Origin of the sequence: Streptomyces sp. KL109B, assembly GCF_030766935.1 — a bacterium.
Classification (GTDB): Bacteria; Actinomycetota; Actinomycetes; order Streptomycetales; family Streptomycetaceae; genus Streptomyces.
Genome location: NZ_JASERL010000002.1, coordinates 859,118 through 974,460 on the forward strand (window position 1 = coordinate 859,118; position 115,343 = coordinate 974,460).

Sequence of the window (115,343 nt, forward strand, 5' to 3'; positions counted from 1 at the left end):
GCCCCGGCGTGCGTGATGAACGCGTCGGCCTTCTTCAGAATCGCCAACTGCGGTACCCACTGCCGCACTTCTACGTTCCCGGGGACCTCCCCGAGATCCTCCGCGGTGACATGCCGGCCGACCTGGAGCACGACGTGCCAGCCCGGCAGATCGCCGAACGCCTTCACGCACTCCCGGTAGAAGTCGGGCTGCTTGGTGAACGAGGACCCGAGCGACACGAGCAGCACACGCTCGGCGTCGGCAGGGCGCTCCCAGTCCCCCTGCGCGGACCGGTCGCCCTGGCAGGCGCCGACGAAGGTGTTCTTCCGCTCGTCGACCCGGTCGGCGTTCGGCTGGAGAGCCTTGGGGATGAGGACGAGGGTGCGGTCGTAGACGCCCCAGAAGTCGTCGGCGTCCTTCGGATACCCGTTCTCCTTGAGCCAGCCATTGAATTTCGCGTAGTACGCCTGGCCGCGCGGCGTCTTGCGGGGCTCCTCCCACATCGGCTTCGCGACCTCCTCCTCGTACCCCTCCCAGGCGACGAGGTTCGGCGAGAGCGTGACCGCGGGCACGCCCCAGCGATGAGCGAGGACGCCCGCCGGGTACGAGGTGATGTCGTGGATGACGAGATCGGGCACGCCCACGCCGCCCTCCCCCTCGTAGGCGTCGATGAGCTGCGGGAGGGCGCTGATCGCGTCGTCCAGGAACGGCTCCACGTTGTCGAGCAGCGTGGACCCCCACGCCTCCGGGTCGTCGTCGGGGCCCGGGAGCGTGGTGCGGTAGAGGACCGGCTCGGCGCCGGTCTCGGCGATCTTCTCCTCGAAGAGGTGCGGGATCGCGTACGTGACGCGGTGCCCACGGGCGACGAGCTCCCGGATCACTTCCAGGCTCGGGTTCACGTGCCCGTGGGCGGCGATGGAGAACATGGCGATATGGGCACGTTTGCCGTGATTCGGGTTCGTCATGCCGCAAACATAAGCGAGACGAACCGTCTCGTGCAACTCATTTCGTGGCGGCGGCCTACGGTGGCGGCGGCCTACGCCCTCAGCACCTCGTGCAGCGTCAGCCACTGCGCCGGTGCCACCTCGCCGACCAACGCGTTCGGCGCGACGCGGGCGACGCGCAGCGCCCGGTCGACCGCGCGCCGCGAATGCTCACGCCCCAGCGAGGCCCGCAGACTGCCGCCCACCCCGGTGAACCCGAGCTCGACGAGCCGCCGGTACGAGGAGTACGCGGCGGGCGGGACCAACGGCGCTTCCCTCCGCTCGATCCGCAACACCCCCGCGTCGACCCGTGGCGCCGGCCGGAACGCGGTGCGCGCCACCCGCCCCAGCAGCCGCCACTCGACGTGCGGCCAGGTCAGGACGGTGAGGCGGGTCCAACTCCCGTAGTCACCCGTGCGTTTGCGGGCGTATTCGAGCTGAGTGAGGAAGGTCGCGGCGGTGAGCCGGTCGGCGCGCAGACACCAGTCGACGACGGCGGACGTGCGGGAGAACGGCACGTTCCCGGCGACGGCGAACGGCGTCCGCGGCGGCCGCACACCGAGAAAGTCCGCGTGCCGCACGCGGACGTGCCCCTCCCCGGCGAACCGCTCCCGCAGCCCGTCGACGAGCCGCCCGTCGATCTCGTACGCGACGACGGCGGGGGCCCTCCGGGCGAGCGGCCCGGTCAACGCGCCCTTGCCGGCGCCGACTTCGAGGAGGATGGGGGCGTCCCCGGGGTCCGGGACGGCGAGTCGCGCGAAACGGTGCGCGGTGGCGCGGTCGGCGAGGAAATTCTGCGAAAGCGCACGCGAACGTGAACGCGGCGTGCGGGTGGAACGGCGGGTGGAGCGGGCAGCCATGGCCTGCGGTCCTTGTCATCCGTACGGAAAGAGGGCGGATGAGGGCCCTGACCGTCGGAAACCGGGGCGTCAGCGACGCGAAGCAATACCAAGCCCTTGCGGCGATTGCCGGGTGGGCACAGTCAAGCCCCGCCGTTGGACGAGAGCCGGCGGGGTCCGGGGCGGAGCCCCGCGACCGGGCGCCGGGTGGCCGCAACGATGCGTCGACGGTCAGAGCACCTGGGCCACGCGCAAGCGAACCGCGTGCGCGCAGCCCAGCACCTGACGGGTCACCGAAACGGCCATCATCGCTGCGCTGCACATGCCCCACATGCTGCTCGGCCCCCGCCCACCCCGTCCACCGAATTTCCGGGCGCGAGCGAGTGCGACACTGACCCCCGTACCAGGCGAAACGCAGGAGGCGCACGATGGACGAGGCACGGGCACGGGACGTGCTGGCACAGGCGGACGTGGTGAACGGCGCCGCAGGCTCGGCGGAACTGCTCGCCCTCGGCGAGAACGCCGTGTTCGCCGCCGGCGACGTAGTCGTCAAGGTCGGCCGCAGCACCGAACACGGCGGCGCCGCACTCCTCGACCGGGCCCGCCGCGAGGTGGCCATCGCCTCCTACCTCGCCCGGCACGACGTCCCCGCCGTGCGCCCCGCGAAGGACGAGGCGCTCGTCGTGGACGGGCACCCGGTGACCGTGTGGCACCGGATCCCGGCGGCCGTACGCCCGGCCGAGCCGCGCGATCTGGCGGAGCTGCTCAAGCTGGTGCACGCGCTGCCCGCGCCGACCGGGTTCGAGCTGCCGCGGCGGGAGCTGCTCGGCGGGGTCGAGCGCTGGCTGCGGCTCGCGGGCGACGCGATCGACCCGGCGGACGCGGACTATCTGCGGGAGCGGCGGGACGGGTTCGCGGCGGCCGCGGCGGCGCTGACGCCGCGGCTGCCGGTGGGGCCGATCCACGGGGACGCGCTGCCGCGCAATGTGCACGTCGGGCCCGAGGGGCCGGTTCTTGTCGACCTCGAGACGTTCTCCTCCGATCTGCGGGAGCACGACCTCGTCGTCATGGCGCTGTCCCGGGACCGGTACGGGTTGCCGGCCGAGGCGTACGACGGGTTCGTGTCTACGTATGGGTGGGATGTGCGGGAGTGGGAGGGGTGTGCGGTGTTGCGCGGGGCGCGGGAGACGGCGTCGTGTGCGTGGGTGTCGCAGCATGCGCCGTCCAACCCGAAGGCGTTGGCCGAGTTTCGGAGGCGGGTGGGGTCGTTGCGGGACGGTGACCCCGCGGTGCGGTGGTACCCCTTCTGAGGTTGCCGTGGTTCCGGCCCGGGGGCTTCGCCCCCGACGTGCAAGACCGCGTCAGGTGCCCGACGGAGTCGGCACCTGGCGCATGGGCCACACCGTGTCCACCACCGCGTCCGGATTGCCCTTCCTGCGGAGGAAGTTCTGGAAGTCGAGGGCCGACTCGGCGTACCACTCGACCTGTCTGCGATGCAGCTCGGCCACCCCGAGCTGCGCCACCTTCGCGTGGCGCTCGCCTATCGCGCGGGCGAGGAGGGCCGCGGCGAGGGCGTCCGCCGAGGCGTCGTGGGCGGCGGCGAGGGTGACGCCGTATTCGGTGCAGACCGCTTCGAGGTTGCGCTTGCCCTTTCGGTAGCGGTCGACGCTGCGGTCGATGGTGTACGGGTCGACGACCGGGGCCGGGTCGACGCCCGCGAGGCGCTCGCGCAGCGACGGCAGCCCGTGCCGGGCCAGCTCGGCGGAGAGCAGGGTGAGGTCGAACGTCGCGTTGTAGGCGACGACGGGGACGCCCGCGCGCCAGTAGCCGACGAGGACCTCGGCAATGGCGTCGGCGACGCGGTCCGCGGGCTCGCCCTCGGCGGCCGCCCGCTCGTTGCTGACACCGTGCACCGCGATCGCCTCGTCGGGGATCGGCACCCCGGGGTTCGCCAGCCACTGCCGGTGGCCGAGGACCGCGCCGTCCTTGACCTCTATGACGGCGGCGGTGACGATGCGCGCCTGGCCCGGATCGGTCCCGGTCGTCTCCAGGTCGAAGCCGATCAGCAGCTCGCGGTGCCAGCCCATGGCAGCCCCCTTCTCGTGGTGCGTTCCCCCAGTGACCACCACCTTCGCACGCCCCACTGACAATCCGTCCTGGCGCCCGTCCCATCCCCCGTCCCGCCCGGCTTTTGGCCCGCTACGACACGGGCCGCGCGTCCGCCCACGCCTGCTCGAATTCGTCGCGGTACGTCACGAACAGCCCGTTCTCGCCGGTCTCCGTCGAGGCGCCGGCCTTGACGATCCGGCCGCCGCCGCGCAGCACGAGCACCGGCGCCTCCATCCCCCGCGTCCTGCGCAGATACGTCTGGACGACGGCGACGCCGTCCGAGCCGTCGCCGTCGACGAGGTAGGCGGTGAAGCGCGGCGTCTCGTCGAAGACCCGGATCTCGAAGGCGCCGGGGTCCCTGAGGCGGGCCCTGACCCGGCGCATGTGCAGGATGTTCATCTCGACGGAGCGGCTCAGCTCGCCGCGCTTGAGCCCCAGTTCCCGTTCGCGCCGTTTGACCGCGCTGGACGCCGGGTTGATGAAGAGGAGTCGTACGCGGCAGCCGGACTCGGCGAGCCGGACCAGGCGGCGGCCGGAGAAGTTCTGGACGAGCAGGTTGAGCCCTATGCCGATGGCGTCCAGGCGCCGGGCCCCGCCGAAGAGGTCCTCGGCCGGGAACTGGCGCAGCAGCCTGACCCGGTCCGGGTGCACGCCCACCACGTCGGCGTAGCGGTCGCCGACCATGTCCTCGACGGCGTCGACGGGAAGGCGGCGGGCCGAGGGGACGTCGGAGCCGGCGCCGAGTATCTCCAGGAGGCGGGCGGAGGCGCGCTCGGCCTGGGCGAGAACCGCCTCCGAGAGGGCGCGGTTGCGGGAGACGACGTTGCGGGTGACCTCCAGCTCGTCCAGGGCGAGCTCGACGTCGCGGCGGTCGTCGAAGTACGGCTCGAAGCACGGCCAGTGCTGCACCATCAGCTCGCGCAGCTGCGGCAGGGTCAGGAACGACAGGACGTTGTCGTCGGCCGGGTCGAGGAGGTAGCCCTTGCGGCGGCTGACCTCGCGCACGGCGACGGCCCGCTGCACCCACTCCTGGCCGGCCGGCCCCGCCGCCGCGACCACCCAGTCCTCGCCGTGCACGGGCGCGTAGACGGGGCGCAGTACGGCGGCGACGACGGCGCGCAGCCGCTGCTCGACCAGGTTCAGCCAGATGTAGGCCCGCCCGGCCCGTTGGGCGCGCGTACGGACCTCGCGCCAGGCGTCGGCGCCCCAGTCCAGTTCGGGTCCGATCTGCGACGCCACGTCCATGGGCCTGGCCAGCGACACCGCTTGGGGCGGGATGTCCGCGGAGGCTGCCTCCTGGCTGTCCTGTCCCTCGTGACCGTCGTCACCAGGGGGCAGCTCCAGCCCTCCCGAGCTCACCCGCTCCGCACCGCCTTCCGCTCCCCGAACCTGTCGAGCTCGAACCTGTAGAGCACAGCCCCAGCAACGATCAAGGAAGGGTACTCCGGGAGCGGGTGGCGGTGCAGCCGGATGAGGCCGCTAGTTTCTCAACTGCCGTTCGGGGGAACGCCGTTCTGTCCCGCCAGGTCCCCCGGAGTGAGCGGATTCATAGCGGTCACGTCCCTGGGGGCCAGGGAGAAGCCCTGCCAGTGCACCGGCATGGGCTGCTGGTCCTCATCCCGGGCGATGTGGTGGAACCCGATGTTGACCCAGGTGATCGGGTGTGTGAGCGGCTGCCCGTTCACCCACTTGTTGACGCTCGTGCCGCCGCAGTTGGCCGCCGGGTTGTCGCTGGCGTACTGCTCGCACTTCTTGTACTCGGTGAAGTAGACGTCGTGCTTGGTGAAGGCACGTCCGGGGAACCGGTTGGAGCGGCCGGGCACGAACTCGTACGACCTGGGGTGGTTGTCCTTGTTCTTGCCCGCGGTGGAGACGACGCGCCACCAGCGCATGTCCTTGACGTCGCCCGCGAGTTCCTTGGTGACGGGGGTGCGGGTCGTCTTCGTGGTGGGTGATCCGTTGCCGCTGGGCGGGGTCACCTTGGAGTCGTACTGCTCGACCTTGGCCTTGGGCGAGCCGTCGAGGCCGAAGTTGAGCCGCCAGAAGACGTTGTGGCTGTGGCTCTCGGCGTAGGCGCTCGCGCCCTTGCCGATGGGCCAGCCCTTGCCGTCGGTACCGTCGTAGTCGTACGGGGAGAGGCTGCCGGTGGCGCCGACGTTCGAGGTGATGGTGCCGTCGGAGGCGAAGCGCCACTCGGTGATGTACTCGTACCAGGACGCCTTGTTGACCGTGTAGACGAGGAGGTCCTTGCCCTGCGCCTGGTAGACCTTGCCGCTGCCGCCGGTCGACTCGTCGTCGCTGAGCCGGTACGCGTGCCCGCGCGCACGCGTGGTGGTGCACAGCCCCTTCACGTTGCCCATGTCGGGGACCTTGACGGTCTTGATGGTGCCGCCGGGGCACTCGGCGGGCTTCAGGTCCTGGAGGGCCTGCCCGAAGTCGGTGCCGGTGACGTCGTCGTACTCGGCCTCCCCGTCGTCGTAGGGGACGTGGACCTGGGCGAGCCGGGCGCTGGCGAGGACGCGGATGGGCTGGGCCTCGCCCTTGGGCTGGTAGCTGACGTCGTCGAGGACGAGTCCGGCCAGCGTGTTGTAGTGCCAGCACATGCGCCAGGTGGTGCCGCCGTCGAGGGTCTGCTCGATGCGGTACGCGTCCGAGCAGGCGGGCGCGGCGGCCGCGGGCTCCCGGGGCGGGGCCGCGGTGGCGGCGGGTGCGGTGACGAGGGTGCCTGCGAGCAGCGCGGTGACCGCGAGCCCGGCGAGCAGCGCCGCGGGCCGGGTGCGGGCGCGCGTGACTCTGTTGACGTGCATACGGAAGTGCTCCTTCACGGATTCACGGAGGAGGTGCGGGAGAAGGTCGGTGGCGTCCGGGCTGTCAGCCGAGGCGGGCGACGGTGCGGGCGCTCAGGTCGACGACGAGGTCCCGGGTGTCTATCCACGGTCCGTTGACGACCTTCGTGATGACGCGCAGGCAGCGGTGCTCGCCGCACTCCTTGAGGCCGGCGGGGACGTTCGCGACGGTCTTCTCGCGGAACACCATGCCGCTGAGCCGGAGTTGGTCCGGCTCGGTGAGCTGCTTGCCGGTGGCGTCCTTGTAGTCGCCCTTGAGGTCGGCGCCGAGCGGGTCGGCGATCAACAGGCGGGCGCCCTCGGCGAGTTCCTCCTGGTTGGGCGGTGGCTGCACGCCCTGGTCGGTCCGGCTGTCCTCGACCTTCCCCGTGTCGAGGTTCACGGTCTTCGTGACGACGGAGTCGCTCTTGTAGTCGTAGTACACGACGTCGGCGCGCCGCTGGTCGGCGGCGGCGCCGCTGAGGCCGGGGTCGACCTCCGTGAGGTTCGTCGACAGGTGCTGGGGGCCGCGGTCGCCCTCCACGTCCCGCGCGTCCATCCGCAGCGCGTTGCCCGCCGTCGCCAGTTTCTCGGCGCGCTCGGTCTCGGCGTCCGTGAGCGGGTCGCGGCCCACTCCCTTCGCTTCGTCGGCGGGCGCGGGCTGCACGGTCCCCTCCGGTGCCACCGCGTCCTGCCGCGCGGTTCCCGCCCTGGTCATGTCGGTCCCGCCGGCGTCCGGCAGGGTCACGCCGAGTGCGACGGCGGCGCCCGCGACCGCGAGCGCCGTCACCGCCATCAGCTTCCCGAGATGGCGTCTTGCAGTAGTGCGCACATCTTCCCCCAACTTCCCCGGCAGCCCCGGTCAAGGGCGTGCCGGTCCGACTGGTCGAGAGGTAAGAGGGCTTCAACTCCCGTGTGGTTGCCTCCCTTTCGGGCAGAGAGAAGTGTCGGATGTCGCCAAGGCCGCCGGGCCAGAAGTGGAAGAGTCGTCAGCATGCAGGTCTGGCCTGGACAGGCGTATCCGCTGGGTGCCTCGTACGACGGCGCCGGAACGAACTTCGCGGTCTTCTCGGAGGCCGCCGACCGTATCGAGCTGTGCCTGTTGCACGACGACGGCTCGGAGACCGCCGTGGAGCTGCGGGAGGCCGACGCGTTCGTGCGGCACGCCTACTTGCCGGGGATCATGCCGGGGCAGCGCTACGGGTACCGGGTGCACGGGCCGTACGAGCCGGCGCGCGGTCTGCGCTGCAATTCGGCGAAGCTGCTGCTCGACCCGTACGCGCGCGCCATCAGCGGTCAGGTCGACTGGCACGAGTCGGTGTACGGCTATCCGTTCGGCTCCCCGGACGAGCGCAACGACCTGGATTCGGCGCCGCACGCGATGGCCTCCGTGGTGGTCAACCCGTACTTCGACTGGGCGGACGACCGGCTGCCGCGCACGGAGTACCACGAGACGGTGATCTACGAGGCGCATGTGAAGGGCCTGACGATGCGGCACCCTTCGCTGCCGGACGAGCTGCGTGGCACGTACGCGGCGCTCGCGCATCCGGCGATCATCGAGCACCTCACCAAACTGGGCGTCACCGCCCTTGAGTTGATGCCGGTGCACCAGTTCGTCAACGACCACCGGCTGGTCGAGATGGGCCTGAGCAACTACTGGGGCTACAACACGATCGGGTTCTTCGCCCCGCACAACAAGTACGCGTCGTGGGGCGATCGCGGAGAGCAGGTCCTGGAGTTCAAGTCGGCGGTGCGGGCGCTGCACCAGGCGGGCATCGAGGTCATCCTGGACGTGGTCTACAACCACACGGCCGAAGGCAATCACCTGGGTCCGACGCTGTCCTTCAAGGGGCTCGACAATCAGTCGTACTACCGGCTGACCGAGGACCCGCGCTACTACATGGACACGACGGGGACCGGCAATTCGCTCCTGATGCGGTCCCCGCACGTACTCCAGATGATCATGGATTCGCTGCGCTACTGGGTCGAGGAGATGCACGTCGACGGGTTCCGCTTCGACCTCGCGGCCACCCTGGCGCGGCAGTTCCACGAGGTGGACCGGCTGTCGTCGTTCTTCGACCTGGTGCAGCAGGACCCGGTGGTCTCCCGTGTGAAGCTGATCGCGGAGCCCTGGGACGTCGGCGAGGGCGGCTACCAGGTGGGCAATTTCCCGCCCCTGTGGACGGAGTGGAACGGCAAGTACCGCGACACCGTACGGGACTTGTGGCGCGGTGAGCCGCGCACGCTCGCCGAGTTCGCGGGCCGGCTGACCGGTTCGTCGGACCTCTACCAGGACGACGGCCGCCGCCCTCTCGCCTCGATAAACTTCGTGACCTGCCACGACGGCTTCACGCTCCGCGACCTGGTGTCGTACAACGACAAGCACAACGACGCCAACGGAGAGGGCAATCGCGACGGCGAGAGCCACAACCGTTCGTGGAACTGCGGCGCCGAGGGCGAGAACGACGACGCGGCGGTGCTCGATCTGCGGGACCGTCAAATGCGCAATTTCGTCGCTACGTTGATGCTGTCGCAGGGCGTCCCGATGCTCAGCCACGGCGACGAGTTCGGCCGCAGTCAGGGCGGCAACAACAACGCCTACTGCCAGGACAACGAGGTGACGTGGGTGCGCTGGGCCGACCCCGGCGCGCCGCCGCCGTTCCTGGAGTTCACGCGCGCGATGGTGCGGCTGCGCCGCGACCATCCGGTGTTCCGCAGGCGGCGCTTCTTCCACGGCCGCCCCGTGGAGGGCACGCACGACGACCTGTCGGACATCGCGTGGTTCACCCCCGAGGGCGAGGAGATGACGCAGACGGACTGGGGCGTCGCGCAGGCCCGCGCCCTGTCCGTGTTCCTCAACGGCAACGCGATCTCGGAGCCGGGCGCGCGCGGCGAGCGCATCCAGGACGACTCGTTCCTGCTGATGTTCAACGCCTCGCCGCAGGCGCAGGAGTTCGTGGTCCCGGTCGACCACGGGCGCCAGTGGCGGGCCGTCGTCGACACGGCGCTGCCCGAAGGGCTTTCGGCGGGCGAGGGCCAGAAGGTGCAGGCGGGCGACCGGCTCCAGGTCCAGGGCCGCAGCCTCACGGTGTTGCGACGGCCGGCGTAGCCGCCTCGCCGGACGCCTGGAGGGGCCGTACGCGCAGTGCGACGAGGAAGGCGAGGGCGGCGGCCACGCTGCCCACCGCGAACGCGGCAGCGGACCCGTGGGACTGCGCGAGACGGCCCGCGACGGCGAGCGTGACGGCCTGTCCGCCGACGAACGCGCTCACGGCGACCGTCATGCCCTCGCCGAGCCGTTCGCGCGGCACGGCCTGCTCGGTGAGCCCGAACCCGGTGATCAGGTTCGGCGCGAACAGGGCGCCGAACACGGTCACCAGGACGTACAGCAGCGGCATGGAGTGGGCGACGAGCAGCGGCAGCGACAGGAGGGCCGCGGCGGCGGTGGCGACGCGCCAGCGGGCCCGCAGCGTGAAGCGGGCGGGCACCGCCGCCATGGACAGGCCGACGACGGCGCTCATGACGCCCATCGCGGCGTACACCAGCCCCGCCTGGTCGCCGTGGCCCAACTCCTCGGTGAGCGCGGTGATCCCGGCGCCGCAGCCGCCGAGCAGGATGCCGAGGAGGACGAGTCCGGCGCGCACCACGTGCACCTGGCGCGGCAGCCGTGGCCGGTCCGCACGCGCGCGTGGCCGCGCGTCGGCCGGGGCGGGCGGCACCGCCGTGGCGGTCGGGTGCAGCGCGAACGCGGCGCCGCAGACGGCGACGAGGAGGGCCGCCGCACCGAACGCGTAGGCGGGGTGCGCCACTACGGAGGCGATCCCGATGAGCGCGGGGCCGAGGACGAAGCTCAGCTCGTCCATGGTGGACTCCAGCGACAGCACCGCGTTCACCACTCGCTCGTCGGCGCCCTCGCGGCGCACGAGGGCGACGCCGCGGGCGCGCGCGAGCGGGCCGATGCCCGGGACGGTGGCGCCCGCGAGGACGCCGAGCGCGATCAGGGCGGGCGTCGGCAGGCCCGCGAGGGCGCCCAGCGTGTAGGCGGCGATGGCGAGCCCGTTGAGCAGCGCGAAGGCGAGGACGACGGGCCGCTGCCCGCGCCGGTCCGCGAGCCGCCCGACGAAGGGCCCCATGGCGACCTGGCCGAGCGCGAGGGCGCAGGCGACGACGCCCCCGGTGGCGAGCGAGCCGCTGGTGCGGGTCACCAGGAGGACGCTGCCGAACTGGATCACCGCGACCGGCAGCCGCCCGAGGAACGACACGACGGGCAGCGGGCGCCCCGTCGCCGCGAGCACGCGGCGGTACGAGTCGAGCGTTCCGGCGGGCTTGTCGGATGTCGCGGCTTTGTCCGGTGTCGCGGCCTTGTCCGGTGTCGCGGCCTTGTCCGGTGTCGCGGCCTTGTTGGATGTACCAGGCATCGTCCGACGTTAACGAGGCACGCGCGCGTACCCGCATGCGGTGATGACACGAAAGGCGGCGGGGCGGGTACGTAGATTCGCATGACGCCTCAGCTCCCGACGACGCCCACGGCGACGTACCGGCTCCAGCTGCGACCGGACTTCGGGTTCGCCGACGCGGCGGCCGCGGTCCCGTATCTGGCCTCCTTGGGGGTCTCCCATCTGCATCTGTCGCCGGTCCTTGAGGCGGTGCCGGGTTCGACGCACGGCTACGACGTGGTGGACCACGCGCGCGTACGCGCCGAATTGGGCGGCGAGGAGGGGCTGCGGGAGCTCGCCCGCACGGCGCGCGGGCACGGCCTGCGCCTGGTCGTGGACCTCGTGCCCAACCACATGGCGGCGGCGGTGTCCCACAATCGGCCGCTCCAGGAGGTACTGCGGGACGGGCCGTCGTCGCCGTACGCGCGCTGGTTCGACATCGACTGGGAGGCGCAGGGCGGGCGGGTGCTGCTGCCGGTCCTGGCCCGCCATATGGCCGAGGAACTACCGCACTTGAAGGTGGAGGGCGACGTACTGCGCTACTACGAGCACGCGTTTCCGCTGCGCGCGGGCACGGCGACGCTGCCGCTCCTCCAGCTGCTCGACGCCCAGTGGTACCGCCTCGCGTGGTGGCGGCTGGCCCGCACCGAGCTCAACTACCGGCGCTTCTTCACGATTTCGGACCTGATCGGCGTACGGGTGGAGGACCCGGAGGTCTTCGAGGCGACGCACGGCAAGCTCCTGTCACTGCTGCGTGAGGGCGTTGTCGACGGGCTGCGGATCGACCACCCCGACGGGCTCGCCGACCCCGGCGCCTACTTGCAGCGGCTGAGCGAGGCGACGGGCGGCCGGTGGACCGTCGTCGAGAAGATCCTGGAGGACGGCGAGCGGCTGCCCGCCGCGTGGCCGGTGGCCGGCACCACCGGCTACGACGCGCTGCGGCACGTCGACGGGCTGTTCACGGACCCGGCGGGATCCGATCAACTCCTCGGCCTGTTCCGCCGGTTCACGGGCGTCGCGGCGGACCGGGGCGGGCACTGGCCCGCGACGGTGCGGCGCGCGGCGCACCGCGTCGTCACGCACGAACTGGCCGCCGAGGTCGACCGGCTGACCCGCGAGGCCGCCACGCTGTGCGCCGAGGAGCCGGAGCTGCGCGACCACGCCCCCTGGGCGCTGCGTACGGCGCTGTGCGAGCTTCTGGTGCGGGTTCCGGTGTACCGGCCGTACGCGACCGGTGGCGACGCCCCTGAGACGGTTCTGGCGGCGTCCGCGGCGCGGGAGGCGAAGGCCGCGTTCGCGGTGCCCGATGAGGCCCGCGCGGTCGACGCCGTACGGGAGTTGGCGCTGGGGCGGCGCGGCACGAGCCCCGCGCACACGGCGTTCCGTGCCCGGTTCGCGCAGACGGCGTCGGCGCTGCGCGCCAAGTCGGTGGAGGACACGGCGTTCTACCGGTTCACACCACTCCTGTCGGCCCTTGAGGTGGGCGGCTCACCGGGCGGGCCCGCGGTCTCCGTGGCGGCGTTCCACGCGCACTGCGCGCGCGTGCAGCGCGACTGGCCCTATACGTCGACGGTCCTCTCGACGCACGACACGAAGCGCAGCGCCGACGTGCGGGCCGGTGTCGCCGTCCTGACGCAGTGCCCCGACCGCTGGGAGGCGCTGCTCGCGGAGGTCACCGAGCTGACCGCGCGGGGCGGCGGCGCGAGCGCGCCCGACCCCCAACTGGCGTGGGCCGCCTGGCAGACCGTGGCCGGGCTTGGCCCCGCCGAACCGGCCCGGCTGCGGCGCGCGCTGCTCAAGCACGCGCGCGAGGCGGGCCTGTTCACCACGTGGACGGAGCAGAACGCTGACTACGAACGCGCGCTGGAGGACTTCGTGGCGTCCGGCCCCTGCGGCCCGCCCGGCAACGAGGTGCTGCGCTTCATGGCGACCCTCGAACCCCATGTGCGCGCGAACATCCTGGGCGCGGCCCTCGTCCACCTCACGATGCCCGGGGTGCCGGACCTCTACCAGGGCACCGAACACGAGTACCGCGCCCTGGTCGACCCGGACAACCGGTCCCCCGCCGCCTTCTCCCCGGACGCGCACAGCACCAAGTCGACGCTCACCGGCCTGACACTCCGCCTGCGCCGCGAGCACCCCGAATGGTTCGGCGGCGCCGCCACCTACACCCCGCTCCCCGCCGAGGGCCCCGGCGAGGCCCACTGCGTCGCGTACGCCCGCGCGGGCCGCGTCGTGGTGGCGGCGACCCGCCTCTCCCTGCGCCTCGCCGAAGCGGGCGGCTGGCACTCGACGACACTCCCCCTCCCCGAGGGCGAATGGCTCGAACTCCTCACCGCAGAGCGCCACTTCACCGGTCACGCACGCGTGGCGGACCTCTTCACCCACCTCCCGGTGGCCCTCCTCATCCGCACGGACCACAAATAGAGCCCCTGCGGCGATTGAGCAGCGGGGTCCGGGGCAGCGCCCCGAGTCCGCAACCACGGTTCCGGTCAACGGACCCGCACCACCAGCTCCACCGGCGACCGGTTCAACACCCCCTCATACGTGGGCCTGAACCCCGGCGCCCACCCCATCCCGGGCAACACCGCCAACAACGCCCGCACCCCCGCATCCGCGGTGAGCCGCGCGAGCTGCACCCCCGGACACCGATGACGCCCCGCGCCGAACGCCAACTGCCCCGGCGCCACCCGGAACAGGTCGTACCGGTCGGGATCGGCGAACCGCTCCGCATCGCGCCCCGCCGCCCCCACCAGACACGCCACCGTGGCCCCCGCCGGTATCGTGCCGCCGCTCACCGGCACCGGCGCGAGCGCCCGCCGCAGCACGACGTGCGCGGCTGGATCACGGCGCAACGACTCCGCCCACGCGGCGGCGCCGAGCTCGGGCCGGGCCCGCACCAGCGCCAACTGCTCAGGATGGTCGAGGAGGTTGGCGAGGAGCGCCGCGAGCGCTCGGTCGGTGGCGTCCCCGCCCGCCCCGAGGAGCGTCGCCACGAGCCCGTGGACGGCCTCGTCGGACAGCGGACGCCCACCGGCCGCCCGCGCGGCGCACAGAGCCCCCAGGAGGTCGTCCGTGGGGTGCGCGCGGCGGCGGGCGAGCTGCGGGCGCAGGAAGGCGTCGAGGGCGTCCGGGGCGCCGCCCAGGTGGGTCAGGCCCGCCCGGCACAGGGCGGTGACGTGGGCGGTGTCCTCGTAGGGCAGGCCGAGCGCGCGGACGACGGCCGCGGCGGGCAGCCAGTGGCAGAACTCCTCGACCAGGTCGGCCTCGTGGCGTCGGGTGAGGCGGCGGGCAAGTACGTAGGCGGTGCGTTCGACGCTCGCCTTCAGGGCGGCCAGCGCGCGCCCTTGGAGGGCCGGGTTCAGGAGCGCGCGGTGGGCGGCGTGCGTGGCCGCCTCCAGGTGCGCGAAGGTGCGGCCGGGCGGTGGCGCGACGAGCCGGGGGTCCGCGAGTGCCGCGCGCACATCCTCGTAGCGGCTGAGCAGCCAGGCCCCGAAGGGGGCGTCGTAGTGCAGGGGGTGCGCGGCGCGCAGCGTGCGGTACAGCGGGAACGGGTCACCGGCGGTCCCTGGCGCGGCGAGGCTCGGAGGCGGCGTCATGGACGCCGTGCGCGGGTAGGAGCCCGGTGCGTCGGGATACGAGACCGGTCCGGAAGGGCACAGCACAGCGGGACTCCACTCTGTACCGGGGCGCGCACCGGTCGCTGCGCGCGGCTCTTCCCAGCGCACCACCGAGGCCTTCGTCACGCAGGCCCCGTGCCACCGAACGAGTGACAGGGGTGACGCAGGGTGACGGATGGGCCTGACCTGCGCGGGGCCGCGGTGGCGCGATTCATGTCCTGCCGGGCGGCCGCGGGCCGCTGTATGGGCCTTCTTGACACATGGAGCGGAGCATGGGGTACTGCGGATTGCTGACGCCGGGAGCACCAACGGGGGTGAGTCACCTGACGGAGCAGCGATACCCCACCTCGGCCGAGTTGGTCCAGTCAGCGCGGGAGCTGGCGTCTCACCGACCTGACCTGTGTCGCCTACGACAGGTCGGGACTTCGCGCGGCGGGCGCCCCCTGCATCTGCTGTCCGTAGGGCACGACCGGCGCGCCGTCCTCGTCGTCGCGGGGGCGCACGCCAACGAGCCCACGGGCGGCTCCACGGCGCTGCATCTGGCCGAAAGGGCCCTGTTCGACCGGGTGTTGCGGACCGACAGGTCGTGGCACTTCCTGTTGTGCGCGGATCCGGACGGCGCGGCCCTGCACAACGCTCCGGAGCCGCGTTCGCTGCTCGACTACCACCGCGGCTTCTTCCGGCCCACGGGCGCCGAGCAGCCGGAGTGGTCGCCTTCGGTGCTGCCGCCCGACCGGCTGCCTCCGGAGACGAAGACCCTGGTGGGTGTGATCGACGAGGTGCGGCCGTACCTCCAGGTGTCGCTGCACGGCACCGAACTGGGCGGCAGCTGGGTGCAGTTGACGCGGGACATACCGGGGCTCGCAGAGCCCTTCGCCAAGTCGGCCGCCGAGCTGCACATACCGGTGGAGACGGGGGCGTCGGACGCGGCGGGCTGGCCGGCGTCGGGGCGCGGCGTCCATGTGATGCCGGACCTGGACGCGCGGGCCGCGTTCCCGAGCCTGCCGGACGACGCGCGGCTCTCGACGTGGCACCACGCGCACCGCTACGGCGGCTCCACGGCGATCGTGGAGGTCCCGATGTGGGCCAGCGACCTCGTGGACGACCCGGCCCCGCATCCGGCGCCGGAGCGGGCGCTGCGGCGCCTGTCGGCCCGGCTCAGCCGCGACACCCGGCTCGTGGAGGAGATCCTCGTGGAGGCCATGCCCCGGCTCCCGGACACCGGGGGCCCGCTCCTGGGTGCGGCGCGCTGGGCGCTCGGCCTGGTGCCGGGCCTCGCGGACGACTGGGTGCAGCCGCCGCCACCGGACGCCACGATGGCGTACATCGGCAGCATCGACGCCTTCGCCCGGCGGCTTCCGCTGCGGGCGGCGGCGATGCTCCTGCGGGTCCTGGAGGAGGCCGGCGACCTGGCGGCGCCCCGGCTCGACGCGCTCGTCACGCGCTGGTGCGAGGCGTACGCCGAGCGGTTCGGGGCGCGTTGGGTACCGGTGGCCCACCAGATCGAGCACCAGGCGCGGACGACGCTGGCGGCGGTGCGGCACGCGCGCGGGTGAGCGTGTTTCTGAGCGCCCCGTTGAGCACGCGCCCCGCGCGTCAGTCGGCCGACAGCCGGAACGACATCCGCCCGAAGGCGACCTGATCGCCGTCCTGGACGACGGCCGCGCCGATCACCCTGCGCCCGTTCACCGTCGTGCCGTTGGTGGAGCCGAGGTCGCGCAGCACCCACACGCCGCCCTGCCTGCTCAGCTCGGCGTGCACCCGCGAGACCGTGTCGTGGCTGAGCCGCAGCCCGTTGACCGGGTCGCGGCCGATGCGCAGCGGGTACGGGGCGGCGACCGGAGGCAGGAGCAGCTTCGGCAGCCGCTCCACGGTCCACGCCCTGCGCAGCCGGACGGTGAACCCGGAGACCGCTCCCACGGTGCCGAACAGCGCCCGCGACCAGCGGTTCTCCTGGTGCAGATCGGCGGTGAGCCGGTCGAGTTCCTCGGGCCTGCGGGCAGTGAGCGCGAGTTCCATGCGGCGCACGAACGTGTCGTGCGAGAGCCGGCCGAGGGCGACGCCGTCCCTGAGCACCTTCAGGGCACGGTCCCGCTCGGCGTCGGAGAGCCGAGCCGGGTACGTGTGGTGTTCAAAAGAGGACGTCACACAGCGAATTGTCGGGCAGCGGAGGCCGGAGTGTCCAGAAGACCGGGAAGCGGGGCCGAGTTCGTGTGATCCGGGCCCCAGCCTTCCGAAACGGCCCCGTGGCGATCACACGTGACGCACCATGGGGACCTGTTGTCACTGTCGGCGGGCATCCGGTCACGAGGGGGAACGGTCCGTGCAGTTCGAGGTATGGGCACCACAGGCCGAGCAAGTAACGCTCCACATAGGGGGTGTTGAGGACGAACAGGGCGCCACGCGCGCGTTGTCGCGCGACCCGTACCGCGGAACCGGGTGGTGGTCCGGGCAGGCCGAGGCGGCCGACGGCACCCGGTACGGGTTCGCGGTGGACGGCGGACCCGTGCTGCCCGACCCGCGCTCGCGCAGACAGCCCGACGGGCCGGACGGCCCGAGCGCCGTCGTCGACCACAGGCGGTACGCGTGGCGCGGCTCCTGGGCGGGGCGCGGGCTGACCGGGGCGCTCCTGTACGAGCTGCATGTGGGCACGTACACGCGCGAGGGCACGCTCGACGCCGCCGCGCGCCGGCTCGGCCACCTCGCGGAACTGGGCGTCACGCACGTGGAGTTGATGCCGGTCTGCCCGATGCCGGGACGGCACGGCTGGGGGTACGACGGAGTCTCCCCATGGGCGGTGCACGAGCCGTACGGCGGGCCCGAGGCGCTGAAGCGTTTTGTCGACTCGGCGCACGAGCACGGCCTCGGTGTCGTGCTCGACGTCGTCCACAACCACCTGGGGCCCTCCGGCAACCATCTGCCCGCGTTCGGCCCGTACTTCACGGATACGCACCACACTCCGTGGGGCAGCGCGGTGAACCTGGACGCGGCCGGTTCCGACGAGGTGCGGGCGTATCTGACCGGCAGCGCGCTCGCCTGGCTGCGCGACTACCGGATCGACGGGCTGCGGCTCGACGCGATCCACGAGCTGCACGACCGGCGCGCCCTGCCGTTCCTGGAGGAGCTGTCGGCGGCCGTGGACGCGCTCGCCGACGAGCTCGGCCGGCCGCTGTTCCTGATCGGCGAGTCCGACCTCGGCGACCCGCGCGTCATCACCCCTCGTACGGAGGGCGGCTTCGGCCTGCACGCGCAGTGGAACGACGACACGCACCACGCGGTGCACGCGGCCGTCACCGGTGAACGGCAGGGCTACTACGGGGACTTCGCGCGGCAGCCGATGGCGGCGCTCGCGAAGACGCTCACGCGCGGCTTCTTCCACGACGGCACGTACTCGACGTTCCGGGGCCGTCGCCACGGCCGCCCGCTGGACCGCGCCACCACGCCCGCGCACCGGCTCCTCGCGTACGCGCAGACCCACGACCAGGTCGGCAACCGCGCGCAGGGCGAGCGCCTCGGCGCGCTCGTCTCCCCCGGGCTTCTCGCGTGCGCGGCGACGCTCGTGCTCACGGGACCGTTCACGCCGATGCTGTTCATGGGCGAGGAGTGGGCGGCGAGCACGCCCTGGCAGTTCTTCACCGACCACACCGACGCCGCCCTCGCCGACGCCGTACGCAAGGGCAGGCGGCGGGAGTTCGCGGCGCACGGCTGGGCCGAGGAGGACGTGCCCGATCCGCAGGACCCGGCCACCCGCGAGCGCTCCTGCCTGGACTGGGACGAGCGCGAAACGGGCCACCACGCGCGCGTGCTCGCCTGGTACCGCGAACTCATCGCCCTGCGCCGCGCCCGGCCCGACCTCCAGGACCCGGATCTGGCGGCGGTCAAGGTCGCGTACGACGAGGGGGCGCGGTGGATCGCTTATCGGCGCGGTGACCTTCGGGTGGCGGTGAACCTGTCGGACGTGCCGGTGTCGATTCCGCTGGGCCGGCCGGTGGCGCGGCTGCTCGCGGCGTGGGAGCCGGTGGAACTGCCGGGCGCGGATGGCGTGTTGACGGTTCCGGCCCAGTCCTGCGTGATCGCTGTGGCGCCGTAGGAAGCCGCGCGGGGAGCCGCTCAGCCCTCCGACACCAGCTCCAGCAGGATCGGCTCCCACACCCGCTCAAGCCGCACCCGCAGCAGCGCGGTCGGCTCCGCCGGGGCCCCGCCGAGGAGTCCCTCGGCGAGCCGGACCACCGCGTCGCAGCGCCCCAGCCACAGGCCCCGCAGGCACGCGCGCGGCCCGTAGCCGGCGAGCGTCGCGGAGCGCACCGCGGCCCGCGCGCCCACGGCCGCCGCGAGGCACGCGATGTCCTCGGCGGGGTCGCCGATGAGCGCGTCGCCCCAGCCGAGCGCGCCCGCCACATGGCCGTCCGGCGTCACGATCAGGTGCTCGCCGGACAGCCCGTGGTGGACGAGCACCGGCTCGCCCTGCGGGCCGAGCTGCGCCACCGCCTGCGCGGTCAGCTGCCGCAGCCGCTCCGCGTCGAACTCGCCCTTGTCGTCGAGCTTCTGGGCGGCGGGCCCGGCCTGCTGCCGCAGCCGTTCCAGGGAGCGCGGCGCGACCTTCGGAACGCCGAACTGCGCGGCGCGGGCCACGGGCACCGCCCGTAGCGCGGCGAGCAGCCCCGCCAGATCCTCCTCGCCCGCGGCGGTGACCTCGCGCTCCTGCGCGCTCGCGCCGGGCAGCCGGGTGTCGAGCGCGTACGCGAGCCCCGGCGCCCACTCCCCCGTGGCAACGCCGGTCGGCACGGCGACCGACACGTGGGGGCGTACGAGTTCACGCAGCCGCAATTCCCGCCGACGCCGCGTGGAGGCGGCTTTGTCGTGCGCGAGCCGCAGCACGTACTTGTCGCCGACCCACCACGTGAACGGCGGTTCGTCCGCGGGCCGGACGCTCGCGCCGTCCGGGAGCCTCGCCCCCAGCACGCGGCGGACCGTCTCGGCGGTCGGCTGCTCCGGTGTGGACGGCACGGCCGCTCAGCCCACGATCGCCATCTCGCGCGCCGTCGCGTTGAGGCGTCGGCCGCCGTCGTCGGTGACGGTCACGATGTCCTCGACGCGGACCCCGAACCGGCCCGGCAGGTAGATCCCCGGCTCTACGGAGAAGCACATGCCGGGCACCAGCTCCTGCTCCTCGCCCTCGATCATGTAGGGCGGTTCGTGCGTGGTGACGCCGATGCCGTGGCCGGTGCGGTGGATGAAGTACTCGCCGTATCCGGCGTCCGTGATGACCTTGCGGGCGACCCGGTCGACGTCCTGGCAGGCGATCCCCGGCCGCACCGCGTCACAGGCGGCGGTCTGCGCCTCCCGGACGATGTCGTGGACCTTGCGCTCCTCGTCCGTCGGCTCGCCGACGTGCACGGTACGCGTGGTGTCGGAGCCGTAGCCGTGCTTGAGGCCGCCGAAGTCGAGCACCACCATGTCGCCGTCCTGGATGACGCGGTCGCCCGCCTCGTGGTGCGGATTGGCGCCGTTCGGGCCCGATCCCACGACGGTGAAGTCGACTTGGGAGTGCCCGTGCCGCTTGAGCAGGTCGGAGAGCTCGCGCGCGATGTCGTTCTCCTCGCGGCCCGCGAAGGCGACCTTCTTGATCTCCTCGTACGTCGCGTCGGCCGCGGCCCCCGCGGCGGCGAGGCGCTCCAGCTCGGCGGCGTCCTTCACGGCGCGCAGCATGGGCAGGGCCTCGGTGAGTGATACGTATGACGTCTCCGGGAGCGTCTTCTGCAGGCCGAGCAGATGCATCGCCCAGGCGTTGTCGCTCACCCCGAAGCGGCCCGCCATGTCGAGCAGCGGGGCCGTGACGTCGTAGGGGTTCTTGCCGTCGGTCCAGTCGCGCAGCGTCATGGCGTCGGCGCCCGCGGCCTTGGCGGCGTCGGGCGCCTCCAGGGTCGGCACGACGAGCGTGGGCTCCTGGCCGGCCGCGAGCACGAGGAGGGTGAGCCGCTCGGTGTCGGCCGGTACGTGGTAGCCGGTGAGCCATACGAGGTCGGGGCCCGGCGCGACCAGCACCCCGGCGAGCCCCGCGTCGGCGGCGGACTGCGCGGCACGGTCCATGCGGGCCTTGTAGTCGGCGGCGGTGAAGGGCGCGGGGGTACCGGTCGTCATGTCCTGGCCTTTCGTACGGGGCGTACAGGGGCGGGCGTCGTACGAGCAGTCATCCTGCCCGGCGGCGCGGGGCGGCGCGAGACCGACCTCTGCCCATGATTTCAGGCGCCCCGCGCGGGGCGCGCGCCGAACCCGGTGAGCGGGTACGCGCGCGTGGGCGTCCGGTGCCCCCTCTGTCTGGTGACCACCCCTCTGTCTGGTGACCACCCCTCCGTCAGGTGGCCACCCCTGGTGTGACCGCCAGCTTCTGGAGCTCTCCGTCGGCGTGCCGGACCGTGACGACGACCTGGCGTCCCGGTCGCGCGTCCGCCGTGTCGGCGACGGTCGCGGCGAGGTCGAGGGCGGAGCCGACGCGCTGGGTGCCGAGGGCCACCAGGACGTCGCCTCGGACCAGGCCGCCGGTGTGGCCGGGGCCCGGGATGTGCACGGCGACGACGAGCGCGCCCGCCCCCTTGGGCGCGTCGACGACCTCCACGCCGAGCCCGCCCCTCGCCAGGGACGGCAGGGCGGGCGGCATCCCGGGCAAGGGCGCCGCGCTCGGGCGCGCGGGCGCCGGCTTCGCCGCGGGCGGCGCCTGTTTCTTCAGTTCGGCGAGCTTGCTCATGCCGATGACGGTGGCGCCGACGGTGCCGAGGCCGATGCCGGCGAGCACCAGCAGGACGGCGCACAGCAGCCCGCACAGCGCGCCGCACAGCCGCCTCCCGTAGGGCCTCGCCCGCTTCCTGGGCGGCTCCGACCGCGTCGGACGGCCGGGGCCCGGCCCCGGCCCGCCGCCGGACCCGGGCATCGGCTTGGGACGCAACGCAGTCTGTTCCATGGGTCGCCCGCCTCCGGTCCCTGGCTCGCTCGGCCACAGCTCACTCGGCCACAACTCACTCGGCCACGGCCAGAGCCCTACCCTCCGCGCACGCGCGCCACGATCCACGAACGAGTGAGAGTGCCGGGCCCGCTCGAACTCCCGCGCCCGGCCCCGGACTCAGCCGACCAGCGCGGCCACGTCTCAGTCGACCAGCGCGGCCACGAAGTCCGCCGCCGCGCCGACCGGCGCCCCGGCATGGACGAGCTCCGTACGGTGCACCACGCGCGGCGCCGTGAGCGGCACGGCGACCGTGCCTTCGGCGCCGGGCACGGCGGAGGCGAGGGAGGCGGGCAGCGCGGTCAGGCCGTGGCCCGCCGCGGCGAGCGTGAGCAGGGTGCGCAGGTCCGTGCCGTCGTAGCGCAGCGCCGGGCGGAAGCCCCCGCCCACGTGAGCCGCGCGCAGCTGGTCGAGGGGGAGGCCGGCCCCCGGGGCGTCGAGCCATCGGGCGTCGGCGAGGTCGGCGAGGCGCAGGCCCGCGCGGTGGGCCAGCGGGTGGCCGGTCGGGAGGACGACGTGGACCGGTTCCTCCGCGACGCCGCGCGTGGTGAGCGGGGCGACGTCGGGCAGCCGCAGCGGGTCGCTCGGCGCGGCCACGCCGTCGACGAGCCCCACGTCCGCCGCGCCCGTCGCCACCTCCGCGGGTATCGCCTCGCGCGGCAGCACCCGCACGGCCACCCCGGCGTGCGGCAGCTGCGCGGCCATGTGCCCGCGCAGCGCGGTCGCAGTGACGGCGAGGGCAAGTCCGCGCGCGGGCGCCGCCGCCGTGCGGCGCACGTCGGCGCGGGCGGCGTCGAGGCGCAGCAGCAGCGGCGCCGCGTGCTCCAGAAGGCGCTCGCCCGCAGGGGTGGGCGCGACGGGGCGGCGGGTCAGGAGCGGGGCCCCGAGGTCCTGCTCCAGGGCCGCGATGTGCTGCGAGACGGCGGACTGCGTGTAGCCGAGCTCGTCGGCCGCCGCCGAGAAGGAAGCGAGCCGGGCCACGGCGACGTACGTACGGAGCAGGTGCGGATCCATCGCGCCAGCATCGCCGACGTGCATCAGGAACGCTTATGGAGGGTGCGGTTTTCATCGTTGGACGTGAACCGGCGGCCCCGCGCAGGCTGGTGGGCATGACCGCACCCGCTCGGATCGCCCTGGTCGGCGACCGCTCCCCGCACGTCGTCTCGCACACCCGCGTCCCGCTGCTGCTCGACGCGCTCACCGCCCGCGAGGGCCTCGTCCTGGACGCCTACTGGATCCCCACCGAGGACGCCGAGGCGCCGGGCGCCGTCCGCGGCTTCGACGCCGTGTGGGTGCTGCCCGGCAGCCCGTACCGCAGCGAGGCGGGCGCCCTGGCGGCGATCCGCACCGCGCGCGAGGAGCGCGTCCCGTTCCTCGGCACGTGCGGCGGCTTCCAGCACACGCTGCTGGAGTACGCGCGCGATGTGTGCGGTCTCGGCGACGCCCGCCACGCCGAGAACGACCCCGACGCCCGGGACCCGCTCATCGCCCCGCTGTCCTGCTCACTCGTCGGGCACGAGGGCACGGTGACGCTGACCGCCGGCTCGCTCGCCGAGTCGGTGCTCGGCGCGGAGCGGACCGTCGAGCGCTACCACTGCTCGTACGGCCCCGCCCGGCACCTGGACACCCTCCGCGCCCACGGCCTGCGCTTCACGGGCACCGACGAGGAGGGGCAGGTCCGCGTCGCCGAACTCCCGGTGGAACAGCATCCGTTCTTCCTCGCGACGCTGTTCCAGCCGGAGCTGTCCGGCGACGGCGGCCGCCCGCATCCGATCGTGCGGGCCCTGGCGCGGGCGGCCGTCGCGCACGCGGTGGGTCAGCCCGTGTGACCTCCGTGGTCACCGCCGCCGTGCCCGGCCCCGTGGTCGAACTTCAGGGCCTCCTTGGGCATCACCACGAAGGGCCGCATCATGCCCATGTCCTCGTGCTCCAGAAGGTGGCAGTGGTACATGAACCGGCCGTACGCCCCGTCGAACTTGCCCATGACGCGCAGCATCTGGCCGGGCAGGGCGCGGAACACGTCCTTGTGGCCCGCCTCGTTGGGCGGCAGCGGGACCACCTGGTTCGCGTCGAACGCGACCGGCTTGACCGTGCCGCCCACCTCGGTGTCGAACCCGGACGCGTCGTACACGTCGCGGCCGAGGATCTGGAAGTCGGCGAGGTGGATGTGCATGGGGTGCACGACCGGCGGGTTCACCGCGAGGTTGAGGAAGCTCCACTGTTCGTAGGTGCCCTCGGCGAGGGTGAAGCCGAGCCCGTCGTTGAAGGTCCGGGAGATGCGCCGGTACGTCTTCGACTCGCCCTTGTCGTCGACGAGTTGGATGACGCCGTCGCTGGGCACCTGGACGTCGCCCGCGTCCAGCTCCTCGTCGGTGACCTCCTGCATCTCCCAGATCTCCGGGTGTCCGCCGCCGCCCTTGGTCGCGGGCGGGGTGAGGACGATCAGCCGGTGTCCGTGCTCGATGTCGTGGGTGAGCTTCTTGAAGGACCCGGACAGCACCTCGGGCAGCACGAACGAGTCGGGCTCCGCGCGGTCGTCGACGCGGAACTCCATGACGTGCGGGTAGCGCACGTCGTTCGGCACGTCCGGCACGCCCGGCGCCTCTTCGGCCCCCTTGTCGACCAGGCACACCCGCTTGCCCTCCAGGGCCGCGAAGTCGATGAGCAGGTCCATGCGCTCGGCGGGCGCGACGGTCAGCGTCGGCAGCGTGTCGTCGAAGTCGACCGGGACGGGCCGCGGAAGGAGTCCGCCGTCGCTGCCGATCTGGTGCATGGCGCCGGACACCGGGTCGCCGTCCTCGTCGACGAGCACCAGGTTGTAGATCCGCGCGTTCGACGCGTTCAGCAGCCGGAAGCGGTACCAGCCCGCGGCCACGCGCGCGTACGGCCAGATCTGTCCGTTGACCGTCGTGTACGGGCCGGTGAACGGGATGCTGACGGGCTTGCCGGTCTCTTCGTTCGCCGGGTCGACGATCACGGTCTTGTGCAGCAGCTTGCCGTTGAGCCTGCCGTCCTCGTCCGTGTCCAGGTTCCGGTCGGCGAGCAGCAGCGGGATCTCCCGCTCCCCGGAGGGGAGCCCGAGGGCGTCCTCCTCGTCGTCACGGATCAGGTACGTGCCGTAGAGGCCGGTGTGCACGTTCCACCTGGTGATGTTCATGGCGTGGTCGTGGTACCACCACTGCACCGCCTGGTGGTCGTTCGGGTACTCGGCGAGCTGGGCGTCGCCGAAGCCCACCGCGTTGTCCGCCCAGCCGTCGTTGCCGCCGCCCGTCTGCGCGCCGTGCAGGTGTGTCACGGTCCAGGCGGGCAGCGCGGCCACGTCCTTGTTCGCCGCGACGCCGCCGCGGCCGGGCAGCGTGGTCGGCGGGGGCGGCGGGTCCTGGCCCGGCTGGGTCGGCGGAGTGGGCACCTCCACCGCGCTCACCGGGAATTCGCTGCCCTTGGGAATGCGGTTGGTCCAGGCGATGCGGACGCGCTCGCCGCGCCGCACCTCGATCGTCGGGCCCGGCACGGACCCCTCGTAGCCCCACATCAGTGTCGGTGGGAGCTGCGGGTGCAGCCGCTGCCAGGTGGGCCGCAGCGCGATCTCGGTCTCCTGCCGGACGTCACCGGATTCGGGCCGCAGGACCGGCGGCACCGTCAAAGGCGCCACGTACGGCGCCAGTTCCCCGACGGCCGCCGCGGCGATCTCGCTCGCGGCGTCCTCGACTCCGGTGAGTTTGTCCGTGATGCGCTCGAAGATTTCGGTCATGAAAAGAACACCCCCGTGTGTTCTCACATCGTCCCCGTGTCACGACCGTTCGAGGTGGTCGTCCTCAAGCGGTCGTCCTTCGCGGCCATGAAGGCCGTCTCACCTCACAAGACGGCTGGCGCCCCAGCAAAGTTCCCTGAACTGCCCAATCCGGACGTGCAGTTCTTGAAACCAAACGGAACCGGCGGCGCCGGTACGCGATCGGGTACGAAGCCGTGGGCGCGGCTCGCGAGCCATTCCTCGCGGTAGCGGTCCACCTGCTGGTGCCAGTTGAGGATGCCCGCCATCCAGTTCCGCAGTTCGTCCACGTAGCCGTCGAGGGCCGTGCGCGCCTCGCGGCCCAGGCCGAAGTCCTCGTAGAGCACGGGAAGTTCGTGTTCGACGATGTGCTCGAACTGCCGCATGCGCTGCGCCATGAGGTCGCCCACGATGCCGACGGCCGTCGGGTAGTCGGCGCCGAAGAAGTTCTGCACGACAAGGACCGCGTTGTGGATCTCGCCCTCGTACTCGATCTCCTTCTGGTACGAGAACACGTCGTTGAGCAGCATCGCGTAGTCGACGGCCGAGTTCTCCAGGGCGCGCACCGGGCCCGCGCGGTAGACCTCGGGCGGCACGGCGGGCCCGTGGCCCATGCGGCACAGGCTCAGGGTGAGGTCGGAGCCGAAGGTGGCGCGGCGCATCTCCAGGTAGTCGACCGGGTCGGGGACGCGGTGCTGGAGCTGATTGGCGGCCTCCCACACCCAGCTCTCCGTCATGACGTCGACGGCGTCCTTCAGCGTGCGCCGCTGCTCGGGCGTCATGTCGGCGGTCGTGCGCCGCCACAGGTCGACGAGGCCGCGCTCCATGCCGTTGGCGGGCGGCGGGGCCTGCTCGCCGTTCACAGGCATGCAGTCGGAGAGCCGCGCGGTGCACAGTTTGGCGGCGGCCAGGTCGCGGCGGTGCCCGAAGACCAGCGGGTAGTAGTCGTCTCCGTAGGTGCCCCACGCGAGCCACTGGGAGCTGAGGTCGAGCGCCTCCTTCGACCCGTCGGGGTCGAGACCGGCCGCGCACAACGGCAGGTCGTAGGCGCGGAGTTTGTCCTCGTCCCAGACGCCCTCCGAGAGCATGCCCATCTGGTGCATCCACGGGGTCAGCCGCGCGCGGGCCCCGTCGAGCTCCGGGTTGAGGGTGAGGGCGAACGGCATGCGGATGTCGGGGATCAGCGAGGGGCCGACCTTCTGGAACGGCACGTGCCGGTACGCGCGCAGGCGCTCGGCGCCGACCCCGTCGAGGAGTGCCCGTACGTCCATGACGCCGGCCCCGATGCCGCGCGGCCCGCCCAGGGGCGGGGCGGCCTGCGCGGCGGCCTCCTTGTTCATGTAGCGGCTGGAGCGCAGGTGCCACTCGTGGCCGCCGGACTGCCAGTCCTGGAGGCCGCGCGCGTACGCGGCGACGGCGGCGACCTGGTCCGGGGTGAGCCCCTTCTCCAGGGAGAGCGCGGGCACCTCGGTGAGCGCGGTGTGCTCGAACTGGTGCAGCCGCGAGGTCAGCACGTTGTTGACGGCCTCGGCCGCCTCCTGTGTCGTACAGCCGAAGAAGGTCTCCAACACCAGGACGCCGTTGGAGAGTTCGCCCTCGTCCATGACCTCCCTCTCGTAGGAGAACAGGTCGTTACGTAGATGCACGGCGTCGGCGAACGTCTCCATGAGGACGCGCAGCGGCCTCGACCCGGCCACGGCGGCCGGGACCTCGGCGGTCGCGTACTCCACGAGCCCCGCCGACCAGGGGGCGCCGCCCACCTTGCGGCGCATCTCGATGTACTCGACGGGGTTGGCGATCCGCCCCTCGTTGATGTTGGACAGCTCCCACATCGACTCGTTCAGGAGGTGCTCCGTGGACTCCGCGAAGCGCCGCCGCCAGTCCATCGACATGGCGGGCACGGTGCGCCGCCACAGGTCGATGAGGCCCGCCTCCACCGGGTTCTCCGGCTCCGGCACGGGCTGGTCGAGCTCCATGGGCATGAAGAGCGGCAGCCGCTCCAGGTGCGCCTTGCCCGCCTCGCGGTCGTTCGTGCGCTTGAACATGTCCAGGAAGTGGTCGTCGAAGAAGAAGACCCACACGTACCAGTCGGTGATCAAAGAGAGCGCCGGGCCGTCGCAGTCGGGGTGCGTGTACGCGCACAACAGCCCGTAGTCGTGCGCGTCGAGGTCGCGCTGCTCCCAGACGCCGCTGCCCTCCAGCATTCCCATCTCACGGGCCCACACGGTGGAGTGGGCCCGCGCCTCGTCCAGGTGGGGATTGAGCCGCGCCTGGTACGGCATGTAGAAGCGCGGCAGGTGGAAGGGTTGCGAGGACTCGTGTGTCATGAGCGCCGCCCTACCCGGGGCCGTCAACCGGCATCCTCGGGGCGGAACATGATCGCACTATCGCGTGAACCCGGGAGTGGGCGACGCTTGTTCGGGGAAAGGCGCGCCCGCGCTCCGTAGGCGTGCGAATCTTGCTCGTACGGATCTTGCCCGTACGAAGTGAAGGACCCACGTTGCGCATCCGGACCACGTCGACCACCGCCCGCAGCCTCGTCACGCTCGGCGCCGCCGTCGCGCTCGCCCTCGGCGGCGCGGCCCTCCCGGCGAGCGCGTCAGCGGCACAGGCCGCGCCCGCCGCCGCATCGCACACTCCGCATACGACGCACGCGAACCCGCACGCCCTCGCCGCGATCACCGCGCTCGCCACGCAGCGGCTCGCCCTCGCGGACAAGGTCGCGGCGGCGAAGTACGGCACGGACGCGCCGATCGACGACCCGGCGCGCGAGCGGCAGATCCTCGACGACGTCGCACAGCGCTCGACGGCGCTCGGCATCGACCCGGCGTTCGCGCAGTCCGTGTTCCGCGACCAGATCGAGGCCAACAAGGTCGTGCAGCGCGGCCTGTACGCCCGCTGGGACGTCCACCCCGAGCAGCGCCCGACCGAGCGCCCCGACCTGGCGAAGGAGGTGCGGCCGCAGCTCGACCGCATCACCACGCAGCTCCTGGACGCGCTGCGGGAGGTGGCCCCCACGCGCACCTCGCCCGCCTGCGAGCCCCTGCTCACGGCGGCGGCGCTGCGCGACGCCCACGCGCGCGGGTTCGACGCCCTGCACCTCAAGGGCCTTGCGCGGGCGCTGCCTTCGGTGTGCGCGTCCTAGAGGGCTACAGAAGTACAGAGGTACAGGCCTACGCGGTCCAGTGCGCCGGCCGCCGCAGCCCCACCGGAATCCGGGTCGCTGCGTCCCCGCGTGCCGCGTTCACCTGCGCCTGGGTGAGGAACAGCGCTCCGGTGAGATCGGCGCCCGCGAGCCGGGCGTCGCGCAGGTCCGCGCCGATGAGGTCGGCCGTACGGAGGTCGGCGCCCGTCAGATCCGCGGCCACAAGGAGAGCGCCGCGGAAATTGGCGCCCCGTAGATCGGCCTTCTTGAAACGCGCGCCCACGAGGTCGGCGCCGCGGTGGTTCTTCTTGCGGCCCAGGGCGCCCGGCACATCGGCGCGCACCAGTTCGCTCGCCTTCAGTAGAAGGGCGTTCACGTCACTACGGATGGCCGGTACGTCGGCGGCGACGAGTTCGTCGCCGCGCGCGCGGGTCAGCCGCTCGATGCCGTCGAGGGCGCGGCGGGCGTCGCGGTGCACGGGGCGGGCGGCGGCCAGTTCCAGTACGTCGCTCAAGTACCAGAGCAGCTCGTGCAGTTGCCGCATGACGGGGAACGCCTCGTACATGGCCCTCGCGGTCTCCGGCCGCTCCCGCCAGCCGACTCCCTCGAAGGTGACCTGGGAGACCTTCTGCCCGGCGCCGAAGCAGTCGAAGACGGTGCAGCCGGGGTAGCCCTCGTCGCGCAGCCTGGAGTGGATGCCGCAGCGGAAGTCGCTTTGAAGGTTGCGGCAGGGCGTGCCCGCGTTCTTGTCGTGGGCGAAGTCGTGGGACTTGGCGAAGGGGAGGGCGACGCAGCACAGGCCGAAGCAGTCCGCGCAGTCGGCGCGCAGTTCGGGGCGGTCGAGAGGGGCTTCCGGGGCGGTCACCCGCACATTGTCGCCGATCAGGCACGGTGCACGCCGCCACGCGCGCGTGCGCCCTCTTGTGGCCGGGCCGGGCCCCGCGCCACCGTGGATGCGTCCCGCACCGCCGGAAGTCCCACACCCTCGGGAGTCGACGTGGCCTCCTCCTTCGCCCTGCCGTACGCACTGCACGGTGACGGCCCGCACAAGGTGATCGCGGTGCACGGCTGGTTCGCCGACCGCGCCGCCTACGCGCCGATCGTGCCCGACCTCGACCGCGCCTCCTTCCAGTACGCGCTCGTGGACCTGCGCGGCTACGGGGAGGCGAAACAGACGCCGGGGGCCTATACGACGGCCGAGGGCGCCGGGGACGTCCTCGACCTCGCGGACCGGCTCGGCTGGGAGCGGTTCTCGCTGATCGGGCACTCCATGGGCGGCAGCGTGGCGCAGCGCGTGGTGGCGACGGCGCCGGAGCGGGTGCGCCGCATCGTGGGTGTGTCGCCGGTGCCCGCGTCCGGGTTGCCGATGCCGCCCGAGCAGTGGGAGCTGTTCTCGACGGCCGACGCCTCCCCCGCCAACCGCCGCGCGATCATCGACGTCACGACGGGCGGCGTGCGCCCCGGCGCGTGGCTCGACCGCATGGTGGAGCGCTCGCTCGCGTGCAGCGACGCGAAGGCGTTCCGGGCCTGGCTCGACTCGTGGACCGGCGACGACTTCCACGCGGACCTGCAACCGTGTACAGTCCCCGCGCTCGCGGTCACCGGACAGCTCGACCCGGCCCTGGCCGCGCCCCTGATGCGCTCGACGTGGCTGACCTGGTTCACCCGCGGCGAGCTCGTCGACCTCCCCGTGTGCGGGCACTACGCGATGGACGAGGCGCCGCTCGCGCTGATCCGCGTCATGGAGGACTTCCTTCGGGCGGACGGCACGGGTACGCGCGCGTGACGCCCGCCGTGCCGCCGCCCGCCGTACCTCCCGACGTGCCGCCGCCCGCCGTACCTCCCGACGTACCGCCCGCCGTACCGGACGTCTTCGACCCCCGTCTGTACGCCACCGGCATCCCCCACGACCGCTACCGGACGCTGCGCGACCACCACCCGGTGGCCTGGCAGCCGGAGCCCGCGGTCCTCGGCTGGCCGGAGGGCCCCGGCTTCTGGGCGGTCACCCGGCACGCGGACGTGGTCCGGGTCCTCAAGGACGCGTCGACGTACTCCTCGTACCTGGGCGCGACGCAGATCCGCGACCCCGACCCGGCGGACCTCCCGTTCATCCGCGGCATGATGCTCAACCAGGACCCGCCGGCCCACGGAAGGCTGCGCCGCCTGGTGGCGCGGGCGTTCACGCCACGCCGCGTGGAGGCGTTCGAGGAATCGGCACGGGCCCGGGCAACGTCCTTGCTGCGCAAGGCATTTCACGAGTCGGGCGCGCACCCGGTCGACCTCGTCGCCACCGTCACCGACGACTACGCGCTCCTCAACCTCACCGACCTCCTGGGCGTCCCGGAGTCCGACCGCGCGCTGCTCCTGCACTGGACGCGCCGCGTCATCGGCTACCAGGACCCGGACGAGGCGGCGGCGACGACCACCGGCCCACCGGTCAACCCCCGCTCCCCCTCCGCCCTGGCCGACATGTTCGCGTACGCCGACGAACTGACCGCCCACAAGCGCGCCCACCCGGCCGACGACATCATGACGACGCTCGCGCTGGACCCCGATCTCACCCCGCCCGAACGCCAGATGTTCTTCTTCCTCCTCACTGTCGCGGGCAACGACACGGTCCGCAGCGCGGCGCCCGGCGGCCTGGCACTGCTGGCCGCGTCCCCACCCACGTACGAACAACTCCGCACGGGAGCAGCAGAGTTGACGCCCACCGTCCACGAACTGCTGCGCCGCCATCCGCCGGTCCTCACCTTCCGCCGCACGGCGACCGAGGACACGACGCTGGCGGGCACCCGCATCGCACGCGGCGCCAAGGTGGTCGTCTTCCACGCCTCGGCCAACCACGACGAACGCGCGTTCCCGGACCCCTTCACCCTGAACCCGTCCCGCACCCCCAACCCCCACGTCTCCTTCGGAGACGGCCCGCACGTCTGCCTCGGCGCCCACTTCGCGCGCCTCCAACTCCAGGTGCTGTACGAGGAAGTGGGCCGGGCGCTCCCGTCCCTGACGCTCGCGGCGCCGCCGAAGCGCCTCGTCTCGAACTTCATCAACGGAATCAAGGAGCTACGGGTACACCCGTACACGCCCACGATCCGGTGAGTTGCGGGAATCGCGGCCGCGGCCCGCCGAAGGTTCATCCCGTGATGATCAACAAGCTTCCCCGCACCGCACGCCGCCTCGCGACCCTGCCCGCGGCCGCGGTCTCCGTCCTCGCGCTCGCCTCCGCGCCCTCGGCCACCGCGAGCGCCCCGGACTCCGACACCGCCAAGTCCCCCGCCACGGTGGCGAAGTCCGCCCCCGCCTCCTGCCCGGTCGTCCCGGACCGCCTCTACGCGGCGGTCGACCGCGTCCCCCTCGACCGGATCTCGCCGGACCCGGAGTTCCGCGACGACTGCCAGACGCTGTACCGGGCGGACGGCCGCGCGCCGTCGGTCATCTTCAAGGAGGGCTTCGCGGCGAAGGACGTCAAGTACGGCCAGTACGACCTGGAGAAGTACGTCCTCAAGAACCAGCCGTCGCCGTTCGTCTCCACCACCCGCGACCACGACCTCTTCAAGAAGTGGACGAAGTGGATGAAGGGCGGCGCGTACAACTACTACATCGACGCCCCGAACGGCATCGACGTGAACGAGACGATCGGCGACACCCACAAGTACGCCGACCAGGTCGAGGTCGCCTTCCCCGGCGGCGTCGCCTCACGCTTCGTCATCGGCGCCTGCCCGATCGACAAGGCGACCAACACCGAGATCATGTCGGCCTGCGAGAGCAACCCGAACTTCCGGCCGGTGACGGCGGCGGAGTGAGCACCGCCGCCGGGACCGGCCGGCTCACTCGCCCTCGGGGCTCAGCGTGAGCGAGATCGAGTTGATGCAGTACCGCTGATCCGTCGGGGTCGGGTAGCCCTCCCCCTCGAAGACGTGGCCGAGGTGCGAGCCGCAGCGCGAGCAGCGCACCTCGGTGCGGACCATTCCGTGGGAGCGGTCCTCGATGAGTTCGACGGCGTCGGAGTTCTTCGGGTCGTAGAAGGACGGCCAGCCGTGGCTCATTAGGTCCCAGCAGCCACAGGAGTTCACTTCCTCCACACTCACACCGGAACGACGTGAACGTCCGGCGGCTGCAGCACCTCCAGGTATGCGTGAATGTCATCCGGGTCACTGGTGAAGATCACCGCACTGCCGTGCCGAACCGCCGCCAGCGCCACCCACGCGTCGACCGCGTCCGGCCGCTTCTTCGTCGGGAGTGCCGCCTGCCCCAGAGCCGTACCGATGCGCCGCCAGTCGGCCAGGTCAGGGCCCGTCGCGCAGGCCAGGCACTCCGGGCGGCCCGCCTTCGTCTCGCGCATCGGAGGCTCGGACGTACGAGCCTGCGGGACGGCGCAGTCCCTGAGCACTCCGGACAGGGCGTGCACCAATGCGGGACGCGGCCGCCACACCTGGGCGAGGACCGGGCCGAGCACCAGCGCCCGGTGCGGAGCCGCCCTCACCCCTTCGTGAAGCGCCGTCGCCTTCGCCTTGCGGTCCGCGAGCGCGATGAGCATGCCGGTGTCGTACACCGGCACCCGAGCGCTCACGCTGCATGCCCGGGGCGATGCCCCTGCCGGTCGCGGCCGTGCACGAGACCGAGGGCCTCCGCGACCTCGCGGCGCTCCTGCTCCGTGAGGTCCGCGGACACCCCGGCGGCCTCTTCGGGAAGCGCACCGGCCTCCTGCTCCGCCTGAGCAATCAACGCGTCCACCGCGGCGAACTGCTCCTCTATGGCGTCGCTCTCGGCCATCTGCCGTGTCGCGGCATGCACCAGATACGCCGAGACGTCCATGCCCGCTCGCTCGGCATGCTGCCTGATGCGCTCGGCCTGGGCCTGATCGAGGCTGATACTGATCCGCGTCTTCGCCATACCCATAGCGTATGACGCGTATTACGCCCGTTCAAGCGGCACCGTCCGCCGGTCGAATCCGGTCGATTCGAAGAGACCGGCAAGCGGCAGTGAAGCCTGTCAGCCCTGCCCAGATCAGCCCGCGTCCGCCTCCGGCTCAAGCCGCAACGAGATCGAGTTGATGCAGTACCGCTGATCCGTCGGGGTCGGGTAGCCCTCCCCCTCGAAGACGTGGCCGAGGTGCGAGCCGCAGCGCGAGCAGCGCACCTCGGTGCGGACCATTCCGTGGGAGCGGTCCTCGATGAGTTCGACGGCGTCGGAGTTCTTCGGGTCGTAGAAGGACGGCCAGCCGCAGTGCGACTCGAACTTCTCCGTCGACGTGAAGAGCTCGGCGCCGCAGGCGCGGCAGGAGTAGACGCCCTTGGTCTTGGTGTCGGTGTACTCGCCGACGAACGCGGGCTCGGTGCCGGCCTGGCGGAGCACCGCGTACTCCGCCGGGGTCAGCTCCGAGCGCCACTGCTCGTCCGGCTTCTCGACGTCGTACGACATGTGTCTCAACCCTTCAGCTGGTCCAGAATGCGCGGGCCGAGCTCCGTGACGTCGCCCGCGCCCATGGTGAGAACGAGATCGCCGGGCTTGGCCATTCCCGCGATCGCGGCGACCGCCGCGTCCTTGTCGTCGGCCGCCTGCACCTCGGCGCCCGCCGCGCGCGCGGCGTCGATGATGAGGGCGCTGGTGATGCCGGGGATCGGGTCCTCGCGGGCCGGGTAGATGTCGAGGACGACCGAGGCGTCCGTGAGGGCGAGGGCCTGGCCCATCTCCTTGCCCAGCTCCTGGGTGCGGGAGAAGAGGTGGGGCTGGAAGAGGGCGATGATGCGGGCGTCACCGGCGGCCGCGGAGCGCATGGCCTCCAGGTCCGCGGTCATCTCCGTGGGGTGGTGGGCGTAGGAGTCGATGACCTGCACGCCGTTCTCCTCGCCCTTGAGCTGGAGGCGGCGCTTGACGCCCGTGTACGTCTTGAGGGCGGAGGCCAGGTTCCGCGCCGGGATGCCCATCGCGACGCCGGCCGCGAGCGCGGCCACCGCGTTGTGCGCGTAGTGGCGGCCGGGGACCGAGACCGTGAAGGTCAGCAGCTTGCCGTCGAGGAGAACGGTGACCTCGCTGGTCAGTCCGCGCGGGGTGATCTTGTGGATGCGGATGTCGGCCGTTTCCGACTCTCCATACGTGACGACCTTGAGGGACGTCGTGTCGCGGACCCGGCGGGTCAGTTCGGCCGCGCCCGACTGGTCGGCGGCGATGACGAGGGTGCCACCGGGGACGATCTTCTGCGCGAACGTCTCGAAGGACTCGTAGATCTCGTCCATCGACGCGTAGTTGGCGTGGTGGTCGAGTTCGACGTTGAGGACGATCGCGACCTCTGGCTTGTACTTGTGGAAGCTGCGGTCCGATTCGTCGGCCTCGGCGACGAAGATCTCGCCCTCGCCGTGCTCGGCGTTGGAGCCGGGGGCGTCCAGGTCGCCGCCGATCGCGTACGAGGGGTTCAGGCCGAGGGACTTCAGGGACACCGCGAGCATCGACGTCGTGGTGGTCTTGCCGTGCGTGCCGGCGACCGCGATCGGGCGCAGGCCGTCCATCAGGGAAGCGAGGGCGTCCGAGCGGTGGACCGTCGGGATGCCGAGCTCGGCGGCGCGCGCCAGCTCCGGGTTGTCCTCGCGGATCGCGGAGGAGACGACGACGCAGCTCGCGTCGGAGGCGAGGTGCGCGGCGTCGTGGCCGATGTGCACGGTGACGCCGAGCTCGCGCAGGGCCTGGGCCGTCGGGGACTCACGGGCGTCGCTGCCCGCCACCTGGGCGCCGCGCTGGGCGAGGATCTTGGCGATGCCCGACATGCCGGCGCCGCCGATGCCGATGAAGTGCGGTCGATTCATGGCGGTGGGCAGGCCGGGTGCCATACGTGTCTCTCCCCTGGGGTTCCTGGATGTGCGGGGCCGCGACCGACGTGGTCACGGCAGGGGCCCAGCCTATTGCCTCGGCCCGCCGGGCCCCGCACCCACGGCTACGCCTTGCTGTGCGAGAACAGCTTCAGGACCGGTACGCCGACCTGGTGGCGGGCGCGCGAGGCCCAGTCGCGGTGGAAGAACTCCTCTACGTAGTGCGGATCGGTCAGCACGATGACCTCGTCCGCCTTCACCTCGTCGACGAGGGCCTTGAGGGCGTCCAGCGGGTGGTCCTCGATGAGTCGGCCCACCGCCTCGCTGCCCGCCTGGTGCAGCGCGGTGAGGGAGACCGCGAGGGCCTTCTCCGCCGGGCCCCTGGCCTCGTCGCCCTCGGGCACCTCGCCCTCCTTGCCCGCCTCGTCCAGCTCGCCCATCGCTACGTCGTCGATGGCCCGCAGCAGGCGGTCCGCCTGGTCGCCGCGGGGCTGGAGCAGCACGTGGAAGGAGACCTCCTCCTCGCCGTGCAATGTGGTGACGAACTCCACGTCGGCGGAGGTCAGAGCCTTCTCGATCATCAATACGCTCGTGAACACGACGGGCGCCCTTCTACGGATCCACGGACCTGCGGAAACCATCCTGCCCCGTATTCGCACGGGGACTGCGACATTTAGTGTGCCCAGCCAAAGCTAAACGGAACTACTCATTCCGCCGAATGTCGGCGGTAACGTCGGCGGTACCGGCTGAAGAGGAATCCGTCCTCCTCCAGCAGGGACGCCAGCTCGAAGCGCTCCGGTACGGCCAGGGTCGAGCCGCCCGCGATCCGTTGCGCGTCGCCGGCCGTGAGCATCGGGGACACGGTCAGACACAGCTCGTCGAGTACCCGCCCCGCCACGAATTGACCGAGCATCCTCGGCCCGCCCTCGGTGAGCAGCCGCCGCAGACCCCGTTCGGCGAGCGCCGCCACCGCGCGGTCCGGCTCGACCGCCGCGCCCTCGCCCGCGATCAGCACCTCGGCGCCCGCCTTGCGCGCCGCCTCGATCCGGTCCGCCGGGGCGCCCGCCCCGGTCAGCAGCAGGGTCGGCAGCAGCGGCTCGGTGAACAGCGGCAGGCCGAAGTCGAGGTCGAGGCTCGCGCTGATCACGGCGATCCGCGGGGCGGGCCCCTGTCCGGCCGCCTCGCGGCGCGCGGCGAAGGCCTCACGCGCGCGTGCCGGGCGGTAGCCCTCCAGGCGGACGGTCTCCGCGCCGACCACGACGACGTCGGCGAGCGCCCGCAGCGTGCCGAAGATCCGCATGTCGGTGGCGCAGGAGATGGGCTGGGAGCGGCCGTCGTGCTGGGCCGCGCCGTCGAGCGTGGAGACCATGTTGGCGCGCAGCCACGGGGCGTGCTCGGCTTCGGGCGGATAGGCGTAGGCGTCGGCAAGCTCGTCGAGGCTCCACTCGCGCCCCGCAGGGCCCGCCACCCTCCCCTCGTACCCCTCACCATCTGCTGTTTCGTACGTCACAGGGAACAGGCGTCGCATGTCGTGCAGTCTGACATGCCCACTAAGCTGGGGGACCGTGACGTCATCCCTCGAAGCCACCGGCACCAGCCCCGTACCCGACGCCTCGCCGCTGTCCCTGTGCGCGCGCGAGCCGCGCGTGCCCGCGGAGCGCCTGGTCGCCGAGATGGTGCCGCCGCCCCGCTTCGACTCCGTACGCTTCGACACGTACATCCCGGACCCGAAGCAGCCCAGCCAGACCGAGGCCGTCCGGGTCCTGGGCTCCTTCGCGGCCGGGCTCGGCGGGGCGCACGCGTCCGGGGCCGGCGGCGGCAAGAAGCGCGGCCTGTTCGGCTTCGGCAAGAAGCCCGCCGCCCCCACCGGGCCGCGCGGCGTCTACCTCGACGGCGGCTACGGCGTCGGCAAGACCCACCTCCTGGCCTCCCTCTGGCACGCGACCCCGGCCGAGCCGCAGTACAAGGCGTTCGGCACCTTCGTAGAGCTGACGAACCTGGTCGGCGCGCTCGGCTTCCAGCAGACCGTGAAGACGCTCAGCGGGCACCGGCTGCTGTGCATCGACGAGTTCGAGCTGGACGACCCGGGCGACACGGTGCTGGTGTCCTCGCTCCTCGGGAAGCTGGTCGAGGCGGGTGTCGCGCTCGCCGCGACCTCGAACACGCTGCCGGGCAAGCTCGGCGAGGGCCGGTTCGCGGCCGCCGACTTCCTGCGCGAGATCCAGGGCCTGTCGGCGCACTTCAGGCCGCTGCGCATCGACGGCGACGACTACCGGCACCGCGGTCTTCCGGAGGCCCCCAAGCCGTTCACCGACGAGCAGGTCACCAAGGCGGCGTACGCCACCGAGGGCGCCTCGCTGGACGACTTCCCGCACCTTCTGGAGCACCTCGCGCGCGTGCACCCGAGCCGGTACGGGGCGCTGACCGACGACCTGAAGGCCGTGTGCCTCACCGATGTGGCGCCGGTGCCCGACCAGTCGACCGCGCTGCGCCTCGTCGTCCTCGCGGACCGGCTCTACGACCGGGAGATTCCCGTGCTCGCTTCGGGCCTGCCGTTCGACGGGCTCTTCAGTGAGGAGATGTTGAACGGCGGGTACAAGAAGAAGTACTTCCGGGCGATATCCCGGCTGACCGCGCTCGCGCGCGACGCGAAGGGCCTCGTACACGAGTAACCACCGGCCTCTCGCAGGTGAGGGGTTACGTGGGCGGTGCACGGATTGTGTGCGCTACGCGCGTGGTTCCCGAGCCGAAAGGCACGTGATAAACACAGCCGGGTCACAGTTCCTGTCCGCCAGCAGGAGGTTGCACCCATGTCACGCACCGCAGGTACAGCAGGTACAGCGAGCACCGCAGGTACAGCGAGCACAGCAGGTACAGCAGACACCTCAGGCACCGCGGACGCACGGCAGTCCGCGTCCGCGACACGACGTCAGGTTCTCGCCCGCTCCGGCGCCCTGGGAGTGGGCATCGCCTTCGCCGGGAGCCTCTCCGAACTGTTCGCCGGGTCCGCCGCAGCCCAAGGGCGGTCCGGATACGGCCCGTTGGTGACCGATCCGAACGGGCTGCTCGACCTCCCGAAGGGATTCCGCTACAAGGTCCTTTCGAAGGAGGGGGATCCACTCCGCTCCGGCGAGGGGAAGGTGCCCTCCAACCACGACGGGATGGCGGCGTTCGCCGGCAGACACGGCGGCGTACACCTGGTGCGCAACCACGAGAACCGGGTCACCGGGAAGATCGCGGTGCCGACCGTCGAGGGCCTGACGTACGACCCGATGGGCAAGGGCGGCTGCACCGTGCTCTCCGTGGACCGGAGGAACGATGTGGTGTCCGAGCGGGTCGGCATCGCCGGTACGGCGGTCAACTGCGCGGGCGGGCCCACGCCTTGGGGCACCTGGCTCACCTGCGAGGAGACCGAGGACAAGGCCGGCACGAACGGCTACACCAAGGACCACGGCTTCATCTTCGAGGTCGACCCCGTCGACCCGCACCGCTCGGGCGCCGTGCCGCTCACCGCGATGGGCCGCTACCAGCACGAGGCGATCGCCGTGGATCCGCGCAACGGCGTCGTCTACGAGACGGAGGACGCGTTCCAGTCCCCCTTCGGCCTCTTCTACCGCTTCCTGCCCAAGAAGCCGCTGGGCGGGCTCGGTTCACTGCGCGCGGGCGGGCGGTTGCAAGCGATGCGCGTACCCGGAGTTCCGGACCTGTCGGCGGTCCAGGAGACCGGCGCCACCTTCAGCGGCATCGAATGGGTCGACGTACCGGACCCGCTGGCCGCCCAAACTCCCATCCGCAACCAGGACTTCGGCCCCAAGGGCATCACGCACGCGCAGAAGCTCGAAGGCTGCTACTGGGGCGGCTCCAGCGTCTACTTCGTGTCCTCGTACGCGCGCAGCCGGGAGGGCTCGGCCGCCGATCACTTCGGGCAGATCTGGCGCTACGACCCGGCCAAGCGACGCCTCACGCTGGTGATCGTGTTCGGCCCCGACACGGACGTCCAACTGCCGGGCGAGGAACCGGACAACATCACGCTGGCGCCCAGCGGCGGACTGATGGTGTGCGAGGACGGCGAGGGCGCGCAGCACGTGTTCGGTGTGACGCGCAAGGGCGAGGTGTACGCCATGGCGCGCGGCCGGCAGAACATCGGTACGCCGGAGGAGCCCGAGTGGGGCGAGTTCGCCGGGGTCACGTTCTCGCCGGACGGCGACACGATGTACGTGAACTGCTATACGCCGGGCACGACGTTCGCGGTGACGGGGCCCTGGCGGTAGTGGCCGGCTGACGTGACGCGGCGCGCATGGCCGGTTTTCAACGGCGGCGCGCCGCGTGCCGTGCGGGAGCCCTGGGCAGGGTCCCCTCCATGGGAGAACCGTCAACCACCGCTTGGGAGTTCACCGACGACCGCGGGCACCGCGCGTCCGCGAGTACGACGCCGGAGCGCGTCGTCGCGTACATACAGGCCGGGGCGAGCCTGTGGGATCTGGGCATACGCCCCGTGGGGATCTTCGGCTCGTTCCACGACGGGGAGCGGCCCGACGCCGCCAAGTCGGGCGCGCTGCCGCTCGACGAGATCGCGTATCTGGGAGCCGGGGCGGGGCTCGGGCTCGACGACGTGCTCGCGGCGCGGCCCGACCTCGTCGTGGCGCTCACGTACGGCGGCGGGCAGGTCTACGGCATCGAGCCCGATACGGCGAAACACCTGGAGGAGCACGTCCCCATCGTCGTGATCGATGTCGGGCAGGGCCGTACGTTGGGTGGGGTGCGGGAGCGCTTCGCGGAGTTGGGGCGGTCGCTCGGGGGCGGGGAATCGGCGCGGGCGTTGGATGAACTGGCGCGGGCCGAGCGGGAGTTGGGGGTCGCCGCGCGTGCGGCGCGCGGCGTCAGGGTGCTGGCCCTCTCGCCCGCCGGGGCGGATGCCGTGCACCTCGCCCGGCCCACCAAGTGGCCGGACCTGAGCGCGCTCGGCGGGCTCGGGGTGGGCATGGTGGCGCCGCCGGAGGGGCCGGGGGCGAACTGGTTCACCGGGACGTGGCGGGATGTCGCCGAACTCGCGCCGGACATGGTGTTGGTGGACGCGCGGGTGAATGCGGGGGCGCGGGGTGAGGTGGGGCGGGCCGTGGTGGTGGGGTGGAATCCGGAGATTGCGGCGAGTGCGTGTGCGCATGCGCGATTCTTCGACCAGGTGTCGGTTGCGCTCCGGTGACCCGCACGGTGCGTGACGCCACGGGGCTCCGCCCCGGACCCCGCGCCTCAAACGCCGGCGAGGCTGAAAAGATCGGGGCTCCGCCCCGCACCCCGCGCCTCAAACGCCGGCGGGGCTGAAAAGATCGGGGCTCCGCCCCGGACCCCGCGCCTCAAACGCCGGCGGGGCTGGAGAGGTCCCGGCGAGGCCTGGGGGGCCGGGTCGGCGGGCATATCGAGCCCCTCCGGCGATTGAGGAGCGGGGGCCGGGGCAGAGCCCCGAGGCGTTGGAGCGGCTCCGGCCGCACGCGGCCAGGGCCAGGAACCCCACCCGCACCCCACAAACCCGCGTTTCCGCGCGGGCGTTGTGGGCACCCGCCGCCGCATGCCGTTGCCAGTGAGGAAGACGGAGATGGAGTGGCTCGACGGGGCGGCGTGTGTCGACGAGGACCCTGACCTGTTCTTCCCTGTCGGCACGACCGGACCCGCCGTGGACGACGTGGAGGCGGCCAAGGAGGTCTGCCGCCGCTGCCCCGTGATCGTGGAGTGCCTGCGGTGGGCCGTCACCACGGGGCAGACGACGGGGGTGTGGGGCGGCACGTCGGAGACCGAGCGGGCCGGGCTGCTGCGGGCCGAACGGCGCCGCGTCCGGGCGCGGGCCACCGAAGCCGCGCGCTGAGGTCACCCGCCGCCGAACGCTCCGCGGCTCCAGCGCCGGGGCCGCTGGTCCTCGCTGCGCCGGGTGCCCGCGTTGCCGAAACCGTGCAGCTGGTGCGGGGTGAGGCGGGCGCCGCCGTCGTCCGTCCGCGGAATCTCGTCGGGCTCCCGCATCTCACGGATCTCGCGCACCGGGCCGGTGGCCGGGAGTTTCGGCTGGTCGGCCGGGTCGGGTGGGCCCGGCTCCCGGCGGCGGATCCTGATGCCGAGCCAGACCGCCCAGACCAGGGCCACCGCGATGACCAGGCCCGCGGCGAACGGGGCGATCGAGGTCGTGGGGTCGGGGAAGGCGATGTGTGTGCTCATGGGGGCCGAGTACCCCACGGCACGATCTCACGCTCCCCCAGCGAGCGATTTGCGCTGTTTGCGAAGAATGCGCGGCTATCGTCGGCGCGTGATCAGCCATGTACGTCGCGTCACGGCGACCTGCGCGCTCGGCGCGCTCGCTCTCGGCCTCGCCGGGTGCGCGGACCCCGCCCCCTCGGGGGTCTCGGGCGCCGCGAGGTCAGCCGCCGGTTCCCCGAAGGCGACCCCGAAGCCCGCGCCCACCCCCACCCCCACTCCCACTCCCACTCCCACTCCCACCCTCGCGCCCGGCCCCGGCGGCACGACGCCCGTCTTCGAGCGGGGCGGCGCCGCGAAGGAGAAGGTCGTCGCGCTGACCTTCGACGCCGACATGACGGCCGACCAGGGAGCGCGGGCGCGCGCCGGGGAGCGTTTCGACAATCCCCAACTGATGCGCACCCTGAGGCAGTTGAAGGTTCCGGCCACTCTCTTCATGACCGGGCGCTGGGCCGAGGAGTACCCCGCCCAGGCCAAGGACATCGGCCGGGACCCGCTGTTCGAGGTCGCCAACCACTCGTACAGCCACTACGCGTTCACGGACGACTGCTACGGCCTGCCGCGTGTCCCGGCGCGGGGGATGCGGGCGGACGTCGATCGCGCCTTCGCCGCGTTCCGGAAGGCGGGCGTCGAGCATGTCGTGCCGTACTTCCGGTTCCCCGGCGGCTGCCACGACAGGGCGGCGCTGCGGGCCCTGCGGCCGACCGGGGTGACGGCGGTGCAGTGGGACGTGGTGAGCGGGGACGCGTTCGCCACGGACGCGGACGCCGTGGCCCGGCAGGTGCTCGACGGGGTGCGCCCCGGTTCGGTCGTCGTCATGCACTGCACGCGCAGCGCGGCGCCTGCGACGGAGCGCGCGGTGCGGTCGGTGGTGCCGAAGCTGCGGGCGAAGGGGTACCGGTTCGTACGGGTGTCGCAGCTGATGAGGAGCTGACGGGGTAGCGGGCGCGAGCGGCGGTCAGCGGCGGGACGCGAGGGCGCAGGCGGCCGACGCGCAGGCCCCGGCCAGCAGCACGGCGCCCGCGAGCGGCAGCAGCAGGACCGGGACCGCCCCGTCCTGCGACCCGGTCACCAGGCCGCTCACCGTCGACTTCGCCGGTGAGCCGGGGGCGATCAGCGCGACGAGCGCGCACAGCACCAGGGCGGCAAGGCCGAACCCCCTGCCGCGCACCACGGGCCACGTGGTGACGGCCCCGACGGCGGCCCCGACGAGCGCGCACACCAGCACCGCGAGCAGCCCCGCCACCGCGGCCGACCCCGTGGCCACCGGCACCTGGCGGTCGGTGCTGACCCCGTCGCTGATCAGCACGACGACGGTGGTCGCCACGGCGCCGACGGCCACCGTGGCGAGGAACCCGGCGGCCAGGCTCGCCAGGTGGGCGCGCCACGGCGCGGTCGCGGCGGCGGTGCAACTGCGCGCGGCGGGCGGCTCGTTGGTGACACAGATCCGCACCAGCCAGGCCCCCACGGGCAGCAGCGCGGCGGCGACGTACCCGAGCGAGTCGAGCACGGGCTGCCCCACCTGTACGCCGACGGCGGCGAACGCGGCGTACAGGACGACCGGCGCGAGCCAGCGCTGGGAGCGCAGCAACAGGGCCGACTGGTAGGCGAGCAGGGCCGTGGCCGTGGTCATGCGCGGCGCTCCGTGGGGCCCGTGGGGTCCGTGGGTTCGAGGGGGCGGACGGCGACGATGTGCCAGGCGGGGTCCGCCCCGAGCAGGGCGCGCAGTACGGCGTCGGAGCGCGCGGCGTCCGCCGTGATCCGTACGGTGCGGGGGTCGAGGCGGGTGACGGCGGTGTCCGGCGACTCCAACGGTGGCTCGGCCCCGGCGGGTCCCGAGGCGTCTATGAGCACGGTCGCGCGATCAACTGGCGTGTCGGGCGCGGCGGTTGGAACGCGGGCCTCGGCTCCCCCGACCGGTTCGACGGCCGCGCCCACCACCTCGTACGCGATGTCGGTGGCGGCGGTCAGGCGGTGCGGGTCGTGGTCGACGAAGAGGACGGCGGCGCCGGACGCGGCGCGTTCGGAGACGGCGGTGTCGAGGGTGTCGCGGGCCGCGGTGTCGAGGCCGGTCCAGGCTTCGTCGAGGACGAGGAGGTCCGGTTCGGCGAGCAGGGCCGCGGCCACGGCGACCTTCTGGCTGCTGCCCTTGGAGAGTTCGGCGAGGGGCGCGTGCGCGGAGGGCCCGGCGCCGAAGCGTTCCAGCCAGTGCGCCGCCCGCCGCGCGGCCGTCGCGCGGCCGAGGCCGTGGATGCGGCCCATGTGCGTGAGGTAGGCGCGGGCGGTGAACGGCAGGGCGGGCGGGAAGCGTTCGGGGACGTAGGCGGTGCGCGGGCGGCCGATGACGCGGCCCTCGGACGGGGCGTCGATCCCGGCGACCAGGCGGAGGAGGGTGGACTTTCCGGTGCCGTTGGGGCCCCGCACCCGGAGCACGGCGCCCTCGGGAACGTCCAGGTCCACGCCGCGCAGCACCCAGGGGCCACCGAGTCCGTAGCGGCGGCCCGCGCCGCGCAGCGTGACGTGCATGGGGTCATGCTGCCCCACGGCCGGGGCGGGAGGTACCCGGGGTGCTGGCAAACTGGAAGGCGTGACCAGCGACGACTCCCGTACCGACGACACCGGCCGCCCCGACGGCACCGACGGCACCGACGGCACCGACAGCACCGATCACGCCGACGGAACCGACGGCACCGACAGCCCGTTCCGCACCGAGCCGACCTCCCGCGACGAGGCGCCGCAGTTCGTGCTGCCGCTCGTCGTTCGCCTGGAGCGGGCCGCGCCCCCGACGCGTACGGACGCCCTGGAGGCCGCCGCGCGCGCCGTGCTGGTGATCCTCTCGGACGAGCGGTCGGTCGGCGACGGCGAGTGGGCGCGAGCGATGCGGAACTGGCAGGACGCCCGGATCCGCAAGGTGGTGCGGCGGGCCAGGGGCGCGGAGTGGCGGCGCGCCGAGGCACTCGACGGGATCACGGTCACCGCGGGCTCCGCCGAGGTGCGGGTGTTCCCGCCGATCCCCCTCGACGGCTGGCCCAAGGACCTGGCCCGCCTCCAGGTCTCCGGCACGGACCTCGACGACCCGGAGGAGCCGCCCGCGCCCGACCCCGCGTACCCGGTGATGTGGCTCAGCCCCGACGTCGGCATGACGGCCGGCAAGTCCATGGCGCAGGCCGGGCACGGCGCCCAGCTCGCCTGGTGGGAGCTGTCCGACGCGGAGCGCAAGGAGTGGCGCGAGGCGGGTTTCCCGCTGTCGGTGCGGACCGCGGCCCCGGAGCGCTGGCCGGCCCTGACGTCGAGCGGGCTGCCCGTCGTACGGGACGCGGGGTTCACGGAGATTCCGCCCAGCGACACGGTGGTGTCCGAGGGCGCACGGACCGGCGACTTCCTGCCAGGACTCGGCCACCTCTGACGGTCCCGGGCAGACACACGGTCCCGGACAGGAACACGGTCCACGGCCCACGGCCCACGACAGGAAAACGGCCCCGCCCGTCCGCACGGGGGATGACGGACGGCCGGGGCCTGCCCCGGAGGCTACCCCACTCCGGCGCCGACCACGAGACCGCCTCCCCCGCGACACCCCCGTCGACCCGGTCGTCGCCCTAGGCTGAGGCGAGTGGTCCACCGTCATGCTCCCGGGGGAACGACATGGAACCAGCAACCGTAGGCGTCAAGTTGGCGTCGAGCGCGGTCGCGCCGCTCGTCAAGAAGCTGTTCGTGGCCGAGGGGCCGGGCGCGGGGCTCGTGGACCAGCCGGTGCGGATATCGGGGTTCCTGTCCTTCAAGGGGGAGAAGCGCACGCTCACCCTGCCGGACCTGCACAAGCTCGCCGCCGAGCTGGTCCGGCGCGCCCTCAAGAGCGACGAGCCGCCGCTGCCCGCCGAGGAGGAGCTGGCCGTCACCCACGCCCTCGCGGACACCCTGTTCGTCCTCGGCGACCTCGACATGACCGACGTACAGGCCGTGGAGCTCGGCCACGAGGCGCTCGCCGAACGGCTGCGGCGGGCCAGCGGCAACCCCGACCCGGGGCTCTCGGCGGACGCCGTCCTGTTCTACGAGCGGACGCTCGTCACGGCGTGCCTGCACATCCTGCACTTCTTCACGCAGCGGTCGACCTTCGTCGCCCACACCCTGGTCGAGCAGAGCCGCCGGCAGGGCGAAATCATCAAGCGGATCGACGAGTTGATCCGCCGGACGCCCTCCAGCGGGGACAACGACCCCGGCTTCGAGAACCGCTATCTCCGGTACGTCGCCACGAAACACAGCCACCTCACCATCTACGGCATCGACCTGGTCAACTCGCCGGAGCGCTGGCCGCTCGACGCCGCCTACTTCAGCCTGGAGGCGCTGCGCCCCGGCGCGAACGGCGAGGCGACCGGCGCCGACGGCACGAGCATCGCCGCCGCCGGCGCCGTGCCCGCGGAACAGGCGCTCAGCGAGCAGGACCGGGTGCTGCTGCGCGGCGTCGCGGGATCCGGCAAGACGACGCTCGTGCAGTGGCTCGCCGTGACGGCGGCCAGGGGCGAGCGAGGCGACCGCATCCCCTTCGTGCTCCCGCTGCGCACCCTGATCCGGCGCCCGAGCGGCCTGCCCGCGCCGGACACCTTCCTCGACGCCGTGAAGGTCCCCTTCCAGGCCGCCCAGCCGCACAACTGGGCGGACCGGGTACTGACCGCCCGCCGCGGGCTGCTGCTCGTCGACGGCATCGACGAGGTCCCCGAGGCGGAGCGGGAACGCACCCGGCGCTGGCTGCGCGACCTCTTCGACGTGTATCCCGGCAACCAGTGGCTCGTCACCTCCCGCCCCTCCGCGATCCGCGAGGACTGGCTCGCCCCCGACGGCTTCACTGAGCTGGCGCTCACCCCGATGAGCAGGGACGACGTGGCCGCGTTCATCAGCCGCTGGCACACTGCGGCCCGCATCGACGCGCCCGATCCCGACCGCCTCGACGGCTACGAGCGCACCCTCCTGGAGGCCGTCCAGACCAAGCGCGACCTCGGCCGCCTCGCCACCAACCCCCTGATGTGCGGCCTCATCTGCGCCCTGCACCGCGACCGGCGCGGCTATCTCCCGCACGGCAAACAGGAGTTGTACCAGGACGCGCTGTCCATGCTGCTGTCCCGCAGGGACACCCAGCGGGACATGTTCCCGGAGGGCGAGCGCAGCACCAGCAGCATCCAGCTCACCGAACTCCCGCAGATCCAGCTGCTGCAGCGGCTCGCCTACTGGCTGATCCGCAACAGCCAGTCCGAGATGGACCGCGAGCGCGCCCAGCAGATCGTCGCCGAGGCCCTGCCGTCGCTCCCGCTGGCCGCGGCGCAGGGCGACGCGCACCGTATCCTCGGCCACCTCCTCGTACGAAGCGGTCTGCTGCGCGAACCGACCCTCGGGACGCTGGAGTTCGTGCACCGCACCTTCCAGGACTATCTGGGCGCAAGGGCCGCGGTCGAGGACGGCGACTTCGGGCTGCTTGTCCGCAACGCCGCCGACGAGCAGTGGGCGGACGTGATCCGGATGGCCGTGGCGCACGCCCGCCCCCGCGAACGGGCCGATTTCCTACGGAACTTGAGCGGTTCGGCGGAACACCTCGAAGGCGCCGCGGCCACCCGCGTCCGGCTGCTCGCGCTGGCCTCGCTCGAACACGCCACGGAACTCGACGCGGACGTCAGGGCGTTCGTCGAGGAGCGCGCCGCCACCCTCATCCCGCCGGGCAGCACGGAGGAGGCCCGCGCCCTGGCCTCCGTCGGCCCGCTCGCCCTGGAACTGCTGCCCGGACCCGAAGGGCTCACCGAGGCGGAGGCGCGCGCCGTGGTGGCGACCGCGTCCCTGATCGGCACGGACGCGGCGCTGCCGGTCCTGAGCCGGTTCCGTACCCACCCGGACCTCACCCTCCGCTCCCAACTCGCCTGGAACTGGGACCGGTTCGACGCCCAGCGCTACGGCGAGGACTTCATCGCCCAGCTGCTCCCGGACGACCTGCACTTCTGGGCGTACTCGGGAGAGCACCTGCGCCTCCTGCGCTCCTTCGGCGGCCGCCCCTGGCTGCAACTCGTCGGCGACATCGGCCGCTGGGCCATCCGCACCGAACTCACCCCCGACAAGGTCACCCGGCTCTGCGTACGCGACAACCGGGAACTCCGGGACCTGACCTGCCTGTCGTCACTGCACCGGCTCACCCACCTCGACCTGATCAAATGCCCGTACGTGGAGAGCCTCACCCCGGTGGCCCAACTACCCCTGAAGTCCCTGTCGTTGAACCGTACGTCCGGTCTTGAGCGGCCGGGCGCCCTCGACGCGCTCGCCGGTTCGGCCGCGCTGCGCTCGGTCGACCTCTGCCTGCGCCTGAAGGCCGACCGCCTCGACGAGGCGCTGCCCCAGGGCATGCCGCTGCGCCACCTGGGTTTCGCCAAGGACACGCTCTGGCACACCGGCCTGCGCGGACTGCACCGGTTCGCGTCGCTGACCACCCTGAGCCTGACCGAACTGCGCACCGGGCTCAGCGCCGCCGACCACGAGGAGATCGCCCGCCTGCCCGAGCTCAAGGAGGTACGGCTCGACTGGCAGGCCGTGGACTGGTCGGGGCCGCCGCTGCCCGGCGTCACCAGCCTGTGGCTCAACAGATTCACGGGACACGAGGAGGGCCTCGCGGAACTCCCCACCCTCTTCCCCGGCCTGCGCACCCTCACCCTCCAACTGGCCCCGGACGCCCCGGAGATCCCCGACCACACCCTCGCGCTTCTGCCCCTCACCCCGAAGGTGGTGCGCACGTACAGCGTCGTATGACGCCACATCCCCTCGGTGAAACCTCATCGGTGAAACCTCAAATGTTGCTCTGAACGTCCACCGTCAGGGGTTCGGGCCGCGCCGCCGCGGTCATGACACCAGGAACGCGGAGGAGGGGGAGTTCCATGGAGCTGAAACTGGGGACCGGGATCGGCTGGCGGCCCGAGATCGCGGAGGCGGTGGAGGCGATGCCGGGCATCGACTGGGTCGAGGCCGTCGCCGAGAACCTGTGTCCGGGCCATCTGCCGGACTCCCTGCTGCGGCTGCGCGAACGCGGAGTCACCGTCGTGCCGCACGGCGTCTCGCTCGGCCTCGGCGACGCCGACCGCCCCGACGAGGGACGCCTCGCCGAACTCGCGGCCCGAGCCGAGGCGTTGGGCTCGCCGCTGGTCACCGAGCACATCGCGTTCGTACGCGCCGGGGGCGAGCGCACCGCGTCGCCGCCGCTGGAGGCGGGCCACCTGCTGCCCGTGCCGCGCACCCGTGACGCCCTCGACGTGCTGTGCGAGAACGTACGCATCGCCCAGGACGCGCTGCCGGTGCCGCTCGCGGTGGAGAACATCGCGGCGCTGTTCGGGTGGCCGGGCGAGGAGCTGACGGAGGGGCAGTTCCTGTACGAGCTGGTGGAGCGGACCGGCGTACGACTCCTCATCGACGTGGCCAACCTGCACACCAACCACGTCAACCGCGGCGAGGACCCGGCGAAGGCGCTCGCCGAGCTGCCGGTCGAGGCCATCGCGTACGTACATGTCGCGGGCGGCTTCGAACGGGACGGCGTCTGGCACGACAGCCACGCCCACCCGGTACCGCGGGCCGTGCTCGACGTGCTGGCGGAGCTCGTCTCCCGGGTGGCGCCGCCCGGGGTACTCCTTGAACGGGACGACAACTTCCCGGAGGACCTTAGGGAGTTGGAGCGCGAGATCGAGACCGTCCGGGCGACGGTCACGGCGGGGTCGGGAGCCCCTGCCTCCCCCGCCGCGCCGACGCCCACCCGCCCCACCACCACCGTCGACGACTCCGCCCGTCAACGACTCGCCCTCGACCAGGCGGCGTTGCTCTCCGCGCTGGTCGCCGGCACGCCCGCCCCCGAGGGGTTCGACCGGGGGCGGCTCGCGGTGCAGAGCCGGGCGCTCGCGGGGAAGCGGGCGGACGTGGTGGCGAAGGTGGCACCCGAACTGCCCCTGATTCTGGGCGAGTCGGAGTACCGGAGCCACTTCCTCGGGTACGCGCGGCGGCGGCCCATGACGGGCGGGTACCGGCGTGACGCGCTCGACTTCGCGGAGGAGCTGCTGCTGGCGCAGCGGGTGCGGGAGCCGCGACCGCGGCGTGAGCTGACCCGTTGGTGGCTCGACCGCTCCGGCCCCAAACCCTTGGCCGGCCGGCCCCTCACCCGCGCCCTCCACACGGCGGCGTTCGCCTTCCGGCGCGGGTGAGCCACATCAAGCCCCTCCATGTAAGCCCCTGCGGCGATTGAGCAGACGGCTCCCGTGCCTTGGACCTCGGGGTTCCGCCCCGGACCCCGCTGCTCAATCGCCGCAGGGGCTTGATGTGGGTGCGGCATACCGAACGTGGCGTAGTCCGGGGTGAAGGCCGCCGCACGGCACCCGGCAGGGACTAGCGTGCGGGGCCGCACCAGGAGGCACCATGCGCCCGTTCCCACGCCGCACCCCACCCGGCACCACCCTCATCGTCACCGGCCTCGTCGCCACCCTCGCCGCCCTCGTCTTCCCGATCTGGTCGTACGCCGACCGCTCCGGCACCGGACTCGACGACCTCAACGCCCGGTCCGTGTCCACCAGGTTCGGCCCCCTGTCCGCCACGGACCGCCTCTTCATCACGAAGGTGCGGCTCGCCGGCCTGTGGGAGCTGCCCGCGGGGCAACAGGCGCAGGAGCGCGCGCCGAGCAAGGCGGTCGAGACGGCGGGGGCGCACCTCGTCGAGGGGCACACGTTCCTGGACGCGCGGGTGCGCGAGGTCGCGGCCCGGCTGAACCTGGAGCTGCCCAATCAGCCCAACGCCCAACAGCAGGGCTGGCTGCGGGAGTTGACGGCCGCGCGCGGCGAGGACTACGAGCGGAGGTTCGCGAATGTCCTGCGCCGCGCCCACGGCCAGGTGTTCTCGCTCGTCGCCCAGGTACGCGCATCCACCCGCAACGCACTCGTACGCGAACTCGCCGACGACGCCAACACCACCGTCCTCGACCACATCAAGGTGCTCGAAGCCACCGGACTCGTCGACTTCGACGCGCTCGCCCGCGACGGCGCCACCGCGAGCCCGCCACCGGCCACCCGCTCCCCCGCCCCACCCGGACCGACCCCGGCCCCCGACTCCCCGACGCCGGTCTCGCCCTCGCCCACCCCGTCGTTCTCGCTGCCACCCGCCGTGTCCCGCCCGAAGCCGGGACCCGACGCGTCCCGTAACGGCCCGAAACGTCACGAGCCCATAACAGGGCGTCCACATCGTGGGCGAGGCGTAGCGGCGCCCGGGCAACTGCCGTAGAAACCTGCGCATGTTGTGGGTCCTGTTCCTCCTCGCCGCCTGTGCCGCCGCGGGGGTCTCCTGTGGGCGGCTGTGCCTCGCGGCCGTGCGCGCCGCCGAGAGCGAGCGCGCCGACGGCGTGCGGCACGACCCGCGGCACGGGCACGAACTGTCCCTGTACGAGACCGCGTTCCTGTCGGGCGGCCCGGACCGGGTCGCGGACGTGACGCTCGTGTCGATGGCCCGCAGCCACCGCCTGTTGCTCGCGCACACCGGCTGGGCGACGGTCGTCGACCCGGTCGCCGGGGACGCCATGGAGCGTTCGGTGCTCGGCGCGATCGGGCCCGACGGGCAGGCGCGGATCGCCCCGCTGCGGGCCGCCGCCGCGGCGGGGGACGCGGTGCGGGCGCTCGCGGAGCGGCTCGTCGCGGCCGGACTCGCGGTGCCCGACCGGGAGCGGACGACGCTCACGGGCGCGGTGCGGCAGGTCCGGCAGGCGGCGGCCGTCGTCGTGGTGCTCGGCGTGTGCGCGGTCCTGCTGCCGGGCGAGGGCGTGCAGCGGGGCGGCCCGGTGGCGGTGTGGTTCGGGCTGCCGCTGCTGCTGACGCTGAGCTGTCTAACGCTCGCCCGCATAGAGATCCACCCGTACACGCGCTGGGCCTCGCCCGCCGGGCAGCGGCTGCTCGCAAAGCGGCCCGCGGGCGCCGGCGGGCTGCTCGCCGTCGCGGTGCGCGGGGTCCGCGCGGTCGACGACCCGCAACTGCGCGCGGCGCTCTCGGACACGGGGCGGCATACCACCGAGTGAGCCGCCCGGCGAGCGGACGACGCCGGACACCACGCATCAGGGTCATCGTTCCGACATCCGTGACCTGGTCCTTTACTTCGTCAACTGCCGTCCCGAGGATCCCTTTTGTTCGCGAACCGCTTCGACGAAAGGGACGCGTCCCCACGATGCGCGCAGCCCCCGCCCTCCACGCCGCCGCCGGCTCCCTGATCCTCTCGGCCCTGGCCGCCGCCCCCGCGAGCGGCTCCGTCGGCCCGAACCCCATCGAGAACGCGGGCGCCGCCCTCGCCGCGGCGCGCGCCGAGTCCGCGGGGATCCACTGGGCGGACTGCCCCGAGGCGGAGGAGCTGCCGAAGCCGGTCCAGTGCGGCACCGTCTCGGTCCCGCTCGACTACGCGAACCCCCTGGGCAAGCAGATCGAGCTGACGGTCAGCCGCGCCAAGGCCACCGGCAAGGACGACGCCGAGCGCCAGGGTTCACTCGTCTTCAACCCCGGCGGGCCCGGCGGCAACGGCATGCACTTCCCGATGGCCGGTACGTCGCCGGAATGGAAGCGCATCGGCGCCGCGTACGACCTCGTCGGCTACGCCCCGCGCGGCGTGGGCCGGTCGGCGCCGCTGTCCTGCGAGGACCCGGAGAAGTTCCAGAAGGCCCCGACGCAGTCGCCGACGCACCCCACGGCCGCGTACAAGGAGAAGCGCGTCGAGCGCGCGAAGGCGTACGCACGCGACTGCGTGGCGAAGAACCCCGGCATCGAGCACTTCACCACCCTGAACAACGCCCGTGACCTGGACGTGCTGCGGGCCGCGCTCGGCGAGCGGAAGCTGACGTTCATGGGCGCCTCGTACGGCACGTACCTCGGGGCCGTGTACGCGGAGCTGTTCCCCTCGCACGTGCGGCGGATGGTCTTCGACTCGGCGGTCGACCCGGACCCGGGTCAGGTCTGGTACCGCAACAACCTCGGCCAGTCCGCCGCGTTCGAGCGCCGCTGGGCCGACTTCCGGGCCTGGGTCGCCCGCCACGACGACACGTACCACCTGGGGAAGACGCCGCAGGCCGTGCTGGCCTCGTACGAGAAGGCGCGCGCGGCGGTCGCCCGGAAACCGGCCGGCGGCAAGGTCGGCCCCGGCGAACTCCAGTCGGCGTTCCTCCAGGCCGGGTACTACGACGACTACTGGCCGCTGCGCGCGTACGCGCTGTCCGCCTACGCGAAGGGCGACCCGAAGCCCCTCGTCGAGCAGGCCGCGCCCATCCCCGCGGCCGCGAAGGAGGACGAGAACAGCAACGCCGTCTACACGGCCGTCCAGTGCAACGACGCGCCCTGGCCGACGGACTTCACCACGTGGGACCGCGACAATTCAGCCCTCGCGCAGCACGCCCCGTTCGAGACCTGGGACAACGCCTGGATGAACCTGCCGTGCGCCTACTGGCCGTCCCCCCGCCAACAACCGGTCGACGTCCACACCCTCCCCGGCGAACTCCCCCCGACCTTGATCCTCGCGGCGGAACGCGACGCGGCCACCCCGTACAAGGGCGCCGAGGAACTCAACCGCCGCCTCGCGGGTTCGTCCCTCGTGACCGAACGGAAGGCGGGCACGCACGGCATCGGGGCGGGCCCCAACGCGTGCGTGAACGGCCACATGGACGCGTATCTCCTGGAGGGCCGCCTCCCGGAGGAGACGGCGACCTCATGCGCCCCGCACAAGGAACCAAAGCCCCTGCCCGCCAAGTGACCCCACATCAAGCCACTCTGGCGACCACAATCAAGCCCCTCCGGCGATTGAGGAGCGGGGTCCGGGGCAGAGCCCCGAGGCCCCAGCCACGGTGGGCCGCACCGATCAGGCCAGCCCAGCCACAAGATCCGCAACGGACTTACGGCGCCCCGTGAAGAACGGAACCTCCTCACGGACGTGACGCCGCGCCTCGGACCCCCGCAGCAACCGCATCAGATCCACAATCCGGTACAGCTCATCCGCCTCGAACGCCAGAATCCACTCGTAGTCCCCGAGCGAGAACGACGCCACGGTGTTGGCCCGCACGTCCGGGTAACCGCGCGCCATCTTCCCGTGGTCGGCGAGCATCTTGCGCCGCTCGTCGTCCGGCAGCAGGTACCAGTCGTAGGACCGGACGAACGGGTACACGGACACGTAGTCGCGCGGCGTCTCGTCGGCGAGGAACGCCGGGATGTGCGAGCGGTTGAACTCGGCGGGCCGGTGCAGCGCCATGTTCGACCACACCGGCTCCATGGCGCGGCCCAGCTTCGTGCGGCGGAAGAGGTTGTAGGCCTCCTGCAGCTGGTCGGCCGTCTCGGCGTGCCACCAGATCATGAGGTCGGCGTCGGCGCGCAGCCCGGACACGTCGTACGTGCCGCGGATCGTGACGTCCTTCGCGGCGAGTTGGTCGAACAGCTCCTGGACCTCGTCGGCGTAACCGGCGCGGTCCTCGGGGAGCACGTCCTTCAGCTTGAAGACGGACCACAGGGTGTAGCGGATGGTCTCGTTGAGATCCTTGGCCAGCTTGCCCTTGTTGGGTACGCGCGCGGCGTCGGTGTTGGGGGTGTCGTCGCTCATGTCCTCATTCTCCTGCTCCGCCGTGCATGCTCTGCACCGGGTCGGCCTTCAGCTCGTCGAGCGCGCCGCTGTCGCCGCGGAGCGTGTCCACGGCGGCGTACGCGCTGGCGATGCACGCCGGGATGCCGACGCCGTCGTACGCGGCTCCGCACACGGCGAGGCCGGGGATCTGGGCGATGTGCCCGCGGATCCGGTCGACGCGGGCGGCGTGCCCGACGGGGTACTGGGGCAGCCCGTCCTTCCAGCGCGTGACGTGCGCGTCGACGGGCGCGGCGTTCAGTCCGGTGGCCTCGCGCAGGTCCTGGCGGGAGAGGTCGACGAGGTCGTTGTCGTCGCGGGCGAGGTCCTTCTCGTCGCCGTACCGGCCGACGGAGGTGCGCACGACCATCAGCTCCGGGTTCTGCTCGGCGATCCAGCCCCACTTGCGGGAGGCGAAGGTGGCGGCCTTGATGGTGTGGCCGTCGACCGGTGGGACGAGGAAGCCGCTGCCGTCGGGGAGGTCCGCCTCCGATGCCCGGAACGCCATCGTGATCAGCGCCATGGAGGCGTACTCGATGCGGCGCAGTTCCTGGGAGGCCATCGGGGACGCGGTGCGCAGCAGACTCGCGGCGGCGCGGGCGGGGAGCGCGACGACGACCTGGTCGGCCTCGAAGGTGCGGCCCGACTCGGTGCCGAGGCGCCACTGGGCGGCGCCCTCGGTGTGGCCGCGCATGGTGAGGGAGGTGGCGCGCTCGCCGAGCAGGATCTCGCCGCCCTTGGCGCGCACGGCGTCGGCGACCGCCCCCGGCAACGTACCGATGCCGCCCTCGATGCCCATGAAGACGGGCCCGACCTGCTGGTTGGCGGCGGCCCGCTCCTGGATGGCGCGGACGGCCTCCGTCAGCGAGACGTGCTTCGCCGCCTCGTCGAACAGCTGCGGCACGGCGCTGCGCATGGAGATGAGGTTGGCGTCGCCCGCGTAGACGCCGCCGAGGAGCGGTTCGACGAGCCGGTCGACGACCTCGCGGCCGAGGCGCGCGGTGACGTACTTGCCGACGGCGACGTCCTCGCCGAGGTGGGTGGGCGGCAGGTGGTCGTCCCGGCGGATGCGGCGCAGGCCCTCGTCGGACAGCACCCCTGCGAGCGCGTCGGCGGTGCCGGGCACGCCCATGACGTGGCCCTTCGGCATGGGGCGCAGGGCGCCGCGGGTCCAGATCGAGGCGGTCGCCGTGGACGGCGGCTGCAAGCGGTCTCCGAGGCCCACCTCGCGGGCGAGGCCGACCGCTTCGGGGCGGCGGGCCAGCATCGACTCGGCGCCCAGGTCGACGCGCGCCCCGGCGATCTCGCCCGCGCGCAGTTTGCCGCCGAGCCGTTCGTCGGCCTCCAGGACGGTCACCTGAACCCGCTCGCCCCCGTCGAGCAGCCGGTGGGCGGCCGCGAGGCCGGCGATCCCGCCGCCGACGACAAGGACCTTCCTGTCCCGATGGCCTCGCCGGTCCCGGCCCGTTTTCGTCACAGTGTCCGCTTCACGCATACCCCCACTTTGTCAGAACGTCAGCGCCAGATTGACGCGCGCGGGCGCGTGTGGGCGGGTGTGTGCGTGTCCCGACCGTGACCGCTTCGGAACCGCCCGGCAACCACCGTCCCGGACGGCCCGCACGTCGAAGGGACGTCCGACGACCGCCACGACCTTCGGGGGTTACACCGATGCGCCCCACGCACTCCGTACACCACACACGCGCCCTGCTCCTCGCGGCGCTGTTCGCGCTGGCACTCGCGCTGACCGGCTGTTCGGGGGCGGGCGGCGGATCCGACAAGAGCGCCGCCAAGGGCGCCGCGGACCAGAGCCAGGGCCTCGCCGCCGGCGGCAAGTCCGACTCCTCCAAGCAGCAGCCCAAGAAGCCCTCGAAGGTCACCGGCGTCCACATCATCCGCACCGCCCACCTCTCCGTACGCGTCAAGGACGTCCCGGACGCGCTCGACAAGGCGCGCACCACCGCCGAGAACGCGGGCGGCATGGTCGGCGACGAGACCACGGACCGCGACGGCCACGGCCACGAGCGCACCCGCGTCACCCTGCGTGTCCCGCAGGACTCGTACGAGGAGGTCCTCGACGAACTCGCGGGCAGCGGTCGGCTCCTGGAGCGGAACACGACGGCGAAGGACGTCACGGACCAGGTCGTCGACGTCGACAGCCGCATCAAGTCGCAGCGGGCGAGCGTGGCACGCGTACGCGAACTCATGGACCGGGCAACGAAGTTGAGCGACGTGGTGACCCTGGAGGGTGAGCTGAGTACGCGTCAGGCGGAGCTGGAGTCGCTGCTGGCGCGCCAGGACTCCCTGAAGGACCGCACGACCCTGGCCACCATCACCCTCCGCCTCACCGAGTCCTCATCGACCGGCACGGAAGACGACGACCCCGGCCTCCTCGACGCCCTCTCGGGCGGCTGGAACGCCTTCGCCACGGCATTCAAGTGGCTCGGCATCACCCTCGCCGCCATCCTCCCGTTCGCGGCACTGCTGGCACTGGTGCTGTTCCTTGTCATGCGCTTTGTACGCCCCCGCGCCCGGCAAACAACCGACGAGCGCCCCCCGTCCCATTCAAGCTCCGGGGCGACTGACGAGCGAGACCCGGCCAATTCAAGCCCCTCCGGCGATTGAGGAGCGGGGGCCGGGGCAGCGCCCCGAGTCGTCAACCACGGGTAGCGTGAACGAATGAGCACCGAGAACGCCAAGCGCGAGCGCCTCGTGGTGATCGGCGCCGACGCCACCGGCATGTCCGCCGCCTCCCAGGCCCGCCGCCTGCAAGGCCCCGCCGACCTGGAGATCATCGCCTTCGAACGCGGGAACTTCACCTCGTACTCGGCCTGCGGCATCCCGTACTGGGTCGGCGGCCAGGTCACGGAGCGCGACGCGCTGATCGCCCGCACCCCGGAGGAGCACCGCGCCCGCGACATCGACCTCCGTACCCGCACCGAGGTCACGGAGATCGACGTCGCGGGGCGCCGGGTACGCTCCCGCGAGCTCGACGGCGGGGGCGAGTCCTGGACCTCGTACGACAGACTCGTGATCGCGACCGGCGCCCGCCCCGTCCGCCCCGAACTCCCCGGCATCGACGCCCCCGGCGTGCACGGCGTGCAGACACTCGACGACGGGCAGGCCCTGCTGGACACGCTCCGGGCCACCGAGGGGCGGCGCGCCGTGGTCGTCGGCGCCGGGTACATCGGCGTGGAGATGGCGGAGGCGCTGATCAACCGCGGGTACGAGGTGACGGTCGTGAACCGCGGCGCCGAACCGATGTCGACGCTCGACGCGGACATGGGGCGGCTCGTGCACGAGGCGATGACCGGCATGGGCATCACGATGGTCGACGACGCCGAGGTCACGAAGATCCTCACCGGGGACGACGGGCGGGCCCGCGCGGTGGCCACGGAGAACGCCGAATTCCCGGCGGACGTCGTGGTGTTGGGCATCGGGGTGCGCCCGGAGACGACCCTCGCGCGGGCGGCAGGGCTGCCGCTCGGCGCGTCCGGCGGACTGCTCACGGACCGGGCGATGCGGGTGCGCGGGTACGAGGACATCTGGGCGGGCGGCGACTGCGTGGAGGTCCTGGACCTGGTGTCCGGCGCCGAACGCCACATCGCCCTCGGCACCCACGCCAACAAGCACGGCCAGGTCATCGGCTCGAACGTCGGCGGGGGCTACGCCACCTTCCCCGGCGTCGTCGGTACGGCCGTCAGCAAGGTGTGCGACCTGGAGATCGCGCGTACGGGGCTGCGCGAGAAGGACGCGCGGCGGGCGGGCCTCCAGTACGTGACCGTCACCATCGAGTCGACCAGCAGGGCGGGTTACTACCCAGGGGCGGCGATGATGACGGTGAAGATGCTGGCCGAGCGGCGGACCGGGCGGCTGCTCGGCGTGCAGATCGTGGGGCGGGAGGGGGCGGCGAAGCGGGTCGATGTGGCGGCGGTTGCGCTCACCGCGGGGATGACGGTCGAGCAGATGACGGCCCTCGACCTCGGCTACGCGCCACCGTTCTCCCCCGTGTGGGACCCGGTCCTGGTAGCGGCCCGCAAGGCGGTCCGGGCCCTCACCTCAAACTCCTCCGACGCTTCCTCTTAAGCCCCGGCGGCGCTTCCTTTTAAGCCCCTCCGGCGCTTCCTTTTAAGCCCCTCCGGCGATTGAGGAGCGGGGTCCGGGGCAGAGCCCCGAGACCTCAGCCACGGGAGCCGCCTGCTCAATCGCCGCAGGGGCTTGAATGAGGCTCCGCCTCATAACGGTTGAGCACCGCCACCTTCTCCGCCGACGAACTCCCCGGGTCGAAGCGATGCTCGAGCCACTCGGACGCGAGCTTACGGGCGAGTTCGAGCCCCACCACCCGCTGCCCCATGCACAACACCTGCGCGTTGTTGCTCTTGACCGACCGCTCCACGGAGTACGCGTCGTGCGCGGTCACCGCACGGATCCCCGGCACCTTGTTCGCCGAGATCGCCACACCGAGCCCCGTGCCGCAGACGAGCAGCGCACGGTCGGCGCGGCCCTCGGCGACGAGGCGCGCGGCGGACACCCCGATGTGCGGGTACGCGGTCGTGCCGTCGGCGGCCACCCCGACGTCGATCACCTCGGCCACCCGCTCGTCGGCCTCGAAGTCCGCCTTGATGCGTTCCTTGTACTCGAATCCGGCGTCGTCACAGCCGACGACGAGACGCAGCCGGTCCGTCATGCCGTTGCCACTCCTTCTGCTTGCTTGTGTTCGTTCGACGCGGCGCCGAGCGCGGTCACGATCAGGGCCAGCGAGGTCGCGCCCGCGTCCGGGGTGCCGACGCTGCGGTCCGCGAGCGGCCGGGCCCGGCCGATCTTGGGACGCAGGTCCTTCGTCGCCTCGGCGGCCCGCGTCGCCGCCTCGGCCGCCGAGCGCCACGCCTCGGCGGGTTCGGTGCCTGCCTCCGTGGCGCGTTGCAGCGTGTCGGCGAACGGGAGGAGCGCGTCGAGCATCGTCTTGTCGCCCGGCGCCGCCCGCCCGAGGTCGCCTATCGCGTCGGCGAACGCCCGTACTCCGGTGGCGAGTTCCGCGGCGCCGAACTCCTCGGCGCCGTCGTCGAGCGACCGCCCGAACGCCTCCAGCGCCGCTCCCCAGAGCACGCCCGATGTGCCGCCCGCGTACTCGGCCCAGGACTGGCCCGCCTGCCGCAGCAGCCATCCGGGGCCCGCGTCGCGGCTCGTTTCCTCGGCGCGTTCGGCGGCGTACCGGGCGCCGCGGACCATGCCGCGGCCGTGGTCCCCGTCTCCGGCGACGGCGTCGATGCGGCCCAGCTCGTCCTCGTGGTCGACCATCGTGCGGTGCACGGTCGCGAGAGCCGCGCGCACGCCGTCCGCCAACTCCCGTGCGGCCGGGGACGATTGAGGGATGTCGGCGGCAACCGCCGCACCTCCCTCGCCGCCCGCGGCCCGCAGCCCCGACAGCGGTGCGCGCGCCTTGCGGTAGGCCGGGGTGTAGGCGTCGGCGCGCCAGCGCGGCTCCAACTCCTCGTCGAGCCACATCAGCGTCAGGGAACAGCCGCCCATGTCGAGGCTGGTCACCAGCTCCCCCACCTCGGGGTCGACGATCTCGACGCCGCGCTCGCGCAGCCGCGCGGACACCCGGCCCCACAGCAGGAACAGCTCCTCGTACTTGGTGGCGCCGAGCCCGTTGAGGATCGCGCCGACCCGCTGCCCCGAACCGGCGGGCGCCTCCTGGAGGATCCGCTCCACCAGGAGCGCCGCCAGTTCGTCGGCCTTCAGCATCGGTACGTCCTCGATGCCGGGCTCGCCGTGGATGCCGAGGCCGAGGCCCAAGTGCCCCTCGGGGACCTGGAACAGCGGCTCCCCCGCCCCCGGCAACGTACAGCCGGAGAAGGCGACGCCGAGGCTGCGGGTCGCGGCGTTGGCGGCGCGGCCGAGGCGTTCCACCTCGTCGAGGTCGAGGCCCTCGGCGGCGGCCGCGCCCATCACCTTGAAGACCGTGAAGTCGCCCGCGATGCCGCGGCGCTTGCCCTCCTCCTCGGCAGACGCCACGTCGTCGGTGACGATCACGACGCGGGTGTCGATCCCCTCGGCGCACAGCCGGTCCGCGGCGATCTGGAAGTTCAGCACGTCCCCGGCGTAGTTGCCGAAGCTGAGGACGACGCCTCTGCCCTGGTCGGCGGCCTTCGCCACGGAGTAGACCTGGGCGGCGGAGGGTGAGGTGAAGATGTTGCCGACCACGGCGCCCGCGGCCATGCCGGGTCCGACCGTTCCGCAGAAGGCCGGGTAGTGGCCGGAGCCGCCGCCGATGACGACGGCCACCTCCGGCCGCTCCCCGCGGTGCGCGACCACGCCTCCCGGGACGCCGCGCAACCGGTCGGCGTACAGGTCGAGGAATCCGGCCAGTTGGTCCTCGGCGAAGGTCGCCGGGTCGTCGAAGATTCGGGTCACGGGGGAACCTCCCAAAACAACAGCGGTACGTGCGTGTGTCCCTGCGGCCGTACGTGCTCTCAGCGCGCCGCGACCGGCGCCCCGGCCTGTTCCTCCTGCGAACCGGTGTCGCTCTGCCGCACGTTGAGGAACGAGACCATCACGAAGGCCGCTCCGTAGAGCACGACGAACGCCCACACCACTCCGGCGTTGCCGAGGCCGACCGAGAGCACGACGGTGACGACCGCCGAGCCGAGGAACGAGGCGCCGCCCGCCGCCGTGGTGTACATGGCCATGGCCGCGCCCTTGAACTCGGCCGGGACCAGCGCCGGCATGATCGCGCCCATCGGCACGAACCCGGCGAGCAGGCAGCCGAACACACAGCCCGCCACGACCGACACCCAGAAGCCCCAGGTGGACCCGGCGGGCACGAGCTGCGGCACGTACCACCAGGCGAGCAGCCCGACGGAGGAGCCGAACACGCCGAACCACTGCACGGTGCGGCGCCAGCCCCAGCGGTCGCCGATGACGCCGAAGAGGGCGTTGACGAGGATGTTCGTCGCGTAGACGAGGACGGTCATGGTGAGCCAGCGGCTCTGTCCCCAGCCCCGGTCGTCGGCGATGACGCCGGGCAGGATGATGAACATGCCGTACTGGGGCGCGGTGTTGATGAGCCGCACCAGGAAGCCCATGAGCACCTTCGGCTGACGTGCCGTCAGTCGGATGCCCGCGGACATGACTTCGAACGAGGACTTGTCGGCGGGGGCCACCCGGCCGTTGCCGTGCGGGTCCTTGACGGCGAACCGGGCGATCAGGAAGCCGATGATCACGAGGGCCGTGGAGGCCGCCATGGCGCCGGTCTCGCCGCCGGTGGAGCCGCCGAACGCGGGGATCATGCCGAGGGCGAAGAGGGAGCCCAGCGTGGGCAGTCCGCCGGTGAACATGACGTAGAACCAGCCGACGGCCGCGCCGTTGCGCTCCTTCGGCGTCACGAGGTTCACCCACACCAGGAAGGCGAAGGCGAACAGCGGGTAGCCGAAGCCGCGCAGGAAGTACGTCAGGAAGACCATGGGCATGCTGCCCGCGGCGAGGCCCGCCAGGAACAGCAGCTCGAAGACGACCCAGACGACGGTGCCGAGCAGCATGACGCGGCGCGGGCCCCACAGGTCGGTCAGGGCGCCGGACAGATAGCTGCCGACCAGCACGGACACGCCGTACATGGAGATGATGGTGCTGGCCGTGGCGGTGCTGCTGCCGAGCACGTGCTCGATGTGCGGGGCGATGAAGTTGGACTCGGTGCCGTTGCCGGTCATGAAGACCAGGACGGCGAGGAAGCCCCAGCGCAGCGAGTGGGGTATGCCCATGCGGTCGAGCTTGGTCTCGGTCGCCGTGGTCATGCGACCACCGCGTCGGCGTCGGCCTCGGCGTTCGGCAGGATGGACACCTTCACGGACGCGCCCGAGGTGTCGGCGACCAGGTCGAGCGCCTTCTGGAAGTCGCGCAGGCCGAACTGGTGGGTGCAGATCTCCTCGACCGGCACCTTGCCCTCTTCGAGGAGGCGGATCGCGGCAGGCCAGCAGTGCGGGCCCAAGTGGGCGCCCCGTACGTCGAGTTCCTTGTCGTCGGAGATGATCGACCAGTCGACCGTGACGTCCGAGCCGAACACCGAGTACTCGACGTACGTGCCGAGCTTGCGCAGCAGGTTGAGGCCCTGCGCGACGGCGGGCGTGGCGCCGGTGCCTTCGAGGTACACGTCGGCGCCGTAGCCGCCGGTCAACTCCTTGACGCGGGCGACGACGTCCTCCTTGCCGGGGTTGAGGACGATGTCGGCGCCGGTGCGGCGGCCCAGTTCGAGCTTGTTGTCGTCCAGGTCAAGCGCGATGATCTTCAGCGGGTTCTTCTGCCGGGCGCCCGCGATGAGGCCGAGCCCGATGGGCCCGCAGCCGGCGACCACGACGACGTCCTCGAAGTGGATGTCGGCGCGCTCCACGGCGTGCAGGGCGCAGGACAGCGGCTCCGCGTACGCGGCGTGGTGCGGCTTGAGGTCGTGCGAGACCTTGTGGGCGCGGGCGTTCGGCGGCACCACCATGTACTGCGCCATGGCGCCGTGGTGGTTGCGGAAGCCGAACATGTCGTGCGGGCCGCACATCCAGTACTGGCCGCGCCGGCAGTACCGGCACTCCTCGCAGGGCACGATCTGCTCGCAGGCGATGCGGTCGCCGACGCTCACCTCGTGGGACGCCAGCGCGGCGTCGTCACCGCCGACGACGACGCCGACGAACTCGTGACCGGGGATGATGCCGCGCTGCGCCCAGGCGGGCCGGTTCTCGTCGCCCCAGAACTTGGGAGCGCCGTGGTAGCACTTCAGGTCGCTCGCGCAGACCCCCACCGCTTCGGTCCGCAACAGGAGTTCGCCCTTGCCGGGAGTGGGGACGTCCACTTCCTCGAGGCGGTAGTCCTCGGGCCCGTGGACGACCACGGCCTGCATTCGCTTCGGCACACTGATCACTACTACCTCCGTTGGCAGTCGGCTCTTGCGCGGATGGGGATGCGTTGGGGGTGTTGAGGGGGGGGGTGGCACGGTGGGGGGGCACGGTGGGGGGGTGGCACGTGTGGGGTGGGGCGCCAGGGTCAGGAGGAGGCTTGTAGGGCGGCGACCTGCACGCTGACGCCGTCGTCGCGCAGCTCCTCCAACTCGGCCCGGGATATCCGGTCGTCGACGATCACGAGATCGAAGTCCGACAGCGGGGCGACCCGGTGCAGCGCCCGTTTCTGGAACTTGGTGTGGTCGACCAGCAGGATCCTGCGCTGGGCGGCCTCCAGGAGGGCCCGCTTGACGAGGATCGCCTCCTGCGACTGGTGGTAGCAGTAACCGTCCGTGACCGCCGACGTCGAGATGAACACGGTGTCGGCGTGCAGCGGCTTGATGTGGTCGCAGGTCGCCATGCCCTGGAAGGCGTCGTAGTGCGGGTCGTAACTGCCGCCCAGCGAGATCAGCTCGATGCCGGTCCGGCCCGCCAGCGCGTTGACGATGGCGAGGAAGTTGCTGATGACGGTGAGCGGGCCGCTCTCCGGGAGCGCCCGGGCGAGGGCGAGGGACGTGGTGCTGTCGTCCAGCAGGATCGCCTGCCCCCGGTCGATGTGCTCAAGGGCCGCGGTCGCCAACGCCTTCTTGGCGTCGCCCTGTTGGGTCTCCCGGTACCGGACGTTGCTCTCGAAGAGCACGGACTGCTGCGCCGTGGCCGCCCCGCGGGTCTTGCGGAGCCAGCCCTCCTCGGCGAGGCGGTCCAGGTCGCGGTGGATCGTCATCACGCTGACCCCGAGCTCCCGCGCCAGATCCTCGATCCGGGCCGAACCCAGTTCGAGCACCCGGTCGCGGATGCGCTCCTGGCGCGCCTGCGGACTCAGCGACTCTGCTGTTCCGCCGGGGAGTTCGTCGGGGCTCACAGTGCTTCCTTCCTGACCACTGAGCGTCAAGCTAACAGCGAACCCATCAAACACAACACCCCTCGTGTTAAAAATGTGTCCTGTCCTGTGATGCGCGCACCACGGCGTCCGCCAGCCCGAGCCCGGCGGCCCGGTGGTCCGCGATGGCGTCGAACCATCCGCGCAGCTCGGCCCGCACATCGGCGACGAACTGCTGGGCGGCGGGGGCGAGTTCACCGGCGCGGTGCACGACGCCGAACGGCGACTCGATCAGCGGGTCCGTCTCGACGACCTCCGCTCCCGCCGCACGGGCGGCCGCGCACATCCGCAGCGGCAGGAACGCCTGGAACCCGGACCGGAGCACGAACGTCAACTGGGCGTTCCTGCTGGGCACGGTCGCCCCCGTCGTCGTGTCGACCCCGTGCGCGGCCAGCGCCGCCTGCACCGCGTCCTCCTCGTTACGGGTGATCTGGCGGCGGGCGAGCGGAAGGTCGCCGATGGCCGCGAGGGGCACGCGCGGCGCGTGCGGCTCGGGGGCGTGCCCCGGTGGACGTACCAACAGCAGTCGCTGTACGCCCAGTTCGATGAAGTCGAGGTCGCCGCGGAGCTCGTCGGGCGCGAGCGTGAAGCCCAGTTCGGCGCGCCCGTCGGCGACCGCCGCCACCAGTTCGTGCCGGGAGCCGACCTCGCTGATGTCGAGGCGGACCGCGGGATAGGCGCGGGTGAAGCCGCCCGCCCAGGAGGCGACCGCGTCCGCCGACATGTCGGGCGTGCACATCACGGTGAGCACGCCGCCGCCGACCTCGCGGGCGCTGCGCATCGCGTCCTGGACGCAGACGACGTCGTCGAGTACGCGCCGGGCCAGCGGCACCAGTTGCAGCCCCGCGGAGGTGGGGACGAGGCGGCGCGCGGTGCGGTGGAACAACTCGACCTTGAGTTCACGCTCCAGGGCGCGGATCGAGCCCGAGAGGGTGGGCTGCGACAGATACAACCGCTCGGCGGCGCGCCCAAGACCGCCGTGCTCCACCACGGCCAGAAACTGCTCCAGCTGCCTCAGCTCCACGGGGCCTCTCCCTCGATGTCGTCCGACGCGACGGCCCGGGCGCAGCTGACCTGGCTCTCCCTCTACCTCTACCTACCTGCTGACCTGGTGCTACGCCCCCGCTGCCGCTGTGCGGGTGACACGGTAGGTATCCGGAAGGGTTCCGTCCACGCCGACCTGCCTGGTCACGGCCCGGCCGAGGTTGCGCTCGTGGACCGGCGACGACCCTTCGTAGATACGCAGTGCCCGTACGTCGCGCCACATGCGCGGCACCGGGTGGTCGCCGACGATGCCCTCGCCGCCGAGGAGTTGGACGCAGCGGTCCGCGACCCGGCTCGCCATCTCGGACGCGAACAGTTTGGCGGCGGCGATACGGTGCCGGGGCACGGTGCCGCTGTCGAAGGCGCGGGCCGCCTCCAAGGTGAGGGCGCGGGCGGCCTCCAGATCGGCGAAACAGCGTCCGAGGTCGGCCTGCACGGCCCCCAGATCCGCGAGCGCCGCCCCGAACTGCTCCCGCTCGGTCATGTGCCGCGCGGTCTCCTCCAGCATCCGGGTCGCCTGTCCGACGCAGGTGGCGGCGACGTGCAGCCGGGCATGGTTGATGCCGCGCAGCGCCGCCCTGAACCCGGCGCCGAGCTCGCCGCCCAGCAGCGCGGAGTCGTCGACCCGGACGCCGACCAGGTCGATCTCGGCGACCGGGGCCTCGGCGTGGCCGTTCATGCGAGTGGGCAGGCGGGTGGTGACGCCTTCGCTGCCGCGCGGCACGAGAAACGCGGACACGCCCTTGGCGCCGTCCTCGGCCGAGCCGGTGCGCGCGAACACGACCAGTTCGTCGGCCCAGTGGGCGTTGGTGATGTACCTCTTACGTCCATCGATGATCCAGCCGCCGTCCACGCGCCGGGCGGTGGTGGTGAGCGCGCCGGCGTCGGAACCGGCGCCGGGTTCGGTGAGCGCGAACGCGGTGACGTGTTCCCCGGCGGCCATCTTCGGCAGCAGCGCCTCGCGTTGGGCGTCGGTGCCGTGGTCGAGGATCGCCTGCGAGCACAGCCCGATGACGGTGGAGAACCTCGACCGGTACACGCAGGAGGCGCGGGTGAACTCCATGGTCAGCCGGACCTGTTGCGTCATGGACCATTCGAGCCCTCCGAAGCGCCGCGGAATCGACACGGCGAACAGGCCGTTCTCGGCGAGCGCCCGTACGACGTGTGCGGGTACCTCGCCCGTGTCGACCATCTCGTTCTCGGCGGGTACGAGGATGTCGTCGGTCAGCGTCGCGACGCGCTTCAGGTACTCCTCGAACCCGAGCGCGAACACTCCGTTGTCGATCATGTGGGGTTCCTTTCTGGGGGTGGGTTGGGTGTGCTGCGGACGAGGTGAACGCGGGCTGGACGTCTCCCCGCCCCTGGGGCTCCGCCCCAGACCCCGCTCCTCAATCGCCGGAGGGGCTTGATTCACCGACCGGCACCACCGCACCCCGCCCGGCCCCGCCCCGCCCCGCCCCGCCTTGGGCAATCTGCCGCCTTGGGCGGCAGGGTGGGCAAGGCGGCCCCCGGTGCAGCGGACGCGATGACGGAGGCGTCGAGCAGGGCGCGGATCTCCCGCTCACCGCGGCCGAGTTCCGTGAGGACGTCGAGGGTGTGCTCCCCCACGCGGGGCGCGGGCGGCGTCCGCGTAGGACGCCCACCGGCCAGCGAGAAGGCCGTGGTGGGCGCGCCCCCGTCGCCGCACCGGGCCACGATCCCGGACGCCAGCACATCGGCGTCGTCGACCACCTCGTCGAACCGCCGCACCGCCCCGCACACGATCCCCGCGGAGCGCAACCGCTCCAACGCCTCCCCCCGGTCGAGCCGCCCCAGCGTCTCCCCCAGCACCCCGAGCAACTCCCCCCGGTGCGCCACCCGCTCCGCGTTCGCCCCGAACCGCGGATCGTCCACCAGCTCCGGCCGCCCGATCACCTCGCACAGCGCCGCGAACTTCTCCCGCGTGTACGCGGACAGCACCAGCGCCCCACCGTCCCGCGTCCGCACGAGGTCGGCCGCGGGCGCGGCCAGCGCCTGCCCGTTCCCCCGCCGCCGCGGCACGCTCCCGCTCACCTCGTACTCGGCCCACGTGGACGCCTGCGCGTGCACCACAGCCTCCATGAGGGAGGTCTCCACCACATCCCCGCGCCCCGCACTCGCACGCTGGAGCAGCGCCGCCAGCACCCCCGACGTGAGCGCCTGCGCCGCCAGCACGTCCGCCACCGCGAACCCCACCCGCTGCGGATCCCCGTCCGCCGCCCCGGTGAGGTCCATGACGGCGAACTCCGCCTGCGCCGCGATGTCAAGGCCCACCCGGTACGCCGAGGGCCCCCGCGTACCGAACCCGGTGACGAACCCGTACACGAGGCGCGGGTGGCGCCCCCGCAACGTATCGGCGTCGAGTCCGAGGCGTTCGCTCACGCCGTGCCGGAAGTTGTGCAGCAGCACGTCGGCCGTGCCCACCAGCTCACGGATCACCGCCTGCCCCTCGGCGGCGCGCAGATCGATCGCGACGCTCCGCTTGCCCCGGTTGTTGGCGCGCACCATCGCCGCCCCGAACGGCCCGATGCGCCGCGCCTGATCGCCCGCGAGCGGCTCCACCTTGATGACGTCGGCGCCGAGATCGGCGAGGTTCTGTCCGGCGCCGGGCGCGGCGATGTACTGCCCGAAGTCGAGCACCCGCAGCCCGTCCAGCGGACGGCGTCCCGCGCTCATCGGGTCACCTCCACGGCCGCCGCCCCGCGTCGCGCGGTCTCGGCCAGCAGCGCCGCGCGCGAGCGCGCCGGGTTCAGGAGCAGCCCACCGGCCACGGCGAAGACGCAGATGGTGATCCCGACGACCAGGAACCCGTCGGCGTACCCCTGCGAAACGGTGTCGGCGGCGTCCACGATCACGCCGAGCAGCCACGGCGCCACGATCCCCGCGACGCTGTACGCGGCGATGACGCACCCGAAGAAACCGGGCCGGTGCCGGCGCGGCAGGAAGTCCGCGGCGCCCGCGAAGGCGACGGAGAACGCCACGCTGTTGATGGAGAACGCGGCGACCACGAGCGCCAGTTGGAGCCCGCCCGGCGGCACCTGCGTGAACGCGATCATGGCGACACCGGCGAAGCACAGATACCCCATGGTGAGCAGCCCGCGCGCGGCCCACGCCGACCGCCCGGCCTTCAGCATCCGCCCCGAGACCAGTCCGGCCGTGAGCAGCACGACGATCGCGAGCCCGTACGGCAGCGTCGCGAGCAGCCCTACGGTGCCGCGCGAGTAACCCATCCCGTCGTGCAGGAACGACGGCAGCCAGGACACCTTGAGCGAGGAGATGAGGTACCCGGCGAAGGAGAGCAGGGCCAGGCCCCAGAAGCTCCCGGTGCGCAGGAGCGAGGTGAGCGGTACGTCGATGTCCCGATCAAGCCCCGCCGGCGCTTGAGGCGCGGGGTCGGGGGCAGAGCCCCGCGACCTCGTCCCCGGCTCCCGCCGTGTCACGACCAGCCACAGCACGGCCCACACGGCCCCGACCACAACCAGCACCACGAACGCCGCATGCCACGTCCACGTGACGATGACCCACGTAAGCACCGGCGTGGCGACCAACGGCCCCACGGACGAACCGGCGTTGACAACCGCGCCCGCGAACGCCCGCCGCTCGGACGGAAACCGGTCCGCCACGACGGACTGGCACAGCGCGTGCGCCGGACCTTCGAAGAACCCGAGCACCATCCGCGACGCGATCACCACGCCGACCGTGGTGGGCACGGTCAGCGGCGCCATGCTGGCCACCCACGCGACCATCAGCCCGGCCGCCGACCAGCGCCAGCCGATCCGCCGGAAGAACAGCGCGAGGACGACCGCGCCGGCCGCGAACAGCCAGAAGAAGGCGCTCGACATCAGGCCGTACTGGGCGGCGGTGAGCCCGAGATCCTTCTCGAGGTCGGGGGCGGCGAGCCCGATGGCCGCCTTGTCGGCGAAGTTGAGGGTGAAGAAGGCCAGCAGCAGGCCGATGATCCACCAGTCCTTCGCGGACACCTTCGCCTTCGCGTTCGCCGCCCCGTCCCCGTCCCCGTCCCCGGTTCCGGTTCCGGCCGCCGCCTGCGACGCTGCATGCGCGGTCACGTCCACCTCCACGGTCCCGCGCCACCGGTCCCGGTGGCGCACCGCTCAGGCAATCGGAGGTGACGGGCGCGAACAATGGCCGCTTTCCACAGGGCCCCTTCGGCGATTCCGAAGACGCCGTGCGGACGCGGCCCGCATCAATGCACCGCGGCGGACTACTTGGCGGTCTGCGTGTGCACGTACTCGACAAGGCGGGTCAGCGCGTCCGGGTCGGTGTTCGGCGGCACGCCGTGCCCGAGGTTGAAGACGTGGCCCTCAAGGCCGGAGGCGGCGTCGAGCACCTCGCGGGCCTTCGTCTCGACGGCCTCGCGCGTGGAGAAGAGGGTGGCCGGGTCGAGGTTGCCCTGGAGCGCCTTGCCGGGGCCGACGCGGCGCACGGCCTCGTCGAGCGGCACCCGCCAGTCGACGCCGACGACGTCCGCGCCCGCCTCACCCATGAGCCCGAGCAGCTCACCCGTACCCACACCGAAGTGGATACGCGGCACCCCGTACCCCTCGACGGCCCGGAAGACCTTCTCCGAGGCGGGCATGACGGAGCGCCGGTAGTCGGCGGGCGCGAGCGCCCCCACCCAAGAGTCGAACAGCTGCACCGCGCTCGCGCCGGCCTCGATCTGCACCTTCAGAAACGCCGAAGTGATCTCGGCGAGCCGGTCCAGCAGGTCGGCCCACAGCTGCGGGTCGCCGTACATGAGCGCCTTGGTGTGCTCGTGGTTGCGGGACGGGCCGCCCTCGATGAGGTAGCTGGCGAGCGTGAACGGGGCACCCGCGAAGCCGATCAGCGGCTTCTCGCCGAGCTCGGCGGTGAGCAGCCCCATGGCCTCGGTGACGTACCAGACGTCCTCGGGAGTGAGGTCCCGCAGCTGCGCGAGGTCGGCGCGCGAGCGGATCGGGTTCGCGACGACGGGGCCCACACCGGGCTTGATGTCGAGGTCGATGCCGATGGCCTTCAGCGGGACGACGATGTCGCTGAAGTAGATGGCGGCGTCCACATTGTGGCGGCGCACCGGCTGCATCGTGATCTCGGCGACGAGATCGGGCCGCATGCAGGAGTCCAGCATCGCGATGCCCTCGCGCACCTTGCGGTACTCGGGCAGCGAGCGACCCGCCTGGCGCATGAACCACACCGGCGTGTGCGGCACGGGCTCGCGCCTGCACGCCTTGAGAAAGGCGGAATCCCGCGTCGCCTTCATGGGTTCGTACGTCGCTGACGGCTGCTGGCCCGTGGCCTCGGTGTTGGCACTCACGCCCAAAAGTCTCGCACGCCCGCGAGGCCGCCTGTGAAGTACATGGGGAAGGGGTGTCCCCGAGGGGTGTCCTTCCCCGCGCGCGGGGCTCCTTCCCCTTAACCTTCCCGGCATGGCTGCGGCTCAGGGACGACGGTCGGACGACGGGCGCGACGACCACAACGAGACAGGCGGGATGAGTGAATCGGTGCGGGAGGGGCAGAACGCTCGGGACATGAACGCTGCACAGGAGCACGACCCCACCCCGCCCGCCTTCCGCACGGCGGTCGACGCCCTGCGGTCCGCGCGGCTCCGCCCGGAGATCGAGATCGATCCGACCCGGCCGCCACAGCGCCTGGCACCCTTCTCGTACGCGCTTGAGGCCGCGGTCGTCGACGGCGAAGAGGACCTGGCCGACGGCCGGCTCGTCCTGCTGCACGATCCGGCGGGCCACGACGCGTGGCACGGCACGTTCCGCCTCGTCACCCTCGTACGGGCCGAACTCGAACCGGAGATGGCGGCCGACCCCCTCCTCCCCGACGTCTCCTGGTCGTGGCTGACGGGCGCGCTGCAGGCCCGGGGCCTGTCCTACGGAGAGCCTTCGGGCACGGTCACGCGCGCGAGTTCGCACTACTTCGGCGGGCTCGGCGACCGGGCGCCCGCCTCACAGATCGAGATCCGGGCGTCGTGGACGCCGCGCGAAGGCCTGGGCGGCGTACCGGACACGGCCGCGCATCTCGCGGCGTGGTGCGAGGTGCTGTGCCAGATCGCGGGTCTGCCGCCGGTGGCGGCGGGGCCGCAGGGTCCGGACGGCGCGGTGGTGACGCTGCCGCAGCGGCGGGGTCCGCAACCTTCCTGAATACGTCCCTGAACACGTCTGTTTTCGGCCGCGTCGGAGTGCCTCCGGCGCGGCCGATTCGCGTCCCGGGTTTCGGGTCGTTTCGAATCGGTTCGCTTGGAGTCGGCTCGTGACTATTCGGCACCCTTTCGAATGATCGCTACCGTGTCCGAATTGCGCTGATTGTTACTCACCAGATCGTGATCATTCTCTAAAGGCGGGCGGGTTTGCTGCCGAAGGTTGCTGTGACCTTGAAAGCACGGTTCCTCCCGGCTTCATCCCCGAGCCGGCTCCGTCCCGCACCCCAGGAGGCCTGGTGTCCGTTCTCCTCGAGCAGCCCTCAAGCCTGGTCGCCTACCGCCCGAACAAGCCGACCGCGATGGTGGTCGTGGCCGACCCCCGCGTCCGTTCCACCGTGACCCGCCACCTGTGGGCCCTCGGTGTACGTGACGTGATCGAGGCCTCGTCCGTCGCGGAGGCTCGTCCCCGCATCGGCAACCCCCGCGACATCTGTGTCGCCGACGTCCATCTCCCCGACGGCTCGGGGCTCACGCTCCTCTCCGAGACCCGCGCCGCGGGCTGGCCCAACGGGCTCGCCCTCTCCGCCGCCGACGACATCGGCGCCGTACGCAACGCCCTCGCGGGCGGCGTCAAGGGCTACGTCGTCACCGGCACCCGTACGAACGTCGGCCTGCCCACCCGCCCCGGCGCCGCCCCCATCGGCGCCGCGGCCGCCCGTATGCACCGCCGCCCCCCGGGCGCCCCGAGCCACCCGGGCGGCTACCGCGAACTGTCAGGCCGTGAAGTGGAGGTGCTCCGGCTCGTCGCCGAAGGCCAGTCGAACAAGGCGATCGGCGTCTCCATGGGCCTGTCCGCGCTGACCGTCAAGAGCCACCTCGCCCGCATCGCGCGCAAGCTCGGCACGGGCGACCGGGCCGGGATGGTGGCGGTGGCGCTGCGCACCGGCATCATTCACTGACCGGCGTCCACGGCTGATGCCCATCCAGTGATCGGCCAGTGGCCGGAATCAACCGGTTTACTCCGGCACGGCGCCCGTCGACGGAACGTTCCGTCGACGGGCGCCGTGCGTTCACAGATACTCTTGACAGGTGACCGACGCCCAAGAGACCGCAGCAGACAGTTCACTGCGCACCACCGGAGGCGCCCCTCCGGACGACGGCGGATCTTCTGCTGAAGGATCTGTTGGTTCAGTCAACGGTGCGCCCACCCCGCCCACCCCTCTCCTCGAACCGCGCGAGGGCATCCCGCCGGTGATCGCCGACGAGGCCTCGCTCGCCGATGTCGTCGCCGCCTTCGCCTCCGGCACGGGCCCCGTCGCCGTCGACGCCGAGCGCGCGTCCGGCTACCGCTACGGGCAGCGCGCCTATCTGGTGCAGCTGCGCCGCGAGGGCGCGGGCACCGCGCTCATCGACCCGGTCGCCTGCCCTGACCTCTCCGCGCTCGGCGACGTGCTCGCCGACGCCGAATGGGACCTGCACGCGGCGACCCAGGACCTGCCGTGCCTGCGCGACATAGGCATGCGGCCCGCGCGGCTCTTCGACACCGAGCTGGCCGGGCGGCTCGCGGGCTTCCCGCGGGTCGGCCTCGGCGCGATGGTCGAGAACGTGCTCGGCTACGTACTGGAGAAGGGGCACTCCGCCGTCGACTGGTCGACGCGGCCACTGCCCGAGCCCTGGCTGCGCTACGCCGCGCTCGACGTCGAACTGCTGGTGGACCTGCGCGACGCGCTTGAGAAGGAGCTCGACCGCCAGGGCAAGCTCGACTGGGCGCAGCAGGAGTTCGACGCGATCGCCTCGGCCCCGCCCGCGCCGCCACGCAAGGATCCGTGGCGCCGCACCTCCGGCATGCACAAGGTGCGCCGTCGTCGCCAGATGGCTGTCGTACGCGAGCTGTGGACGGCCCGCGACCAGGTCGCGCAGCGGCGGGACGTGTCGCCGGGCAAGGTGCTCGGTGACGCGGCGATCGTCGAGGCCGCGCTCGCGCTGCCGCCCAACGTGCACGCGCTGTCCGGCCTCCCCGGCTTCGGCCACCGCATGGGGCGGCGCCAGCTCGAACAGTGGCAGGCGGCGGTCGACCGGGCCAAGGCCCTCCCGGACTCCGAACTGCCCCAGCCCGGCCAGCCCACTACCGGTCCGCCGCCGCCACGCGCCTGGGCCGACAAGGACCCGGCCGCCGCGGCCCGCCTCTCCGCGGCGCGGGCGGCGGTCTCGGCGCTGGCCGAGACGCTGTCCATGCCCCAGGAGAACCTGATCACGCCGGACACCGTGCGCCGGGTGTGCTGGGAGCCTCCGGCGTCCATCGACACGGAGTCCGTGGCGGACGCCTTGACCGCGCACGGGGCGCGGCGCTGGCAGGTGGAACAGGTCACGCCGGTGCTGGTGCCGGCGATGTCCAGCGGCGCCTGAGCCCTCCGGGCGGGGCGGGCGGTGTGGTTGCGGAGGCCGTGTGTGGTTGCGGGGGCGGGGCCGGGGCTTTCTGGGTGGGGCGGCGCCCCTCGGTTCGGTACTGAGGGGCGCCGCCGCTCCCACCCCCTCCAGGGGCTTCGGCCCGAAGTGGTGCCGCCCGGACGGGGCCGTCGACCTCCCCAGCACTGCTCACACCGAGGACGGTGCCCCACTGGGACCGGCCGCCCCGGCGCTGCTCACACCGAGACCGGCCCACCACCGGGAACGGTTCCCCTTGCGGGCCGACATCGCTGGCGCCTCTCGCAACCACCACCGGAACCCGTCGCCAGCCACCCCACAGTGGACGCACCCACCCCCTGCGTGATCCGCCTCCCCGGAGGGGGCGCTGCCCACCGCGACGACCACCCTCACTAGCCTCCGGCGGTCCGCCACGCCCGGGGTCCGACGCCCCCGGAGGGGGCGGGTGGGTGGGAGGTGGGCGGGGGAGCCGGCGCGGCCACTCGGGCGTGCGGCCAACACCCACACCGCCCCACCCCACCGCACCCCGGCAGAGGCCCGCCCCACACAGCCCGCCACACCCCGGCACTCCCACCCCGGCACCCCTGCACCCCCGCACCCGGCCCCGGCAGCGGGCGCGCCCCGGCTCACCGCCGACCCACCCCACCCGCCCCCACAAATGTGACCTTCGCCGCTCCCGCCAGGGGGGCTTCAAGACTTGGTTACCCGCAAGTAGCATGGCGGTATTCGCAGCGCGCCGTCCGCGTACCCGAAAACGGACCCGTACCGGACGCCCGCGCCGCGCGGCAGCGCATTCCCGCACCTGGAGGAGAGCCATCGTGCCTCGTACCGTCAGGGACGTCGTCTTCGTCGACGGCGTCCGCACCCCGTTCGGCAAGGCGGGCCCGAAGGGCATCTACCACGAGACCCGCGCCGACGACCTGGTCGTCAAGTCCATCCGGGAGCTGCTGCGCCGCAACCCGAACCTGGACCCGGCCACCATCGACGAGGTCGCCATCGCCGCGACCACGCAGATCGGTGACCAGGGTCTGACCCTCGGGCGGACGGCCGGCATCCTCGCCGGTCTGCCGCAGTCGGTCCCCGGCTACTCGATCGACCGCATGTGTGCGGGCGCCCTCACGGCCGTGACCACGACGGCCGGCTCCATCGCCTTCGGCGCGTACGACGCCGTCATCGCGGGCGGTGTCGAGCACATGGGCCGCCACCCCATGGGCGAGGCGGTCGACCCCAACCCCCGCTTCGTATCGGAGAAGCTGGTCGACGAGTCCGCCCTGTTCATGGGCATGACCGCCGAGAACCTGCACGACCGCTACCCGCACATCACCAAGGAGCGCACGGACAAGTACGCCGTCGCCTCCCAGGAGAAGGCGGCGAAGGCGTACGCGAACGGGAAGATCCAGCAGGATCTGGTGCCGATCTCCGTGCGCAACACCAACTCCGAGGTGGGCGAGACCGGTTGGGGTCTCGTCACCGCCGACGAGCCGATGCGTCCGGGGACCACGCTTGAGAACCTCTCCGGTCTCAAGACCCCCTTCCGTACGCACGGCCGCGTCACCGCGGGCAACGCCGCCGGTCTCAACGACGGCGCCACCGCCTCGATCATCGCGAGCGAGGACTTCGCCCGGGAGAACAACCTCCCGGTGAAGATGCGCCTCGTGTCGTACGCCTTCGCGGGCGTGGAGCCGGAGGTCATGGGCTACGGTCCGATCCCGGCCACGGAGAAGGCCCTCGCCAAGGCCGGCCTCGGCATCGAGGACATCAACCTCTTCGAGATCAACGAGGCCTTCGCCATCCAGGTCCTCGCCTTCCTCGACCACTACGGCATCGCCGACGACGACGCGCGCGTCAACCAGTACGGCGGCGCCATCGCGTACGGCCACCCGCTCGCCTCCTCCGGCGTCCGCCTGATGACGCAGCTGGCCCGCCAGTTCGAGGAGCAGCCGGAGGTCCGCTACGGCCTCACGACCATGTGTGTCGGCTTCGGCATGGGCGCCACGGTCATCTGGGAGAACCCGCACCACAAGGACGCCGGAGGCGACAAGTGAGCACCACCACCACCGCTGAGCTCCTGAAGGGCGCGTCGGCCCTCTTCGAGGACGAGGTCGTGACGTCGGCGCACGTACGCCACCTCGATCTCCCGTACGGCGCGGGCAAGTTCGCCCTCATCACGCTGGACAACGGCCTGGACCACACGAAGCCGACCACCTTCGGCCCGGCCTCCCTCGCCAACCTGAACGCGGCGATCGACCAGGTCGAGAAGGAGGCCGCCGAGGGCGACATCGTCGGTGTCGGCGTCACCGGCAAGCCGTTCATCTTCGCGGTCGGCGCCGACCTCAAGGGCGTAGAGCTGCTGAAGCGGCACGAGGACGCGCTGGCCATCGGCAAGGGCGGCCACGAGGTCTTCAAGCGCCTGTCGGCCCTCGCGGTCCCGACCTTCGCGTACTACAACGGCGCGGCCATGGGCGGCGGCGTAGAGGTCGGTCTCCACTGCACGTACCGGACGGTCTCGAAGGCCCTTCCTGCGTTCTCGCTCCCCGAGGTCTTCCTCGGCCTGGTGCCGGGCTGGGGCGGCTGCGCGCTGCTCCCGAACCTGATCGGCGCGGACAAGGCCGTCTCGGTCATCATCGAGAACAGCCTCAACCAGAACAAGCAGCTCAAGGGCGCGCAGGTCTACGAGCTGGGCATCGCCGACGCGCTCTTCGAGGGCGCCGACTTCCTGGAGCAGTCGCTCATCTGGACGGCCGACGTGCTGCGCGGGAACGTCAAGGTCGAGCGCCCGGACGTGGACCGCGGCGAGGCCTGGGACCAGGCCGTCGCGCGCGGCAGGTTCATCGCCGACGGCAAGGTGCACGGCGCCGCCCCGGCCGCGTACCGCGCCCTCGACATCATCGCGAACGCCAAGTCCGGTGACCTGCAGGCCGGTTTCGACGCCGAGGACCAGGCGCTCGCCGACCTGATCATGGGCGGCGAACTGCGGTCCGGGATCTACGCGTTCAACCTGGTGCAGAAGCGCGCGAAGCGCCCGGCGGGCGCGCCCGACAAGAACCTGGCCCGCCCGGTCACGAAGGTCGGCGTCGTCGGCGCGGGCCTGATGGCCTCGCAGCTGGCCCTGCTCTTCCTGCGCCGCCTGGAGGTCCCGGTCGTCCTCACGGACATCGACCAGGAGCGCGTCGACAAGGGTGTCGGCTACGTCCACGCCGAGATCGACAAGCTCCTCGGCAAGGGCCGCATCAACCAGGACAAGGCCAACCGCCTGAAGGGCCTCGTCTCGGGCGTCCTGAACAAGGCGGAGGGCTTCTCGGACGCCGACTTCATCATCGAGGCCGTCTTCGAGGAGATCGGCGTCAAGCAGCAGGTGTTCGCCGAGGTGGAGGCCGTGGCCCCCGCGCACGCGATCCTCGCCACGAACACCTCCTCGCTCTCGGTCTCCGAGATGGCCTCGAAGCTCCAGCACCCGGAGCGCGTGGTCGGCTTCCACTTCTTCAACCCGGTCGCGATCCTCCCGCTCCTGGAGATCGTGCGCGGCGAGCAGACGGACGACGCGGCGCTGGCGACGGCGTTCGGTGTCGCGAAGAAGCTCAAGAAGACGGCCGTCCTGGTCAAGGACGCGCCCGCGTTCGTCGTGAACCGCATCCTGACCCGCTTCATGGGCGAGATCCAGAACGTCATCGACGAGGGCACCCCTGTCGCGGTGGCCGAGAAGGCCGTCGAGCCCCTCGGCCTCCCGATGTCCCCGCTGGTCCTGCTCGAACTGGTCGGCCCGGCCATCGGCCTGCACGTCTCCGAGACCCTGAACGCCGCGTTCCCCGACCGCTTCACGGTCTCCCCGAACCTGGCGGCCGTCGTCAAGGCCGGCAAGCGCGGCTTCTACGTCTACGACTCCGGCAAGCCGGAGCTGGACCCGGAGGTCGCGGCGCTGCTGAAGCAGGGCGACGTCGTCCTGACGGAGGACCAGGTCCGCGACCGCGTCCTCGACGCGGTGGCCCAGGAGATCGGCCTGATGCTCGACGAGAACGTCGTCGCCGAGGCCCAGGACATCGACCTCTGCCTCATCACCGGCGCCGGCTGGCCCTTCCACCTGGGCGGTATCACGCCGTACCTGGACCGCGAGGGCGTCTCGGAGCGGGTGACCGGGAAGAAGTTCCTGGAGGCGGGCGTGGCGAGCGTGCCCGCGTAACCACTGTCGCCGACAGACATGAGGGGCCTTCGCCGTGTGGCGGGGGCCCCTCGTCGTGCGTCGTCAGACCTGCTGCTGAACCGTCACCGCGCCGACCACGATGCGGTGATCGGAGCAGGCGGACACGCCGGTGCACGCGGTGGAGATGGCCAGCGAGTCCGCGGAGTAGGCACCGACGATCCGGTCCTCTCGGACGAACATGAGGTCGATCTTGCGACGAAGTCGGCGCGTCGCCGTCGTCGAGGCATCGGCGGAAGCGGTGAGGCCCAGAACGAGGACGAGCGCTCCGAGAGCGGCTCTGGCAAATCTTCGTAGGTGCATGCTGTTCAGCCATTCTTGTGGAAGAGAGGGAACTCGAAAGCGCGGTGCTCAGCTCTTCGGGACGATCACCACGGCATTGCTGACCTTGCGCTCGACAGGCTGTGCACCCCAGTCGTCCATGGGGCTGTTGGCGAGTGCACCGTTGACGACCATCGTCGCGTCCCCGCCACTGCCCAGCCCCACGGCGTCGGTGGCGCCCAGCCACTTCATGACGTCGGCGGCCTCCGGCCAGGAGACGCCGACGCTCACGGCAGGGTTGCGGCCATCGACGGTGACCAGCAGTAGGTCTCCTGAGGCGGTGACTCCGGCCATTGAGCGCGGGTGGCGCTGCGCGAGGGTGTTGTTGGGGCCGTAGGAGAAGTTCGTCATGCCGTTCGCCTTGGTGTTGAGGAAGATCTCGCCGTCGCGCACGAGGGCCGGTCCACCTCCCGCGACCGCGGACAGCGTCGGGCTCGTCACCGGCACACCCGCACTGTCCTTGATCGAGGCGCCCGGTTTGAACACCGCGCCGACCTCCGCGTGTTCGAGCAGCCAGTCGGCGCCCTCCCCAATGCCCTGGAGGATGCGCCCGCCGGCCGGAATGGCACCGCCCGCCGGTCGACGGATCTGCTGGACGACCCAGTTGCCGTTCATGACGACGTCGACGCTGTTGGTCACGCCACTGCTGGGAGCCGGGGTCGAACTCCCCCACTCAGGACGGAAGACGACGATCTCGCTGTCGTCGCCGCAGACGTGGTTGCGCCACGGTCGGTCCGTCTGCGTCAGGACCCCGTTCATGGAGAGCGTGTCGCCGCCCACGCCGCCGCAACCGAGGATCCGGCCGGGCACCCGGTTGACGCCGTCGAGCACCCGCGCCTCCCCGCTGGGCGCCGTGACCTGCACGGTCGACGTGACTTCGGCGATCCGCGCCCGGGTACCGGCGCCTTCCAGAAGGAGCGCCGTACGCCCGTTGTTGGCGGAGCCGAGCAGGACGTTGTCCTGAACGTAGAGCCCCTGGGGGACGCCTTCGTATCTGGACCCGGAAAGCGTGTGGATGTCGAACTCGCTGCCGTTGACGGCTGCGAGGGCGCCGCGCGCCGCGGCCATGCTCCGCACGGTCTCAGAAGTGGAGACGTCGGTGCCGTGCACGGCCTTGAAGGTCACGTCCGCGGTCGGGGCGACACGGACGACATGAACCTTCCAGGGGCCGGTGCTGGGGTTGCCGTCCTGGGCCTTATAGATGACGCGAGATTCGAAGCCCGCCGTCTTCAACCAGCCCGCCAGGCGCTCGGCAGACGCCTCGCCGTCGGCGGCGAAGGAACCCACGCGTACCCCGTACCCGAACACTCCGCCCGGCGTGTCGGCGGCGGCCGGGGCGGTGAACGTATCGACGGATCCGCTGAAGCCTTCGTCAGCCAGCCGCGCCGCGAACTCTTCGGCGGCGGCCTTGCTGCCGTAGGTCTCGGGCCCGCCCTGCTGCCGGGCCCACACCGTCCAACGGTCGGAAGCCGAACCCTGCGTGTACGTCTGGTAGGTGACACCGGAGGCGAGCGTGCGGACCGCGCCGGCCTGGGTCACGAGGTTGTCCGGGCCCAACGGCATCCGGCCGTCGTCGGCCGCGAGCGCGGTGCCGGGCGTGGAGCCGGCCAGCAAAGAGGCGGCCAGGAACAGCGGGAGGGCGGCGAGTGCGCGGGCGATGCGTCGGGGTCTGGGGGACGAATTCATGAAGGTTCTCCTCAGGCGACCGTGTCGGCCGCGGCGCGCTGGTGCCAGAAGTTGAGGCGGTAGGCGTCGTGGATCGTGGCGTCGTCGTACTTGAGGAGCGCCTCGTCGTTGCCCTGGAGGGCGCTCCGCGTGTACGTGTGGCTGCCGGTCCAGACGAGCTTCTGGTCGGCCCGGCCCAGGTAAGTGCCCTCCACCAGGAGGTACTTGCTGTGCGTGTACGTTCCGTCGGTGGCCTCGTCCGACCGGTGGAGCGTGATGCCGCCGTACGCGGTCGGGGCGGTCAGTTGCGCGGCCACCTCGCCGGAGAACATCTCGTCGAGGTAGTGGTACACGATGTCGACGTAGCAGCCCGCGTTGTCCAGCTCCCACAGTTTCCTGGCGACGGCGGGGCGGGTGATCTGGTGCATGGCCAGGCGGATCACGGTGCGGCCGTCGGTGGTGCCGTAGCCGGAGGAGTTGCCGTGGCAGACCGCGTTCGTGCCGACCGGGTTGTCCACGGTGTTGAGGATGTCGAGGACCGGGTCCGCGGTCGCCCGCGGGAACAGGTACAGCTTGGCGGCGCCCGCCTGCGTGGCCACGGGGTAGTCGGCGACCTGGGGCTTCTCGCCGCTGCCCGCGGCGCGCTGGTCCTCGAAGTAGTCGGCGTACGCCTGGTACAGGGCGCTGTTCCCCACGACCACCAGGGCGTCGTTCCAGGCGACTTGGAGGTCGTCGGCCGTGAGGTTGGCCGACGTCTGCAGCACGACGTCGTGGGCGAGGGTGTCCGTGCCGCCGGTGGTCTCGCTCACCAGCAGGTACTTGTTGTGGTTGACGGTGGCGTTCGCGTCGTCCGGGGTCGGGTCGGCGGACAGGCACGCCGAGTCCTGGGGGCAGGTGAGCACCCAGGAGTCGGCGCCGGTGTCCGTTCCCAGCGCGCCGCGCAGCGAGCTGTAGCCCGTGCTGACGCTGTCCGAGTCACCGATCAACTGGACCGACACGCCACGCTGTTCGGCGGCGACCAGCTTGTCCGCCAGCCACTGCGACCACATGAGGTACATGGACATCCGGATGTCCGCGCCCGCGGGAGCCCCGTCGACCAGGGCTCCCATCTTCTTCAGGATCGCGTTCTGCGCGGCGGTGTCGCCCGTCGGGTCGTTGAAGACCGGTCCCGTGGCGAGCGCCGTCGGCGCCGCCGCAGCGGTTGTGGCGGGCGTGAGGGACGCGCACAGCAGCAGGGCGAGGACGGCCAGCGCGGCTCTCGCGCCGCGACATGCGCGAGATGCGGGTGCGGGTGTGGGTGTGGGTGTGGGTGTCGATGTGGGTGTCGATGTGGATGTGGATGTGGAGAACATGTGGGCATCATCTTGCATTGCGTCCACGAGATCGACACATACTTCGACCCGTGAAGAAATTGATCGCCCGCGCCGCCGTGTCGGCGCTGGCCCTCGTCGCCGCCCTGACCTGTTCAGGCACCGCCCAGGCAGGCACCCCGGCGCCCCAACTCAAGGTCATCCACTACAACTTGTGCGGAGCGTCCTACTCCTGCGCGAACAACCAGGGAGGAACGGGCGCGGGCACCTCCGTCGCCCGCCTGGTCGGGGAAGCGGCGGCGTACCGGGCCGACGTCCTCACCATCGATGAGATCTGCCTGTCCCAATACGCGGCCCTCAAGGCGCAGTTGACGCAGGCAGGGTGGACCATGGACGGGACGTACGCGTCCTCCCAGGACAACGTCGTCAACTGCGGCTCGGACAAGCGTTTCGGTTCGGCCGTGTTGAGCCGGCAGAACGTTCCCGACGACATCCAGGAGTACCACGCCTTCGTCAACACGGGAGGCGAGACCTACACCAACGACGGGCGCACCGTGCAGGTGAAGCGGGGCATGCTCTGCGCCAACACCTCGTTCGCCGACCGGCCGTTGAAGGCGTGCACCGCGCACACCTACGCGAAGGAACCGAGGCAGCTTCAGGAGATCGCGGGGTGGGTGGCCGACCCGGCTCTGTTCCCCGTGAACACGCCCGTCGTACTGGGCGCCGATCTGAATCTGCAGCCGAACGAGGCCGCCCTCGCGCACCTCTACGACCACACGCACAGCGGCAAGGACGGCTCGGCGCAGCCCACGGGCCGTTTCCTGGAGGCGGACGAGTCGAACCCCGCCTGGTTCACGCAGGGCAGTACCGGCGGAGTGACCTGCACCGCGCCGGGAGTGGTGCGCTGCCGCAACGGTGCGCCGACGACGTCGGACGCCCGCAAGATCGACTACGTCTTCGCCGACCGCAGGCATTTCACCGCGCCCTCCCTGACGACCACGGCGTTCGCGGAGTCCGACCACGCCATGCTGAAGGCGTCCCTCGGCCTGATCCCCGCGCGGTACGTCGACGGCTTCACGGGCGACTTCAACCACGACGGCCACCACGACGTCCTGGCCCGCACCGCGCAGGGCGGCGACCTCACCTACTGGGCCGGCGACGGCACCACGACCGTCGGCGACTCCGGGCTCGCCGCGCCCACGGTGCTGGGCAACGCCTGGGAGAACTACACGGACTTCGCGACCGGCGACTTCGACGACGACGGTCGCACGGACGTCGTCGGACGCGGTGTCGCCACCGGGTCCTTGGAGTTCTGGGCCGGCGAAGGCACCTCGGGGGCGGCAGGCGCGGGGGACGGGCTCGCCGCGCACACCCAGGTCGCCGCCGACTGGCAGCGGTTCGGCGACACCGTCGGCGGCGACTTCGACGGCGACGGGCACGACGACCTCCTCGCACGGGAGACGGCCACCGGCAAGCTGTTCTTCTGGGCCGGCAGCGGCACGACGAGCGCCACGACGTCCGGGTTCGCCGCCCCTGTGGAGGTGGCCGGGGACTGGACGGACCTCGGCGACCTGGCCGCAGGCGACCTCGACGGGAACGGCACGGCCGACCTGGTCGCCCGTGACACCCGCACCGATCAGCTGCGGTACTGGCCCGGCCTCGGCTCCGCCGCGCCCGCCCTGTTCGGGACGCCGGAGCTCGTCGGCTCCGGGTGGGGGAACTTCACCGACCTCGCCGCGACCGACCTGAACGGTGACGGCCGGGACGACCTCGTCGGCCGCGCCCGCGCCACCGACGAGCTGTGGTTCTGGGCGGCGGACGGCACGATCGCCACCACGGACGGCTTCGCCCCGCGCACCCTGCTCCTCGGTTCGTGGTGAACGGAGGGAGCGGGGGCTACCACTAGAACACCCGGCTCCACGCCTCAAGTGCCAGGCCCGGCTCGCCCTTTCGGCGCGCGAGGAGCATGTGGTCGGGGGTGCCGGGGACGTGGGCCGCCGCGACGACGCGGCCCGCGGCGTCCTCGGCCAGGCCGATGCGGGCGTCCGGTGGGAGCGGGTCGCCGGACCGGGTCCACCCGGCGCCCGCGCTCTCCAGCTCCGTGGGGTACGCGGCGAAGGCGACGCGGCCGTCGGCATCGCGCTGGGCGATCAACGTACAGTCCACGTCGTCCAGTTGACAGCGCAGCGCCGTCAGGGGGCCGTCGCCCGCCGCCGCGACGAGGCAGACCGGGCCGGCGTCGCCGCGCCACGCGTACAGGCCGCCGTCCTCGTCGACGTAGAGGAGGGTCGTGTGGTCCGGGGAGGTGGCCAGGGCGCGGAGGGTGTGCGGGAGGGGGGACGCCGGTTGCGGCTTCTCGTCCCGGGTCAACGGCGCGCCGGGCTTCTGCTGGCGCCAGCGCAGGATGCCGTCCGCGGTCGCGGCGTAGAGGGTGATCAGGCCCGACTCCCCGGTCACCGCGGCGAGTTCGCCCTGTACGCCCGCCCCCTTGAGGTCCCGCCACGGCCCCCAGCCACCCAACTCCTCCTGCATGCGCAGGCTGACCCCGCCGCCGTTGTTGCGTACGAAGACGTGGGCGCGGCCCTGCGCGTCGACGGCGACGGCGGGCGGGCCCGTGCGGTCGCCCTTCTTGTTCGGGTGGCCGATGGGGGTCCAGTCGAGGGCGGAGAGGCGCGGTTGGTAGTGCGTCGAGTGGACCAGTCCCGATTCGCCGGGGACGGTGGGGCGCCAGGTGACGAGGTGGGCGTAGCCCTCGGCGCTGCGGGCGAGGGCGAGGTCCGGGTGGACGCGTTGGTCGCCGCCGACCGTGTGGGGTGGGGACCAGGGGCCTTCGGGGTAGCGCTCGGCGCGGCATACGACCGCGTCTTCTTCGGGGGCGTACGCGTATGCGGACAGGGCGCCGTCGCGTCCGCTGATCAGCCAGTCGCCGTTCACGCGTTCAGTTTAGGTGCGGAGGACCACGTACCGTTTCCGCACATGACGACGCTCTTGGTGGTGGACGGCGCGAACGTGGTCGGTTCCGTGCCCGACGGATGGTGGCGCGACCGGCGGGCCGCGGCGGAGCGGCTGCGGGACCGGCTCGCCGAGTACGCACGCGAACACCCCGACGAGGATGTGGTGCTGGTCCTGGAGGGCCGGGCCCGCGGGGTCGAGCCGGTGCCCGGGGTGCGGGTGGAGGAGGCGCCCGGCGAGGGGGACGACCACATCGTGGCGGTGGCGGCGGGGGCCGAGGGGGCGTGCGTGGTGGTGACGGCGGACCGCGAGCTGCGGGACCGGGTGGCCGCGTCGGGGGCACGGTGCGTGGGGCCGCGGACCGTCTACCCGTGAGCCGCGGACCGTCTGCCCGTGAGCCCGGCTCCCCAGGAACGGTCCGTCCATCCGTGCCCCTGGCGCTCCATGACCGGAGTTGGGCGCCACAGTGAAGGAAGTGTCAACACAGCGCCGTATAATGTGGAGATTGTGGCCACCGTGGGGGGAGGCCCTTCTGGGAAAGCGTAAGGGGGCGCCTGATGGGGCGACGGACGAAGGCCGCGCAGAGCGCGCCCGACCTCGGTTCCGGCCGGTCGACCCCCCCGGCGCGTCGGGCCTCGGGGCCGGTCGGCGGCAAGTGGCTCACGCGCGGCACGGACGGCCGGCTCACCCTGTTCGCGCTGTCGCCCGAAGGCCTGCTGCGCTGGACGGAGACCCGGCCCGGCGGGCCCGACTGGCAGGGGCCGCAGGTGTTTCCCGTGCCGCCCGGCCTGAACCACCTGTCGATCACCCAGGGCGCCAACGGGTATCTGCACTTCCTCGCCCATCGCGTACGTGAGCGCGGCGACGGCCGCGCCGTGACCGACCTCATGTACTCCATGCAGTACCAGTCGGGGCGGCCCCTCAACGAGTGGCGGGCGCTGTCCAATCCGTACAAGGAGACCGACCAGCGCCACCCGCGTCTCGGCCGTCCCGTCGGTGCCGTCGACTCCGCCGGCACCCTGCACGTCCTCGCCCGCAACGCGGGCCGGGGACTGCACCTTCGGCACGAGGACAAGGGCGGCAACTGGAAGGCCTGGCAGGACCTGCGGGGCAGCGCCCTGCACGACGGCGTGGCCGTCGGTGTCACCGCGAAGGGACGCATCGGCGTGCTGGCGCCGTCCGACAAGCCGGTGCACCACTGGCAGCAGGCCTCGGCGGGCGGCCCGTTCGAGCGGCGGGACGACATCCACGTGACCATGGTGCCGGGCACCGGAACGGCCCTGGAGACCTCCGAGGACCAGCTGACCTTCTACGTCGGCGATGCCTACGCACACGGACTGCTGGCCATTCGCCCCAACGGGACGATCATGCAGATCGGGGGCGCCCCGGGCGGCGGCGCCGTCTGCGCCCTGCGCACCCTGATAGCCGGGCAGGACTGCACCGTGCTCGTGCATCGGGGCATGAACGACAGCCCGATCTTCGGCGCGTTCGTCACCAACGCCGAGGAATGGGGGGTGCAGTGGGCCGAGGTCGACCGCCCCTGCATCGGCGACCCGGCGGTGGCGCTCGACGCCTACGGCCGGATCGTGCTGGCCATCATCGACACCGACGGGATGCCGCAGACGACACGTCAGTCATCCCCCGACGGACTGCAGTTGGGCCAGTGGCGGCGCGTGTGACCCGAGGTCGGCCGGTCAGCCGCCGACCGCGGTCCGCATGCTCGGGAGTCCGTGTCTGCGTCGCGCCGACTCCGCCATCGCACGCAGGAACCCCACCGCGTGATCGTCCGCCAGAGGCGTGAACCACTCCTCGTCGATCTCGCAGAGTTCGATCCGGACACCGAGGCCGCGCAGCACGATGGGCAGCGTGTGCGCCACCGTGGAGGGGAACGTCAGCACCGTGTGCCCCACCGGCCCCTGCGCCGCGAGTAGTTCGAGCGGGAGGTCGGGGCGCAGCACCCGCGCTCCGGTGGCCTCGGCGATCCGGCGCAGTTTCTCCCGGCTCTCCCTGCGGTGGGCCAGATACCGGTCGACCCCGCGTCTGCGCACGATGTCCTCCACCGCCCGCAGGTAGTGCTCCTCCCCCACGATGCCGGTCTCCACCAGCGAGGTGCCCAGCAGATCGGCCCCGCCCCGGGTGGCGGGTCTCGGGAAGCGGGTGCGGGTCCAGGCGTACGCGTTGGCCGCGACCTCGATGCCGTTGGGCGCGGCGACTTCCATGCAGGTGAACAACGTACGGCTCAGGGTGGGTTCGGACAGCCAGTCGAGGGCGCGGCCGCCGCGGCCCGAGCCCTGCGTCTGCTGGTGCCAGCGGGTGAGGCGGCGGCCCTCCGTGACGACGCGGACGAACTCGGTGGTCGCCGTGCCGTCGTCGACGATCACGAGTTCACGGGCCGTGGCCGCGGGCACCAGCGTCTGGACCATGCCGGAGAACAGGTCCCCCACCACGAGCCGTTCGGCGTCGGCCACCAGGCGGCGCACCGCGGCGAACTGCCGCATCCGGCGCACGGTGCCGGAGCGCACCTCGAAGCACGTGACCGAGAGCCCGGACGCCACGGCCAGTTCGGTGACCCGGGCGAGCTGCACCCGCGACCACGGGTCCAGGGGCAGCAGTACGGCCACGTGGAGCGGGGCCCCCTCGCCCTGGTCGCCCGCGTGTGCCCATTCCGCCACGTTGAGCAGCTGGGCGGGGCTCTCCACCAGGGCGAGGGTGCTCATCATGCGACCGGGGCCACCGATCCGGCCACCACACCGGTGACGCGGCGCAGCTTCTTCATCGGGCCGAGCTCGGACTCGTAGACCTTCTTGACGCCGTCACCGAGGGACTGCTCGATGGTGCGGATGTCACGGACGAGCCGCGTGAGGCCCTGCGGCTCGACCGAGGCGGCCTGGTCGGAGCCCCACATGGCGCGGTCGAGCGTGATGTGGCGCTCGACCACGCAGGCGCCGAGGGCGACGGCGGCGAGCGTGGTCTGCAGGCCGATCTCGTGTCCTGAGTAGCCGATCGGGACGTTGGGGTACTCGGCCCGCAGCGTGTTGATCACGTTGAGGTTGAGCTCCTCGGCCTTGGCCGGGTACGTCGACGTGGCGTGCAGCAGGAGGATGTTCGCGCTGCCGAGGACCTCGACGGCGTGCCGGATCTGGGCCGGGGTCGACATGCCGGTGGACAGGATGATCGTCTTGCCGGTGGCGCGCAGGGCGCGGAGCAGTTCGTCGTCCGTCAGGGACGCGGAGGCGACCTTGTGGGCGGGGACGTCGAACTTCTCCAGGAAGGCGACGGCCTCGGTGTCCCACGGGGAGGCGAACCAGTCGATGCCCTTCTTCTCGCAGTGCTCGTCGATGGCCCGGTACTCGTCCTCGCCGAACTCGACGCGGTGCCGGTAGTCGATGTACGTCATGCGGCCCCAGGGGGTGTCGCGCTCGATGTCCCACTGGTCGCGCGGCGTGCAGATCTCCGGGGTGCGCTTCTGGAACTTGACGGCGTCGCAGCCTGCTTCGACCGCGGCGTCGATGAGGGCGAGGGCGTTCTCCAGGTCACCGTTGTGGTTGATGCCGATTTCGGCGATCACGTAGACGGGCGACCCATGGCCGACCGGACGGGAGCCGATGGTGCGGACAGGGCGGTGCTGCATGGTTCAAAGTGCCTTTCCGAGAAGGTGCGTTGCGATTTCGCGGACAGCGCCGTGGCCCCCGCGTGACGTGGTCACGGCGCGTGCTCGTTCACGGACGATGTCGTGGGCGTCGGCCACGGCCACGGGCCAGCCGACGAGTTCGAAGCAGGGCAGGTCGTTGACGTCGTTGCCCGCGTAGAGGATCCGGCCGGGGTCGATGCCCTCGGCCTCGTACCACTTGCGCAGTTCGACGTCCTTGCTGTCGACGCCCTGGATCACGGGCAGGCCGAGCTTGGCCGCCCGTGCGGAGACCACGGGGTTGGTCTCGCTGGAGAGGATCAGTACGGGCACGCCGGCCTTGCGCAGGCGCGCGATGCCCATGCCGTCGCCGCGGTGCACGACCACGGTCTCGTGGCCGTCCGCGTCGACCCAGACGCGGTCGTCGGTCTGGGTGCCGTCGAAGTCGAGGACGACGGCGTCGACGTCGGCGCGGGTCGGGAAGTGCCGCTCGTCCGTGAACTGCGCGAGGGCGTGGGCCCGTTCGAGGTCGGCGGGCTCGTCGATCTCAAGGGTGCGGGCGGCGTCGACGGGCACCAGGGCGATGTTCCCGAAGAACCGGTGGTTCTTGTCCCGGAAGCCCTGCGCGCGCATCGCGTAGGCGGCGCCCGTCTCAAGGAGTTCCTCAGGCCGGTCCTGGCGGCGCAGCCGCTCGGCGCTGTCGTGGTTGACCCCTTCGGCCACCATCAGCGCCCGCTTGCCCTCCTCGCGCACGCCCCGCCATACGAACCCGTGGAACGCGGAGGCGGTGAGCGCGCTGTCGGCGCCGCCCTCCAGGACGGCCGAGACGACGCCCTCGACGTCCTGCCGCGCCAGGAACGGGCTGGTGGCCTGGACGAACAGCAGGACGTCGGTGGGCTCGCCGTGCCGTTCCTCGATGGTGTCCAGGGCGTGCAGCAGCGCCGACTCGCTGGTGGCTGTGTCGGTGGCCAGTTCGGCGGGGCGTGTCACGACCTCGGCCCCGTGGCGGCGGGCCTCAGCGGCGATGTCCGCGCAGTCCGTGCTCACGACGACGCGTGTCACCGCGCGCGCCTCGCGGCAGACCCGCACGGCACGGCCCACGAGGGAGACCCCGGCCACGGGGGCGAGGTTCTTTCCGGGGATGCCCTTGGAGCCGCCGCGCGCCGGGATCACGGCGACGACGACAGGAGCTGGAGATGGTGACATGTCATACCTCGTGGTGGTACGGGTAGCCGAACGGGGCACGCACGGCGTGGGGCCGTGCGCGTGGGACGAGGTGGGGGGGGAACCGCGTGAGGGGGGGGCGGGGTGGCGGGAGGGGCGGGTGGCCCGGGGTCTAGAGGCCGCCCCACCGTTGGATCTTCGGCGCCACGTTCTGGACGCCGAACCGGTAGGCGCGGCGCAGCGCCTTCCGTGAGGTTCGGGCCATCAGACCGGGGCGTTGACCGGCGGAGCCCGCTGAGTGGGGCAGCGGCGTTCCGTCGGGGGCCAGTCCGCGCCTGGCCAGGAGCCGTGGCAGATAGCCCGCGGCGTTCTGCATCGTGTAGTACGGCCGGATCCGCGGCAGCGGGCTCCGGCTCAACCGCAGGACACGGTCCCGCAGTTGGGCGTAGGGGTCGTGGGCGAGGATGCCCTGTTCCTCCAGCCAGCCCGGCTCGGCGTAGGGCTGGGCGCCCTCGTCGATCTCGTTCCAGGAGGCGACGCAGCCGGAGCCGGTGAAGTAGTGGTTTCCGTGCGGTTCGCGCACGCCCAGATCGCTGAGGATCACCGTGGGGATGCCTCGGTGCATCGATTCGAGGGCGGCGGTGGAGCTGACCGTGACCAGCAGGTCGGTGCGGTCGAGCACCTCGGCCATGTTTCCGTACACGAACCGCAGGTTGGGCGGCAGCGGCTCGCCGAGCTGTTCGGCGAGCGACTCGTAGTGGTACGGCTCGATGTGCGTGGTCTGCTCGCCCGGCCGCGAGCGCAGCTTGATCAGCACCTCGCGGCCGGGGCGGAGGCGGGCGTGCTGGATGGCGCGGCGCAGGATGTAGACGCGTCCGTCGCGGTCCTCGGGCACGGAGGGCTGCACGGCGAAGGTGACGGTGAACGGGTGGGTGGCGCCGGTGCGCAGCGGGTCGTAGCGCTCATCGGCGAAGAAGGGCAGCGCCGTCTGCACCACGCACCGGTCGTCGATGCCCAGGCCCCGGTAGATCTCCCGGAACCGGCGGGCGTCGAAGGGGCTGTTGGCCAGGACCACGTCGGCGCCGGCCCGCAGCAGCAGCCCGTCCGTCAGGTTCTCGTAGACGACGCCCACGTATCCGGTGACCAGGACGGGGCGGTGCGCGGATTCCTCGAAGGCGCGGCCGAGGCCGTGCAGGACGGCCTGGGTGGTACCGCCGACGGAGCCCACGATGAGCACGTCGGCGCGGTGCAGTTCGCCGCTCGTGACGAACTCCGCGACCGACGACTGGGTCACCGCGGCGGGTTCGATGCCCACCTCGGCCATCTGCCTCGCGGTGGGCGTGGCCCGGCCGTTGAGCATGTGGGCGTGCACCCAGGGGTGGGGGTGGAGCCGCTGCGCCAACTCGCCACCCCACTTCCATCGGGTGTCGGAGTCGGCGAGTACGTGGATACGCATCGCCTGTGGTGTTCCTTCGGGTCGCGGGGGTGTCCCGGCGGGCGGGACCGAGGACCGGGCTGGGTCAGGTGGTGTCTGCGGTGATCGTGCCGGGAGCGGCCCGGACCGGCTCCCCGCTCATCCGGGGGCCATCGCCTTGGCCGCCTTGCGCGCCCCCCGTGCCGTGACGAGCCGGGCCGCGGCGGCGGATTCGGGGTTGATCCGCAGCGCCTCCTGGGCGGCGAAGACGCGCAGCGACTTGCCTTCCCGGCCGATCAGGGAGGCCACTTCAGCGATCTTGATCCAGGTCATCGCCCGGTCGTCGCCCGACATGGCGGCGAGCGAGAGCATCCGCTTGGCCTGCTCGTAGTCGTCTTCCATGACGTGGATGCGCGCCATCCCGATGAGGACGTCCATGGGCTTGCGGTCCTTGAGGATCGCCTCGCCGATGCGCCGTGCGGCGTCGGTCTCGTCGGCTTCCAGGTGTTCGAGGAAGGAGTCGACCGTGAGTGTCTCCTGGGACGGCTTGACCTTCGGCCCGCTCTTCTTGCCCTTGCGGCCCTTCTCCCCCTCCATCGCCTGCCATTCGGCCTCGGACGGCGCTCCCGGCAGGGACAGCTTGTACAGCAGATCGGGCTTGAAGTGCATGCCGAGGACCGGGCGGACCTCCAGCTGCGGCAGGACGCGGGCCACGTAGGCGACGGCGCGCTCCCGAAGGTGCGGGTTCCGCTCCGGCTGCATGCAGTACCCGACGGCGGCGATGTACTCGGCCAACTCCCGCTGCACCCACTGGGGATCGCTCAGCAGGTCGGTGGCCGCGAAGCCGCTGCCCTCCAGGTCGGGCAGCGCCACCTCGCAGATCGTCACGGGGACGCGGTTGCTGTTCGGGTAGGGCCGCATCTTGCGCAGCACCTCACGGGTGCCGACCGCGGCGGCCGGGATGCCGTAGACCGCGCGGGCGGTGAACAGGGCCGTGGAGAAGCAGCCGATCACCACGCTGGGCCGCAGATACCCGAAGACCGCCTCCGCGAGCAGCGGGGTGTCCAGGACCACGATCCGTACGTCGAGTTCGCCGGCCCGCAGTACGAGGGAGTCGCTGAAGCTCTGCGGCGCGCTCGGGTGCGGCTTGAACACCACGGAGGTGAAGCCCAGGTTCACCGCGGCCTCGAACATCCGCAGGTGCAGCTGCTCTTCCTCCTCCTCGGTCAGCAGCCCGATGCTCGACAGGTACTGGCCGAGCAGCATGGCCGATCCGGACCGCCCTGCCGGGAAACCCGCGGGGATCAGCCCGGCGAGGACCCGCCCGCAGGCCTGCCCGAACTCTCCGAAGACGCGCTGCACCGCACCGGGGTCGACCGGCTCGCCTGGGATCCCGTACTCGCTCAGGAGCAGCGGCCGCAGGCCGGGGATGAGGTCGAGGTAGAGGGTGCGCCGGATGCGCGTGTACACGTCGCGGGGCAGCGCGTTGCGCGTGGGGCCGTAGGTCATGAGGCCGTCGGCGTAGACCGTGATCTGCGCGTTTCGGAAGATCTTGCAGAAGGACAGGGCCGGCTTCACCTGGATCGACTCGACGACCAGCTCCATCGGAGCCTGGAGCAACTGCCAGCGCACACCGAGGAGTTCACGCCACATGGCCACGTCCTCGACGCGCGGGTCCCACAGGCTCGGGTGGTACGGGAAGATCACGTCGTTCCATGAGACCACCAGGTCGAACCGGGGCCGCAGCGCCTCGAATCCGCGCATGGCGTGCAGCGGAGTGGTGACCTCCGGGATCTCCGTGTTCGTGCACACCACGAGGATGCGGCGCACCCCCTGGGCGGGCCCGAACTGCCCGGCGTCGATGGCGGCCGAGAGCGTCAGGGCCCCGTACAGGGTGGAGGCGACGAATATCTGGCTGCCCCTCATGCCGTCGCCTCTACGGGCCTGCGCATGCCGCGCGCGTCCGGGGCGGCACGACGCTCCCGGCGGGACGGACGCCGCGCGCCGCGCCGCGGGGCGGGGGCGGCGGACACGGCCGACTCGGCCTCGAACGACATGTCGCGCACGGCGTTGATGAGTTGGGCGCGGCGCTCGCCCATGTCCTCCAGTGTCTGCTCCAGCAGTGCCTGCGGCAGCCGGTGCAGCGCATGGGCCGTCCGGCCCTTGAGCAGCGCCCGTACGTCGTCCTCGTAGGTGTCGGCCCGGTCCAGGTGGATCGCCATCATCGCGCAGTAGGTCCGGATCACCTTGGGCATGATCTGCTGTCCCCACGGGTGGGCGGCCACTTCCTGGACCACCCGGTCGAAGCAGGGGATGAAGTCGAGTTGGCGCTCGTCCGGGATGCGGGTGAGCGAGGTGGTGACGTCGCGGCGGTAGAAGATGCCCGCCAGGTCTACGGCGACGTAGGTGTCGGTGTTGAGGTGCAGCCGCCAGGTCCACATGCGGTCCTCGGCCGTGCGCAGCGTCTCGTCGAAGAAGAGCAGGTCGCGGCTCGCGAGGACCTCACGGTTGAAGATCCCGGCCCACACCAAGGGGTAGTCGACCATGGTGGACGCGTCCACAGGCATGATCGAATCGATCGGCGACAGCAGGGTGTTGCGCACGGCCTGGGGCGAGCGGACGACCTCGCGCTTCTTGCCGACGACGCGGACGTGGTCGGTGCGGACGAAGTGACAGCCGAAGTGGTCGATGGCCGCGACCAGTCGGGCGAGGTAGCCGGGCGCGAACCAGTCGTCGCCGTCGAGGAAGGCCACGTACTGGCCCTTGGCCAGGCGCAGACCGGTGTTGCGCGTCGTGGAGATGCCGGAGTTCTGCGGGTTCCGGTAGAGCACCCCGCCGGGCACCTTGCGGATCTCCCGCTGCAGAAGTTCCCAAGTGCCGTCGGTGGAGCAGTCGTCGACGACGATGAACTCGAAGTCCTGACGGGCGTTGAAGGCAAGGGACTTGAGCGTCGTGACGCAGTAGTCGCGCACGTTGTACATGGGCACGATGACGGAGAGCTTCATCAGTTGTGCCTCGAATCCGGTGTCTCAGGGCCGACCGGAGCGCGTCCGGTCGGCGAATGTGCAACGTGAGCAGCGAAGCCGTACACGACAACACTGTCCTTGTTGAACCCCACCGCCCCCCCAGGCGTATTCAGCGCAACAGTTGCACGCAGAACTGCTGCACGGGATGTTCACACTTCGCTCATCTCTTGTCCAGAGCCCTTCGGGGCATATGACGGCCAACGCCCCAATTGCTCTCGCTTTTTACATCACATCGACACTGTCAGTGATCAAAGATGGCATCAATCCGGCAACTTCCGTCTATAGTTCGTGGTTCCCTCGCCGGTCCCCCCACGCGGCGCGCGACGCGCGTCACGCCGTCAGGACCCTTGGCATACAGAGGATTGAGCGAGATGAGCTCCGACACCGCAGCACCCCCGTCCCATCGCCGCGCCAACGGGCGCCGGCGCGCGACGAAGCCACGCCGCAGACGCCGTGCGCTGCGGTGGTTCCTGTACGGGCTGTTGGTCCTCGTCCTCGCCGCAGGCGGCACCGGCTACTGGCTCTACGACAACCTCAACAGCAACATCGACGGCGTCGACCTCGACAAGGCCATTGGCGGGGACCGCCCCGAGAAGCTGCCGACGTCCGGGCAGAACATCCTCGTGCTCGGCTCCGACTCCCGCTCCGGCGCCAACGCCTCGCTCGGCACCGGCAAGGTCGCCGGTGCCCGGTCCGACACCGCGATGGTGCTTCACGTACCCGAGGGCCGCTCCCGGGCGACCGCCGTGAGCATTCCGCGCGACACCCTCGTGACCCGGCCGACGTGCACGAAGGCGGACGGCACGAGCACGCCGGAGGCGCGGCGGGTGATGTTCAACTCCGTGTATTCGCTGGCCGGTCCTGCCTGTGTCGTGAAGACCGTCGAGGCGATGTCGGGGGTCCGCATGGACCACTTCGTGGAGATCGACTTCGCCGGGTTCAAGGGGCTGGTCGACGCGATCGGCGGCGTGAGCGTCACCGTCGACAAGCCGATCCACGACACGTCCAGCGGGCTCGACCTCGCCGCCGGTACGCACAAGTTGGACGGCACCCAGTCGCTGGCGTTCGTACGGACCCGGCACGGCATCGGCGACGGCTCCGACCTCGGCCGCATCGGGCTCCAGCAGCAGTTCATGATCGCCCTGTTGAGCGAGATCAAGCAGCAGGACCTGCTGGGCAGCCCCACCAAGACGTACAAGATCGCGAACAGTCTCACCGAGTCGATGACGACCGACGACGGGCTCGCCTCGCTCACCAAGCTCGCCAAGTTCGGGCGGAGCATGCGGGGCGTCGACCCGGCGAGCATGGAGACGATCATGCTTCCGGTCGCGTACGACAAGGTGGACCGCAACCGCGTGGTGGCCGCGCAGCCGCAGGCCGACACGTTGTGGAAGGCGATCAGGGGCGACCGCGAGATCCCGGAGTCGGCGAAGAAGTCCCCGGCGCAGGGCGGCTCCTAGGGCCTGCCGCCCCCGGCTGGGCGCGCTCGTACACCACCGCGCCGTCCACCCGCGCCACTTCGCGGTACGCGCCGAGGACGTCCCGCAACGACCGCACCCGTCCCGGCCCGTACGGCGCGCCCCGCGAGTCGTCGACGATCACCGTCGGGGGGCGGCCCCGTACCTCCGCCCGGAACGTGTCCCAGCTCCCCGCCACCGCGAACCGCTCCCCCACCCCACCCCCGTCCCGCCCCCCACTGAAGTTCGTCAGCAGTCCCGCCGTCAGGTAGCGGCTCGCCGGGGTGCGGTTTGTCAGCCAGTACGTTTCCGGGTGCATGCCCCAGATCAGGACCCGGTCGTCCGGGGAGGTGCGCTCGTGGAGGGCCGCCGCGACGCGTTCCGCGTGGTCCAGCTCCGTACGGGGTGCCAGCAGGCCCCAGGACACGAACAGGGCCCCGCAGCACGCCGACACGAGCAGCGCGCGCGTCCGGTGTTCGCGAGAGAGAATACGCAACGCCAGCGCGCCCAACAGGGCCAACGGCGGGACGAGTTGGAGGTAGTAGTGGCCGAAGAAGTGGAAGCCGAAGACGACCGCGGCGGTCGATGAGGCGAGCCACAGGTACAGGTCGGCGCAGCCTGTTCGCGCGACCCGCAGCATCCGGGCGAGCGGCGGCAGCACGCCCGCGCAGGCCACCGCGAGGATCGCCGCGTTCGTCAATCCCCGTACGAGTACGTGGAGTTCGGAGCCGGTGACGGCGGCGTAGGCGCCCGAGCCGGTCACGGTCCAGAAGACGAAGCCGGCCGGGTGCGTGGCGAGGGCGGCGGCGAGGACGGGGGCCGCGAGCCCGAGCGGCAGGCACAGCGCGCCACGTCGCGGACGGCCCGACCGCCACCACATCCACACCACCGGCAGCAGCACCGCCGCCCCGGTCTGCTTCGCCAGGAACGCCCCCGCGATCGCGAGCCCGCACCACCCCCACCTGCGCCGGTCCGCGCACCACATCGCCGCCGCGGTCCACGGCAGCATGAACACCTCGAAGGTCGCGGCCTGCGTGTCCTCCGGGTTCAGGCCGATGGAGAGCAGGACGTACAGGATGCCCGCCGTGCGACCCGCCGTGTCGCCCCAGCGGCGGCGGGCGAGGGAGGCCAGGAGTGCCGCCGTCACCACGTGTGCCGCCAGTGCGCAGACCCGCACCGGTGTCAGCGAGTCCGAGCCGAAGAGCGCGAACACCCCCTCGTAGAGCCAGGGCACGAGCGGGGGTTTGCGGTCGACAACGGTTTCGTAGAGCGTGCCGCCGTGCGCCAGCATGCGGGCCTGGACCGCGAGATAGCCCTCGTCCGGGTTCCACAGGGGGCGGGTGAAGGACGGGGCGCGGGTGACGCAGACGAGGGCCACGAGGGCGGGGAGCAGGCGGGTCCAGTAGCGGAGGGCGGGGCTCGCGTGCGGAGCGCCGCCGCCCTCCGGTACGGATACGTGCGGCCGGGACGGCGGCGCCCCGGTGAGCAGGTGCGTCAAGCTGTGATCCGGTCGTCGTTACTGGGCGTCGGCGCTGGTCCTCGCCGCGCGGCTGTGCCTGCGGCCGTACGCGAAGTAGATGATCACGCCGACCACCATCCACACGGCGAACCGCAGCCACGTCTCCACCGACAGGTTCAGCATCAGCCACACCGAGCACGCCACCGACGCGATCGGCAGCACCGGGACCCACGGGGCCTTGAAGGCGCGCGGCAGGTCGGGGCGGGTGCGGCGCAGGATGAGGACGCCGAGCGCGACGACGACGAAGGCGAACAGCGTGCCGATGTTGACCAGCTTGGAGAGTTCTTCGAGGGAGATGAGGCCCGCGACGAGGGCCGTCAGGACGCCCAGGATGATCGTCGAGCGGTACGGCGTACGGAACTTGGGGTGCACCGCTCGGAACACCGGCGGCAGCAGGCCGTCGCGGCTCATCGCGAAGAAGACGCGGCTCTGGCCGAGGAGCAGGATCATGCAGACGACGGTGAGGCCGACGACCGCGCCGAAGGAGATCAGGCCCGCCCAGAACGGGTGGCCGACCGACTTGAACGCCTCCGCGAGCGGGGCGCCCGGGTCGAGGTCCTGGTAGTTCTGCATGCCGGTGACGACCGCGGCCACGCCCACGTACAGGACCGTGCAGATGGCGAGGGAGCCGAGGATGCCGAGCGGGACGTCCTTCTGCGGCTTACGGGTCTCCTCGGCGGCCGTCGCGACGACGTCGAAGCCGATGAACGCGAAGAAGACGACGGCCGCGGCGGTGAAGATGCCCATCACGCCGAAGCTGGACGGGGTGAAGCCCGCGATGCCTTCGAGGAGGGTGGCGTTGAGGCCGGAGCCGCCCTTGTTCTCCTGGGCGGGCGGGATGTACGGGCTGTAGTTGTCGGCGTTGATGAAGAAGGCGCCGACCGCGATCACGATCAGGACCACCGTCACCTTGATGGCGACGACCACCGAGGTCACCCACGCCGACAGCTTCATTCCGATGACTACGACCGTCATCACGGCCAGGACCAGCAGGAACGCGGCGATGTTGAAGCTGAACCCGTCGTGGCCCGAGCCCGGGCCCTGGAGGGCGGCGGGCAGCGGGATGCCCCAACTGTCGAGCAGCGACTGTACGTACCCCGACCAGCCGACCGAGACCGTGGCGCAGCCGAGGGCGAGTTCGAGGATCAGGTCCCAGCCGATGATCCACGCGGGGAATTCGCCGAGCGAGGCGAAGGCGAAGGTGTACGCGGATCCGGCGACCGGGACGGTCGAGGCGAACTCGGCGTAGCAGAGGGCCGCGAGGGCGCAGACCACGGCGGCGACGACGAAGGAGATGGTGACGGCGGGGCCCGCGTAGTCGGTGGCGGCGGTGCCGGTGATGACGAAGATGCCGGAGCCGATGACGACGCCGACGCCGAAGACCGTGAGGTCGAGGGCCGAGAGGGATTTCTTGAGCTTGTGCTCGGGCTCCTCGGTGTCCTGGATGGACTGCTCGATGGACTTCGTCCGGAACAGCCCGTTACGGGTTCGCTCCGCGCCTCTGTCTGGCTGGGTGGTCACCGGCTACCTCCGTGGCTTCGTCGTCTCCGACATGATCGAGACGAGTTGCCTTCGGCGCGCGGGTGGTTCCTCCGGGTTCATGCGAATGGGGCCAACCGGGCCCCCGTCTGGGCGATGGGCCGGCCCCATCCCTGGATCCGCGCCCAAATCAAGCCCCGCGGGCCACTGTGGGCGCGGCGGGCCACCTCAAGCCCCGCCGGCGATTGAGGCGCGGGGTCCGGGGCGGAGCCCCGAGGCCGTAACGCCGGACGGGGTTGCGCTCCCGGGGCGCTGCCCCGGACCCCGCTGCTCAATCGCCGCAGGGGCTTGATTGGCCCGAGCCGCCGCAGAGGCACGCGTTGCCCGCCCGGTCGCCAGGGCCGGAGGGCGCTCAGTCCCGCGCCGCCTCGACCGTATCCGCGGCGGAGCCGGTGTAGCGGCCGTCGAGCTTGGACACGAGACCCGTGACCTGGCGGGCGATGTCCGGGGCCGTGAGGCCGATCTCGGCCATGATCTCCTTGCGGGAGGCGTGGTCGAGGAAGCGCGGCGGGATACCGAAGTCCCGGAGTGGAACGTCCACGCCCGCGTCGCGCAGCGCCTGCGCGACGGCCGAACCGACGCCGCCCACCCGGGAGTTGTCCTCGACCGTGACCACGACCCGGTGGCGCTCCGCCAGCGGCGCCATCGCCTCGTCGACCGGCTTGACCCAGCGCGGGTCGACGACGGTCGTCGTGATGCCCTGCTTGTCGAGGAGGTCGGCGATCTCCAGGCACATCGGGGCGAGCGCGCCGACGGAGACCAGGAGGACGTCCGGGCGGTCGGAGGACGGCTCGCGCAGCACGTCCATGCCGCCCACCTTGCCGACCGCCTCGACGGCGGGGCCGACCGCGCCCTTCGAGTAGCGGACGACGGTCGGAGCATCCTTGACCTGGACCGCTTCGCGGAGCTGCGCACGCACCTGGTCGGCGTCGCGCGGCGCGGCGATGCGGACGCCGGGGACGACCTGGAGCAGGGACATGTCCCACATGCCGTTGTGGGAGGCGCCGTCGGTGCCGGTGATGCCGGCCCGGTCCAGGACGAAGGTGACCCCGCACTTGTGCAGGGCGACGTCCATGAGGAGCTGGTCGAAGGCGCGGTTGAGGAACGTGGCGTACACCGCGAAGACCGGGTGCAGGCCGCCCGTCGCGAGGCCCGCCGCGCTGGTGGCCGCGTGCTGCTCGGCGATGCCGACGTCGTAGACCCGCTCGGGGAATTCCTCGGCGAACTTCTTCAGGCCGACCGGCTGGAGCATCGCCGCGGTGATCGCCACGATGTCCTCGCGCTCGCGGCCGAGCTTGACCATCTCGTCGCCGAAGACGGAGGTCCAGTCCGCGCCGGAGGCCTTGATGGGGAGGCCGGTGTCGGGGTGGATGGGGCCGATGCCGTGGAAGCGGTCGGCCTCGTCCTGGAGGGCGGGGGTGTAGCCGCGGCCCTTCTCGGTGAGGCAGTGCACGATGACGGGGCCGCCGAAGCGCTTGGCGCGGGTGAGGGCGGACTCCAGGGCCTCGATGTCGTGGCCGTCGATGGGGCCGACGTACTTGAGGCCGAGGTCCTCGAACATGCCCTGCGGGGCGATGAAGTCCTTGAGGCCCTTCTTGGCGCCGTGCAGCGTCTCGTACAGCGGCTTGCCGACGACCGGGGTGCGCTCCAGGAGGTCCTTGCCGCGGGCCAGGAAGCGCTCGTAGCCGTCGGTGGTCCTGAGCGTCGCCAGGTGGTTCGCGAGGCCGCCGATCGTCGGGGCGTAGGAGCGCTCGTTGTCGTTCACGACGATCACCAGCGGGCGGTCCTTGGCGGCCGCGATGTTGTTCAGGGCCTCCCACGCCATGCCGCCGGTGAGCGCGCCGTCGCCGATGACCGCGACGACGTGGTCGTCGCGCTCCTGGATCTCGTTCGCCTTCGCCAGGCCGTCGGCCCAGCCGAGGACGGTGGAGGCGTGGCTGTTCTCGATCACGTCGTGCTCGGACTCGGCCTGCGAGGGGTAGCCGGAGAGGCCGCCCTTCTGCTTCAGCTTGGAGAAGTCGTTGCGGCCGGTGAGCAGCTTGTGCACGTAACTCTGGTGGCCGGTGTCCCACAGGACCTTGTCCTGGGGGGACTCGAAGACGCGGTGCAGGGCGATCGTCAGCTCGACGACGCCCAGGTTCGGGCCGAGGTGGCCGCCGGTCTTGGAAACCGCGTCGACGAGGAAGGTCCGGATCTCGCCTGCCAGCTGGTCCAGCTGCTCCAGGCTGAGCCGGTCCAGATCGCGCGGTCCCGTGATGCGGGTCAGCAGCGGCACCCGTGCCTCCTTGCGATAGAGCTGTATGAGCTGTCAGTAGCAGCTGGTTGAGCGTCGAGCTTGTCGGGCCAGTCGAGTCTAATGTTCCGCCGCTGAAAGCGGCGTCCGGGCTGTGCCTTCCTCGTCACGCCCTCGTCACAAAATGGCACCCGCCCCGCCGGGTGCCGTGCGTGACTGTGCCCGGCGTCGCCATTGACGCCGGGCACAGTCAGTCCAGGCCAGAAGGGGCGCGGCTGCCGTCAGGCGCGGCCGGCCGTCTTCTGGGTCTTACGGGTGATCGAGTCGATGACGACCGTGGCGAGGAGCACACCGCCGGTGATCATGTACTGGATCGGGGTGGCGATGCCCTGAAGGGCGAGGCCGTACTGGATCGACGTGATGACCAGCACACCGAGCAGCGCGTTCCAGGTGCGGCCCCGGCCACCGAAGAGGCTGGTGCCGCCGATGACGGCCGCGGCGATGACGTTCATCAGGAGGTCGCCCGCGCCGGCGCTCTGGTTGGCCGCCGCGATCTTGGAGGCCCAGAAGAGGCCGCCGACCGCCGCGAACAGGCCCGCGATGGAGAACACGGAGATGCGGATCGCCGTGACGTTGATACCGGCACGGCGGGAGGCCTCGACGCTGCCGCCGAGCGCGTTGACCTTGCGGCCGTACGAGGTGCGGCGCAGCAGGAAGTCCGTACCGACCAGGACGATGCCGAAGAGCAGCACCGCCAGCGGCAGGCCCTTGTACTGGTTGAAGATGATCGCGACGCCGAACATGGCGATCGCGAGCAGCACCGTGCGCATGATGATGTCGCTGAGCGGCCGGGACGGGATGCCCGCGGCCTCGCGACGCCGGTTGCCGAGGAAGGTCGGCACGAAGTAGGCGAGGACCGCGATGAGGGCGAGGCCGTAGGCGGCCGCGACATCGGAGAAGTAGTACGTGGTGAGCTTGCCGACCACGCCGTCGCCGTCGATGTTGATGGTGCCGTTGGAGCCGAGGATCTGGAGCATGAAGCCGTTCCAGAACAGCAGCCCGGCGAGGGTGACGGCGAAGGCGGGGGCGCCGAGCCGTGCGAAGAAGAAGCCGTGCAGGGCGCCGATGACCGCGCCCGCGGCGAGCGAGATCAGGACGGCGAGCCACTCGTTCACGCCGTGCGTGACACTCAGCACCGCGGTGATCGCGGAGGAGACGCCGGAGACGGAGCCGACCGAGAGGTCGATCTCGCCGAGCATCAGCACGAAGACGATGCCGACCGACATCATGCCGGTGGCGACCATCGCGACGAGGATGTTGTTGATGTTCTCCGCGCCGAGGAACGCCGAGTTCAGGCTCTGGAAGATCGCGCAGATGACGATCAGGCCGATGACGACCGGGATGGCGCCCAGGTCGCCGCCCTTGACCTTGCGCTTGAACTCGCTGAGGTACCCGGCGAAGCCCTGCTCGCGCACGAGGAGTCGGGGGTCGACGGCGGTGACGGCGGCGCCGGCGGCCACGCCGGGGGCGTCCACGGGAGACTTCGTCTTGGTGACGTTGGTCTTTTCGATGCTCACTTCTGGAGCCCCCCGTTCGCGCGGGCCGCACGACGAGTCACGGCGTTGTCCGTGGCGCCGGTGATGGCGGAGATGACTTCTTCCTGGGACGTGCTCTTGACCTCGAACACGCCGTTGTTGCGGCCGAGTCGCAGGACCGCGACCTTGTCGGCGACGGCCTGTACGTCGGCCATGTTGTGGCTGATGAGGATGACCGCGTGACCGCGCTCGCGCAGCCGCTCGACGAGGTCGAGGACCTGCGCGGTCTGCTCGACGCCGAGGGCGGCGGTGGGCTCGTCGAGGATCACCAGCTTGGGCTCGCCGAGCATGGAGCGGGCGATGGCGACGACCTGGCGCTGACCGCCGGAGAGCGAGGCGACCGGGATCCGCACGCTGGGTATCCGGATCGACAGCGTCTCCAGCAACTCCTGGGCGCGGCGCTCCATTTCGACCTCGTCGAGGACGCCGCGCTTCTTGATCTCGCGGCCCAGGAAGAGGTTGCCGACGACGTCGATGTTGTCGCAGAGCGCGAGGTCCTGGTAGACCGTCGCGATGCCGAGGTCCTGGGCGTCGTGCGGCCGGTTGACCGCCACGGCCCTGCCGTCCCACTCGATGACACCGTCATCGATGGGGTGCACGCCGGCGATCGTCTTGACCAGGGTGGACTTTCCGGCGCCGTTGTCGCCGACCAGGGCGATCACTTCACCGGCGTGGACTTCAAGCTCTACGTCGGTGAGCGCCTGGACGGCACCGAATCGCTTGGAGACCCCGCGCAACGCCAGCACGGGCGTAGCGGACACGTGAACCATCTCCTTCACCGTCACGGGCCTGGCCCGGCGGGAGGTTGAACTCAGAAGAATGAGGGGGGTGTTGGAGTTCCGTCCGGCGCCCCGCCGTTGAGCTTGCGGGGCTGTTGGCGGCGGGGCGCCGGACGTGCATCAGGGGCCCGTGAGGGCCGTGGCCGGGGGCTGCGGGCTACGTCGAGGCGCGCCCCCGGGTGCTTCGGGTTACTTCAGGCCGATCTTGTCGCACGCCTTCTTGTACTTCGGCGTGCAGATGTCGTTGACCGTGTAGTAACCCTCCTTGATGACCGTGTCCTTGATGTTGTCCTGCGTCAACGAGACGATCGGGACGATCACGGAGGGGATGCCCTTCTCGGTGCCGCTGTCGACCTTCGTGGTCTGCAGCGAGCTGTCGAGCTTGCCCGTCTTGGCGATCGAGACGGCCATCTTGGCGACGGTCTCGGCCTCCTGCGGGTAGGACTTGAAGACCGACATGTACTGATCGCCCGTCACGATCCGCTGCACGCCCGCGAGTTCGGCGTCCTGGCCGGTGACCGGGGGAAGCTTGGAGACGCCCGCGCCCTTGAGCGCGGTGATGATGCCGCCGGCGAGGCCGTCGTTGGCGGAGTAGACGCCGACGATCTTGTCCTTGCCGATCGCGGAGATCGCGCCCTCCATGTTGGTGTTGGCGTTCTCCGGCTTCCACTCCTTGGTGTCGTACTCCTTGGCGACCTTCACCTTGCCGTCGAGGACGGAGTGGGCGCCCTTCTTGAAGTCACCGGCGTTCGGGTCCGTGGCGGCGCCGTTCATCATGACGATGCTGTTGCTCGGCTTGGCCTTGTCGCCCAGGGCCTTCAGGAGCGCCTTGCCCTGCTCCTTGCCGACCTCCTGGTTGTCGAAGGAGGTGTAGGCGGAGATGGGGCCCTCGGCCAGGCGGTCGTAGGCGACGACGGGGATGTCCGCGTCCTTCGCCTTCTTCACACCGCCGGCGACGGCCTTGGAGTCGACCGCGTCGAGGATCAGCACGTCCACCTTGTTGGTGATCATCGTGTCGATCTGCTGCGACTGGACGGAGGCGTCCTGCTTGGCGTTGAGGTACTTGATCGTGCCCTTGCCGTTCGTCAGCTTCTTGACCTGCTGCTCGATGATGGGCTTGTCGAACTTCTCGTAACGCGCCGTCTGGTTCTCCGGAAGGAGCAGACCTATCTTCAGCGCGTCGGTCTTCTTGCCCGCGGCCTTGTCGCCTTCGTCCTTGGACTCCTTGGCGCTGCCACAGGCGGCCAGCGAAACGGCCATGGCGGTGGCGCAGACAGCAACGGCGGCACGACGCATACGCGTGTTCACTTCAGAAACCTCCCTGACGAGGCCGCGTCGTTGCGGCCGAGGTGGCTGGAAGTCAACTCGGCCCCAACGGCAGCGTCAAGGAGTAAATCCTTAACGGGTTGGCAACGGTGTCATGCGTTCTCTAAGTGAAGGCAGGTGTAGCTGCGGGCACAGAGCCCGCACCGGAGCCGTCCAAAAGCATCGAATCGCCCATCTCGCTGAGGGCCAGCGCCAGGGCTCCGAGTACCTCGGCCCGGCCGCCCAACGCCCCCGGAAGCACCGAGAGTTGGCGCCCGGCGCTGGGGATCGCGTACCGCCCGACGGACTCCCTGATGGGGCCGAGGACCAGCTCACCGGCCTCCGCGAGATCGCCGCCGAGGACGACCCGGCTGGGGTTGAGGAGGTTGCACAGGTTCGCGACGCCGGAGCCGATGTGCCGCCCCACGTCCGCGACGACCCGGCGGCAGCCCGGGTCCCCGTCGCGCGCGAGCCGGACGACGCCCTCCATGGTGAGGTCGGTCCCGTGGCTGGACTGGAGCAGCGGCAGTACGTAGCGGGCGGCGGCGAAGGTCTCCAGGCAGCCGCGGTTGCCGCAGCGGCACACCGGGCCCGACTCGTCGAGCGTGATGTGCCCGATCTCCCCCGCCGTGCCGCCGGGGCCGCGGTAGATCTTCCCGCTGATGACCAGGCCCGCGCCGACTCCGCTGGCGACCTTGATGTACGCGAGGTCCTTCACGCCCCGGCCGCTGCCCCACACCAGCTCGCCGAGCGCGCCCAGGTTCGCGTCGTTGTCGACGTGCACCGGCACGCCGAGGCGCCGGGCCAGCTCCTCGGCCGGCTTGGTGCCGGACCAGCCCGGCAGGATCGAGGTGGAGCCGAGCGTGCCGCTCTCCACGTCGATGGGGCCCGGCACGCCGAGCCCGACGCCCGCGACCTTCGCCCGGTCCACGCCGGTCGCCACGATGAGCCGCTCGACCAGCTCCTCGGCCCGGTCGAAGCCCTGCGCGGCGGAGGCGTCCACGTCGAGCGGCTCGGACTCCTCGGCGAGCACCTGGTGGGCGAGGTTGCCGACGGCCACGCGCAGGTGGGTGTGGCCGAAGTCGACGCCGATGACGATGCCCGCGTCGCCGCTCAGCGAGACGCTGCGGGCCCTGCGGCCACCGGCGGACGTGGGGGTGACCTCGACGGTTCCGCCGTCCTTGAGCTCCCGGACGATGTTGGAGACCGTCGCGGCGGACAGGCCCGTCGTCCGCGCGATCTCCGCCTGCGTGAGCGACCCCGCAAGCCGTACGGCGCGCACGACCCGCTCGAGATTGGCCCGGTGCAGCGAGGACTGCGACCCCGGAGTCTCCATTGACCCACCCTTATCCCGTGGCCCGCGTCACCCAGCGTGACCGGCGCCTGTACAAGTTATGAACTCCAAGCTCCGCTGAAGGTGTCTCCGCCGTCAAGCCCTTGACAGAAATCGGTGCTTTACACCGTACGCAGGGGTCGGGCCCCGGAGAGGAGATCCTCCGGGGCCCGACCCCTGTCGCGCGGCTTGTTGGGCGACGAATCGCCGTCAGCGGAAGGTGCCTTGCGACACCGAGCCGGCGATCCGGCGCTGGAAGAAGATGTACACGATCAGTACGGGCACCACCGTGACGACGATCGCCGCGAACAGCGCACCGTAGTCGATGTTGTAAACCTGCGAAGACGCGTACGCGGCCATGCCCTGGGTCAGCACCCATTTGTCCTGGTCGGTGTTGAGCGCGACCGGCAGCAGGAACTGGTTCCACAGACCCAGGAAGTTGAAGATCGCCACCGCGGCCATGCCAGGACGGGCCATCGGCAGCATCACCTGGAAGAACGCCCTCCAGTCCCCGGCGCCGTCGATCAGCGCGGCCTCGTACACGTCGTGCGGCAGCGACCGGAAGAACGCGTAGAGGAAGAACACCGTGAACGGCAGCGCGAACGCGACGTAGGTGAGGATCAGTCCCGGCCGGGTGTTGAGGAGGCCGAAGTTCTGGAGCTGGAAGAAGAGCGGGACGATGGCCAGGAAGACCGGGAAGGTGAGTCCGGCCAGCATCACGTAATAGATCAGCCGGCGGCCGGGGAACTGGAACCTGGCCAGGATGTACGCGCACATCGCGCCCAGCAGCATCACCAGGAACAGCGCGGAGACCACGACGATCACCGAGTTCAGGAAGAACTTCCCGATGTTCGCGTCGGTCCACGCGTTCACGTAGTTCTCGACCCGCCAGTGGCCCGGCAGCTCGAACGGCGACGACAGGATCTCGCCGGTCGACTTGAACGAGGACATCAGCACCCACAGCATGGGCACGGCCACGATCACGGACCACAGGATCAGCAGGGTGTGCGAGAGCACCGCGAACCTGCGGTCGCTGCTCACGGCGACGCGCGTCAGCTTCCGGTCGCTCTTCACCTTGCGGTCGGCGGCTATGGCGCTCACCGGCTACCTCCCTCGGAACCGGCACGCCGGGCCTTCCAGCCACGCGCCTTCTCTTTGCCCTCGTTCTCGCCGCCGCCGGTCAGGCGGTTGACGGTGAAGACGAGCGCCGCGAACACCAGGGTGACGACGGCGAGGACGACGCCCATCGCGGTGGCGAGGCCGAACTGCTGCTTGGTGAAGGCCATGTGGTACAGCCGCTGACTGATCGTCAGGGTCGAGTTGGCGGGACCGCCGTTCGGCAGCATCGCCTGTACGTAGACGAACGCGTCGAGGGCGGCGATGCCCAGGTAGATGTACGCCGTCTGCACGCTGTCCCGGATCGCCGGCAGGGTGATCGAGATCGTCATCCGGAACCGGCCGGCCCCGTCGATCCTGGCCGCCTCGTACAGCTCGGCGGGGACTCCCTTGATCGCGGCGATGAAGAGCACCGCGTAGAACCCGACGAGCCCCCAGACGATGACGAACATCAGGGCCGGCATCGCCGTCGACGTCTCGCCGAGCCAGGCGAACTCCTTGAAGTGGTCGAGGCCGAGCGAGGTCAGGACGCCGTTGACCAGACCCGCGTTCGGGTCGAACATCTGGGCCCAGATCAGGCCGACGATGATCGCCGGAACGACGTAGGGGAAGAACGAGATGATCCGGTAGAAGGAGGCGGCGCCGATGCCCCGGACGGGGCCGATGCTGGGCCCGCCCAGGGTGACGGCCACCGCGACCCCCAGGGCGAGCGTCAACGTCACGAACGGCACGACGGCCGCCAGCAGCGCGACGTTGGTCAACGCCTTCAGGAAGACCTCGTCCTGGAACATCTTGGTGAAGTTGTCGAGCCCGACGAAGTCGTAGTCCGGGCTGAAGCCGCGCCAGTTCGTCATCCCCCAGAAGATCGCCTGGGCGAACGGGTACAGGACGAAGAGCACGAAGATGGTCAGCGGGATGCCGAGGAACGCGAGGAAGAACGTCACCCGGTCGAACGTGAGCTTGCGGCGGCGGGGCCGCCCGCCACGGGCGGCCGGTGTCGGCCGGCCGCCCGCGGCTTCGGATTTGGTGATCGTGTCACTCATGGCAGTGCTAGCTGATCTTGATCTTGTCGACGGAGTCGTCATCCCTGACCTTGTCGGAGATCTTCTGCAGAGCCCTCGTCAGCCCCTTGGCGTCGAGGTCACCGGAGAGGAACGAGTTCCACGGCACCAGCTGGTCGGTGTTCATCCCGTAGGCCTCGACGAACCGCCGCATGTCGTAGATGTTGTCGCCCGCGGCGTTGAGCAGCTTCGTCTGGGAGACAAGGGCCGATGATCCGAAGCCGTCCGCCGGCACGGTGCCCTTGACGACCGTCGGGGCCAGCTTCGTCTTCGAGAAGTTGGCAGCCGCCTTCTCGGACAGCATCGCCCGCAGCACCTCTTTGCCACCGGCCGGGTTCTTGCCCTGCTTGGGAACGATGAACGGCTCGCCCGAGGCCGCGTGCAGCGTCTCGTAGGGCAGCTTCGGCTTGTCCGTGAGCGTCATCTCCGGGAAGCCGGTCATCTGGAAGTCCTTCTTGGTGGCGTCCTTCATCTCGTTCTCGATCCAGCCACCGGACGGGTAGAGAATCGCCTTCTGGTCGTTGCTCCAGATCGCCTGCGCCTTCTGGAACTGGGTGCCGGAGCCACCGGGGACGAACATCTTCTCCTTGACCATGGTCTCCATGACCTTGAGGACGCCCTGGATGGCCGGGTGCGACCAGGCGTTCTTCTCCAGATTTCCCAGAGCGAGCCGGACCTCGTTGCCACCCTCCTTGATCGCCGAGGCGAACAGCATCGTCTGGTAGTACGTTGCTGCTTCCTTGCCGTGGACGAAGAGGTACTTGCCCTTCTTCTTCGCCTTCTGGCCGAGGTCGAGCGCCTCGTCCCACGTCTTGGGCGGGGTCCAGTTGTTCTCCTCGAACAGCGTCTTCGAGTACCAGACGCCGTACACCGTCATCACGTAGCGGAGCGCGACGAACTTGTCGTTGTACGTCCCGGGTTCCTTGACGCCGGGGTAGACGATGTCGGCGATCTTCTTGCCCTCGTACGTCTTCGCCTCGAAGAGGTCGTCCAGCTCCTCCAGCTGGTCGAGGATGCCGAGGAACCCGATCTGGTCCTCACCGGAGTTGTCGATGAGGTCCGGCGGGTTGCCGCCGACGAACCGGGGCTGGAGCTCAGGGGCGATGTCGACGACCGGCTTGACCTGCACCTTGGTACCGGCGACCTGAGCGCCGATGACCTTGTTGACGTAATCGACGTAGTCGGTGCCGTAGCCGCCGTCGAAGATGGCCGCCTCGACCTTGGAGTTCTTTTCGACGCCGAACGGGTTCTTGCTGCTGCCCTTGTTCTTCGCGCCACCGTTGTTGTCGTCGTCGCTGGAGGGGGAGCCACACGCGACGGCGAACGAACCCATGGCCGCTGTTGCTATCGCTCCACGCAGGAGCGTGCGCCTGTCAAGAGAGCCGGCACGAATGGTCATCTCTGCATCCTCACTGATCGACTGGATCTCTACCGATGTGCTGATTGGTCGGCTGCCGGGCCGGAATGGCCATGCGCTTGCCGCAGTTCTCTGTGAACGCGTCCTGATGACGGTGCCGCTCAGCGGCACCGATGGTGATCAGCTGAGCGATGTCGGAAAAGGCCTGCACCGAGGGTGGATCCCATGCTCAAGTCCTCGCCTTCTAACAGGACTCAGGCGGTGAACCGGATCCTCCCCGGCACCGCGGTGATGTGCTGCGTAACGCAGGTGGAGCTGGGTGGTGCCCGCCCGGCAGGACGCACGGCCGGAGCGGTGGCGACAGGTATAGTCCACTCACAGCGGGGGGAGCAAGATCGATGCAGGTTTGGGTGTCGGTCTTTTCCGAGTTGAGACCTCACGGAAATACGTCGCACGAGCGACGAACGGATCTTTCCAACTCCCTTGCCTACAAAGGGTGTAGCGGAATCCCTCGGACCGCTTGCGGAGACGGGCTTACCCCGCCGCGCGGAATTCCATCAGCAGCAGCGCGGAATCGTCGTCGACACCCGATTCCGTGTGCGCGTGCACATCGGAGCGCACATGCACGAGGCAGTCGTCGAGGGACTCCCCGCGCAGCAACCGGACGCGCCGCACCAGCGGATAGAAGGCGTCCTCCGCGTTCCGCGCCTCGGCGAGGCCGTCGGTGTAGAGCAGCACGCGGTCGCCGTCCGCCAGCTCGACATGGCTCGGCTCCGGCGGCTCCGCCTCCAGCCACTCCAGGCCGAACGGCAGGGCGTGGCTTGGTGGTTGGGCGAGTTCGTGGCCACCGTCGGCCCGCACGACGAGCGGCGGCGGATGCCCGAAGGAGAGCAGCGTGAGCCGTCCCGACGGAGCGAGTTCGGCGAGCACCGCGGTGACGAACTGCTCGTCCACGCCCCGGCGTTGGAGCGCGTCCGCCATCTTGGCGGCGACCTCGCCCAGGTCCGCGGAGTCGTGCGCGCTCATCCGGAAGGCGCTGAGCATCACGGTGGCGGTGCGCACGGCGCTCAGCCCCTTGCCCTGTACGTCGCCGATGACGACGCGGACGCCGCCGGGCGCCGGGACCACCTCGTAGAAGTCGCCGCCGATCCGGGCGTCCTCGGTCGCCGAGAGGTAGGAGGCGGCGATCCGGGCGGGGGCGGTGTCCTGGGGCACCGGGGCGAGGATCACGCTCTGGACGAACTCGGAGATCATCCGGTGCCGGGTGGCCCGCCGCTCGTGCCGCACACGCGCCTGCGCGGCGACGGCGGAGGCCCCGGTCACCAGGGCCACGCTGATCAGGGCCACCGCGCCGCGCCGCGTGAAGAACAGGTCGTCGTACGCGGCCACCGCCGCACACAGCAGGAGCGCGACGAAGCCGCAGGTCACGACCTTGCGGGGCGGGGAGCAGCAGGCGGTGAGCGCGGGGCAGACGGCGAAGAGCGGGAGCAGCCCGACGTCCGCGCCGAGCACCACGTCGAAGACCGCGACGCCGGCCGCGAAGACGAGGCCGGGACAGAGGGCGGCGGGCCACGAGGGGGATGCGGGAACACGCATGACGTTTCCTGACGCCGGAAGCAAAGACGACGAGACTGGATCTTTTGCCAAGATTTGCCACTGTACATGGGCAATTCACACAGCCGACCTTCGCTCACCCCGCGTGAGGGCTTCCGCACGCGCCGTGTGTGACAACTCCGTCGCCCATTCCGTCCATAAGCACCCAACACCCTTGACACCACTGTGCACTTGGGCCACTACTGGACCTTGCTCAGCTAACTGACAACGTTGTCCATTAGCCGAAGGGCACACTTTTGATGAGACGCAGACACAGATTCGGTGCCACGGCCGCGCTCGGCGCGGCCGCACTCGTGCTCACGGCCGCCGGCCAGGGCCTCACCACCGCGACACCCGCCCGGGCCGCCGAGCCCCGGCCGGAATTCCGCTCGTCCTTCGAGGCCGGGCAGCCGGCCCCCGACTGGCTGAACACCGTCGACACCGCCCCGGACGGCAGCAAGCGGTCGAGCGGCGTGGACGGCGCGTACAGCAGCGGCATGCCGGGCAATGTGAACGGCCACGTCACCGACATCCGGGCCAGTGGCGAGAACACCAGCGGCGGCGAGACCAAGGAGAACCTCGTCGACGGCGAGGCGACGACCAAGTGGCTGGCGTTCACGCCGACGGCGTGGGTGGAGTACGACCTCGACGAGCCGGTCAAGATCTCCAAGTACGCGCTCACGTCGGCCAACGACCACGACGAGCGCGACCCGAAGGACTGGACCCTGAAGGGTTCGACGGACGGCAAGGACTGGAAAACGCTCGACTCCCGCTCCGGCGAGACGTTCGACAAGCGCCACCAGCTCAAGACGTACGACATCCAGGACCCGGCCACCGCCTACGCGCACTACCGCGTCGAATTCACGAAGAACAACGGCGCGAGCGACGCCACCCAGCTGGCCGACTTCCAGCTCTCCACCGGCGAGGACTCCACACCCGCCCCCGAGGACATGCTCTCGCTCGTGGACCGCGGCCCGACCGCCTCCCCCACCGCGAAGGCCGGCGTCGGCTTCACCGGGACGCGCGCGCTGCGCTACGCGGGCACGCACAAGGGAGACGGCCGCGCCTACTCGTACAACAAGGTCTTCGACGTCGACGTGGCGGTGGCCAAGGACACCGAGCTCGCCTACAAGATCTTCCCGTCGATGGCGGACGACGACCGCGACTACGACGCCACGAACGTCTCCGTCGACCTGGCCTTCACCGACGGCACGTACCTCAGCGACCTCAAGGCCGTCGACTCGTACGGCGGGGCGCTCACTCCGCAGGGGCAGGGCGCGGCCAAGCGGCTGTACGTGAATCAGTGGAACGCCGTGAAGGCGTCGATCGGTTCCGTCGCCGCCGGGAAGACCGTCGACCGGGTGCTCGTCGCGTACGACTCCCCGAAGGGGCCCGCGAAGTTCCGCGGCTGGCTCGACGACCTCAGCATCGCGAAGGCTCAACCCGCCCCGCCCAAGGCGCACTTGAGCGACTACGCGTCCACGACCCGCGGCACGAACTCCACCGGCGACTTCTCGCGCGGCAACACGTTCCCGGCGACCGCCGTCCCGCACGGCTTCAACTTCTGGACGCCGGTGACCAACGCGGGCTCGCTGAGCTGGCTGTACGACTACGCGCGCGACAACAACGCGGACAATCTGCCGACCCTCGAAGCGTTCTCGGCGAGCCACGAGCCGAGCCCGTGGATGGGTGACCGGCAGACGTTCCAGGTGATGCCGTCGGCGAAGGCGGGCGACGCGCTCGACACCTCGCGCTCGGGCCGGGCCCTGCCGTTCAAGCACGACGACGAGACGGCCACCCCCTCGTACTACGGCGTGAAGTTCCAGAACGGCGTGCGCGCGGAGATGACGCCCACCGACCACGCCGCCGCGCTCCGCTTCAGCTACCCCGACGACGACGCGAGCGTGGTCTTCGACAACGTCTCCGACAAGGGCGGCCTCACGCTCGACAAGGAGAACGGGGTCGTGACCGGCTACTCGGACGTGAAGTCCGGGCTGTCGGCGGGTGCGACGCGCCTGTTCGTGTACGGGGTCTTCGACAAGCCGGTGAAGGACGCCGAATCGGCGGGCGTGAAGGGGCACTTCACGTTCGACGCGGGCAAGGACAGGACCGTCACCCTGCGCCTCGCGACCTCCCTCATCGGCGTCGACCAGGCCAAGGACAACCTGGCGCAGGAGCTCCCGGAGAGCCGCTCCTTCGGCGACGTACGGGACGCGGCGCGCGCCCAGTGGGACACGCTGATGAAGAAGGTGGAGGTCGAGGGCGCGACGGACGACCAGCGCACGAGCCTCTACTCCTCGCTCTACCGGCTGTACCTGTACCCCAACTCGGCGTTCGAGAAGGTCCGTTCGGAGGGCGGATCCGGCACGGCCACGTACAAGTACGCCTCGCCCTTCTCGCCCATGCCGGGCCCCGACTCCCCCACCCACACCGGCGCGAAGATCGTCGAGGGCAAGCCGTACGTCAACAACGGCTTCTGGGACACGTATCGCACGACATGGCCCGCGTACTCGCTGCTCACGCCCAAGAAGGCGGGCGAGTTGGTCGACGGGTTCGTGCAGCAGTACCGGGACGGCGGCTGGACCTCGCGCTGGTCCTCGCCCGGGTACGCCGACCTGATGACCGGCACCTCCTCCGACGTCGCGTTCGCGGACGCGTACGTGAAGGGCGTCGACGACTTCGACGTGGAGTCGGCGTACAAGGCGGCCGTGAAGAACGCGACGGTGGTGCCTCCGCAGGCGGGTGTCGGCCGCAAGGGCATGGAGACGTCCCCGTTTCTCGGCTACACCCCGTCGGACACGCACGAGGGCATGTCGTGGGCTCTTGAGGGATACCTCAATGACTTCGGCATCGCGGAGATGGGCCGCAAGCTCTACAAGAAGACGGGCGACAAGCACTACAAGGAGGAGTCCGAGTACTTCCTGAACCGGGCCCGCGACTACGTCAACATGTTCGACGACAAGGCGGCGAGCGGCAGTTCGAGCCCGGGATTCTTCCAGGGCAAGGACAAGGCCGGCGACTGGCGGGTGAAGTCGGAGGACTTCGACCCGGCGATCTGGGGCTACGACTACACCGAGACCAACGCCTGGGGCTACGCCTTCACCGCCGTCCAGGACAGCCGCGGCCTCGCCAACCTGTACGGCGGCAGGGCCGGGCTCGCCAAGAAGCTCGACACGTACTTCGACACTCCGGAGACGGGCTCGAAGGACGTCGCCGGATCGTACGGCGGTGTCATCCACGAGATGACCGAGGCGCGCGACGTACGGATGGGCATGTACGGCCACTCGAACCAGGTCGCCCACCACGTCACGTACATGTACGACGCGGCCAGTCAGCCGTGGAAGACGCAGGAGAAGGTGCGCGAGGTCCTGTCGCGGCTCTACACCGGCAACGAGATCGGCCAGGGCTACCACGGCGACGAGGACAACGGCGAGCAGAGCGCCTGGTACCTGTTCTCCTCGCTCGGCTTCTACCCGCTGGTGATGGGCAGCGGTGAATACGCCATCGGTTCCCCGCAGTTCACGAAGATGACGGTCCATCTGGAGAACGGCAAGGACCTCGTTGTCAAGGCGCCGAAGAACAGCGCGAAGAACGTCTACGTGCAGGGCGTGAAGGTCAACGGCCGTACGTGGAACAAGACGTCGCTGCCGCACGAGGCGATCGCCAAGGGCGGCGTCATCGAGTTCGCGATGGGCGACAAGCCGTCGAAGTGGGGTACGGGGGCGGGCGCGGCCCCGACCTCGATCACGAACGACGACAAGGTGCCGTCGCCGCGCTCCGACGCGATCACCGGGTCCGGCGCGCTCTTCGACAACTCCTCTGCTACGTCGGCCAGTTCGGAGTCCGTGGAGCTGCCGGTCGGCGCGGACGGCGCGAAGGCGGTCCAGTACACGCTGACGTCGTCGGACGACCGGGCGAAGGCGCCGACGGGCTGGAAGCTGGAGGCGTCGGACGACGGTCGGAAGTGGCAGACCGTCGACGAACGCTCCGGCGAGTCCTTCGCCTGGGACCAGCAGACGCGGGCGTTCTCCGTGCCGGACCCGGCCGCCCACAAGCACTACCGGCTGGTGTTCTCCGGTGGGGCGGCGACGGTGGCGGAGGTGGAGCTGCTGTCGTGACCCGCACCACCCGCCCCGGCATCGGCCCTGCCCGCCCTCACGAGGGGCAGGCGCCCGCCTTGCCGCCGCGGTAGGTGCGGTACACCGGCTGGGGCTTTCCGGTGCCCGGCGGGAACTCCACGATCGGGACGGGCTTGCAGACCGCCCACTGGTCGTTCTCGCCGGGCCCCATGAAGCCGTAGGTGCCGCTCGCGCCCTGCAAGCAGCGGTCGCAGTGGCTGCCGTCGAGGGTCGCCGTGGTGAGCGTGCCGTAGATGTCCTTCGCGGACGGCAGCAGCATGGGGTCGGACTTCTGGTCGCCGGTGTCGTGGACCTCGCTGTACGTGCGGTCCACGGCGCCGGCGAGCAGCGTGAAGCCGTCGTAGTACATCGCCGCGTAGCCGTCGTCCAGCGCCTTGCCGCCCAGCTTGTACGTCTTCGCCAGCTTCTGGAAGCGGGCCACGAACGCGGCGGAGCCCCGGGGCGGCGTGTTCCGGTTCTTCACCCAGGCGGGGTCGTAGCCCGAGGCGTCCACGATGGTCGCGTTGATCGTGGTGAGGTCGCCCTTGACGTCCTCGGTGGTGAGGGCGGGGTCGAGGCCGGTGCCGACCTTCAGGATCCGCAGCTTGTGGCGGTGGTCGCAACTGCCTTCTCCCGCCAGGCGGTTGATGAGATAGGGCAGGTCCTGGTCCCGGCCCGCGTAGAAGACGGTGTCCGCCTTCTTGCCGCAGATCTTCGTGGCGGCGTCGGAGAACCGGCGCGTCATGCCCTGGTCGTCGCCGGACGAGCCGACGAAGTGGGCGTTGCGGTTGTCCAGGTC

General features: G+C 71.4%; 92 protein-coding genes and 1 pseudogene (2 of these 93 running past the window's edge). 33 read left to right on the forward strand and 60 right to left on the reverse strand.

What is annotated here, in order from left to right; genetic code table 11:
• Both mgt and erm read right to left on the reverse strand, forming a co-directional pair.
• On the reverse strand, positions 1-944 hold the 5' portion of the coding sequence (mgt, locus tag RBJ65_RS09600; RefSeq protein WP_306321643.1) for a macrolide-inactivating glycosyltransferase. Its footprint begins 277 nt before the window's first position; the window shows 944 of its 1,221 coding nt (coding positions 1-944); the start codon lies at positions 942-944; its stop codon lies off the left edge, out of view.
• 71 nt (positions 945-1,015) lie between these two features.
• Positions 1,016-1,822 (reverse strand): ErmE/ErmH/ErmO/ErmR family 23S rRNA (adenine(2058)-N(6))-methyltransferase, encoded by an 807-nt coding sequence (gene erm, locus RBJ65_RS09605; protein ID WP_306321644.1) that lies wholly within the window; start codon positions 1,820-1,822, stop codon positions 1,016-1,018.
• A 407-nt stretch (positions 1,823-2,229) separates the two neighbouring features.
• On the opposite strand from erm, the gene RBJ65_RS09610 reads away from it, so the two are divergent.
• Complete coding sequence (locus RBJ65_RS09610; protein WP_306321645.1) at positions 2,230-3,111, forward strand: phosphotransferase enzyme family protein; 882 nt, start codon at positions 2,230-2,232, stop codon at positions 3,109-3,111.
• A gap of 51 nt (positions 3,112-3,162) precedes the next feature.
• Here RBJ65_RS09610 and RBJ65_RS09615 read toward each other — a convergent pair whose 3' ends face one another.
• The 4 genes from RBJ65_RS09615 to RBJ65_RS09630 all read right to left on the reverse strand — a co-directional run bounded on the left by RBJ65_RS09615 (position 3,163) and on the right by RBJ65_RS09630 (position 7,567).
• A complete protein-coding gene (locus RBJ65_RS09615; protein WP_306321646.1) occupies positions 3,163-3,888 on the reverse strand; it encodes a 3'-5' exonuclease in 726 nt (241 codons plus the stop codon).
• Positions 3,889-4,000: 112 nt separating this feature from the next.
• The gene (locus tag RBJ65_RS09620; RefSeq protein WP_306321647.1) at positions 4,001-5,269 is read right to left on the reverse strand and encodes an SAV2148 family HEPN domain-containing protein; all 1,269 of its coding nucleotides are present in this window, start codon (positions 5,267-5,269) and stop codon (positions 4,001-4,003) included.
• A gap of 128 nt (positions 5,270-5,397) precedes the next feature.
• A complete protein-coding gene (locus RBJ65_RS09625; RefSeq protein ID WP_306321648.1) occupies positions 5,398-6,717 on the reverse strand; it encodes a copper amine oxidase in 1,320 nt (439 codons plus the stop codon).
• Between the two features lie 64 nt (positions 6,718-6,781).
• Positions 6,782-7,567 (reverse strand): Tat pathway signal sequence domain protein, encoded by a 786-nt coding sequence (locus tag RBJ65_RS09630; RefSeq protein ID WP_306321649.1) that lies wholly within the window; start codon positions 7,565-7,567, stop codon positions 6,782-6,784.
• Between the two features lie 162 nt (positions 7,568-7,729).
• Between RBJ65_RS09630 and glgX the strand changes: the two genes are divergently transcribed.
• Complete coding sequence (gene glgX, locus RBJ65_RS09635) at positions 7,730-9,844, forward strand: glycogen debranching protein GlgX (RefSeq protein ID WP_306321650.1); 2,115 nt, start codon at positions 7,730-7,732, stop codon at positions 9,842-9,844.
• On the opposite strand, the gene RBJ65_RS09640 is transcribed toward glgX, so the two are convergent.
• Positions 9,819-11,153, reverse strand: a complete 1,335-nt coding sequence (locus RBJ65_RS09640; protein WP_306321651.1) for an MFS transporter — start codon at positions 11,151-11,153, stop codon at positions 9,819-9,821. The genes glgX and RBJ65_RS09640 overlap by 26 nt on opposite strands.
• Before the next feature lie 81 nt (positions 11,154-11,234).
• Between RBJ65_RS09640 and treY the strand changes: the two genes are divergently transcribed.
• Positions 11,235-13,598: a malto-oligosyltrehalose synthase gene (gene treY / locus RBJ65_RS09645; RefSeq protein ID WP_306321652.1), complete on the forward strand. Its 2,364-nt coding sequence runs from the start codon at positions 11,235-11,237 to the stop codon at positions 13,596-13,598.
• Positions 13,599-13,663: 65 nt separating this feature from the next.
• Here treY and RBJ65_RS09650 read toward each other — a convergent pair whose 3' ends face one another.
• The gene (locus tag RBJ65_RS09650) at positions 13,664-14,770 is read right to left on the reverse strand and encodes a cytochrome P450 (protein WP_306321653.1); all 1,107 of its coding nucleotides are present in this window, start codon (positions 14,768-14,770) and stop codon (positions 13,664-13,666) included.
• Positions 14,771-15,105: 335 nt separating this feature from the next.
• Here RBJ65_RS09650 and RBJ65_RS09655 point away from each other — a divergent pair, with 335 nt between their 5' ends.
• Entirely contained in the window at positions 15,106-16,347 is a 1,242-nt protein-coding gene (locus RBJ65_RS09655; protein ID WP_306321654.1) for a M14 family zinc carboxypeptidase, read from the forward strand.
• A 40-nt stretch (positions 16,348-16,387) separates the two neighbouring features.
• On the opposite strand, the gene RBJ65_RS09660 is transcribed toward RBJ65_RS09655, so the two are convergent.
• Positions 16,388-16,939: a DUF1707 and FHA domain-containing protein gene (locus RBJ65_RS09660; RefSeq protein ID WP_306321655.1), complete on the reverse strand. Its 552-nt coding sequence runs from the start codon at positions 16,937-16,939 to the stop codon at positions 16,388-16,390.
• A gap of 175 nt (positions 16,940-17,114) precedes the next feature.
• Here RBJ65_RS09660 and treZ point away from each other — a divergent pair, with 175 nt between their 5' ends.
• Positions 17,115-18,881 (forward strand): malto-oligosyltrehalose trehalohydrolase, encoded by a 1,767-nt coding sequence (gene treZ / locus RBJ65_RS09665; RefSeq protein ID WP_306321656.1) that lies wholly within the window; start codon positions 17,115-17,117, stop codon positions 18,879-18,881.
• 20 nt (positions 18,882-18,901) lie between these two features.
• Here the strand turns inward: treZ and RBJ65_RS09670 are convergent, their stop codons facing one another.
• The 4 genes from RBJ65_RS09670 to RBJ65_RS09685 form a co-directional block, all read right to left on the reverse strand.
• Positions 18,902-19,798: an aminoglycoside phosphotransferase family protein gene (locus RBJ65_RS09670; RefSeq protein WP_306321657.1), complete on the reverse strand. Its 897-nt coding sequence runs from the start codon at positions 19,796-19,798 to the stop codon at positions 18,902-18,904.
• A gap of 6 nt (positions 19,799-19,804) precedes the next feature.
• Positions 19,805-20,932 (reverse strand): aminopeptidase P family protein, encoded by a 1,128-nt coding sequence (locus RBJ65_RS09675; RefSeq protein WP_306321658.1) that lies wholly within the window; start codon positions 20,930-20,932, stop codon positions 19,805-19,807.
• Positions 20,933-21,146: 214 nt separating this feature from the next.
• Positions 21,147-21,749 carry a S1C family serine protease gene (locus RBJ65_RS09680; protein ID WP_306321659.1) on the reverse strand — a complete coding sequence of 201 codons (603 nt, stop codon included), beginning with the start codon at positions 21,747-21,749 and terminating at the stop codon, positions 21,147-21,149.
• A gap of 183 nt (positions 21,750-21,932) precedes the next feature.
• A complete protein-coding gene (locus RBJ65_RS09685) occupies positions 21,933-22,802 on the reverse strand; it encodes a LysR family transcriptional regulator (protein WP_306332122.1) in 870 nt (289 codons plus the stop codon).
• 95 nt (positions 22,803-22,897) lie between these two features.
• Here RBJ65_RS09685 and RBJ65_RS09690 point away from each other — a divergent pair, with 95 nt between their 5' ends.
• The gene (locus tag RBJ65_RS09690; protein WP_306318315.1) at positions 22,898-23,617 is read left to right on the forward strand and encodes a hypothetical protein; all 720 of its coding nucleotides are present in this window, start codon (positions 22,898-22,900) and stop codon (positions 23,615-23,617) included.
• Here RBJ65_RS09690 and phsA read toward each other — a convergent pair.
• Positions 23,605-25,539 carry an O-aminophenol oxidase PhsA gene (gene phsA / locus RBJ65_RS09695; RefSeq protein ID WP_306318314.1) on the reverse strand — a complete coding sequence of 645 codons (1,935 nt, stop codon included), beginning with the start codon at positions 25,537-25,539 and terminating at the stop codon, positions 23,605-23,607. The genes RBJ65_RS09690 and phsA overlap by 13 nt on opposite strands.
• Before the next feature lie 104 nt (positions 25,540-25,643).
• Positions 25,644-27,884 carry a germacradienol/geosmin synthase Cyc2 gene (gene cyc2, locus RBJ65_RS09700; RefSeq protein ID WP_306318313.1) on the reverse strand — a complete coding sequence of 747 codons (2,241 nt, stop codon included), beginning with the start codon at positions 27,882-27,884 and terminating at the stop codon, positions 25,644-25,646.
• A gap of 173 nt (positions 27,885-28,057) precedes the next feature.
• On the opposite strand from cyc2, the gene RBJ65_RS09705 reads away from it, so the two are divergent.
• Positions 28,058-28,702: a chorismate mutase gene (locus RBJ65_RS09705; RefSeq protein ID WP_306318312.1), complete on the forward strand. Its 645-nt coding sequence runs from the start codon at positions 28,058-28,060 to the stop codon at positions 28,700-28,702.
• Between the two features lie 28 nt (positions 28,703-28,730).
• Here the strand turns inward: RBJ65_RS09705 and RBJ65_RS09710 are convergent, their stop codons facing one another.
• On the reverse strand, positions 28,731-29,567 hold the full coding sequence (locus RBJ65_RS09710; RefSeq protein ID WP_306318311.1) for a pentapeptide repeat-containing protein: 837 nt from the start codon (positions 29,565-29,567) through the stop codon (positions 28,731-28,733).
• A 132-nt stretch (positions 29,568-29,699) separates the two neighbouring features.
• Between RBJ65_RS09710 and RBJ65_RS09715 the strand changes: the two genes are divergently transcribed.
• Genes RBJ65_RS09715 through RBJ65_RS09725 form a run of 3 tightly spaced genes read left to right on the forward strand, consistent with a single transcriptional unit; the run spans position 29,700 to position 32,505 of the window.
• The gene (locus tag RBJ65_RS09715) at positions 29,700-30,488 is read left to right on the forward strand and encodes an alpha/beta fold hydrolase (protein ID WP_306318310.1); all 789 of its coding nucleotides are present in this window, start codon (positions 29,700-29,702) and stop codon (positions 30,486-30,488) included.
• A gap of 35 nt (positions 30,489-30,523) precedes the next feature.
• Positions 30,524-31,801, forward strand: coding sequence for a cytochrome P450 (locus RBJ65_RS09720; protein WP_306318340.1), 1,278 nt, complete (start codon positions 30,524-30,526; stop codon positions 31,799-31,801).
• 44 nt (positions 31,802-31,845) lie between these two features.
• Positions 31,846-32,505: an ADP-ribosyltransferase gene (locus tag RBJ65_RS09725; protein ID WP_306318339.1), complete on the forward strand. Its 660-nt coding sequence runs from the start codon at positions 31,846-31,848 to the stop codon at positions 32,503-32,505.
• A 24-nt stretch (positions 32,506-32,529) separates the two neighbouring features.
• Here RBJ65_RS09725 and RBJ65_RS09730 read toward each other — a convergent pair.
• The 7 genes and pseudogenes from RBJ65_RS09730 to RBJ65_RS09760 form a co-directional block, all read right to left on the reverse strand.
• Positions 32,530-32,739 (reverse strand): annotated as a pseudogene (locus RBJ65_RS09730) (peptide-methionine (R)-S-oxide reductase); the annotation flags it as partial.
• Between the two features lie 47 nt (positions 32,740-32,786).
• Positions 32,787-33,272, reverse strand: coding sequence for a hypothetical protein (locus RBJ65_RS09735; RefSeq protein WP_306318309.1), 486 nt, complete (start codon positions 33,270-33,272; stop codon positions 32,787-32,789).
• Complete coding sequence (locus RBJ65_RS09740; protein WP_306318308.1) at positions 33,269-33,595, reverse strand: ribbon-helix-helix protein, CopG family; 327 nt, start codon at positions 33,593-33,595, stop codon at positions 33,269-33,271. The genes RBJ65_RS09735 and RBJ65_RS09740 overlap by 4 nt, the downstream gene beginning before the upstream one ends.
• 114 nt (positions 33,596-33,709) lie before the next feature.
• Positions 33,710-34,123: a peptide-methionine (R)-S-oxide reductase MsrB gene (gene msrB, locus RBJ65_RS09745; protein WP_306318307.1), complete on the reverse strand. Its 414-nt coding sequence runs from the start codon at positions 34,121-34,123 to the stop codon at positions 33,710-33,712.
• Positions 34,124-34,128: 5 nt separating this feature from the next.
• Positions 34,129-35,526: a UDP-N-acetylmuramate--L-alanine ligase gene (gene murC / locus RBJ65_RS09750; protein ID WP_306318306.1), complete on the reverse strand. Its 1,398-nt coding sequence runs from the start codon at positions 35,524-35,526 to the stop codon at positions 34,129-34,131.
• A gap of 104 nt (positions 35,527-35,630) precedes the next feature.
• Entirely contained in the window at positions 35,631-36,104 is a 474-nt protein-coding gene (locus tag RBJ65_RS09755) for an indole-3-glycerol phosphate synthase (protein ID WP_306318305.1), read from the reverse strand.
• A gap of 107 nt (positions 36,105-36,211) precedes the next feature.
• The gene (locus tag RBJ65_RS09760) at positions 36,212-37,033 is read right to left on the reverse strand and encodes a pyrimidine reductase family protein (protein WP_306318304.1); all 822 of its coding nucleotides are present in this window, start codon (positions 37,031-37,033) and stop codon (positions 36,212-36,214) included.
• Positions 37,034-37,070: 37 nt separating this feature from the next.
• On the opposite strand from RBJ65_RS09760, the gene zapE reads away from it, so the two are divergent.
• The 4 genes from zapE to RBJ65_RS09780 all read left to right on the forward strand — a co-directional run bounded on the left by zapE (position 37,071) and on the right by RBJ65_RS09780 (position 41,365).
• Positions 37,071-38,177, forward strand: coding sequence for a cell division protein ZapE (gene zapE / locus RBJ65_RS09765; protein ID WP_306318303.1), 1,107 nt, complete (start codon positions 37,071-37,073; stop codon positions 38,175-38,177).
• 288 nt (positions 38,178-38,465) lie between these two features.
• Positions 38,466-39,776 carry an alkaline phosphatase PhoX gene (locus RBJ65_RS09770; RefSeq protein WP_306318338.1) on the forward strand — a complete coding sequence of 437 codons (1,311 nt, stop codon included), beginning with the start codon at positions 38,466-38,468 and terminating at the stop codon, positions 39,774-39,776.
• An 89-nt stretch (positions 39,777-39,865) separates the two neighbouring features.
• A complete protein-coding gene (locus tag RBJ65_RS09775) occupies positions 39,866-40,708 on the forward strand; it encodes an ABC transporter substrate-binding protein (RefSeq protein WP_306318302.1) in 843 nt (280 codons plus the stop codon).
• Positions 40,709-41,098: 390 nt separating this feature from the next.
• Positions 41,099-41,365, forward strand: coding sequence for a WhiB family transcriptional regulator (locus RBJ65_RS09780; RefSeq protein ID WP_306318301.1), 267 nt, complete (start codon positions 41,099-41,101; stop codon positions 41,363-41,365).
• Between the two features lie 2 nt (positions 41,366-41,367).
• Here RBJ65_RS09780 and RBJ65_RS09785 read toward each other — a convergent pair whose 3' ends face one another.
• Entirely contained in the window at positions 41,368-41,709 is a 342-nt protein-coding gene (locus RBJ65_RS09785) for a DUF6479 family protein (RefSeq protein WP_306318300.1), read from the reverse strand.
• Positions 41,710-41,797: 88 nt separating this feature from the next.
• Here RBJ65_RS09785 and RBJ65_RS09790 point away from each other — a divergent pair, with 88 nt between their 5' ends.
• Complete coding sequence (locus RBJ65_RS09790; RefSeq protein WP_306318299.1) at positions 41,798-42,679, forward strand: polysaccharide deacetylase family protein; 882 nt, start codon at positions 41,798-41,800, stop codon at positions 42,677-42,679.
• Between the two features lie 24 nt (positions 42,680-42,703).
• On the opposite strand, the gene RBJ65_RS09795 is transcribed toward RBJ65_RS09790, so the two are convergent.
• Complete coding sequence (locus RBJ65_RS09795) at positions 42,704-43,378, reverse strand: ABC transporter (protein ID WP_306318298.1); 675 nt, start codon at positions 43,376-43,378, stop codon at positions 42,704-42,706.
• Positions 43,375-44,271, reverse strand: a complete 897-nt coding sequence (locus RBJ65_RS09800; protein WP_306318297.1) for an ATP-binding cassette domain-containing protein — start codon at positions 44,269-44,271, stop codon at positions 43,375-43,377. The genes RBJ65_RS09795 and RBJ65_RS09800 overlap by 4 nt, the downstream gene beginning before the upstream one ends.
• Before the next feature lie 61 nt (positions 44,272-44,332).
• Here RBJ65_RS09800 and RBJ65_RS09805 point away from each other — a divergent pair, with 61 nt between their 5' ends.
• The 6 genes from RBJ65_RS09805 to RBJ65_RS09830 all read left to right on the forward strand — a co-directional run bounded on the left by RBJ65_RS09805 (position 44,333) and on the right by RBJ65_RS09830 (position 53,517).
• Positions 44,333-45,151, forward strand: a complete 819-nt coding sequence (locus tag RBJ65_RS09805) for a peptidyl-tRNA hydrolase (protein WP_306318296.1) — start codon at positions 44,333-44,335, stop codon at positions 45,149-45,151.
• A 236-nt stretch (positions 45,152-45,387) separates the two neighbouring features.
• The gene (locus RBJ65_RS09810) at positions 45,388-48,522 is read left to right on the forward strand and encodes an NACHT domain-containing NTPase (protein ID WP_306318295.1); all 3,135 of its coding nucleotides are present in this window, start codon (positions 45,388-45,390) and stop codon (positions 48,520-48,522) included.
• Positions 48,523-48,647: 125 nt separating this feature from the next.
• On the forward strand, positions 48,648-49,955 hold the full coding sequence (locus RBJ65_RS09815; RefSeq protein ID WP_306318294.1) for a DUF692 domain-containing protein: 1,308 nt from the start codon (positions 48,648-48,650) through the stop codon (positions 49,953-49,955).
• 211 nt (positions 49,956-50,166) lie between these two features.
• The gene (locus RBJ65_RS09820; protein ID WP_306318293.1) at positions 50,167-51,021 is read left to right on the forward strand and encodes a DUF4142 domain-containing protein; all 855 of its coding nucleotides are present in this window, start codon (positions 50,167-50,169) and stop codon (positions 51,019-51,021) included.
• 10 nt (positions 51,022-51,031) lie between these two features.
• Positions 51,032-51,805, forward strand: coding sequence for a TIGR04222 domain-containing membrane protein (locus tag RBJ65_RS09825; protein WP_306318292.1), 774 nt, complete (start codon positions 51,032-51,034; stop codon positions 51,803-51,805).
• Positions 51,806-51,951: 146 nt separating this feature from the next.
• Positions 51,952-53,517, forward strand: a complete 1,566-nt coding sequence (locus RBJ65_RS09830) for an alpha/beta hydrolase (RefSeq protein ID WP_306318291.1) — start codon at positions 51,952-51,954, stop codon at positions 53,515-53,517.
• Positions 53,518-53,622: 105 nt separating this feature from the next.
• Here RBJ65_RS09830 and hemQ read toward each other — a convergent pair whose 3' ends face one another.
• Positions 53,623-54,354, reverse strand: coding sequence for a hydrogen peroxide-dependent heme synthase (hemQ, locus tag RBJ65_RS09835; protein ID WP_306318290.1), 732 nt, complete (start codon positions 54,352-54,354; stop codon positions 53,623-53,625).
• A gap of 4 nt (positions 54,355-54,358) precedes the next feature.
• A complete protein-coding gene (gene hemG / locus RBJ65_RS09840) occupies positions 54,359-55,867 on the reverse strand; it encodes a protoporphyrinogen oxidase (protein ID WP_306318289.1) in 1,509 nt (502 codons plus the stop codon).
• Positions 55,868-56,040: 173 nt separating this feature from the next.
• Here hemG and RBJ65_RS09845 point away from each other — a divergent pair, with 173 nt between their 5' ends.
• Positions 56,041-56,994, forward strand: a complete 954-nt coding sequence (locus tag RBJ65_RS09845; protein WP_306318288.1) for a DUF4349 domain-containing protein — start codon at positions 56,041-56,043, stop codon at positions 56,992-56,994.
• A 54-nt stretch (positions 56,995-57,048) separates the two neighbouring features.
• The gene (locus RBJ65_RS09850) at positions 57,049-58,455 is read left to right on the forward strand and encodes an FAD-dependent oxidoreductase (protein ID WP_306318287.1); all 1,407 of its coding nucleotides are present in this window, start codon (positions 57,049-57,051) and stop codon (positions 58,453-58,455) included.
• A 115-nt stretch (positions 58,456-58,570) separates the two neighbouring features.
• On the opposite strand, the gene RBJ65_RS09855 is transcribed toward RBJ65_RS09850, so the two are convergent.
• The 10 genes from RBJ65_RS09855 to hemE form a co-directional block, all read right to left on the reverse strand.
• Positions 58,571-59,056 (reverse strand): ribose-5-phosphate isomerase, encoded by a 486-nt coding sequence (locus RBJ65_RS09855; protein WP_306318286.1) that lies wholly within the window; start codon positions 59,054-59,056, stop codon positions 58,571-58,573.
• Positions 59,053-60,786: a dihydroxyacetone kinase family protein gene (locus tag RBJ65_RS09860; protein WP_306318285.1), complete on the reverse strand. Its 1,734-nt coding sequence runs from the start codon at positions 60,784-60,786 to the stop codon at positions 59,053-59,055. Before RBJ65_RS09860 ends, RBJ65_RS09855 begins: the two co-directional genes overlap by 4 nt.
• A 59-nt stretch (positions 60,787-60,845) precedes the next feature.
• The gene (locus RBJ65_RS09865) at positions 60,846-62,162 is read right to left on the reverse strand and encodes an MFS transporter (protein WP_306318284.1); all 1,317 of its coding nucleotides are present in this window, start codon (positions 62,160-62,162) and stop codon (positions 60,846-60,848) included.
• On the reverse strand, positions 62,159-63,274 hold the full coding sequence (locus RBJ65_RS09870) for a zinc-binding dehydrogenase (RefSeq protein WP_306318283.1): 1,116 nt from the start codon (positions 63,272-63,274) through the stop codon (positions 62,159-62,161). The genes RBJ65_RS09865 and RBJ65_RS09870 overlap by 4 nt, the downstream gene beginning before the upstream one ends.
• Positions 63,275-63,396: 122 nt before the next feature.
• Positions 63,397-64,212 (reverse strand): DeoR/GlpR family DNA-binding transcription regulator, encoded by an 816-nt coding sequence (locus RBJ65_RS09875; protein ID WP_306318282.1) that lies wholly within the window; start codon positions 64,210-64,212, stop codon positions 63,397-63,399.
• A gap of 67 nt (positions 64,213-64,279) precedes the next feature.
• Entirely contained in the window at positions 64,280-65,254 is a 975-nt protein-coding gene (locus tag RBJ65_RS09880) for a LysR family transcriptional regulator (RefSeq protein WP_306318281.1), read from the reverse strand.
• A 90-nt stretch (positions 65,255-65,344) separates the two neighbouring features.
• Positions 65,345-66,562, reverse strand: coding sequence for an acyl-CoA dehydrogenase family protein (locus RBJ65_RS09885; protein ID WP_306318280.1), 1,218 nt, complete (start codon positions 66,560-66,562; stop codon positions 65,345-65,347).
• Positions 66,563-66,684: 122 nt separating this feature from the next.
• The gene (locus tag RBJ65_RS09890) at positions 66,685-67,968 is read right to left on the reverse strand and encodes a CaiB/BaiF CoA-transferase family protein (protein ID WP_306318279.1); all 1,284 of its coding nucleotides are present in this window, start codon (positions 67,966-67,968) and stop codon (positions 66,685-66,687) included.
• Entirely contained in the window at positions 67,965-69,359 is a 1,395-nt protein-coding gene (locus tag RBJ65_RS09895) for an MFS transporter (protein ID WP_306318278.1), read from the reverse strand. Before RBJ65_RS09895 ends, RBJ65_RS09890 begins: the two co-directional genes overlap by 4 nt.
• A 155-nt stretch (positions 69,360-69,514) precedes the next feature.
• Positions 69,515-70,603: a uroporphyrinogen decarboxylase gene (gene hemE / locus RBJ65_RS09900; protein ID WP_306318277.1), complete on the reverse strand. Its 1,089-nt coding sequence runs from the start codon at positions 70,601-70,603 to the stop codon at positions 69,515-69,517.
• Positions 70,604-70,715: 112 nt separating this feature from the next.
• Between hemE and RBJ65_RS09905 the strand changes: the two genes are divergently transcribed.
• The 5 genes from RBJ65_RS09905 (at position 70,716) to RBJ65_RS09925 (ending at position 78,041) form a co-directional block, all read left to right on the forward strand.
• Complete coding sequence (locus RBJ65_RS09905; RefSeq protein WP_372341235.1) at positions 70,716-71,441, forward strand: DUF3000 domain-containing protein; 726 nt, start codon at positions 70,716-70,718, stop codon at positions 71,439-71,441.
• Between the two features lie 295 nt (positions 71,442-71,736).
• Positions 71,737-72,399, forward strand: coding sequence for a response regulator transcription factor (locus tag RBJ65_RS09910; protein ID WP_164301513.1), 663 nt, complete (start codon positions 71,737-71,739; stop codon positions 72,397-72,399).
• A gap of 130 nt (positions 72,400-72,529) precedes the next feature.
• The gene (locus RBJ65_RS09915; RefSeq protein ID WP_306318275.1) at positions 72,530-73,846 is read left to right on the forward strand and encodes an HRDC domain-containing protein; all 1,317 of its coding nucleotides are present in this window, start codon (positions 72,530-72,532) and stop codon (positions 73,844-73,846) included.
• Positions 73,847-74,682: 836 nt separating this feature from the next.
• Entirely contained in the window at positions 74,683-75,909 is a 1,227-nt protein-coding gene (locus tag RBJ65_RS09920) for an acetyl-CoA C-acyltransferase (protein WP_306318274.1), read from the forward strand.
• Positions 75,906-78,041, forward strand: a complete 2,136-nt coding sequence (locus RBJ65_RS09925) for a 3-hydroxyacyl-CoA dehydrogenase NAD-binding domain-containing protein (protein WP_306318273.1) — start codon at positions 75,906-75,908, stop codon at positions 78,039-78,041. Before RBJ65_RS09920 ends, RBJ65_RS09925 begins: the two co-directional genes overlap by 4 nt.
• Before the next feature lie 63 nt (positions 78,042-78,104).
• Here RBJ65_RS09925 and RBJ65_RS09930 read toward each other — a convergent pair whose 3' ends face one another.
• The 3 genes from RBJ65_RS09930 to RBJ65_RS09940 form a co-directional block, all read right to left on the reverse strand.
• Entirely contained in the window at positions 78,105-78,242 is a 138-nt protein-coding gene (locus tag RBJ65_RS09930; RefSeq protein ID WP_306318272.1) for a hypothetical protein, read from the reverse strand.
• 168 nt (positions 78,243-78,410) lie between these two features.
• Positions 78,411-80,066, reverse strand: coding sequence for a phosphodiester glycosidase family protein (locus RBJ65_RS09935; protein ID WP_306318271.1), 1,656 nt, complete (start codon positions 80,064-80,066; stop codon positions 78,411-78,413).
• A gap of 11 nt (positions 80,067-80,077) precedes the next feature.
• On the reverse strand, positions 80,078-81,397 hold the full coding sequence (locus tag RBJ65_RS09940; RefSeq protein ID WP_306318270.1) for a phospholipase D-like domain-containing protein: 1,320 nt from the start codon (positions 81,395-81,397) through the stop codon (positions 80,078-80,080).
• Positions 81,398-81,447: 50 nt separating this feature from the next.
• Between RBJ65_RS09940 and RBJ65_RS09945 the strand changes: the two genes are divergently transcribed.
• The gene (locus tag RBJ65_RS09945) at positions 81,448-83,235 is read left to right on the forward strand and encodes a VCBS repeat-containing protein (RefSeq protein ID WP_306318269.1); all 1,788 of its coding nucleotides are present in this window, start codon (positions 81,448-81,450) and stop codon (positions 83,233-83,235) included.
• Positions 83,236-83,257: 22 nt separating this feature from the next.
• On the opposite strand, the gene RBJ65_RS09950 is transcribed toward RBJ65_RS09945, so the two are convergent.
• Positions 83,258-84,289, reverse strand: a complete 1,032-nt coding sequence (locus tag RBJ65_RS09950; RefSeq protein ID WP_306318268.1) for a hypothetical protein — start codon at positions 84,287-84,289, stop codon at positions 83,258-83,260.
• Between the two features lie 42 nt (positions 84,290-84,331).
• On the opposite strand from RBJ65_RS09950, the gene RBJ65_RS09955 reads away from it, so the two are divergent.
• On the forward strand, positions 84,332-84,682 hold the full coding sequence (locus RBJ65_RS09955; protein WP_306318267.1) for an NTP pyrophosphohydrolase: 351 nt from the start codon (positions 84,332-84,334) through the stop codon (positions 84,680-84,682).
• Between the two features lie 182 nt (positions 84,683-84,864).
• Positions 84,865-85,986 (forward strand): hypothetical protein, encoded by a 1,122-nt coding sequence (locus RBJ65_RS09960; protein ID WP_306318266.1) that lies wholly within the window; start codon positions 84,865-84,867, stop codon positions 85,984-85,986.
• 15 nt (positions 85,987-86,001) lie between these two features.
• Here the strand turns inward: RBJ65_RS09960 and RBJ65_RS09965 are convergent, their stop codons facing one another.
• From RBJ65_RS09965 to RBJ65_RS09990, 6 genes are all read right to left on the reverse strand, one after another.
• Positions 86,002-87,027, reverse strand: a complete 1,026-nt coding sequence (locus RBJ65_RS09965; RefSeq protein ID WP_306318265.1) for a hypothetical protein — start codon at positions 87,025-87,027, stop codon at positions 86,002-86,004.
• Entirely contained in the window at positions 87,024-87,938 is a 915-nt protein-coding gene (locus RBJ65_RS09970; RefSeq protein WP_306318264.1) for an N-acetylneuraminate synthase family protein, read from the reverse strand. Before RBJ65_RS09970 ends, RBJ65_RS09965 begins: the two co-directional genes overlap by 4 nt.
• 3 nt (positions 87,939-87,941) lie before the next feature.
• Positions 87,942-89,141 (reverse strand): acylneuraminate cytidylyltransferase, encoded by a 1,200-nt coding sequence (locus RBJ65_RS09975; RefSeq protein WP_306318263.1) that lies wholly within the window; start codon positions 89,139-89,141, stop codon positions 87,942-87,944.
• A 130-nt stretch (positions 89,142-89,271) separates the two neighbouring features.
• The gene (locus RBJ65_RS09980; RefSeq protein WP_306318262.1) at positions 89,272-90,555 is read right to left on the reverse strand and encodes a DUF6716 putative glycosyltransferase; all 1,284 of its coding nucleotides are present in this window, start codon (positions 90,553-90,555) and stop codon (positions 89,272-89,274) included.
• Between the two features lie 117 nt (positions 90,556-90,672).
• Positions 90,673-92,439, reverse strand: coding sequence for a polysialyltransferase family glycosyltransferase (locus RBJ65_RS09985; RefSeq protein WP_306318261.1), 1,767 nt, complete (start codon positions 92,437-92,439; stop codon positions 90,673-90,675).
• Positions 92,436-93,521, reverse strand: coding sequence for a glycosyltransferase family 2 protein (locus tag RBJ65_RS09990; protein ID WP_372341238.1), 1,086 nt, complete (start codon positions 93,519-93,521; stop codon positions 92,436-92,438). Before RBJ65_RS09990 ends, RBJ65_RS09985 begins: the two co-directional genes overlap by 4 nt.
• Before the next feature lie 389 nt (positions 93,522-93,910).
• Here RBJ65_RS09990 and RBJ65_RS09995 point away from each other — a divergent pair, with 389 nt between their 5' ends.
• A complete protein-coding gene (locus RBJ65_RS09995; protein ID WP_306318259.1) occupies positions 93,911-94,999 on the forward strand; it encodes an LCP family protein in 1,089 nt (362 codons plus the stop codon).
• Here the strand turns inward: RBJ65_RS09995 and RBJ65_RS10000 are convergent.
• From RBJ65_RS10000 to RBJ65_RS10050, 11 genes are all read right to left on the reverse strand, one after another.
• Positions 94,938-96,494, reverse strand: a complete 1,557-nt coding sequence (locus tag RBJ65_RS10000) for a glycosyltransferase family 39 protein (protein WP_306318258.1) — start codon at positions 96,492-96,494, stop codon at positions 94,938-94,940. The two genes, RBJ65_RS09995 and RBJ65_RS10000, sit on opposite strands and share 62 nt — an antisense overlap.
• A gap of 18 nt (positions 96,495-96,512) precedes the next feature.
• Complete coding sequence (locus RBJ65_RS10005; protein ID WP_306318257.1) at positions 96,513-98,036, reverse strand: amino acid permease; 1,524 nt, start codon at positions 98,034-98,036, stop codon at positions 96,513-96,515.
• Between the two features lie 370 nt (positions 98,037-98,406).
• Positions 98,407-100,329: a 1-deoxy-D-xylulose-5-phosphate synthase gene (dxs, locus tag RBJ65_RS10010; RefSeq protein WP_306318256.1), complete on the reverse strand. Its 1,923-nt coding sequence runs from the start codon at positions 100,327-100,329 to the stop codon at positions 98,407-98,409.
• 239 nt (positions 100,330-100,568) lie between these two features.
• Complete coding sequence (locus tag RBJ65_RS10015; protein ID WP_306318255.1) at positions 100,569-101,864, reverse strand: sugar ABC transporter permease; 1,296 nt, start codon at positions 101,862-101,864, stop codon at positions 100,569-100,571.
• The gene (locus RBJ65_RS10020; RefSeq protein ID WP_306318254.1) at positions 101,861-102,652 is read right to left on the reverse strand and encodes an ATP-binding cassette domain-containing protein; all 792 of its coding nucleotides are present in this window, start codon (positions 102,650-102,652) and stop codon (positions 101,861-101,863) included. The genes RBJ65_RS10015 and RBJ65_RS10020 overlap by 4 nt, the downstream gene beginning before the upstream one ends.
• 198 nt (positions 102,653-102,850) lie before the next feature.
• On the reverse strand, positions 102,851-103,969 hold the full coding sequence (locus tag RBJ65_RS10025) for a sugar ABC transporter substrate-binding protein (protein WP_306318253.1): 1,119 nt from the start codon (positions 103,967-103,969) through the stop codon (positions 102,851-102,853).
• A gap of 121 nt (positions 103,970-104,090) precedes the next feature.
• Positions 104,091-105,302 carry an ROK family transcriptional regulator gene (locus RBJ65_RS10030; RefSeq protein WP_306318252.1) on the reverse strand — a complete coding sequence of 404 codons (1,212 nt, stop codon included), beginning with the start codon at positions 105,300-105,302 and terminating at the stop codon, positions 104,091-104,093.
• A gap of 207 nt (positions 105,303-105,509) precedes the next feature.
• The gene (locus tag RBJ65_RS10035) at positions 105,510-106,400 is read right to left on the reverse strand and encodes a carbohydrate ABC transporter permease (RefSeq protein WP_306318251.1); all 891 of its coding nucleotides are present in this window, start codon (positions 106,398-106,400) and stop codon (positions 105,510-105,512) included.
• Entirely contained in the window at positions 106,397-107,458 is a 1,062-nt protein-coding gene (locus RBJ65_RS10040) for a carbohydrate ABC transporter permease (protein WP_306318250.1), read from the reverse strand. The genes RBJ65_RS10035 and RBJ65_RS10040 overlap by 4 nt, the downstream gene beginning before the upstream one ends.
• 7 nt (positions 107,459-107,465) lie before the next feature.
• On the reverse strand, positions 107,466-108,809 hold the full coding sequence (ngcE, locus tag RBJ65_RS10045) for an N-acetylglucosamine/diacetylchitobiose ABC transporter substrate-binding protein (protein WP_306318249.1): 1,344 nt from the start codon (positions 108,807-108,809) through the stop codon (positions 107,466-107,468).
• 558 nt (positions 108,810-109,367) lie between these two features.
• Positions 109,368-110,429 (reverse strand): PP2C family protein-serine/threonine phosphatase, encoded by a 1,062-nt coding sequence (locus tag RBJ65_RS10050; RefSeq protein WP_306318248.1) that lies wholly within the window; start codon positions 110,427-110,429, stop codon positions 109,368-109,370.
• 257 nt (positions 110,430-110,686) lie between these two features.
• Between RBJ65_RS10050 and RBJ65_RS10055 the strand changes: the two genes are divergently transcribed.
• A complete protein-coding gene (locus RBJ65_RS10055; RefSeq protein ID WP_306318247.1) occupies positions 110,687-114,544 on the forward strand; it encodes a GH92 family glycosyl hydrolase in 3,858 nt (1,285 codons plus the stop codon).
• 37 nt (positions 114,545-114,581) lie between these two features.
• On the opposite strand, the gene RBJ65_RS10060 is transcribed toward RBJ65_RS10055, so the two are convergent.
• On the reverse strand, positions 114,582-115,343 hold the 3' end of the coding sequence (locus tag RBJ65_RS10060) for an ABC transporter substrate-binding protein (RefSeq protein ID WP_306318246.1). The gene runs 807 nt beyond the window's last position; the window shows 762 of its 1,569 coding nt (coding positions 808-1,569); its start codon lies off the right edge, out of view — the gene reads right to left on this strand; it ends in the stop codon at positions 114,582-114,584.

What these genes read in the sequence shown, in the direction of transcription:
- erm (WP_306321644.1), bottom strand. Translation starts at nt 1,822, where the DNA reads ATGGCTGCCCGCTCCACCCGCCGTTCCACCCGCACGCCGCGTTCACGT.
- RBJ65_RS09610 (WP_306321645.1), top strand. Translation starts at nt 2,230, where the DNA reads ATGGACGAGGCACGGGCACGGGACGTGCTGGCACAGGCGGACGTGGTG.
- RBJ65_RS09615 (WP_306321646.1), bottom strand. Translation starts at nt 3,888, where the DNA reads ATGGGCTGGCACCGCGAGCTGCTGATCGGCTTCGACCTGGAGACGACC.
- RBJ65_RS09625 (WP_306321648.1), bottom strand. Translation starts at nt 6,717, where the DNA reads ATGCACGTCAACAGAGTCACGCGCGCCCGCACCCGGCCCGCGGCGCTG.
- glgX (WP_306321650.1), top strand. Translation starts at nt 7,730, where the DNA reads ATGCAGGTCTGGCCTGGACAGGCGTATCCGCTGGGTGCCTCGTACGAC.
- RBJ65_RS09640 (WP_306321651.1), bottom strand. Translation starts at nt 11,153, where the DNA reads ATGCCTGGTACATCCAACAAGGCCGCGACACCGGACAAGGCCGCGACA.
- treY (WP_306321652.1), top strand. Translation starts at nt 11,235, where the DNA reads ATGACGCCTCAGCTCCCGACGACGCCCACGGCGACGTACCGGCTCCAG.
- RBJ65_RS09650 (WP_306321653.1), bottom strand. Translation starts at nt 14,770, where the DNA reads ATGACGCCGCCTCCGAGCCTCGCCGCGCCAGGGACCGCCGGTGACCCG.
- RBJ65_RS09675 (WP_306321658.1), bottom strand. Translation starts at nt 20,932, where the DNA reads ATGACGACCGGTACCCCCGCGCCCTTCACCGCCGCCGACTACAAGGCC.
- RBJ65_RS09680 (WP_306321659.1), bottom strand. Translation starts at nt 21,749, where the DNA reads ATGGAACAGACTGCGTTGCGTCCCAAGCCGATGCCCGGGTCCGGCGGC.
- RBJ65_RS09685 (WP_306332122.1), bottom strand. Translation starts at nt 22,802, where the DNA reads ATGGATCCGCACCTGCTCCGTACGTACGTCGCCGTGGCCCGGCTCGCT.
- RBJ65_RS09690 (WP_306318315.1), top strand. Translation starts at nt 22,898, where the DNA reads ATGACCGCACCCGCTCGGATCGCCCTGGTCGGCGACCGCTCCCCGCAC.
- phsA (WP_306318314.1), bottom strand. Translation starts at nt 25,539, where the DNA reads ATGACCGAAATCTTCGAGCGCATCACGGACAAACTCACCGGAGTCGAG.
- cyc2 (WP_306318313.1), bottom strand. Translation starts at nt 27,884, where the DNA reads ATGACACACGAGTCCTCGCAACCCTTCCACCTGCCGCGCTTCTACATG.
- RBJ65_RS09725 (WP_306318339.1), top strand. Translation starts at nt 31,846, where the DNA reads ATGATCAACAAGCTTCCCCGCACCGCACGCCGCCTCGCGACCCTGCCC.
- RBJ65_RS09740 (WP_306318308.1), bottom strand. Translation starts at nt 33,595, where the DNA reads ATGGCGAAGACGCGGATCAGTATCAGCCTCGATCAGGCCCAGGCCGAG.
- msrB (WP_306318307.1), bottom strand. Translation starts at nt 34,123, where the DNA reads ATGTCGTACGACGTCGAGAAGCCGGACGAGCAGTGGCGCTCGGAGCTG.
- murC (WP_306318306.1), bottom strand. Translation starts at nt 35,526, where the DNA reads ATGGCACCCGGCCTGCCCACCGCCATGAATCGACCGCACTTCATCGGC.
- RBJ65_RS09760 (WP_306318304.1), bottom strand. Translation starts at nt 37,033, where the DNA reads ATGCGACGCCTGTTCCCTGTGACGTACGAAACAGCAGATGGTGAGGGG.
- RBJ65_RS09775 (WP_306318302.1), top strand. Translation starts at nt 39,866, where the DNA reads ATGGGAGAACCGTCAACCACCGCTTGGGAGTTCACCGACGACCGCGGG.
- RBJ65_RS09780 (WP_306318301.1), top strand. Translation starts at nt 41,099, where the DNA reads ATGGAGTGGCTCGACGGGGCGGCGTGTGTCGACGAGGACCCTGACCTG.
- RBJ65_RS09785 (WP_306318300.1), bottom strand. Translation starts at nt 41,709, where the DNA reads ATGAGCACACACATCGCCTTCCCCGACCCCACGACCTCGATCGCCCCG.
- RBJ65_RS09795 (WP_306318298.1), bottom strand. Translation starts at nt 43,378, where the DNA reads ATGACCACGGCCACGGCCCTGCTCGCCTACCAGTCGGCCCTGTTGCTG.
- RBJ65_RS09800 (WP_306318297.1), bottom strand. Translation starts at nt 44,271, where the DNA reads ATGCACGTCACGCTGCGCGGCGCGGGCCGCCGCTACGGACTCGGTGGC.
- RBJ65_RS09810 (WP_306318295.1), top strand. Translation starts at nt 45,388, where the DNA reads ATGGAACCAGCAACCGTAGGCGTCAAGTTGGCGTCGAGCGCGGTCGCG.
- RBJ65_RS09815 (WP_306318294.1), top strand. Translation starts at nt 48,648, where the DNA reads ATGGAGCTGAAACTGGGGACCGGGATCGGCTGGCGGCCCGAGATCGCG.
- RBJ65_RS09820 (WP_306318293.1), top strand. Translation starts at nt 50,167, where the DNA reads ATGCGCCCGTTCCCACGCCGCACCCCACCCGGCACCACCCTCATCGTC.
- RBJ65_RS09825 (WP_306318292.1), top strand. Translation starts at nt 51,032, where the DNA reads ATGTTGTGGGTCCTGTTCCTCCTCGCCGCCTGTGCCGCCGCGGGGGTC.
- RBJ65_RS09830 (WP_306318291.1), top strand. Translation starts at nt 51,952, where the DNA reads ATGCGCGCAGCCCCCGCCCTCCACGCCGCCGCCGGCTCCCTGATCCTC.
- hemQ (WP_306318290.1), bottom strand. Translation starts at nt 54,354, where the DNA reads ATGAGCGACGACACCCCCAACACCGACGCCGCGCGCGTACCCAACAAG.
- hemG (WP_306318289.1), bottom strand. Translation starts at nt 55,867, where the DNA reads ATGCGTGAAGCGGACACTGTGACGAAAACGGGCCGGGACCGGCGAGGC.
- RBJ65_RS09845 (WP_306318288.1), top strand. Translation starts at nt 56,041, where the DNA reads ATGCGCCCCACGCACTCCGTACACCACACACGCGCCCTGCTCCTCGCG.
- RBJ65_RS09850 (WP_306318287.1), top strand. Translation starts at nt 57,049, where the DNA reads ATGAGCACCGAGAACGCCAAGCGCGAGCGCCTCGTGGTGATCGGCGCC.
- RBJ65_RS09855 (WP_306318286.1), bottom strand. Translation starts at nt 59,056, where the DNA reads ATGACGGACCGGCTGCGTCTCGTCGTCGGCTGTGACGACGCCGGATTC.
- RBJ65_RS09865 (WP_306318284.1), bottom strand. Translation starts at nt 62,162, where the DNA reads ATGACCACGGCGACCGAGACCAAGCTCGACCGCATGGGCATACCCCAC.
- RBJ65_RS09885 (WP_306318280.1), bottom strand. Translation starts at nt 66,562, where the DNA reads ATGATCGACAACGGAGTGTTCGCGCTCGGGTTCGAGGAGTACCTGAAG.
- RBJ65_RS09890 (WP_306318279.1), bottom strand. Translation starts at nt 67,968, where the DNA reads ATGAGCGCGGGACGCCGTCCGCTGGACGGGCTGCGGGTGCTCGACTTC.
- RBJ65_RS09905 (WP_372341235.1), top strand. Translation starts at nt 70,716, where the DNA reads ATGGCTGCGGCTCAGGGACGACGGTCGGACGACGGGCGCGACGACCAC.
- RBJ65_RS09930 (WP_306318272.1), bottom strand. Translation starts at nt 78,242, where the DNA reads ATGTTCGTCCGAGAGGACCGGATCGTCGGTGCCTACTCCGCGGACTCG.
- RBJ65_RS09935 (WP_306318271.1), bottom strand. Translation starts at nt 80,066, where the DNA reads ATGAATTCGTCCCCCAGACCCCGACGCATCGCCCGCGCACTCGCCGCC.
- RBJ65_RS09940 (WP_306318270.1), bottom strand. Translation starts at nt 81,397, where the DNA reads ATGTTCTCCACATCCACATCCACATCGACACCCACATCGACACCCACA.
- RBJ65_RS09955 (WP_306318267.1), top strand. Translation starts at nt 84,332, where the DNA reads ATGACGACGCTCTTGGTGGTGGACGGCGCGAACGTGGTCGGTTCCGTG.
- RBJ65_RS09960 (WP_306318266.1), top strand. Translation starts at nt 84,865, where the DNA reads ATGGGGCGACGGACGAAGGCCGCGCAGAGCGCGCCCGACCTCGGTTCC.
- RBJ65_RS09965 (WP_306318265.1), bottom strand. Translation starts at nt 87,027, where the DNA reads ATGATGAGCACCCTCGCCCTGGTGGAGAGCCCCGCCCAGCTGCTCAAC.
- RBJ65_RS09970 (WP_306318264.1), bottom strand. Translation starts at nt 87,938, where the DNA reads ATGCAGCACCGCCCTGTCCGCACCATCGGCTCCCGTCCGGTCGGCCAT.
- RBJ65_RS09975 (WP_306318263.1), bottom strand. Translation starts at nt 89,141, where the DNA reads ATGTCACCATCTCCAGCTCCTGTCGTCGTCGCCGTGATCCCGGCGCGC.
- RBJ65_RS09980 (WP_306318262.1), bottom strand. Translation starts at nt 90,555, where the DNA reads ATGCGTATCCACGTACTCGCCGACTCCGACACCCGATGGAAGTGGGGT.
- RBJ65_RS09985 (WP_306318261.1), bottom strand. Translation starts at nt 92,439, where the DNA reads ATGAGGGGCAGCCAGATATTCGTCGCCTCCACCCTGTACGGGGCCCTG.
- RBJ65_RS09995 (WP_306318259.1), top strand. Translation starts at nt 93,911, where the DNA reads ATGAGCTCCGACACCGCAGCACCCCCGTCCCATCGCCGCGCCAACGGG.
- RBJ65_RS10020 (WP_306318254.1), bottom strand. Translation starts at nt 102,652, where the DNA reads ATGGTTCACGTGTCCGCTACGCCCGTGCTGGCGTTGCGCGGGGTCTCC.
- RBJ65_RS10030 (WP_306318252.1), bottom strand. Translation starts at nt 105,302, where the DNA reads ATGGAGACTCCGGGGTCGCAGTCCTCGCTGCACCGGGCCAATCTCGAG.
- RBJ65_RS10040 (WP_306318250.1), bottom strand. Translation starts at nt 107,458, where the DNA reads ATGAGTGACACGATCACCAAATCCGAAGCCGCGGGCGGCCGGCCGACA.
- ngcE (WP_306318249.1), bottom strand. Translation starts at nt 108,809, where the DNA reads ATGGGTTCGTTCGCCGTCGCGTGTGGCTCCCCCTCCAGCGACGACGAC.
- RBJ65_RS10050 (WP_306318248.1), bottom strand. Translation starts at nt 110,429, where the DNA reads ATGCGTGTTCCCGCATCCCCCTCGTGGCCCGCCGCCCTCTGTCCCGGC.
- RBJ65_RS10055 (WP_306318247.1), top strand. Translation starts at nt 110,687, where the DNA reads ATGAGACGCAGACACAGATTCGGTGCCACGGCCGCGCTCGGCGCGGCC.